This window comes from Methylobacterium sp. M6A4_1b (assembly GCF_053345175.1).
In genome coordinates this window covers 1-109626 of sequence record NZ_JBKEZQ010000008.1, presented here as the reverse complement: position 1 = coordinate 109626, position 109626 = coordinate 1, and the positions used below count along the sequence as shown (strand labels likewise).

At 70.7% G+C, this 109626-nt stretch carries 104 protein-coding genes and 2 pseudogenes (1 of these 106 only partly in view); 42 read left to right on the top strand and 64 right to left on the bottom strand.

The features are described from left to right. The 3 genes from ACLBWX_RS10640 to folE all read right to left on the bottom strand — a co-directional run. A protein-coding gene (locus ACLBWX_RS10640) for a patatin-like phospholipase family protein (RefSeq protein WP_447677033.1) crosses the window boundary here: on the bottom strand, window positions 1-1015 show its 5' portion. 17 nt of this gene lie to the left of the window's left edge; the window shows 1015 of its 1032 coding nt (coding positions 1-1015); it begins with the start codon at window positions 1013-1015; its stop codon lies off the left edge, out of view. 81 nt (window positions 1016-1096) lie between these two features. Beyond that, a complete protein-coding gene (hisI, locus tag ACLBWX_RS10635) occupies window positions 1097-1513 on the bottom strand; it encodes a phosphoribosyl-AMP cyclohydrolase (RefSeq protein WP_447677032.1) in 417 nt (138 codons plus the stop codon). Window positions 1514-1524: 11 nt separating this feature from the next. After that, a complete protein-coding gene (folE, locus tag ACLBWX_RS10630) occupies window positions 1525-2358 on the bottom strand; it encodes a GTP cyclohydrolase I FolE (RefSeq protein WP_447677031.1) in 834 nt (277 codons plus the stop codon). A 245-nt stretch (window positions 2359-2603) separates the two neighbouring features. Between folE and ACLBWX_RS10625 the strand changes: the two genes are divergently transcribed. Both ACLBWX_RS10625 and yidD read left to right on the top strand, forming a co-directional pair. Beyond that, window positions 2604-3047: an iron-sulfur cluster assembly scaffold protein gene (locus ACLBWX_RS10625; RefSeq protein WP_447677030.1), complete on the top strand. Its 444-nt coding sequence runs from the start codon at window positions 2604-2606 to the stop codon at window positions 3045-3047. Between the two features lie 4 nt (window positions 3048-3051). After that, the gene (gene yidD, locus ACLBWX_RS10620; protein ID WP_447677108.1) at window positions 3052-3396 is read left to right on the top strand and encodes a membrane protein insertion efficiency factor YidD; all 345 of its coding nucleotides are present in this window, start codon (window positions 3052-3054) and stop codon (window positions 3394-3396) included. On the opposite strand, the gene ACLBWX_RS10615 is transcribed toward yidD, so the two are convergent. Further along, window positions 3377-4771 carry a 2-hydroxycarboxylate transporter family protein gene (locus ACLBWX_RS10615; protein ID WP_447677029.1) on the bottom strand — a complete coding sequence of 465 codons (1395 nt, stop codon included), beginning with the start codon at window positions 4769-4771 and terminating at the stop codon, window positions 3377-3379. The genes yidD and ACLBWX_RS10615 overlap by 20 nt on opposite strands. A 385-nt stretch (window positions 4772-5156) precedes the next feature. Between ACLBWX_RS10615 and thrS the strand changes: the two genes are divergently transcribed. Continuing rightward, a complete protein-coding gene (gene thrS / locus ACLBWX_RS10610) occupies window positions 5157-7184 on the top strand; it encodes a threonine--tRNA ligase (protein ID WP_447677028.1) in 2028 nt (675 codons plus the stop codon). A 70-nt stretch (window positions 7185-7254) separates the two neighbouring features. Here thrS and ACLBWX_RS10605 read toward each other — a convergent pair whose 3' ends face one another. After that, on the bottom strand, window positions 7255-8211 hold the full coding sequence (locus tag ACLBWX_RS10605; RefSeq protein ID WP_447677027.1) for a hypothetical protein: 957 nt from the start codon (window positions 8209-8211) through the stop codon (window positions 7255-7257). A gap of 195 nt (window positions 8212-8406) precedes the next feature. Here ACLBWX_RS10605 and ACLBWX_RS10600 point away from each other — a divergent pair, with 195 nt between their 5' ends. From ACLBWX_RS10600 to ACLBWX_RS10585, 4 genes are all read left to right on the top strand, one after another. Beyond that, window positions 8407-8970 carry a nitroreductase family protein gene (locus ACLBWX_RS10600; RefSeq protein WP_447677026.1) on the top strand — a complete coding sequence of 188 codons (564 nt, stop codon included), beginning with the start codon at window positions 8407-8409 and terminating at the stop codon, window positions 8968-8970. A gap of 10 nt (window positions 8971-8980) precedes the next feature. Beyond that, a complete protein-coding gene (locus tag ACLBWX_RS10595; RefSeq protein WP_447677025.1) occupies window positions 8981-9592 on the top strand; it encodes a flavin reductase family protein in 612 nt (203 codons plus the stop codon). Between the two features lie 186 nt (window positions 9593-9778). Next, on the top strand, window positions 9779-11014 hold the full coding sequence (locus tag ACLBWX_RS10590) for an ImmA/IrrE family metallo-endopeptidase (RefSeq protein WP_447677024.1): 1236 nt from the start codon (window positions 9779-9781) through the stop codon (window positions 11012-11014). Between the two features lie 15 nt (window positions 11015-11029). Then, a complete protein-coding gene (locus tag ACLBWX_RS10585) occupies window positions 11030-11485 on the top strand; it encodes a DUF4411 family protein (protein WP_447677107.1) in 456 nt (151 codons plus the stop codon). 125 nt (window positions 11486-11610) lie between these two features. On the opposite strand, the gene ACLBWX_RS10580 is transcribed toward ACLBWX_RS10585, so the two are convergent. After that, complete coding sequence (locus tag ACLBWX_RS10580) at window positions 11611-12534, bottom strand: DMT family transporter (protein ID WP_447677023.1); 924 nt, start codon at window positions 12532-12534, stop codon at window positions 11611-11613. 279 nt (window positions 12535-12813) lie between these two features. Between ACLBWX_RS10580 and ACLBWX_RS10575 the strand changes: the two genes are divergently transcribed. From ACLBWX_RS10575 to ACLBWX_RS10565, 3 genes are all read left to right on the top strand, one after another. Beyond that, entirely contained in the window at window positions 12814-13893 is a 1080-nt protein-coding gene (locus ACLBWX_RS10575) for an efflux RND transporter periplasmic adaptor subunit (protein WP_447677022.1), read from the top strand. Beyond that, window positions 13883-17089 carry an efflux RND transporter permease subunit gene (locus tag ACLBWX_RS10570; protein WP_447677021.1) on the top strand — a complete coding sequence of 1069 codons (3207 nt, stop codon included), beginning with the start codon at window positions 13883-13885 and terminating at the stop codon, window positions 17087-17089. The genes ACLBWX_RS10575 and ACLBWX_RS10570 overlap by 11 nt, the downstream gene beginning before the upstream one ends. A 403-nt stretch (window positions 17090-17492) precedes the next feature. After that, window positions 17493-18356, top strand: coding sequence for an SGNH/GDSL hydrolase family protein (locus ACLBWX_RS10565; protein ID WP_447677020.1), 864 nt, complete (start codon window positions 17493-17495; stop codon window positions 18354-18356). 57 nt (window positions 18357-18413) lie between these two features. Here ACLBWX_RS10565 and ACLBWX_RS10560 read toward each other — a convergent pair whose 3' ends face one another. The 9 genes from ACLBWX_RS10560 to ACLBWX_RS10520 form a co-directional block, all read right to left on the bottom strand. Further along, complete coding sequence (locus tag ACLBWX_RS10560) at window positions 18414-19220, bottom strand: MBL fold metallo-hydrolase (RefSeq protein ID WP_447677019.1); 807 nt, start codon at window positions 19218-19220, stop codon at window positions 18414-18416. Window positions 19221-19291: 71 nt separating this feature from the next. Further along, the gene (locus ACLBWX_RS10555; protein WP_447677018.1) at window positions 19292-20071 is read right to left on the bottom strand and encodes a TatD family hydrolase; all 780 of its coding nucleotides are present in this window, start codon (window positions 20069-20071) and stop codon (window positions 19292-19294) included. A gap of 56 nt (window positions 20072-20127) precedes the next feature. Next, on the bottom strand, window positions 20128-21702 hold the full coding sequence (gene metG / locus ACLBWX_RS10550) for a methionine--tRNA ligase (protein ID WP_447677017.1): 1575 nt from the start codon (window positions 21700-21702) through the stop codon (window positions 20128-20130). A 91-nt stretch (window positions 21703-21793) separates the two neighbouring features. Next, a complete protein-coding gene (locus tag ACLBWX_RS10545) occupies window positions 21794-22858 on the bottom strand; it encodes a DNA polymerase III subunit delta' (protein ID WP_447677016.1) in 1065 nt (354 codons plus the stop codon). Then, window positions 22848-23579: a dTMP kinase gene (gene tmk, locus ACLBWX_RS10540; protein WP_447677015.1), complete on the bottom strand. Its 732-nt coding sequence runs from the start codon at window positions 23577-23579 to the stop codon at window positions 22848-22850. The genes ACLBWX_RS10545 and tmk overlap by 11 nt, the downstream gene beginning before the upstream one ends. Continuing rightward, complete coding sequence (locus ACLBWX_RS10535; protein ID WP_447677014.1) at window positions 23576-24802, bottom strand: D-alanyl-D-alanine carboxypeptidase family protein; 1227 nt, start codon at window positions 24800-24802, stop codon at window positions 23576-23578. The genes tmk and ACLBWX_RS10535 overlap by 4 nt, the downstream gene beginning before the upstream one ends. 140 nt (window positions 24803-24942) lie before the next feature. Next, window positions 24943-26400, bottom strand: coding sequence for a septal ring lytic transglycosylase RlpA family protein (locus tag ACLBWX_RS10530; RefSeq protein ID WP_447677013.1), 1458 nt, complete (start codon window positions 26398-26400; stop codon window positions 24943-24945). 363 nt (window positions 26401-26763) lie between these two features. Next, complete coding sequence (locus tag ACLBWX_RS10525; protein ID WP_447677012.1) at window positions 26764-27078, bottom strand: ribbon-helix-helix domain-containing protein; 315 nt, start codon at window positions 27076-27078, stop codon at window positions 26764-26766. Beyond that, window positions 27062-27700 carry an AAA family ATPase gene (locus ACLBWX_RS10520; protein WP_447677011.1) on the bottom strand — a complete coding sequence of 213 codons (639 nt, stop codon included), beginning with the start codon at window positions 27698-27700 and terminating at the stop codon, window positions 27062-27064. Before ACLBWX_RS10520 ends, ACLBWX_RS10525 begins: the two co-directional genes overlap by 17 nt. 343 nt (window positions 27701-28043) lie before the next feature. On the opposite strand from ACLBWX_RS10520, the gene ACLBWX_RS10515 reads away from it, so the two are divergent. After that, window positions 28044-28619: a PAS domain-containing protein gene (locus tag ACLBWX_RS10515; protein WP_447677010.1), complete on the top strand. Its 576-nt coding sequence runs from the start codon at window positions 28044-28046 to the stop codon at window positions 28617-28619. Window positions 28620-28655: 36 nt separating this feature from the next. Here the strand turns inward: ACLBWX_RS10515 and ACLBWX_RS10510 are convergent, their stop codons facing one another. Together ACLBWX_RS10510 and cobF are read right to left on the bottom strand one after the other, a co-directional pair. Then, window positions 28656-29897, bottom strand: coding sequence for a hypothetical protein (locus ACLBWX_RS10510; RefSeq protein ID WP_447677009.1), 1242 nt, complete (start codon window positions 29895-29897; stop codon window positions 28656-28658). Window positions 29898-30140: 243 nt separating this feature from the next. Then, the gene (gene cobF, locus ACLBWX_RS10505; RefSeq protein ID WP_447677008.1) at window positions 30141-30938 is read right to left on the bottom strand and encodes a precorrin-6A synthase (deacetylating); all 798 of its coding nucleotides are present in this window, start codon (window positions 30936-30938) and stop codon (window positions 30141-30143) included. 336 nt (window positions 30939-31274) lie between these two features. On the opposite strand from cobF, the gene ACLBWX_RS10500 reads away from it, so the two are divergent. The 7 genes from ACLBWX_RS10500 (at window position 31275) to ACLBWX_RS10470 (ending at window position 41063) form a co-directional block, all read left to right on the top strand. Then, the gene (locus ACLBWX_RS10500) at window positions 31275-31733 is read left to right on the top strand and encodes a hypothetical protein (RefSeq protein ID WP_447677007.1); all 459 of its coding nucleotides are present in this window, start codon (window positions 31275-31277) and stop codon (window positions 31731-31733) included. A 93-nt stretch (window positions 31734-31826) separates the two neighbouring features. Continuing rightward, window positions 31827-33563: an efflux RND transporter periplasmic adaptor subunit gene (locus tag ACLBWX_RS10495; protein ID WP_447677006.1), complete on the top strand. Its 1737-nt coding sequence runs from the start codon at window positions 31827-31829 to the stop codon at window positions 33561-33563. Between the two features lie 14 nt (window positions 33564-33577). Continuing rightward, the gene (locus ACLBWX_RS10490; protein ID WP_447677005.1) at window positions 33578-36706 is read left to right on the top strand and encodes an efflux RND transporter permease subunit; all 3129 of its coding nucleotides are present in this window, start codon (window positions 33578-33580) and stop codon (window positions 36704-36706) included. Between the two features lie 19 nt (window positions 36707-36725). Further along, window positions 36726-37160 (top strand): CopM family metallochaperone, encoded by a 435-nt coding sequence (gene copM / locus ACLBWX_RS10485; RefSeq protein ID WP_447677004.1) that lies wholly within the window; start codon window positions 36726-36728, stop codon window positions 37158-37160. 93 nt (window positions 37161-37253) lie between these two features. Next, complete coding sequence (locus tag ACLBWX_RS10480; protein WP_447677003.1) at window positions 37254-37772, top strand: (2Fe-2S)-binding protein; 519 nt, start codon at window positions 37254-37256, stop codon at window positions 37770-37772. Then, window positions 37769-38839: an FAD binding domain-containing protein gene (locus tag ACLBWX_RS10475; RefSeq protein WP_447677002.1), complete on the top strand. Its 1071-nt coding sequence runs from the start codon at window positions 37769-37771 to the stop codon at window positions 38837-38839. Before ACLBWX_RS10480 ends, ACLBWX_RS10475 begins: the two co-directional genes overlap by 4 nt. After that, window positions 38832-41063, top strand: a complete 2232-nt coding sequence (locus ACLBWX_RS10470) for a xanthine dehydrogenase family protein molybdopterin-binding subunit (RefSeq protein ID WP_447677001.1) — start codon at window positions 38832-38834, stop codon at window positions 41061-41063. Before ACLBWX_RS10475 ends, ACLBWX_RS10470 begins: the two co-directional genes overlap by 8 nt. A gap of 30 nt (window positions 41064-41093) precedes the next feature. Here the strand turns inward: ACLBWX_RS10470 and ACLBWX_RS10465 are convergent, their stop codons facing one another. The 3 genes from ACLBWX_RS10465 to serA all read right to left on the bottom strand — a co-directional run bounded on the left by ACLBWX_RS10465 (window position 41094) and on the right by serA (window position 43899). Further along, entirely contained in the window at window positions 41094-41867 is a 774-nt protein-coding gene (locus tag ACLBWX_RS10465) for an anti-sigma factor (RefSeq protein WP_447677000.1), read from the bottom strand. After that, a complete protein-coding gene (locus ACLBWX_RS10460; RefSeq protein WP_447677106.1) occupies window positions 41864-42397 on the bottom strand; it encodes a sigma-70 family RNA polymerase sigma factor in 534 nt (177 codons plus the stop codon). Before ACLBWX_RS10460 ends, ACLBWX_RS10465 begins: the two co-directional genes overlap by 4 nt. Window positions 42398-42651: 254 nt before the next feature. Continuing rightward, entirely contained in the window at window positions 42652-43899 is a 1248-nt protein-coding gene (serA, locus tag ACLBWX_RS10455; protein ID WP_447676999.1) for a phosphoglycerate dehydrogenase, read from the bottom strand. A gap of 301 nt (window positions 43900-44200) precedes the next feature. On the opposite strand from serA, the gene ACLBWX_RS10450 reads away from it, so the two are divergent. From ACLBWX_RS10450 to trmFO, 3 genes are all read left to right on the top strand, one after another. After that, window positions 44201-45604 (top strand): FAD-binding oxidoreductase, encoded by a 1404-nt coding sequence (locus ACLBWX_RS10450; RefSeq protein WP_447676998.1) that lies wholly within the window; start codon window positions 44201-44203, stop codon window positions 45602-45604. Between the two features lie 121 nt (window positions 45605-45725). Further along, complete coding sequence (locus ACLBWX_RS10445; protein WP_447676997.1) at window positions 45726-46700, top strand: S1C family serine protease; 975 nt, start codon at window positions 45726-45728, stop codon at window positions 46698-46700. 49 nt (window positions 46701-46749) lie between these two features. Next, a complete protein-coding gene (gene trmFO, locus ACLBWX_RS10440; protein ID WP_447677105.1) occupies window positions 46750-48168 on the top strand; it encodes a methylenetetrahydrofolate--tRNA-(uracil(54)-C(5))-methyltransferase (FADH(2)-oxidizing) TrmFO in 1419 nt (472 codons plus the stop codon). A 398-nt stretch (window positions 48169-48566) separates the two neighbouring features. Here the strand turns inward: trmFO and ACLBWX_RS10435 are convergent, their stop codons facing one another. Both ACLBWX_RS10435 and ACLBWX_RS10430 read right to left on the bottom strand, forming a co-directional pair. Then, the gene (locus ACLBWX_RS10435; protein WP_447677104.1) at window positions 48567-49097 is read right to left on the bottom strand and encodes a GNAT family N-acetyltransferase; all 531 of its coding nucleotides are present in this window, start codon (window positions 49095-49097) and stop codon (window positions 48567-48569) included. A gap of 130 nt (window positions 49098-49227) precedes the next feature. Next, entirely contained in the window at window positions 49228-50946 is a 1719-nt protein-coding gene (locus tag ACLBWX_RS10430; RefSeq protein WP_447677103.1) for an L-lactate permease, read from the bottom strand. Between the two features lie 279 nt (window positions 50947-51225). On the opposite strand from ACLBWX_RS10430, the gene ACLBWX_RS10425 reads away from it, so the two are divergent. Next, window positions 51226-52149: a manganese catalase family protein gene (locus ACLBWX_RS10425; RefSeq protein ID WP_447676996.1), complete on the top strand. Its 924-nt coding sequence runs from the start codon at window positions 51226-51228 to the stop codon at window positions 52147-52149. A gap of 81 nt (window positions 52150-52230) precedes the next feature. Here the strand turns inward: ACLBWX_RS10425 and ACLBWX_RS10420 are convergent, their stop codons facing one another. The 5 genes from ACLBWX_RS10420 to yajC form a co-directional block, all read right to left on the bottom strand. Beyond that, complete coding sequence (locus ACLBWX_RS10420; protein ID WP_447676995.1) at window positions 52231-53112, bottom strand: phytoene/squalene synthase family protein; 882 nt, start codon at window positions 53110-53112, stop codon at window positions 52231-52233. Between the two features lie 13 nt (window positions 53113-53125). Further along, window positions 53126-53515, bottom strand: coding sequence for an Mth938-like domain-containing protein (locus tag ACLBWX_RS10415; RefSeq protein WP_447676994.1), 390 nt, complete (start codon window positions 53513-53515; stop codon window positions 53126-53128). A gap of 9 nt (window positions 53516-53524) precedes the next feature. Beyond that, window positions 53525-54472 carry a protein translocase subunit SecF gene (gene secF, locus ACLBWX_RS10410; protein WP_447676993.1) on the bottom strand — a complete coding sequence of 316 codons (948 nt, stop codon included), beginning with the start codon at window positions 54470-54472 and terminating at the stop codon, window positions 53525-53527. A 328-nt stretch (window positions 54473-54800) separates the two neighbouring features. After that, window positions 54801-56411, bottom strand: coding sequence for a protein translocase subunit SecD (gene secD, locus ACLBWX_RS10405; RefSeq protein ID WP_447676992.1), 1611 nt, complete (start codon window positions 56409-56411; stop codon window positions 54801-54803). Window positions 56412-56489: 78 nt separating this feature from the next. Then, window positions 56490-56825, bottom strand: a complete 336-nt coding sequence (gene yajC / locus ACLBWX_RS10400; RefSeq protein ID WP_447676991.1) for a preprotein translocase subunit YajC — start codon at window positions 56823-56825, stop codon at window positions 56490-56492. Between the two features lie 243 nt (window positions 56826-57068). Here yajC and ACLBWX_RS10395 point away from each other — a divergent pair, with 243 nt between their 5' ends. Then, window positions 57069-57983: an ATP-binding protein gene (locus ACLBWX_RS10395; RefSeq protein ID WP_447676990.1), complete on the top strand. Its 915-nt coding sequence runs from the start codon at window positions 57069-57071 to the stop codon at window positions 57981-57983. Between the two features lie 111 nt (window positions 57984-58094). On the opposite strand, the gene ACLBWX_RS10390 is transcribed toward ACLBWX_RS10395, so the two are convergent. Continuing rightward, window positions 58095-58502, bottom strand: coding sequence for a DUF3597 domain-containing protein (locus ACLBWX_RS10390; protein WP_447676989.1), 408 nt, complete (start codon window positions 58500-58502; stop codon window positions 58095-58097). A 349-nt stretch (window positions 58503-58851) separates the two neighbouring features. On the opposite strand from ACLBWX_RS10390, the gene ACLBWX_RS10385 reads away from it, so the two are divergent. Then, window positions 58852-59895, top strand: a complete 1044-nt coding sequence (locus ACLBWX_RS10385; protein WP_447676988.1) for an ABC transporter substrate-binding protein — start codon at window positions 58852-58854, stop codon at window positions 59893-59895. A 35-nt stretch (window positions 59896-59930) separates the two neighbouring features. Here ACLBWX_RS10385 and ACLBWX_RS10380 read toward each other — a convergent pair whose 3' ends face one another. Next, a complete protein-coding gene (locus ACLBWX_RS10380; RefSeq protein WP_447676987.1) occupies window positions 59931-61490 on the bottom strand; it encodes a helicase HerA domain-containing protein in 1560 nt (519 codons plus the stop codon). A 433-nt stretch (window positions 61491-61923) separates the two neighbouring features. Between ACLBWX_RS10380 and ACLBWX_RS10375 the strand changes: the two genes are divergently transcribed. Together ACLBWX_RS10375 and ACLBWX_RS10370 are read left to right on the top strand one after the other, a co-directional pair. Continuing rightward, window positions 61924-62130 carry a hypothetical protein gene (locus tag ACLBWX_RS10375; RefSeq protein ID WP_447676986.1) on the top strand — a complete coding sequence of 69 codons (207 nt, stop codon included), beginning with the start codon at window positions 61924-61926 and terminating at the stop codon, window positions 62128-62130. Window positions 62131-62152: 22 nt separating this feature from the next. After that, the gene (locus tag ACLBWX_RS10370; RefSeq protein ID WP_447676985.1) at window positions 62153-62437 is read left to right on the top strand and encodes a hypothetical protein; all 285 of its coding nucleotides are present in this window, start codon (window positions 62153-62155) and stop codon (window positions 62435-62437) included. A gap of 19 nt (window positions 62438-62456) precedes the next feature. Here the strand turns inward: ACLBWX_RS10370 and ACLBWX_RS10365 are convergent, their stop codons facing one another. The 9 genes from ACLBWX_RS10365 to ACLBWX_RS10325 form a co-directional block, all read right to left on the bottom strand. Beyond that, the gene (locus ACLBWX_RS10365) at window positions 62457-63467 is read right to left on the bottom strand and encodes a P1 family peptidase (RefSeq protein WP_447676984.1); all 1011 of its coding nucleotides are present in this window, start codon (window positions 63465-63467) and stop codon (window positions 62457-62459) included. Window positions 63468-63588: 121 nt separating this feature from the next. Further along, window positions 63589-64152: a DUF1993 domain-containing protein gene (locus tag ACLBWX_RS10360; RefSeq protein WP_447676983.1), complete on the bottom strand. Its 564-nt coding sequence runs from the start codon at window positions 64150-64152 to the stop codon at window positions 63589-63591. 56 nt (window positions 64153-64208) lie between these two features. After that, window positions 64209-65066 (bottom strand): EamA family transporter RarD, encoded by an 858-nt coding sequence (gene rarD, locus ACLBWX_RS10355; RefSeq protein WP_447676982.1) that lies wholly within the window; start codon window positions 65064-65066, stop codon window positions 64209-64211. A 138-nt stretch (window positions 65067-65204) separates the two neighbouring features. After that, a complete protein-coding gene (locus tag ACLBWX_RS10350) occupies window positions 65205-65678 on the bottom strand; it encodes a hypothetical protein (protein WP_447676981.1) in 474 nt (157 codons plus the stop codon). Window positions 65679-65914: 236 nt separating this feature from the next. Further along, window positions 65915-66655 carry an amino acid ABC transporter ATP-binding protein gene (locus tag ACLBWX_RS10345; RefSeq protein WP_447676980.1) on the bottom strand — a complete coding sequence of 247 codons (741 nt, stop codon included), beginning with the start codon at window positions 66653-66655 and terminating at the stop codon, window positions 65915-65917. After that, entirely contained in the window at window positions 66652-67788 is a 1137-nt protein-coding gene (locus ACLBWX_RS10340; RefSeq protein ID WP_447676979.1) for an amino acid ABC transporter permease, read from the bottom strand. Before ACLBWX_RS10340 ends, ACLBWX_RS10345 begins: the two co-directional genes overlap by 4 nt. Window positions 67789-67801: 13 nt before the next feature. Beyond that, window positions 67802-68926 (bottom strand): amino acid ABC transporter permease, encoded by a 1125-nt coding sequence (locus ACLBWX_RS10335; RefSeq protein ID WP_447676978.1) that lies wholly within the window; start codon window positions 68924-68926, stop codon window positions 67802-67804. Between the two features lie 50 nt (window positions 68927-68976). Beyond that, window positions 68977-70005: an amino acid ABC transporter substrate-binding protein gene (locus ACLBWX_RS10330; RefSeq protein ID WP_447676977.1), complete on the bottom strand. Its 1029-nt coding sequence runs from the start codon at window positions 70003-70005 to the stop codon at window positions 68977-68979. A 143-nt stretch (window positions 70006-70148) separates the two neighbouring features. Then, complete coding sequence (locus tag ACLBWX_RS10325) at window positions 70149-70436, bottom strand: GIY-YIG nuclease family protein (protein ID WP_447676976.1); 288 nt, start codon at window positions 70434-70436, stop codon at window positions 70149-70151. Between the two features lie 209 nt (window positions 70437-70645). On the opposite strand from ACLBWX_RS10325, the gene metC reads away from it, so the two are divergent. Further along, window positions 70646-71833, top strand: coding sequence for a cystathionine beta-lyase (gene metC, locus ACLBWX_RS10320; RefSeq protein WP_447676975.1), 1188 nt, complete (start codon window positions 70646-70648; stop codon window positions 71831-71833). Window positions 71834-72426: 593 nt separating this feature from the next. Here the strand turns inward: metC and ACLBWX_RS10315 are convergent. The 5 genes from ACLBWX_RS10315 to ACLBWX_RS10295 all read right to left on the bottom strand — a co-directional run bounded on the left by ACLBWX_RS10315 (window position 72427) and on the right by ACLBWX_RS10295 (window position 77028). Then, the gene (locus ACLBWX_RS10315; RefSeq protein WP_447676974.1) at window positions 72427-73020 is read right to left on the bottom strand and encodes a pyridoxamine 5'-phosphate oxidase family protein; all 594 of its coding nucleotides are present in this window, start codon (window positions 73018-73020) and stop codon (window positions 72427-72429) included. Continuing rightward, window positions 73017-73358, bottom strand: a complete 342-nt coding sequence (locus tag ACLBWX_RS10310; RefSeq protein ID WP_056468610.1) for a lipid-A-disaccharide synthase N-terminal domain-containing protein — start codon at window positions 73356-73358, stop codon at window positions 73017-73019. Before ACLBWX_RS10310 ends, ACLBWX_RS10315 begins: the two co-directional genes overlap by 4 nt. 3 nt (window positions 73359-73361) lie before the next feature. After that, window positions 73362-74087 carry a glycosyltransferase gene (locus ACLBWX_RS10305; RefSeq protein WP_447676973.1) on the bottom strand — a complete coding sequence of 242 codons (726 nt, stop codon included), beginning with the start codon at window positions 74085-74087 and terminating at the stop codon, window positions 73362-73364. A gap of 21 nt (window positions 74088-74108) precedes the next feature. After that, window positions 74109-75848, bottom strand: coding sequence for an ArnT family glycosyltransferase (locus tag ACLBWX_RS10300; RefSeq protein ID WP_447676972.1), 1740 nt, complete (start codon window positions 75846-75848; stop codon window positions 74109-74111). 124 nt (window positions 75849-75972) lie between these two features. Beyond that, window positions 75973-77028, bottom strand: coding sequence for a GlxA family transcriptional regulator (locus ACLBWX_RS10295; protein ID WP_447676971.1), 1056 nt, complete (start codon window positions 77026-77028; stop codon window positions 75973-75975). Between the two features lie 58 nt (window positions 77029-77086). On the opposite strand from ACLBWX_RS10295, the gene ACLBWX_RS10290 reads away from it, so the two are divergent. The 5 genes from ACLBWX_RS10290 to ACLBWX_RS10270 all read left to right on the top strand — a co-directional run bounded on the left by ACLBWX_RS10290 (window position 77087) and on the right by ACLBWX_RS10270 (window position 82789). Beyond that, entirely contained in the window at window positions 77087-77794 is a 708-nt protein-coding gene (locus ACLBWX_RS10290) for a DJ-1/PfpI family protein (RefSeq protein WP_447676970.1), read from the top strand. A 140-nt stretch (window positions 77795-77934) separates the two neighbouring features. After that, window positions 77935-79254: an O-antigen ligase family protein gene (locus ACLBWX_RS10285; protein WP_447676969.1), complete on the top strand. Its 1320-nt coding sequence runs from the start codon at window positions 77935-77937 to the stop codon at window positions 79252-79254. Next, on the top strand, window positions 79251-80411 hold the full coding sequence (locus tag ACLBWX_RS10280; RefSeq protein WP_447676968.1) for an acyltransferase family protein: 1161 nt from the start codon (window positions 79251-79253) through the stop codon (window positions 80409-80411). Before ACLBWX_RS10285 ends, ACLBWX_RS10280 begins: the two co-directional genes overlap by 4 nt. Window positions 80412-80573: 162 nt before the next feature. Then, complete coding sequence (locus ACLBWX_RS10275) at window positions 80574-80876, top strand: GCG_CRPN prefix-to-repeats domain-containing protein (protein WP_447676967.1); 303 nt, start codon at window positions 80574-80576, stop codon at window positions 80874-80876. Between the two features lie 146 nt (window positions 80877-81022). Further along, window positions 81023-82789, top strand: coding sequence for a methanol/ethanol family PQQ-dependent dehydrogenase (locus ACLBWX_RS10270; protein ID WP_447676966.1), 1767 nt, complete (start codon window positions 81023-81025; stop codon window positions 82787-82789). A gap of 22 nt (window positions 82790-82811) precedes the next feature. On the opposite strand, the gene ACLBWX_RS10265 is transcribed toward ACLBWX_RS10270, so the two are convergent. Both ACLBWX_RS10265 and ACLBWX_RS10260 read right to left on the bottom strand, forming a co-directional pair. Next, on the bottom strand, window positions 82812-83291 hold the full coding sequence (locus ACLBWX_RS10265) for a hypothetical protein (protein WP_447676965.1): 480 nt from the start codon (window positions 83289-83291) through the stop codon (window positions 82812-82814). A gap of 111 nt (window positions 83292-83402) precedes the next feature. Beyond that, window positions 83403-84497 carry a replication protein RepA gene (locus ACLBWX_RS10260; protein WP_447676964.1) on the bottom strand — a complete coding sequence of 365 codons (1095 nt, stop codon included), beginning with the start codon at window positions 84495-84497 and terminating at the stop codon, window positions 83403-83405. Window positions 84498-85132: 635 nt separating this feature from the next. Between ACLBWX_RS10260 and mazG the strand changes: the two genes are divergently transcribed. Continuing rightward, window positions 85133-85978, top strand: coding sequence for a nucleoside triphosphate pyrophosphohydrolase (gene mazG, locus ACLBWX_RS10255; protein ID WP_447676963.1), 846 nt, complete (start codon window positions 85133-85135; stop codon window positions 85976-85978). On the opposite strand, the gene ACLBWX_RS10250 is transcribed toward mazG, so the two are convergent. The 4 genes from ACLBWX_RS10250 to pabB are packed head-to-tail and all read right to left on the bottom strand — an operon-like array spanning window position 85935 to window position 89257. Further along, the gene (locus tag ACLBWX_RS10250) at window positions 85935-86393 is read right to left on the bottom strand and encodes a DoxX family protein (RefSeq protein WP_447676962.1); all 459 of its coding nucleotides are present in this window, start codon (window positions 86391-86393) and stop codon (window positions 85935-85937) included. The two genes, mazG and ACLBWX_RS10250, sit on opposite strands and share 44 nt — an antisense overlap. Further along, window positions 86390-87223, bottom strand: coding sequence for an aminotransferase class IV (locus tag ACLBWX_RS10245; RefSeq protein WP_447676961.1), 834 nt, complete (start codon window positions 87221-87223; stop codon window positions 86390-86392). The genes ACLBWX_RS10250 and ACLBWX_RS10245 overlap by 4 nt, the downstream gene beginning before the upstream one ends. Further along, window positions 87210-87830: an anthranilate synthase component II gene (locus ACLBWX_RS10240; RefSeq protein WP_447676960.1), complete on the bottom strand. Its 621-nt coding sequence runs from the start codon at window positions 87828-87830 to the stop codon at window positions 87210-87212. Before ACLBWX_RS10240 ends, ACLBWX_RS10245 begins: the two co-directional genes overlap by 14 nt. Beyond that, on the bottom strand, window positions 87827-89257 hold the full coding sequence (gene pabB / locus ACLBWX_RS10235) for an aminodeoxychorismate synthase component I (RefSeq protein ID WP_447676959.1): 1431 nt from the start codon (window positions 89255-89257) through the stop codon (window positions 87827-87829). Before pabB ends, ACLBWX_RS10240 begins: the two co-directional genes overlap by 4 nt. Before the next feature lie 268 nt (window positions 89258-89525). Here pabB and rimO point away from each other — a divergent pair, with 268 nt between their 5' ends. Beyond that, window positions 89526-90881 carry a 30S ribosomal protein S12 methylthiotransferase RimO gene (rimO, locus tag ACLBWX_RS10230; protein ID WP_447676958.1) on the top strand — a complete coding sequence of 452 codons (1356 nt, stop codon included), beginning with the start codon at window positions 89526-89528 and terminating at the stop codon, window positions 90879-90881. Between the two features lie 72 nt (window positions 90882-90953). Here the strand turns inward: rimO and ACLBWX_RS10225 are convergent, their stop codons facing one another. From ACLBWX_RS10225 to ACLBWX_RS10215, 3 genes are all read right to left on the bottom strand, one after another. Next, complete coding sequence (locus tag ACLBWX_RS10225) at window positions 90954-91139, bottom strand: DUF3606 domain-containing protein (RefSeq protein WP_447676957.1); 186 nt, start codon at window positions 91137-91139, stop codon at window positions 90954-90956. A gap of 84 nt (window positions 91140-91223) precedes the next feature. Next, a complete protein-coding gene (gene pncA / locus ACLBWX_RS10220; protein ID WP_447677102.1) occupies window positions 91224-91856 on the bottom strand; it encodes a bifunctional nicotinamidase/pyrazinamidase in 633 nt (210 codons plus the stop codon). A gap of 44 nt (window positions 91857-91900) precedes the next feature. Then, window positions 91901-92875 (bottom strand): quinone oxidoreductase family protein, encoded by a 975-nt coding sequence (locus ACLBWX_RS10215; protein ID WP_447676956.1) that lies wholly within the window; start codon window positions 92873-92875, stop codon window positions 91901-91903. Between the two features lie 1051 nt (window positions 92876-93926). Here ACLBWX_RS10215 and ACLBWX_RS10210 point away from each other — a divergent pair. Further along, window positions 93927-94352, top strand: coding sequence for a hypothetical protein (locus ACLBWX_RS10210; protein ID WP_447677101.1), 426 nt, complete (start codon window positions 93927-93929; stop codon window positions 94350-94352). 667 nt (window positions 94353-95019) lie between these two features. On the opposite strand, the pseudogene ACLBWX_RS10205 reads toward ACLBWX_RS10210, so the two are convergent. Next, window positions 95020-95488, bottom strand: a pseudogene (locus ACLBWX_RS10205) (DUF4113 domain-containing protein); the annotation flags it as partial. 132 nt (window positions 95489-95620) lie between these two features. Between ACLBWX_RS10205 and ACLBWX_RS10200 the strand changes: the two are divergent. The 3 genes and pseudogenes from ACLBWX_RS10200 to ACLBWX_RS10190 all read left to right on the top strand — a co-directional run. Beyond that, a pseudogene (locus ACLBWX_RS10200) lies at window positions 95621-95812 on the top strand (hypothetical protein); the annotation flags it as partial. A gap of 285 nt (window positions 95813-96097) precedes the next feature. Then, on the top strand, window positions 96098-97204 hold the full coding sequence (locus ACLBWX_RS10195; protein WP_056473132.1) for a hypothetical protein: 1107 nt from the start codon (window positions 96098-96100) through the stop codon (window positions 97202-97204). A 239-nt stretch (window positions 97205-97443) separates the two neighbouring features. Beyond that, a complete protein-coding gene (locus ACLBWX_RS10190) occupies window positions 97444-98325 on the top strand; it encodes a class I SAM-dependent methyltransferase (protein ID WP_162240974.1) in 882 nt (293 codons plus the stop codon). Window positions 98326-98717: 392 nt separating this feature from the next. On the opposite strand, the gene ACLBWX_RS10185 is transcribed toward ACLBWX_RS10190, so the two are convergent. From ACLBWX_RS10185 to ACLBWX_RS10155, 7 genes are all read right to left on the bottom strand, one after another. After that, a complete protein-coding gene (locus ACLBWX_RS10185) occupies window positions 98718-99893 on the bottom strand; it encodes a hypothetical protein (protein WP_156652994.1) in 1176 nt (391 codons plus the stop codon). Window positions 99894-99962: 69 nt separating this feature from the next. Next, entirely contained in the window at window positions 99963-101852 is a 1890-nt protein-coding gene (locus ACLBWX_RS10180) for an HAD-IIIC family phosphatase (protein ID WP_447676955.1), read from the bottom strand. Then, entirely contained in the window at window positions 101849-102100 is a 252-nt protein-coding gene (locus tag ACLBWX_RS10175; RefSeq protein ID WP_447676954.1) for an acyl carrier protein, read from the bottom strand. Before ACLBWX_RS10175 ends, ACLBWX_RS10180 begins: the two co-directional genes overlap by 4 nt. Window positions 102101-102323: 223 nt before the next feature. Beyond that, on the bottom strand, window positions 102324-102578 hold the full coding sequence (locus ACLBWX_RS10170; protein WP_447676953.1) for a hypothetical protein: 255 nt from the start codon (window positions 102576-102578) through the stop codon (window positions 102324-102326). A 10-nt stretch (window positions 102579-102588) separates the two neighbouring features. Continuing rightward, on the bottom strand, window positions 102589-103206 hold the full coding sequence (locus ACLBWX_RS10165) for a hypothetical protein (protein WP_447676952.1): 618 nt from the start codon (window positions 103204-103206) through the stop codon (window positions 102589-102591). 12 nt (window positions 103207-103218) lie between these two features. Then, window positions 103219-103671 (bottom strand): hypothetical protein, encoded by a 453-nt coding sequence (locus ACLBWX_RS10160; protein ID WP_447676951.1) that lies wholly within the window; start codon window positions 103669-103671, stop codon window positions 103219-103221. 10 nt (window positions 103672-103681) lie between these two features. Beyond that, window positions 103682-104188, bottom strand: coding sequence for a hypothetical protein (locus ACLBWX_RS10155; protein WP_447676950.1), 507 nt, complete (start codon window positions 104186-104188; stop codon window positions 103682-103684). An 806-nt stretch (window positions 104189-104994) separates the two neighbouring features. Between ACLBWX_RS10155 and ACLBWX_RS10150 the strand changes: the two genes are divergently transcribed. The 3 genes from ACLBWX_RS10150 (at window position 104995) to ACLBWX_RS10140 (ending at window position 106081) form a co-directional block, all read left to right on the top strand. Further along, the gene (locus tag ACLBWX_RS10150; RefSeq protein ID WP_447676949.1) at window positions 104995-105378 is read left to right on the top strand and encodes a hypothetical protein; all 384 of its coding nucleotides are present in this window, start codon (window positions 104995-104997) and stop codon (window positions 105376-105378) included. A 164-nt stretch (window positions 105379-105542) separates the two neighbouring features. Then, complete coding sequence (locus ACLBWX_RS10145; RefSeq protein ID WP_447676948.1) at window positions 105543-105749, top strand: hypothetical protein; 207 nt, start codon at window positions 105543-105545, stop codon at window positions 105747-105749. Next, entirely contained in the window at window positions 105746-106081 is a 336-nt protein-coding gene (locus tag ACLBWX_RS10140) for a hypothetical protein (RefSeq protein ID WP_447676947.1), read from the top strand. Before ACLBWX_RS10145 ends, ACLBWX_RS10140 begins: the two co-directional genes overlap by 4 nt. On the opposite strand, the gene ACLBWX_RS10135 is transcribed toward ACLBWX_RS10140, so the two are convergent. Further along, window positions 106078-106647, bottom strand: a complete 570-nt coding sequence (locus ACLBWX_RS10135) for a recombinase family protein (RefSeq protein WP_447676946.1) — start codon at window positions 106645-106647, stop codon at window positions 106078-106080. The genes ACLBWX_RS10140 and ACLBWX_RS10135 overlap by 4 nt on opposite strands. A gap of 309 nt (window positions 106648-106956) precedes the next feature. Between ACLBWX_RS10135 and ACLBWX_RS10130 the strand changes: the two genes are divergently transcribed. Beyond that, the gene (locus ACLBWX_RS10130; protein ID WP_447676945.1) at window positions 106957-107370 is read left to right on the top strand and encodes a response regulator; all 414 of its coding nucleotides are present in this window, start codon (window positions 106957-106959) and stop codon (window positions 107368-107370) included. Between the two features lie 87 nt (window positions 107371-107457). On the opposite strand, the gene ACLBWX_RS10125 is transcribed toward ACLBWX_RS10130, so the two are convergent. The 3 genes from ACLBWX_RS10125 to ACLBWX_RS10115 form a co-directional block, all read right to left on the bottom strand. Continuing rightward, window positions 107458-107778, bottom strand: a complete 321-nt coding sequence (locus tag ACLBWX_RS10125) for a hypothetical protein (protein ID WP_447676944.1) — start codon at window positions 107776-107778, stop codon at window positions 107458-107460. Window positions 107779-107788: 10 nt separating this feature from the next. Then, window positions 107789-108328: an HGGxSTG domain-containing protein gene (locus ACLBWX_RS10120; RefSeq protein ID WP_447676943.1), complete on the bottom strand. Its 540-nt coding sequence runs from the start codon at window positions 108326-108328 to the stop codon at window positions 107789-107791. Between the two features lie 440 nt (window positions 108329-108768). Next, window positions 108769-109578 carry an IS5 family transposase gene (locus ACLBWX_RS10115; RefSeq protein ID WP_447676942.1) on the bottom strand — a complete coding sequence of 270 codons (810 nt, stop codon included), beginning with the start codon at window positions 109576-109578 and terminating at the stop codon, window positions 108769-108771. Window positions 109579-109626 lie beyond the last annotated feature (48 nt).

The window sequence follows — 109626 nt, the reverse complement described above, 5'->3', positions numbered from 1 at the left end:
CCGCCGCCACGAGGCCGCGGATCTGCGGCAGGGCGGCCCGCGCCGCCTCGCGGCCGAGGGCGATCCCCTCGGCGGCCCGGTGGAACTCGAACAGGCCCATCCCGGACAGGCGCGGCACGATCGCGATGTCGGGCGGGTCCCCGGCCAGGCGCGCCCGCGAGATCCGGTCCTGCGTGATGTTGAAGGCGTCGAGCATCACCCGGGCCATGCCGGGGGTGGCGAGGCCGTTGCCCGGCCCGGGCTCGGCGGGACGGGCGCCCGGACGGCGCAGGATCCAGCGCCGGGGCCGGCGGGGCGCGGGGAGCACCGCTTCGGCCGTGACCCGCGCGGGCGCCGCTTCCCGCAGGCCGGGCCGCGGGTCGCCGTTGAGGTTGACGCAGATCACGAGGTCGGCCCCCAGCGCCCGCGCGATCGTCACCGGCACCGGGTTGACCAGGGTGCCGTCGAGGAGGAGCCGGCCGTCGCAGCGCACCGGCGGGAAGATGCCCGGCAGGGCGTAGGAGGCGCGCAGGGCCTCCACCAGGCAGCCCCGGGTGAGCCAGACCTCCTCGCCGCTCTCGAGGTCGGTGGCGACGCTGGCGAAGCGGATCGGCAGGCCCTCGATGCGGCGGTCGGCCAGATCGTGTTGGAGACGCCGCCTCAGACGGTCGCCGGCGATGAGGCCGGAGCGGAGCCGCAGGTCGAGGAGGCCCATCACGCTGCGCCGGGTCAGCGACAGGGCGAAGGCCTTGAGCAGGCCGAGCTGGCCCGCCGCGTAGCAGCCGCCCACCACCGCGCCGATGGAGCAGCCCGCCACCACGGTCGGGTGGATGCCGGCTTCCTCCAGCACCTCGATCACGCCGATCTGCGACCAGCCCCGGGCCGAGCCGCCGCCGAGCGCGAGGCCGATGCGGGGACCGGGCGCCGGGGACGCCGCCACGGGCTCGACGGCGCCGGCGGGAAAGCGCGCGCGCACGGGCGACACCTGCCGGACCTCGGCCTGGGCAGACCCCGGGGACAGGCGGTCCCACATCATCGGCACGGGTCGCAGGAAGACGGGAAACGGGCGTCGCGGTGCGGCCGGACCGGCCTCGGACGGGTCCGCGTCGCGCCGGGATCAGGCATCGGCGGGTCGCAGGATGGCCCGGCCGGTCGCCGGATCGTGATCGACGCGGCGATAGAAGCAGGCGCGCCGGCCGGTGTGGCAGCAGCCGCCATCGCCGCCCACGGCCACGCGGATCAACACGGCGTCCTGGTCGCAATCGACCCGCATCTCGACGACGCGCTGGACCTGCCCGCTGGTGGCGCCCTTGTGCCAGAGCTCGCCGCGGGAGCGCGACCAGTACCAGGCCTCGCCGGTCTCCAGGGTGCGGGCCAGCGATTCGGCATTCATGTGGGCGAGCATGAGCACCTGCCCGTCGGTGGCGTCGACGGCGATGCAGGAGACGAGGCCGTCGGCGTCGAAGCGGGGGGTGAAGGCGGCCCCCTCCTCGACCGCGGCCCGGCTGCCGGGCTCCGGGAAGGCGCGCGTCATCGCGGGCGGGCTCAGGACTTGTTGCGCACGAGGGTGAGGAAGCGGACCTGCTCGTTGGCGTCGTTGCGGAAGGCGCCGCGGAACTGGGTGGTGATGGTGGAGACGCCGGCCTTCTGGACGCCGCGCATCGCCATGCAGAGGTGCTCGGCCTCGACCATCACGGCGATGCCGCGGGGCTTGAGGATGCTCTCGATCACGTCGGCGATCTGCGCGGTCATGGTCTCCTGGGTCTGCAGGCGGCGGGCGAAGGTGTCGACCACCCGGGCGAGCTTCGAGAGGCCGACCACGCCCTTGGTCGGATAGTAGGCGATGTGCGCCAGCCCCATGAAGGGCACCATGTGGTGCTCGCAATGGGAATAGAACGGGATGTCGCGCACCAGCACGATGTCCGAGTAGCCCTCGACCTCCTCGAAGACCCGCTCGAGGAGCGCGTCGGCATCCTGGCCGTAGCCGCCGAAGATCTGGCCATAGGCCTTCACCACCCGGGCGGGCGTGTCGCGCAGGCCCTCGCGGTTCGGGTCGTCGCCGGCCCAGCGCAGGAGCGTGCGCACGGCGGCCTCGGCCTCCTCGCGGCTCGGGCGGCCGGTGGCGATGGCGTCCGGCACCCGCTGGGCGGAGGCGGGCAAGGGGGCGATCTCAGGGGCGATCTCGGGCGCGGGCGCCTCGGGGACGCGCGCATTGTCGTTGCGCATGGTGCTGAGGGCGCCGTTCTGGCGGGTCGGTTCCATCCCGGGTTCCTCCGTCTCGGTCAGGCGGTAGGAAAGGGACTTGAGCGCGGCATCCATGGCATCTTCCGCCCGGGCGATCCGGGTCGTCATCGGGTGGCTGTCAGGCTTTGCGTACATCGTCGAACCATAAGGCCGTCGGGAGAGGGCGGCCGATGCCCGGACGGTGCCGTCTGCCGTGGCGCGACCCTGGCCGTGGGCGCGACCCGGGTCGACGAGCCGCCTCCTCGCGAAACGGTGCGTGGGGGCCTATATCGTCGTTATCGCGCCGTCGCGCAATGCGGGCTGCGCGGATCGGACCTCCGGGATCGGAAGCCGGCTCCGCGCCAGTCGTCCCGGTGGAACGGCAAGAGGATCGAACGTCCATGCTCGACGACATCTACAACCGTCGCATCCTCGAACTGGCCGCCGACATCCCGCGTCTCGGCCGCCTGGCGGCCCCGGATGCCAGCGCCACCGCGCATTCGAAGCTCTGCGGCTCCACCGTCACGGTGGATCTGACGCTGCGGGACGGCACGGTCACCGACTTCGCCCACGAGGTGAAGGCCTGCGCGCTGGGCCAGGCCTCGTCGTCCCTGATGGCGCGCCACGTGGTCGGCGCCAGCGCCGGAGAACTGCGCGAGGTCCGCGCCGCGATGCGGCGGATGCTCAAGGAGAACGGTCCGGCACCGGCGGGCGCCTGGGCGGACCTCGCCGTGCTGGAGCCCGTGCGCGACTTCAAGGCCCGCCACGCCTCGACGCTCCTGACCTTCGACGCGGTGGTGGACGCCCTCGACCGCGTCGAGGCCGGGGCGGTGGCGGCCGAGTAGGGTGCTGCTCCGCCGCCTCGCCCACGGGGCGATCCGGGGCTACCAGCTCACCCTGTCGAGCCTGATCGGCCGCCAGTGCCGGCACTGGCCCTCGTGCTCGACCTACACGGACGAAGCGATCCAGCGGCACGGCCTCTGGGCCGGCGGCTGGATGGGTTTTTCGCGGATCTGCCGCTGCGGCCCCTTGGGCACCCACGGCATCGATCTCGTGCCGGAGGCTTTGCCGCCCGACGCGGCATGGCTCAAACCCTGGCGCTACGGCCGCTGGCGCGGCGTGAACGCGCCGCCCTCGCCGTTCGCGTGCGAGGCGGCGGGGGAGGGGGCCGCTCCTAGACCGGCGCCGCCGTGATCCACTTCAGGAACACCAGCGTCCCCGTCACCGTGAGCGCGCCGCCGATGCGGGTGGCGATCTGGGCGAAGGGCATCAGCGCCATCCGGTTGGCGGCGGTGAGGATCGCCACGTCGCCGGTGCCGCCCTGGCCGCTGTGGCAGGCGTTCACGATGGCGGTCTCGATCGGGTACATGCCGAGCCGGCGCCCGACCAGATAGCCCGTCGTCATCAGGGTGACGACGGTGGCCACGATGGTAATCAGGTTCGGCAGCGTGAAGGCCGCCACCAGCTTGTCCCAGGGGGTGAGCGAGACGCCGATGGCGAAGAGCAGCGGGTAGGTCATGCCCACCTGCACGAACTTGTAGACGATGAAGCCGCCGGCCTGGAGCCGGGGCGAGACCGCGCTGGCGAGCTTGGCCAGGACCGCCAGGAACAGCATCGCCACGGGGGCGGGCAGGCCGGTGAGATGGTGGCACATCACGCCCAGCAGGTAGAGCGTCACCGCCGTGAGGCCGGCCGCCGCCACCGTGGCGGCGTCGATCGGGCCGGTCTCCGCGGGCGCGCCCGCCTCCATGTCGTTCGCGGTGTCGGGCTGCAGGCGGCCCTCGCCGGTCAGGTGCGGGCGGCGCTTGCCCACCCAGTTCAGGGTGCCGGCCAGGATGATCGCCGTGAGGCTGCCCAGCATCACCGGCGGCAGCACCTGGGCGAAGACGTCGCCCTGGGGCAGGCCGAGGATGCTGCCGTAGCCGATGGAGAGCGGAATCGCGCCCTCGCCGACGCCGCCGGCCATGATCGGCACCACGATGAAGAAGAACGTGTGGTGGGCGCCGAGCCCCAGGAGCGTGCCCACCAGGGTGCCGACGCAGCCCGCCGCCAGGGAGCCGAGGCCGAGGGGGACGAAGATCTTGAGGAAGCCCTTGATCAGAACCGCCCGGTCCATCCCCAAGATGCTGCCGACGATGATCGCCGCGATGTAGAGATAGAGGAAGTTGGTGAACTTGGTGAAGTCCGTGATCGCCTTGACGATCGGCCCCGGGATCAGCGCGTAATAGACCAGCGCCGAGGGGATGAAGGTGGCGAAGATCGCCCCCGCCCCGATCTGGCGCAGGACCGGCAGGCGCTTGCCGATCTCCGCGCAGGTGAAGCCGCCGAGCACCAGCACGGCGATCATCGTCGGCGCGTCGGCCTTGATCTCGCCCTCCGAGGTCAGCACCCAGATCAGCGCCACCAGGATCAGGTAGACCGGCAGCGGGATGATGCCGATCTGGATGTCGACGAGGCGCCACCAGCCCTGCGGCCAGAAGCGCTGCGTCCCGGCCTGCCCCCCCGGCGGGTGGGCCGTCGTGGCGATGGCGACGCCTTCGGGGGGCGCCGTCGGTGCGGGGCTCGGCATGAACGTGTCTCCCGGCGAAAGCCCTGTCTGCCCCGCGGGGCCGGCTGGTCTCTGATTTTTTGGATTTTTTTCTGGTCTCGACCGTGCGGCACGGAAGGCCATCGGCGAGCATCAGTCGGGTTGGGCCGGCCTTGTCAATTGATCGGCCGGCACGGGCCGCAATGGTGATTGAGGATCACTGGCGATTGTCAGCAGCCCGGGGCGGGACCGTCGGCCCGGCGATCCTCCGGCCTTCCCGCCCGCCGTCCCGCTCGGAATTCGCGTTCCTTCCCGATGCGAATGGGTCTAAACGGCCCGGCGCGGCGCCGCATCGCGGCCCCCATTCCGACCCGCCCCCGCTTACCTGCCGCGTACGCAGGAGTGAGCCTCCAAGGAGCCCCCGGCCATGCCGATCCTGACCTTCCCCGACGGCAACACCCGCAGCTACGACGCCGCGATCACCGGCCGTGCCGTCGTCGAGGGCATCGCCAAGTCCCTGGCCAAGCGCACCGTCGCCATGGCCCTCGACGGCACCGTGCGCGACCTCGACGACACGATCGCGCAGGACGCCCGCATCGAGTTCCTCGACCGCGCCGACCCGCGCAGTCTCGAGCTGATCCGGCACGACTGCGCCCACGTCCTGGCGGAGGCGGTGCAGGCCCTGTGGCCGGGCACGCAGGTCACCATCGGCCCGGTGATCGAGAACGGATTCTACTACGACTTCGCCCGGGACGAGCCCTTCACCCCGGAGGACTTCCCGAAGATCGAGGCGAAGATGCGCGAGCTCGTCGCGCGCGACGCCCCCTTCACCAAGGAGGTCTGGAAGCGCGACGACATCCGCGCGCTCTTCGCCGAGAAGGGCGAGGCCTACAAGGTCGAGCTCGTCGACGCGATCCCGCCCGGCGAGGACCTGAAGGTCTATCGCCAGGGCGACTGGTTCGACCTCTGCCGCGGCCCGCACATGACCTCCACGGGCAAGGTCGGCACCGCCTTCAAGCTGATGAAGGTGGCGGGCGCCTACTGGCGCGGCGATTCCAACAACCCGATGCTGACCCGCATCTACGGCACCGCCTGGGCCTCGAAGGAGGACCTCGACGCCTACCTGCACCGCCTCGAGGAGGCCGAGCGCCGCGACCACCGGCGCCTGGGGAGAGAGATGGACCTGTTCCACTTCCAGGAGGAGGGGCCGGGCGTCGTGTTCTGGCACGCCAAGGGCTGGACGGTGTTCCAGGAGCTGATCGCCTACATGCGCCGGCGCCTGCGCGGCGACTACCAGGAGGTCAACGCCCCCCAGATCCTCGACAAGGCCCTGTGGGAGACCTCCGGCCACTGGGGCTGGTACCGCGAGAACATGTTCGCGGCGCAATCCGCCGGGGACGAGGCCGAGGACAAGCGCTGGTTCGCCCTGAAGCCGATGAACTGCCCCGGCCACGTGATGATCTTCAAGCACGGGCTGAAGTCCTATCGCGACCTGCCCCTGCGCATGGCCGAGTTCGGCGTGGTCCACCGCTACGAGCCCTCGGGCGCCATGCACGGCCTGATGCGGGTGCGCGGCTTCACCCAGGACGACGCGCACATCTTCTGCACCGAGGACCAGCTCGCCGACGAGTGCCTGAAGATCAACGACCTGATCCTCTCCACCTACGCCGATTTCGGCTTCGGCGAGATCGTGGTGAAGCTCTCGACCCGCCCCGAGAAGCGGGTCGGGTCGGACGCCCTCTGGGACCATGCCGAAGCGGTGATGACGCGCGTCCTCGCCCAGATCGAGGAGCAGTCCGGCGGCCGGATCAGGACCGCGATCAACCCGGGGGAGGGCGCCTTCTACGGGCCGAAGTTCGAGTACGTGCTGCGCGACGCCATCGGGCGCGACTGGCAATGCGGCACGACGCAGGTCGACTTCAACCTGCCGGAACGCTTCGGCGCGTTCTACGTCGATGCCGAGAGCGGCAAGAAGCCCCCCGTCATGGTCCACCGCGCCATCTGCGGCTCGCTGGAGCGCTTCACCGGCATCCTGATCGAGCACTTCGCCGGGCATTTCCCGCTCTGGCTGGCGCCGGTGCAGGTGGTGGTCGCCACCATCACGGGGGATGCCGATCCCTATGCCCGCGAGGTGGTCGCCGCCGCGACGCGCCTGGGTCTGCGCGTCGAGGCCGATCTGAGGAACGAAAAGATCAACTACAAGGTCCGTGAGCACTCGCTCGCCAAGGTGCCGGTGATGCTGGTCGTCGGCCGCAAGGAGGGCGAGGAGCGCACCGTCTCGGTGCGGCGCCTCGGCAGCCAGCACACCCGCACCGGCGGCCTCGACGAGACCCTGGCCGCCCTGGTGGCGGAGGCGACCGCGCCGGACCGTATCCGGGCGGATGCGGTGGTCGAGACCGTGCCGAGCGAGAACGTCGCCCTCGACGGCCGGCACGGCGAGGCGCCGACGCCCTAGGCCCGCGCGCGCCGCCCCGGGGACGGGGCGGGGGCCGGCCCCGGCCGGCCATCGCTCACCCGGCCATCGCTCATCCCGCCTTGGCGATGACCTCGACGTCGCGGTTGAGGCCGCTCTCGACCTTGAACTCGCGGGTGTAGACCTGCCCGTCGTGCCGCGCGATCAGCACGTAGTCGCCCTCCGCCAGGGTCACCTGCGGGAAGGCGCCGATGGCCTCGCGGATGGTGTCGCCGCCCGGCGTCAGCACCGAGAAGGCGGTGCCGGCGAAGGCCTCCGCCCCCTCCGCGGCCACGAGCTTCAGGGTCAGGGTGGCGGCGCGGTGGTTGAGGGTGGCGTCCGTGACCTTGCCGTTCTCCACCTTCAGGTCCGCGCGCTGGATCGCGTTCGAGCCGCCATAGGTCGAGACCACGTGGTAGGTGCCCTCGGGCAGGCGCAGGAGCTCGCCCGCCTTGACGCCGCTGCGCACGAGGCGCCCCTCCGAATTCGTCCCGATCGGCACGAAGACCGAGAAGGCGAGTTGGTCGGCGCCGAGCTTCACGTCGCCGATGGCGCCCGAGAGCTTGAGCGCCCCGGCATTGACCTTGAGCTGCTCGGAGGCCGGCTGGCCCGCCAGGACGACGCGGCGGGAGGCGCTGGCGAAGCCGTAGGTCACGGTGGCCACGTAAGCGCCCGGCGCCAGGGTGAAGCTCGGCTCGGCCGCCTCGGAGCGGGCGACGATGGCGGGCTTCGTCCCGTCCGTGCGGTCCTCGTAGATGCGCCAGGCGAGCCCGGAGCGCAGCGGCTTGTCGCCCCCGGCGAACACCGCCGAGAGGGTGAGGGCCGCGCTCGCCGTGCTGGGCAGCGGCGGCGCCGAGGGGTCCGACATCGAGGGGGCGGGCATGGACGGCGAAGGCATGGCCGGGGAGGGGAGGTTGGGACCGATCCGGTTGTGGAAGGCGTTGCCGTCCTGCGCCGAGGCGGTCCCGGGACGGCCGGCGAGGAGGAGGGCGCAGCCCAGCAAGACCGATCCGTACCCTGCCCGCGCCATCCCGCACCTCCCCGTTCCCGCCGGCGTTGCCAACCCGCCGCCGACGCGCCATGTCACGCGGGGTCGCCGCGCCCGGCGCCCGCCCTCTGGAACCGGACCATGGCGGCGGCAAGGCCGCGCCGTCCCGGGGGCCATCGTCCGCGGTCCGCACTCGCTCGCCCGCTCCTGCCCGCCCGATCCTGCTCCAGGGATGCCATGAACGCCACCCTCGATCTCCTGCGCACCCGCCGCTCGGTTCCGCCCCTCCGCCTGGAAGGGCCCGGCCCGGACGCGGCCGAGCTCGACGCGATCCTGACCATCGCGTCGCGGGTTCCGGACCACGGCAAGCTGGCGCCCTGGCGCTTCCTCGTCATCGCGGGCGAGGCCCGCACCCGGATCGGCGACGCGATCGCGGCGGCCTACGCCGCCGACCATCCGGAGGCCGACGCCGCCCGCCTGGATCTCGAGCACCACCGCCTCGCCCTGGCGCCCCTGGTGGTGGCGGTGGTGTCGCGGGCCGGGCCGCACATCAAGATCCCGGAATGGGAGCAGGTGCTCTCGGCCGGCGCCGTGGCGATGAACCTCGTGGTGGCGGCCAACGCCGCGGGCTACGCCACGGCCTGGCTCACCGAGTGGTTCGCCTACGATTCCCGCATCCTCGACGTGCTCGGCCTCGACCCCAGCGAGCGGCTGGCCGGCTTCATCCATGTCGGGCGCGCGCAGGAGGTGCCGCCCGACCGGCCCCGCCCGGCGCTGGCCGACATCGTCACCCGGCTCTGAGGGGCAGGCCATGCATTACGACGCCGAGACCAAGGGCCTGCCGCACAACCCGCTGAAGGCCCTGGTGGCCCCGCGCCCGATCGGCTGGATCAGCGCGATGAACCGCGACGGCGCGGTGAACCTCGCGCCCTATTCCTACTTCAACGCGGTCGCGTCCGGTCCCGACATGGTCATGTTCTCCTCGGCCGGGCGCAAGGACGCCATGAGCTTCGCGGAGGAGGGGGCCGAGTTCGTCTGCAACTTCGCCACCTACGACCTGCGCGAGGCGGTGAACGCCACCTCGGCGCCCCTGCCCCGCGGCGAGAGCGAGTTCGCCTTCGCGGGCCTGACGGCGGCGCCCTCGCGAAAGGTGCGCCCGCCCCGGGTCGCCGAATCGCCGGCCGCGATCGAGTGCAAGTGGCTGCAGACCGTGCCGCTGACGCCACTCGACGGCAGCGACGCCTCGCACTTCCTGGTGATCGGGCAGGTGGTCTCGATCTACATCGACGACCGCTTCATCCGCGACGGCCTCGTCGACACCGGCGCCATGCGGCCGATCCTGCGCGGCGGCTACTTCGACTACTTCACCGCCGAACCCGAGACCCGGTTCGAGCTGCGCCGGCCGGCGGGCGGGGATAGGTAGGCCTCACGCGTCCGCGCCGTCACGTCTGACAAGGCGCTTGGTCATTGCGGATTGGCAGAGCGCCCGGGAGCCGCGCATACCCCGAGGACTGGACGGATCGGCGATGTAGGATCGACCAAGTTCGGCATAGCGCCTAAACGTGAGAACGGAGTATGAACACCGCGTCGTCGAAATTGAGTTCACGGTGTGCCCAGCTATTTCTCGAAGGAAGCCTACCCGACGCAATGGGTGTGGTATGGTGCAAGCGTAGCCATGGCAAAGAGCGTACCTGCCTTCATCAACCCGGCCATGCTCAAGTGGGCTCGGGAAAAGGCCCGTCTCACCCCTGAGGCGGCTGCGAAGGCTGTCGGTGTCACCGTGGAAAAGCTCACGTCAGCCGAAACTGGCGCGGTGCAACTGACATTTCCACAGTTCCTGGCTGCCGCTAATGCCTACAAGCGCGCACCCAGCTTGTTCTACTTGGATGAGCCACCGGTCGATTTCCAACCTATCCAGGACTTTCGCAAGCGTGTGGACTCCGAACCCGGCGCCTATACGCCTGCATTAACCACCGTAATCCGCCAAGCTCAGGAGCGCCGCGATCTGGCTTTGGAGCTCCGAAGTGAGATCGGCGACCCGATCCGAGAGTTCGATCTCTCCGCTGATCTTAATGAGGATATTGAGGCTCTGGGAGGGCGTATGCGAGCCTACCTGAGCGTCACTGAAGCCGAGCAGCAGGCATGGCGTGCGAAGGCGTTCGACAATTGGCGGGCCAAAATCGAAGCCCGAGACATCCTCGTATTCCTGATTCCAAAACTTGCGCTGTCCGAGATGCGAGGCGCTGCCATTGCGGCTTCTCGGATGCCGCTCATTCTGATCAATTCCAAGGACCGCACCAACGGACGCACGTTCACGCTGCTGCATGAGTTCTGCCACCTAGTCGTCCGAGCAAGTGGCGTTAGCGGGTTTGGGATTGATGAAGGCCATGTCGACGTGGCCAAGGTCGAAAGGTTCTGCAATGCAGCCGCTGCGGCAGCTCTCGTACCGAAGGAATGGCTTCTGCGCGAGCCTATGGTCACTCGAAAAGGGGCAGAAAAGACTTGGCAAGACGATGAACTTGCCGCCCTTGCCACACGCTTTGGTGTGAGCCGAGAAGTAATTCTGCGCCGTCTTCTGACAATAGGAAGAACCAGCAAAGCTTTTTATGAAAGCCGCAGGCACCTGTTCCAGAAAGAATACGACGACCTGGAAAATCCCGCTAAGGGAGCTGCCATTCCGCGGCACACAATCGTCCTGAGTCAACTTGGAAGGCCATACGCCCAGCTTGTGTTCCGTGGATACTACGATCGGCGCCTCACGCTGCGTGATGTATCCAACTACTTCAATATGCAGGTGAAATCTGTCCCAGCAATGGAACAGGCTGCCTTCGGCTTGAAAGGGTAAAGCCCATTGGCCGAAGTGTACTGTATTGATACCAGTTCGCTGATTTCAGCATGGTATGATCGCTACAAGCCCAATCGCTTTCCAAAGCTTTGGGAGCAGTTCGAGTCCCTGGTAATAATGGAACGCTTGGTTTCTTCCTCCCTTGTTTTAAACGAATGCAAAGTACGATCACCCGAACTCCATGGTTGGCTTGTGGAGCATGAAGCCATGTTCCTGCAACCTGATGCAGATGTGCAGGCACGTGCCGCATACATTATCAACACCTACAAGGGGTTGGTGATGCAAGGCAAAGAGAAGTTTGCCGCCGATCCCTTCGTCATCGCCACCGCCGAAGTCTATGGATATCGGGTCGTCAGTGAGGAGGATGGTCCGGCAAACCTCAAGAAAATACCGGGTGTCTGCAGCGCCCTGCAGATCCCATGCTTCAAACTCGCCGACTTGTTTGATGCCGAGGATTGGACCCTCGGCTAAAGGAGGAGCGGATCGCGTCGCGGGACGATACGCCCCCAGAACTTAAGCCAGATTTTTCGCTCAGGTGGGTCTGCGATCAGGACGGATGGCGGCCTGAACGCTTGCGCGTCCCTATAGCCGGAACCTCAGCGGCGGCGCTCCAACCGCTCCGCGATGGCGATGCCGCCGATGACCAGGGCCAGCGCGAGGCCTTCGTGCCAGCGGAACGGCTCGCCCACCAGCAGGATGGCGAGCCCGGCCCCGAAGATCGGCACGAGGTTGACGAAGAGGCCGGCCCGGTTCGGGCCGATCAACTCGACGCCCCGCATGAAGGCGAGCTGCGCCACCAGCGAGGGACCCAGCGCCACGAAGATCACGATGGCCCAGCCCTTCGGGGTGGGCCAGATCGTGTGTCCGAGGGCCCATTCGGCGTAGAGCGGCGGCAGCGAGGTGAGGAGCGCCGACAGCGCCACGGCCGTGAAGAAGCTCAGGCCCGAGACCCTGGGGCGGCGTGAGAGCGCCACGGTGTAGCCGGCATAGAGCAGGCAGGCGACCAGCATCAGCACGTCGCCCCGGTTGAACGCGAAGGTGGCGAGCACCCGCCAGTCGCCGTGGGTCGCCGCCACCACGGCGCCCGCGAGCGTCACGGCCACGCCCAGCGCCTGCGCGCCCGTCACCGCCACCCGGTGGACGACATAGTTGATCAGGATGACGAGGACCGGGATCGACCCCTGGAACAGGGCGATGTTGATGCCGCTGGTGAACAGGCCGGCGGCGTAGAACAGGCTGGCGTAGAGGGTGTAGCCGCAGGCCCCCATCAGCAGCACGTAAGCCCAGTGGCGCTTCAGCCGGTCCCACTCCGCCACGAGGCCCGCCCGCGCCGGCAGCGCCAGGGCGAGGCAGGCGAAGGCCCAGCGCAGGCAGGTGAGCACCTGGGGCGAGACCTCGCCCGCCGCCCACTTGCTCGCCACCACGTTGCCGCCCCAGAGCAGCATCGTGAACACGAGGAGCGGGTAGGCCGCGGCCGCCGGCTCGGCCGCGCGTCCGGCGGGCGTCTCCGGGACGCGCATGGGCGGATCTCCCTGGGCTCTGGCCGGGCTCGCGGCCGGCCACCGGGGCGGGATAGCCCGCCGCGCCGCGCGGGGACAGGCCGCCCGGCGCAACGCCCCCATCGAAAACCGCCCGCCTCCGCCCCGGCGCGCCCCCCGGGGCCGCGCCCATCCCCCGGTATCGATCCGCCCCCGGGTATCGATCGGCGCGCCGATTCCCTATGCCGGTGGACACGGTTATGCCGGCCCGGAACGCGCCGGCGACACGGCCGCGGCAACGGGGGGAGGGCGAGACATCCGGTGACGTGGCGATCCCTCCTCCTCGCCGGCCTCGCGGTGGCCGGCCTCGGCGGCCTCGCCGTCTCGCCCCGGGGCGCCGTCCTCCTCGGCGCGCTGCGCGAGCGCCTCGAGGCCCTCCAGGCCCGACCCGGGGCGGCCAGGCCCGCGCACCTGCCGGCCCAGCGCACCGCCGTGGAGGAGGGCCGCACCGTGGTGCGCCTCTCGGCCGCCGAGCGCACCCGCATCGGCATCGTCACCGAGGCCCGGCCCCTCGCCGACCATCGGGAGGAGCTGCAGGCCTATGGCAGCGTCCTCGACCTCGCCCGGGTCACCGACCTGACCAACGCCTATGCCAGCGCCCGGGCCGCCCTCCAGACCGCCCAGGCCCGCGCCGAGGTCTCGCGCAGCGCCCTGCAGCGGGCGAGGTCGCTCGGGCAATACGCCACCACCGTCCAGCTCGAGACCGCGGGAGGCACCGCCCAGACCGACCAGGCGGCCCTGGCGGCGGCGGAATCGCAGGTGCGCACCCTCTCGGCCACCGCCCAGCAGGAATGGGGGCCGGTGATCGGCCGGGCCATCGTCGAGCGCTCGGCCACCGTCACCCGGCTGATCGAGCGGACCGACTTCCTGGTGCAGGTCACCCTGCCGCCGGGGGAGGGCCTGAAGGGGCCGCCGGCGGCGGCCTTCGCCGAGGTGCCGCCCCAGAGCGCGCGGGTCGCCCTGACCTACGTCTCCCCCGCCACCCGCACGGATCCGCGCATCCAGGGCCTGAGCTTCTTCTACACCGTGCCGGGCGACAGCGGCTTCCTGCCCGGCATGAGCATGCTGGCCTTCCTGGCGGCCGACCGCAGCGTCACCGGCCTCAGCGTGCCCGAGGACGCGGTGGTGCACTGGCAGGGAGCGGCCTGGATCTACCGGGCGGTGGGACCCGACGCCTTCGCCCGCCACCGGCTGAAGGCCGACCCGCCGATGTCGGCCGACGCCTACGTGGTGGAGGACCTGCCCGGCGGCACCGAGATCGTGCTCGCGGGGGCACAGGCGCTCCTTTCCGAGGAGATGAAGAGCCAGCTGCAGGTCTCGGGCGGCGTCGATGACGATTGAGGCGAAGGGAGTCGAGGCGAAGGGACCAGAGGCGAAGGGACCCGGGGCGAAGGGGTCCCGGTCCCAGGGCCAGGGCGGTCCGCAGGCGGCGCTGGTCGCCTTCGCGGTGCGCTTCCGCGGCATCGTCCTGGCGCTCAGCCTGGCGCTCGCCGGCTACGGCTGCGTGGTGCTGGCCGACGCCCAGTACGACGTCTTCCCGGAATTCGCGCCGCCCTCCGTGGTGATCCAGACCGAGGCCCCGGGCCTCAACCCGGAACAGGTCGAGGTGCTGGTGACGCAGGCCGTGGAGGTGGCGGTCAACGGCCTGCCGGGGGTGGTCTCGCTCCGGTCGAGCTCGATCCAGGGCCTGTCGGTGATCACCGTCACCTTCGGGGCGGGCAGCGACATCTACCGGGTGCGCCAGCTCGTCACCGAGCGGCTGACGGCGCTGGCCGGCCGCCTGCCCCAGGGCGTGCTGCCGCCGGCGATGACGGCGCTGACCTCCGCCACCAGCACGGTGCTCCTCGTCGGCCTGACCACGCAGAACCGCTCGGACATGGACCTGCGCACCCTGGCGGACTGGACCGTTCGCCTGCGCCTCCTCGCCGTGCCGGGCATCGCGCAGGTCTCGGTCTATGGCGGCGCGGTGCGCTCGCTGCAGGTGCAGATCCGCCCCAACGACCTCGTGCGCTTCAACATCGGCGTCAACGACGTGCTGGCCGCCGCGCGCAAGGCCACCGGCGTGCGCGGGGCCGGCTTCGTCGACACGCCCAACCAGCGCATCGCCCTCCAGACCGACGGCCAGTCGCTCAGCCCCGAGGCGGTCGCGCGCACGGTTCTGATCAACGAGGGCGGGGCCAGCGTGACCCTGGCGGACGTGGCCACCGTGGTCGCCACCGGCGAGCCGGCGATCGGCGCCGCCCTGGTGGACGGACGGCCCGGCGTGCTCCTCATGGTCGGCGCCCAGTACGGCGCCAACACCCGCGCGGTCACCGCCCGGGTCGAGGCGGCCCTGGAGGACCTGCGCCCGGCCCTGGAGCGCGAGGGCGTGACCCTGCATGCCGACCTGTTCCGGCCGGCCAACTTCATCGCCATCGCCAACGGCAACGTGCTGCAGGCCCTCGGGCTCGGCGGCATCCTGGTGGTCGTGGTGCTGTTCGTCTTCCTCTACGACTGGCGCACCGCCGTGATCTCGGCGCTCGCGATCCCGCTCTCGCTCATCGCCGCCGTGGTGGCGCTCCAGGCGCTGGGCGAGAGCCTCAACACCATGACCCTGGGCGGGCTCGCCATCGCCATCGGCGAGGTGGTGGACGACGCCGTGATCGGCGTCGAGAACGTGGTCCGGCGCCTGCGCGAGAACCGCCGCCTCGGCGGCCCGCGTCCCGAGGGGAGGGTGGTCCTCGACGCCATCCTGGAGGTGCGCACGGCGGTCGCCTACGCCACCATCGCGGTGCTGCTGGTGTTCCTGCCCGTCCTCGCCCTGTCGGGCATCGCGGGCCGGCTGTTCGGCCCCCTGAGCCTCGCCTACATCCTCGCCGTGGTGGCCTCCCTCGCCGTCGCGCTCACGGTGACCCCTGCCCTGGCGATGTGGCTCCTCACCGGCCGGCGCGAGGCCTCGACCCTGGACCCGCCGGTGATGCGCGCCGCCCGCCGCCACTACGCGCGCCTGCTGACCCGGATCGACCGCGCCCCGCGCCTCGTCATGGCCTGCGGCCTCCTCGTCACCCTCCTGGGGGCCGCCGTGGTGCCGTTCTTCGGCTCGACCTTCCTGCCCGATCTCAAGGAGGGCCACCTGATCCTGCACATGGCGGCCGCGCCCGGCACCTCGCTGCAGGAATCGATGCGTCTGGGCACCCGCATCACCGCCGCCCTCAAGGCGATCCCCGGCATCCGGGCGGTCGCCTCGCAGATCGGCCGGGCCGAGGCCGGCCAGGACACCGCCGGCACCCATTACAGCGAGATCCACATCGACCTGGAGCCCGGCCTCGACGGGGCGGGGCAGGGGGCGGCGGAGGCCCGGATCCGGGCCGTGATGGCGGGTTTCCCCGGGGCCGCCTTCTCCCTCAAGACCTTCCTCACCGAGCGCATCGAGGAAACCGTGTCGGGCTTCACCGCGCCGGTGGTGATCAACGTCTTCGGCACCGACCTCGGCGCCATCGAGACGGCCGCCCGCGACATCGCCCGCGAGCTCGCCGAGGTGCGGGGCGCCGTGGACATCCAACAGAGCTCCCCGGCGGGGCTGCCCCAGGTGAACGTGGGCCTGAGGCCCAACGACCTGCGCCATTGGGGCCTCTCGGCCGTCGAGGTGATGGAGGTGGTGCGCACCGCCTATCAGGGCGACATCGTGGGCCAGACCTATGCGGGCAACGCGGTGTTCAACGTCCTCGTCATCCTCGATTCCGCCACCCGCGGCCGGCTCTCGGCCCTAAGCGACCTGCCCCTGCGCGGCTCCGGCGGCCGGGTGGTGCGCCTCGCCCAGGTGGCGGACATCTACGAGACCTCCGGCCGCTACCAGGTCCAGCACGAGGGCGCGCAGCGGGTCCAGGCGGTCACCGCCAACGTGACCGGCCGCGACGTCGCCGGCTTCGTGGCCGATGCCAAGCGCAAGATCGCCCGCGAGGTCGCCCTGCCTCCGGGCACCTATGTCGGCTTCGCCGGCTCGGCCGAGGCGCAGGCGCGGGCAAGGCGGGACCTCCTGGTCTATTCCGGGCTCGCCGGCCTCGGCATCGTGCTGCTGCTGGCCATCGTGACGGGGAGCCTGCGCAACCTGATGCTGGTCCTGGTCAACCTGCCCTTCGCCTTCGTGGGCGGCGTGCTGGCGGTCTTCGCCACCGGCGCGGTGCTGTCGCTGGGTTCGATCGTCGGCTTCGTGACCCTGTTCGGGATCTCCCTGCGCAACACCATCATGATGATCGCCCATTACGAGCACCTCGTGGTGGAGGAGGGGCAGGCCTGGGACCGGGACACCGCCATTCTCGGGGCCGCCGACCGCATGGTGCCGATCCTGATGACCTCCCTGGTCACCGGCCTCGGCCTCCTGCCCCTCGCCCTCGGGGCCGGCGAGCCCGGCCGCGAGATCGAGGGGCCGATGGCCATCGTGATCCTCGGCGGCCTCGCCACCTCGACGGTGCTCAACCTCCTCATCCTGCCGACCCTGGCCCTGCGCTTCGCGCGCTTCGAGGCCCCGCAGGGCAGGGCGCTCGAGCCGGTCGCCTGAGGCGCCCTCGCCCGACGGCATCCCGCGCGCCGGACGGCACGGCGGCGCAGAGCGCGAGGAACGATCCGGGCTCGGCAAGACGGTCCGACGGCCGTCCCGGACCCTGGTTCCAGCTCCTGCCCCACCCCCCGAAACGCCGTTCGCATAAGATATATTATGGAACCAGAGGCCGCCGATCGGGGGCAGGGGACCCGTGCTGACGAACGGTTCACCCATTCCCGTCACGGCGTATTCATGCAATCTCCACACCGCCGATTCACGCAATCGACAGTTCCCGGGTCCGGAACGGCCACCAATGGTGCTAAACCGCTGGCGAATGTCACAATTCCTCCCCATAATACATGATACCGGGCGCCATCCGAGCGGATGCCCATCCGAATCGATCCTCTCCAAAGCGAACGCGATGCCGATTTTTGCGCGCCCCTCCGCAGCCTTGAGCCTGGCCCTGCTGGCCTTCGGATCCGTCTCGCTCGCCGCCGGCCTGCCGGCCCGTGCGCAGGCCGAGCCGGAGCGCGGCGCCCTGGCGCAGCAGCCCCAGGCCGCCGCGGCGGAGCCTTCGGCCCGACCGGTCGTCCGGGCGGCGATCCCGCGCCGGGCGCTCGCCCGCCTTCCCCGCCTCGCCGGCCTCATCGCCCAGGGCCAGGCCATCCGCATCGTGGCCTTCGGATCGTCTTCGACGGAGGGCTCGGGCGCCTCTTCGCCGGCCACCACCTATCCGGCCCAGCTCCAGCGCGACCTCGCGGCCCGGCTGGGCGTGACGGGCGCGGAGCATTCCTCCGTCACGGTTCTGAACCGCGGCAAGGGTGGCGACGATTCCGAGGCCATGGCCCGGCGGCTGGAGCACGACGTGCTCGCCGACAAGCCGGACCTCGTGATCTGGCAGACCGGCAGCAACGACCCGATGAGCGGCGTCAGCGTCGAGCGCTTCGCCGAGCTCACCCGGGCCGGCATCCTCGCCATGCGGGCCACCGGGGCCGACGTGGTCCTGATGGACCAGCAATGGTGCAAGAAGCTCTCGACCACCAACGGGGCCGAGGCCTACGGCGCCGCCCTGCACGCCATCGCCACGGAGCTCAACGTGCCGGTGATCCGCCGCAACGCGATGATGCGGGCCTGGGCGGCGCAGGGGCTGCTGTCCCCGACCCAGATGATCGGTCCCGACGGGCTGCACATGACCGATGCCGGCTACGACCGCCTGGCCCGCGCCGCCACCGCGCAGATCCTGGCCAATGCGGGCCTGCCGCAGGATACCGGCATCCAGAACTGAGGCCGGACCGGGGCGCCGGGGGCGGGGGCGGCGGCGGACCGCCCTCCTCCGCGCCGCTCACAGATCCAGCGTGACGCTCAGACCGTCATGGGCCGGCACGACGTTCGGCGGCAGCTTGGCCGCCAGGGTCGCGTAGTCGAGATCCGTGTGGAGGTTGGTCAGGATGGCCCGGCGCGGGCGCACCGTCTCGATCAGCGCCAGGGCATCCGAGACCGAGTAGTGCGTCGGATGCGGGGTCTCCCGCAGGGCGTCGACGATCAGCAGGTCGAGACCGTGCAGCCGCGCCTGCGACGCCTCCGGCATCAGGCTGACGTCGGGTGCGTAGGCCGCCGGGCCGAAGCGGAAGCCCAGGGCCGCCTCGTTGCCGTGCTCCATGCCGAAGGGCAGGGCCGTGACCGCGCCGCCCGGCCCCTCCACCACCATCGTCTGCCCATCCGCCAGGTCGTGCATGTCGAGGATCGGCGGATACTCGCTGCCGGGGGGCGTCTCGAAGCAGTAGCCGAACCGCGCCTCCAGGAGGCTGCGCGTCCGGGCATCGGCGAAGACCGGGATGCGCCGGCGCATGTGGATCACCAGGGCGCGCACGTCGTCGATGCCGTGGGTGTGGTCGGCATGGGCGTGGGTGAACAAGATGGCGTCGAGGCGCTGGACCGCCGCGTCGAGCAATTGCTCGCGCAGGTCCGGCGCGGTGTCGACGAGGAGGGTGGTGACCGCCCCCGCGTCGCCCTGCCGTTCCACCAGGAGCGAGCAGCGCCGGCGCCGGTTGCGCGCCTCCCGCGGGTCGCAGGCACCCCAGCCGTAGCCCACGCGGGGCACCCCGCCGGACGAGCCGCAGCCGAGGATCGTCAATCGCAATGCGCCCATCGGCACCTCCGCCCCCGTTGGTACCGGAGGGGGCCTGGGCCTGTCACGCCCGATCCGGCCCCCTCCCCGGCTCAGGCCGCGGCCTTGTGGAACAGGCGGTGGAAATTGGCGGTGGTCAGGGCGGCGAAGTCCGGAACGTCCATGTCGAGGGTCTGGGCGAGGGAGCGGGCGGTGTCCGCCGTGTAGGCCGGCTCGTTGGTGCGGCCGCGATGCGGCTCGGGCGCCAGGAACGGCGCGTCGGTCTCCACCAGGAGGCGGTCGGGCGGCACCGACCGGGCGATCGCCCGCAGGTCGTGCGAGCGCCGGAAGGTGACGATGCCCGAGAAGGACACGCAGAAGCCGAGCTCGACGCCGACCGCGGCGAGGCGCGCGCCCGACGAGAAGCAGTGCAGGACGGCCGTGAAGGCGCCGCGCGTCATCTCGTCGACCAGGATCGCCTCCATCTCCGCATCGGCGTCGCGGGAGTGGATCACCAGCGGCAGGCCGGTCTCGCGGGCGGCCGCGATGTGGCGGCGGAAGACCCGCTCCTGCACCGCCTCGGGGGCGGCGTTGTCGTAGTGGAAGTCGAGGCCCGCCTCGCCGATGCCGATGCAGCGGGGGTGGTGCGTGCGTGCGACGATGGCCTCGGTCGGCACGTCGGGCTCAGTCCCCGCCCCGTCCGGATGGGTGCCGATGGTGTGCCAGATCTCCGGGTTGGCCTCGGACAGGGCCTCGTAGGTCCGGGCCTTGGCGACCCGCGTGGAGATGGTCAGCATCCGGGTCACGCCGGCGGCGCGGGCCCGGGCGATGACGTTGGGCAGATCCTCCGAAAAATTCGGAAAATCGAGGTGGCAGTGGCTGTCGACCAGCATGAGGGGAAGCTCGGAAAACGGTGGGGTGGGCAAGACGCCGACGTTCACGCCGCCGCTCACGCGGACGGCACCTCCGGCTCGACGAAGCGCGGGAACAGGCCGGCGGGGGCGGGGAGCGGCGTCCCGGGCACGAGGCGGCCCCCCTCCCCCACATCGGCCAGTCGGCGCCGGTCCGCCGGAACGGCCAGGAGGTCGAGAAGCTTGGCGCCGGAGCCCGGCATGAAGGGCTGCACCAGGATGCCGATGGCCCGCAGGGTCTCGGCCACGACGTAGAGCGAGGCCGCCATCCGGGCCGGATCGGATTTCCGCAGCACCCAGGGCTTCTGCGCGTCGAAGTAGCGGTCGGCGGCGGTGATCACGGCCCAGATCTCGGCCAGGGCCGTGTGCAGGGCGAGCCGGTCCATCGCCGTCCGCACGGTGGCGGGCAGCGCGTCGGCCAGGGCCAGCAGCGCCCGGTCCTCTTCGGTGAGGACGCCGTGCTCGGGAACCGTCCCGGACAGGTTCTTGGCGATCATCGAGAGCGAGCGCTGGGCGAGGTTGCCCAGGCCGTTCGAGAGGTCCGCCGTGTAGCGGGTGATGATCGCCTCGTGGCTGTAGTTGCCGTCGCCGCCGAAGGGCACCTCCCGCAGCACGAAGTGGCGCACCGCGTCGACCCCGTAGGTCGCGATCAGGTCCATCGGGTCGACGACGTTGCCGAGCGACTTGGACATCTTCTCGCCCTTGGAGAGCAGGAAGCCGTGGCCGAAGACGCGCTTGGGCAGGGCCAGGCCGGCCGACATCAGGAAGGCCGGCCAGTACACCGCGTGGAAGCGGACGATGTCCTTGCCGATGACGTGCAGGTCCATCGGCCAGAATTTTCTGCGCGCGTCGGTCTCGTCGGGAAAGCCCGTGACGCTGAGGTAGTTCGTCAGCGCGTCGACCCAGACATACATGACGTGGTCGGGATGGCCCGGCACCGGCACGCCCCAGTCGAAATTGGTGCGGCTGACGGAAAAATCCTTGAGTCCGGAGCGCACGAAGCTCGCCACCTCGTTGCGCCGGGTCTCGGGGCCGATGAAGTCGGGCTGGGCCTCGTAGAGCGCCAGCAGCCGATCCTGATAGGCGGACAGACGGAAAAGAAAGTTCTCCTCCTCCATCCAGGTCACCGGCGTGCCCGTGGCCTTGGAGACCGGCGTGCCGTCGGGGCCGGGCTCGAGCTCGTCCTCGGCGTAGTAGGCCTCGTCGCGCACCGAGTACCAGCCGGCATATTTCGACAGGTAGAGGTCGCCGTTGGCCTCCATCCGGCGCCAGAGTTCCTGGGCGGCGGCGTAGTGCGCGGGCTCGGTGGTGCGGATGAAGCGGTCGTGGCTGCAATCGAGCGCCTGCGCCATGGCGCGGAAGCGCGCGGACATGTCGTCGACGAGTTCGCGCGGGGTGACCCCGGCCTTGGCGGCCGTCTGCTGGATCTTGACGCCGTGCTCGTCGGTGCCGGTGGAGAACAGCACGTCGTAGCCGTCGAGGCGCTTGAAGCGGGCGATCGCGTCCGTGGCGATCACCTCGTAGGCGTGGCCGATATGCGGCGCGCCGTTGGGATAGGAGATCGCGGTGGAGAGACCGAAGGTCTTCGCGGTTGCCGGGTCGGTGGCGGTCACGTCGAGGGCTTCCCCGGATGCAGGATTCACAGGATCAGGCCCCGGAATCGGGTCCTGGGATCACAGGACGGCGGGCGTCTACCAGGCCGCGTCAGGCGGCGTCGCGGAGCGCGCCGGCCAGGTCGCCGAACAGGGACAGGACCAGCGGCCGGCGGTCGAGATTGTAGGTCGCGGCCTCCCGCGCGGCGCGGGCGATCTTGTCACACACCTCGACCAGGGCCGCAAGGCGGGCGGGCGGCTCGTGGCGGCGCCGGTCGAGCTCGGCCGAGACGAAGCGGAACACCGTGTCGAGGCTGGCCGCGAAGAGCTCGTCGGACTCGCGTGCCGAGAGCTTCTCGGCCAGCGCCAGGATGCGGCGCCAGTCCGGATGGTCGAGGCGGGCGAGCAGGGTCTCGACCTCCGCGACGAGGCTGGCCCGGGCGGGGTCGAGCAGGGCGACGGCCTCGGCGACCGAGCCCTCCGCGAGCTGCGCGGCCCGGGCGAGCGCCTCGGGGCCAGGCTGCACGAAGGGCGGGGCGAAGCCGCCGATCACCCGCGCCACCTCGGCCTCCGCGAGGGGGCGCAGGGTCAGGGCCCGGCAGCGCGAGCGGATGGTCGGCAGGAGCCGCCCCGGCGCGTGGCTGACGATGAGGAACAGGCAGCGGGGCGGGGGCTCCTCCACCATCTTGAGGAGCGCGTTGGCGCTGTTGGCGTTGAGGTCCTCGGCGCTGTCGACGATGCAGATGCGGTAGCCCGCATTGCCCGCGGTGGAGCCGAACAGCGCGAGGGCGCCGCGGGCCGCATCCACCGAGATCCGGGTCACCAGCGTCTTGGCGTTGGCCGGACGGGTCCGGCGCAGGGCCACGAGGTTGGGGTGCGACAGGGCCGCGACCTGGCGGGCCGCCGGATGGCCCGGATCGACGGCGAGGCTCGCGGGCGCCCCCTGCGCCGCCGGGTTGGCGACGAGCCAGCGGGCGACCCGATAGGCCAGCGTCGCCTTGCCGATGCCGCGCGGGCCGCCGATGAGCCAGGCGTGGTGCAGGCGCCCCGCGGCGATCGCCGCGACGAAGGCGGCCTCGGCCTCGGCATGGCCGACGAGGTCGGCCTGCTCGCGCGGGCGCGGGACCTCGGTCAGGTCGCCGGGCTCGACATCCTCGGGGGCGCGCTCAGGCCGCATCGCCGTGCTCCGTCCCGGGGCGGCGATCCTCGCTCCGGCCATGAGCCCGCGCCGGCAGCAGCCCGGGCAGGCGCTCGGCCACCACGGCGCGGATCGCGGCCTCGACGGCATCGGCGGGCAGGGCGGCGTCGACGATCGCGCAGCGCCCGGGCTCCTCCGCCGCGATGGCGAGGAAGGCCGAGCGCAGGCGGGCATGGAAGGCGAGGGCCTCGGCCTCGAAGCGGTCGACCGCACCGTCGGCCCCCGCGTCGCGGCGCGCCCGGGCGCGGGCGAGCCCGAGTTCCGGGTCGCAGTCGAGGATCAGGGTCAGGTCGGGACGGGTCGGGCCGACGACGACGCCCTCGAGGGCGCGCAATGCGGCCGGGTCGAGGCCACCGGCCGCGCCCTGGTAGGCCCGGGTCGAGTCGGCGAAGCGGTCGCAGAGCACGATCTCGCCCCGGGCCAGCGCCGGGCGGATCAGGGTGTCCAGGTGGTCGATCCGGGCGGCGGAGAACAGCAGCGCCTCGGCGAAGGGGCCGTAGGGCTTGGCGAGCCCCGCGAGCAGCGCCTCGCGGATGCGCTCGGCCTTGGCCGAGCCGCCGGGCTCGCGCGTCGTCAGCACGGGGCGGCCGGATTCCAGCCGGAGCTGCGCGGCGAGGCGGCGGATCTGGGTCGACTTGCCGGCGCCCTCCCCGCCCTCGAAGGTGACGAAGGTCCCTCCCCGCGTCCCGGGCGCCGTCACGACTTCGCGCCGGCCTTCTCGAACGCCTTGCGGAACAGGCCGGTGCCGACCTCCCAGGCCGCGTCGAGCGCCCGCTGCGGGAGGGTGCCGGCCTCCACCGTGTCGCCGGCATAGAGGGGCTGGTCGAGGGCCTGGGTGTCGCCGCGGGTGATGCGCAGGCGGCCGACCTCGCGGCCCTGCTCCACCGGGGCGACGAGGGGTCCCTGGTAGACCACCCGGGCGGTGATCTTGTCGCCGGAGCCGCGCGGCAGCAGCACGCGCACGGCCTTCTTGGCGACGAGGGGCACGCTGCCGGCCGCGCCGCCATACACCGAGGCCTCCGCCACGGTCTCGCCGGCGCCGAAGACCTGGCGCGGCTCGAAGGCGCGGAAGCCCCACTCCATCAGCTTGCGCGATTCCGCCGCCCGGTCGCGGGCGGTCTTGAGACCGCTCACCACCATGATCAGGCGCTGCCCGTTCTGCACCGCCGAGCCGGTCAGGCCATAGCCGGATTCCTCAAGGTAGCCGGTCTTGAGCCCATCGGCGCCGATGTCGAGGGTCAGCAGCGGGTTGCGGTTCTGCTGCTTGATCTTGTTCCAGGTGAACTCGCGCTCGGCGAAGATCCTGTACAGGTCCGGGTAGGTCTCGATCAGGTGCAGGGCGAGCTTGGCGAGGTCGCGCGCGGTCACCTTCTGGTCGGGAGCCGAATAGCCGGTCGCGTTGCGGAAGGTCGAGCGCGCCAGGCCGATCTCCCGGGCCCGCGCCGTCATCATGCGCCCAAAATTCTCCTCCGAACCGGCGATGCCCTCGCCGATGGCGATGGCGGCATCGTTGCCCGACTGCACGATGAGGCCGCGCAGCAGGTCGGACAGCTTGATGCGGCTGTTGAGCTGGGCGAACATCGAGGAGCCGCCCCCCCCCGCACCGCCCCGGCGCCAGGCGTCCTCGGTGATCTGGAACTCCGAGTCCATGGTGAGCCGGCCCTGCCGGATCTCGTTGAACACGATCTCGGTGGTCATCAGCTTGGCCATGCTGGCTGGGGAGAACAGCTCGTCGGCGCCCTTCTCGAACAGCACCGAGCCGGAATCGGCATCGATCAGGATCGCGTGGGGCGCCGCTGTCTGGAAGCTCTGGGCCAGGGCCGACCCCGCGGCGAACAGGCTCAGAGCCGTGGCGAGGAGGAGGCCCGACACCGCCGCGCGCGCCGATCCGTTCCGACCCGCGAGGACCACTCTCACACGCATACCCCGCCTCACGCCCACCCGCTCGTCGCCCCCACGATCAAGCGTGACGTTACAGGCATTCGCCGCCGAGATCGAACGCAAATCACGGGCGATCCCGATCGCGCGTCGATGCGTCCTGACGGCCACGGACGCACCGCCGGTCAGCGGGCCTCCGCGAACTGGGCGCGGGTCCGGGCCGGGGCCTTGGACGCAACGGCGGCCTTGGCCGGGCCAGCCGGTTTGGCGAGGTCGGCCGATTTGCCGGAGGGCACGGCTTTGGCGACCAGCACGGGCTTAGCGACCAGCACGGGCTTGGCGACCGGCCCGGGCTTGCCGGCAGGGGGCGTCTGGGTGCCGACAGGCGCCTTGGCGGCGGCCATGCGGGAGGCGGGCTGAGCCCCCGCCCGGGCCGGGGGGCCATCGGCCGCCAGCCTGGCGAGGGAAGTCCTGGCGAGGGAAGTCTTCGAGGCGGGCGCTCCCGGGGTCGCGGCGGCGAAGCGGGCGGTGGCGGCGCGCGGGTCGGCCTTGGCCGGTGTCGCACCGGCCTGGGCGAACTTCGACACGCCCTTGCCGGTCGGCGGTTCCTTGCCGGCCGGCGACGCCCCGGCGAGCCGCAGCGGCGGCGGGGTCAGGCTCAGGGGGGCGGGCCGGGCGGCGGCCAGGGTCTGGTGCGGTTCGGACGGGCCGTGCCGCACGGGCCGGAACCCGTCGGCCCGCACCGCCGTCGGCTGCAGCGCGGCCGGGACCGCGACGGTGGCGGCGCTCGCCACCAGGATGGGGGCCGGCTTGACCGGACGGGGGGCCGGCGCCGCCTCGGCCGTCTCGGCGGCATTCTCCCCGGCGGCCGGCCTTTCGTCGGCCTCCTTGAAGGCCAGGGCCGGGCGGCTCGCCCGGGCGAGGCGCTCGGAGGAGACCTGCGGCGCGTCCGGGCCGAGATCGGCCAGCATGACGGGCGCCGCGCCGCGGATGGCGGCGGGCTGGCCGTCGGTGCGCAGGGTGGCGAGGAGCTTGCGGTCGTCGCTGCCGGCGGTGGAGGCCTTGCCGGCATACTCGACGCGCACCCGCGCGGTGCCGCTGCGGCGGAATTCCAGGGCCTCGGCCACCTCCTCGGAGACGTCCATCAGGCGGTTGGCATGGTAGGGGCCGCGATCGTTCACCCGCACGATCATCGAGTGGCCGTTGGCGAGGTTGGTGACGCGGGCGTAGCTCGGCAGCGGCAGGGTGGGGTGCGCGGCGGCGATGGAGTGGCGGTCGAACACCTCGCCGTTGGCGGTCATGCGCCCGTGGAAGGCCGAGCCGTACCAGGAGGCGAGGCCCTCGCGGACGTAGCCCTTGGCATCCTCGCGCGGGACGTAGGTGCGCCCCGCCACCACGTAGGGCTTGCCCGAGAAGCGGCGTCCGCCGCCCTTCGGGATCACGTCGCCCTCGTTGTAGAGGCGCGGACTGGCCTTCACGCCGTATTTCGGATCGAGGCTGGAGCCGCCGCCTGCGGTCCCGGCGAGCTTCTGCGGGGATTGCGCGCAGTTGGCGGTGGTGAGCGCCACGGCCGAGACCGCCAGCAGCCGCCAGAGCGGCAGCGGGGCCACCCCCGGGTGTCCCGGCTTCGTCTTACGCGCCATCGCGATGATCCGCCTCAGCCCCCGCCCCGATCCGCACGATACGCTTGAGAGGGACCACCGGCGGGCGAGAGCAGGACCGGATGGGCCCCCGGGAGCGGCGCGCCCCTCCCGAGACGGGCGAGAATGTCCGGGTGACGTAAAGGAAGGCTGAACGGGATCGGCTTTCGGCAGACGGGCGGTGCTGCGACGGACATGACGGCCAAGCCTCGTGCATCGCGAGAGCGTTATCCGACAAGCCTCTGAACGGTCGAAGATAAAGACCTTTCTCCGCGATCGTGCCCGGGGCTCGTCCGGCGCGGCGGAAGGCTGAACCGAAACATCGAGAAGCCCCGGCAAGTCATTGCCGGAGCGCGCGGTTTCGTCTCAGCGGCCGTCCGGCTCGTTGAGCTGGTCGATCGAGCGGGCGCCGCGCTGCTTGAACAGGAGGTCGAGGGCCTCGAGCATCAGGCCGTGCATCTTGGCGCGTTCCGCGTGGGCGATGTCGCGCAGCTGGTCGTAGACCGGCGGCTCCAGGTAGACCGACATCTGCCGGGCGCGCTGCTTCAGGGTGGCGCTGGGGCGCCGGAGCGTGGAGACGCCGGTGTCGAGCTGGACGATTTCGGCGGACTGGTGGAGTTTGCCCGACGGGGTCGAGGCGGCAACGATGGAGGCGAGGCTGAGCTTAGGCGGCTTTGGCATGCTTGCTCACCTGCATGCGCTTCTCGATCCAGCTCCAGAGCTTGCGCACCTCGAAGGCGGCCTGCCCCTTCGGATTGAACTCGGTGACGCCCTGTCCGACGCCGATGGCGTCCTGGTGGTCCGTGCGGGCGACGATGTTCACGTCCGGCAGGATGCCGAGCACGGCGAGGCCGTCGGCGGCGTCGCGGATCCGGTAGGAGCGCGGGGGGGTCTGGTTCAGCACGAACGCGAACTTCTTCTCGAGGCGGTAGATCGCCGCCAGGGTCGGCTTGAAGGCGCGCAGGTCCGCCGGCGTCGGGCGGCACGGGATGACGCAGAGGTCGGCGGCGCGGATCGCCGAGAGGGTGCCGGCGGAATCGACGCCGGGGGTGTCGATGAAGACGTAGTCGTAGGCCGAGTCGCGCAGCTGGGCCATCACGCCCTCGATCTGCGTCGCGTCGATCTGCGCCACTTCCGGGCCCTCGGCGGTGCGATGGTCGAGCCAGTCGCTGACCGTGGCCTGGCGATCCATCTCGAGGATGCAGACCGAGAGGCCGCGCTCCTGGGCGGCGACCGCCAGAGAGATGCAGAGCGTGCTCTTGCCGCTCCCCCCCTTCTGGGTGACGAACGTGATGGCTTTCATCCTGGCATCCCTTCGCGAGCGTCGACGAGTTCGGGTGACGGTTGTGGCGGACGGATCCGGCAGTCCGGATCGCCGGCGGGCGGGGCGGTGGCTCCCGTCCTGTGACCCAAGGATGCTGCGATCCCGGATGTCGCCGATCATGGTTAACCAACGGTTAAGCCGGGATCCGCCCGCGAAAGGCCGACAGGCAATCTGAAGTTGCCTTTGTCGGGATCGGATCGTCGGACGCTCTTCACGCCCCCTTGGTTTCGCTCTACGATATCGGCGCGTCGGATGCCGCGCGTTGCCGAAACGGCAACCTCAGGTCGTTTCGACAGGTTCGATCCGGCCGGTGAGGAGGCCCATGACGCGATCCCCGCCGCCGGATTCGGAGGCCGACATCCCCGGCGGCCTGCAGGCGGCCCTCGCCGCCTCGGGCGTCGTCGGGGGCTGGGTGCACGACATCTGGGCGGACCGCCTCGTCGTCTCGGCCCCCGTCGCCCGGGCGCTCGGGTGGTCGCCGGAGGAAGGCGCGCGGGGCGTGCCCCTGGCGTCCCTCCTCTCGCGCACCCACGAGGAGGACCGCGCGCGGGTCGACAACGCGCTCCACGCGGCGATCGCCCGCGGCGGCGCCTTCGCGCTGTCCTTCCGCACCCGGGCGCCGCGCCGGCTCGACCTGCGCGGGCGCATCGAGCCCGACGCCGCCGGCCGGCCGGTGCGGGCGCGCGGCATCGTCCTCGAACCCGCCGAGGACCGCGTGGTCGGCGTCCGGGACCAGCACGCGGTGAATCGGATGGCCGAGCACGCCATCGCCCTGCGGGGCCTCGCCGACGATCTCGCCCGGCCCGGCCTGTCGCGCCTCCTCGACCGCCTGATGGTCGAGATCGGCCACGAGCTCGCCCGCCACCTCCGGGACGCCCAGGACGGCCGGCGGCATTGAACGGCCTCGCCAGGAGAGCAGAGGGAAGAGGCGGGATCAGCGGGGCAGGGCCGTGGCCTCCCGCGCCGGGCGGATCCGGTGGCTCGCGAGGGCACGCAGGGCCGCCCCTGCCCCGGGTCGCGCCAGGGCTTCGCCGTAGGCCGCGATCAGGCCGGCGCAGTCGCGGGCGATCCGGGCCGGCGGCGTGGGCAGGGGGGCCTCCGCGCGGATCCCCGGCCCGACCGCGCGGGCGAGGACGCGCGCCGCCGCGTCGTCGGCCAGGATCTCCTGCGCCGCCAGGAGGTCGCCCTCCCCGCCGATGACGAGGCAGGCGCCCGGGTCGGCGCGCCGCATCGCCCGCAGGAGGACGCGGCCCGCTTCGACCCAGGTCGCGTCGTCGGCGCCGCGCAGGATGCGGGCGAGCGTGCGCCCGGCCCGCGCCCGCAGGCGGTCGAGGGCCGCGCCCTCCGGCATTCCGGCCCGATAGCCGTCGAGATAGGCGGCCGCGAGGGCGTCGAGGATCTCGCCCCGCTCCGCGAGGGCGTCGAGGAGCGGCAGCGCGCGCAGGATCGCCGCCCGGGCGCCGGCCGGGCTCGGATCGTCGTCGAGGGTGGAATCCGGGAAGCGGTCGGTGTCGACCAGTTCGGTGGCGACCCGCGCCCGGACCAGGCGGGCGGGGTCGGGGATCCACAGGCTGTCGGAGGCGACAGCGAGGGCCTCGTCCGCGAAGGCCGGGTCGACCCCGGCGGCCAGGTAGGCCTCCCGCTCGGCCGAGGCGTCGGCCTGCACCACCTGCCCGAACAGGCCGGGATCGTAGGGCGCGTGGAAGCCGAGGCGGCCGTTCGTCACGAGGTAGCGCCCGGCGCCCCGCACGAAGGCGAGGGTGCAGGCCGAGACGCAATAGTCCGGGACGTAGGTGGCGAGGCCCCGGGCGGCGATGAGATCGCCGATCGCCGCCGCCTCCTCGACGAGGCCGCCCTCGCTGGTGAGATGGATGCGCGTCACCGCCGGATGGGCGGCGAGCAGGGCGGCGAGGCGCGCGGCCGTCCCCGCCCCGATCTCCCCGGCGAACCGGATGTCGCGCCCGTGCGGCCCGAGGGCGATGCGCGCCGGGGGACCGGGCACCCGGGTGCGGAGATGCTCCTCCAGGCGCAGGGACAGGGCGGTGTAGGCCGAATTCAGGAGGGGGCGCGCCCCGGCGGCCGCCAGGACGGCGCAGGCGGCCAGCATCGCCCAGCGCATCCGCGCGACGAGCCCCCGCCCCCCGAACCTGTCCGCCCGAACCCCGTGCGCCGCCATCCGCAAGCCCTCCCGATCCCGGCCCGCGACAGTCGTCGTCCCGGCAGGATCGGCCGATTATTGGCCCTGCGAAGTCTCACGCAAACACCCTGCCAGTCCTGCGACAGTCACGGGTCGCACCAGGATTGGAGAAAAGGGATTTTTGTTGATGTGTCCCGCCCGCAACGGGGGAGGATCACCTGTCGGCCGGACCAGGGACCGGACGATCCTTCCGGCGGACGGTCGACGATGTCGCAGGCGGCCTCAGGCCGGCTCGGTGGACTCGGGAGATTCGGTGGACTTGGGAGATTCGGGCGGGCGCAGGAGGTAAGTGTCCATGATCCAGCCGTGACGGGCCCGGGCGGCCTCGCGGAGGGCGCCGATCTCGGCGGCGACGTCGCCGAGGCGGCCCGAGACCAGGATCTCGTCGGCGGTGCCGACGAAGGCGCCCCAGTAGATCGTCAGCTCCGGGTCGAGATGGTCGAAGCGGGGCCGGCCGTCGAGCATCACCACGGTGGCCTCCGCGCCCTCGGGCAGGCCGCCGGCGATCTGCCGCCCGGTGGTGATGGTGATCGGTCCGCCGATGCGGTTGAGGGGAATGCGGTGGCCGGCCGCGAGCGCCTGGACGCTGGTGATGCCCGGGATCACCCGGACCGCGAGGTCGAGGCTTCCGCGGGCCAGGATGCGGTCGATGATCCGCAGGGTGCTGTCGTAGAGGGAGGGATCGCCCCAGACCAGGATGGCCCCGCAGCCCTCCGGGCCGAGTTCGCGCGCGATCATCGCCTCGTAGAGGGCCGCCCGCGCGGCGTGCCAGGCCTCGACGGTGGCCCCGTAATCCGAGGGGTCGCGGTCGCGCTCGGGGTCCTGCGCCTCCACGAACCGGAAGGGCTTCTCGGTGAGGTAGCGGGCGCAGATCTCCCGGCGCAGGTCCACGAGCTCGGCCTTCGCGCGGCCCTTGTCGAGGGCGAAGACCACGTCGACCGTGTTGAGGGCGCGGATCGCCTGGATCGTCATGTGCTCGGGATTGCCGGTGCCGATCCCGATCACCAGGAGAGTTCTCATCGCGCGCCGTCCTCCGCTCCCGCCCGAGGCGGGTCCCGGGCCGCCCGCTTAGAGCATGCGGCGGGCGAGGGGAACCGTCACGCGGAGAAACCCCGTGCGTTCCCAGACCCTTATACCAGGGCTCACGGATCCCGACCCATGGCCGGGATCCGTCGAGGTTCGGCGGACGGCCGCCGCCGCGCGGTCGCGTGGGCGGACCTCGATCGAGTCAGGCTCATCGCGCTCCGGTATGAGTGCGCGCGGGCGTGTCCGTCGGCACGCCGTGCGCGACACCTGGCCTGTCGCAGCCCCGCCCCGTATGCTAAGCACGGCGCCGACATGACTCGCGTCCGGCACATGGCACTCTGGCTCGCTGCGGTGATCGCCCTGATCACCGTCGGCCTCGTGCCGTCCGGCGCCGAGGCCCATGGCGGCCATTCCCATGCCGCGGGCGTCGCCGCGGCCGCCCTCCCCCCGGCCGCTTCGGCCGAGCTCCGGACCGGCGACGAGACCCGGATGCACGAGACCCGGATACTCGAGACCCGGATACTCGAGACCCAGAGCGTCATCCGGACGGTCGTCGTGCTGTCGGCCTCACCGACCAGGACGCTGAGCACCGGCACCTGCGACGGCACCTGCTGCAATGCCGGCTGCCGGAGCCCGGGCGCCTGCTGCACCGGAGCCGGGCTCGCCCCGGACAGCGACGATGCGACCGGCCCGCGCGGACCCGGCGACCGCGCCCTGGCGCGCGCCCTCCCCGCCCGGACGGACGTCGTCCCGGAAGCCCTTCCCGAACCGCCCAGATCCTACGCCTGACGCTGCCCCGCGTCCGCCGGGCCTTCGCGACTCCCCACGGAGGCGCGAGGCCGGGACGCCGTTCCGTGTTCCCCGGCGAAAGAATCCTGGTCCATGTCCCGCTCCCTCGCGGCCGCCCTGCGCGCGCCGGCCCTCCTCGTCGCCCTCGCGCTCCTCGCCCTGCCGGCCCTGCCCATCCTGTCCGGGCCGGCCCAGGCCCATGAGGGCCACGATCATGGCGCGGAAGCGCCCCCCGCCCCGGCCGCCACCGCCCCGCGGGCGGAGGCCGTCTCCGAGCGTTTCGAGCTCGTCGCCGTGGTGCAGGGCACCGACCTCGTGCTCTACCTCGACGCCTTCGCCACCAACGCCCCCGTCCCGGAGGCGGGCGTCGCCGTGATGACGCCGGAGGGCCGGCGCAAGGCCGCCGAGACGGCGCCCGGCACCTACCGCCTCGCGGCCCCCTGGCTCGCGACCGGGGACGACCACGACCTCGTCGTCGGCGTCTCGGCCGAGGGCCGCACCGACCTCCTCAACCTCGACCTCCACCTGCCCGCCGAGACCGCGCCCGCCCCGGTCTCGGCCCCCGGCGCCGCGGCCTCGGCCACGGCCCTGGCCGACCGCCTCGCCCGGCAGAACCCGGTCGCCCTCGCGACGGGGGGCTTCCTGATGGGGCTCGGAGTGTTCGCCCTGGCGCGCCGGCGGCGCGCCGGCTCCGTCCTGGTCGGTCTCCTCGCGGTCGGGGCGACGCTGGCGCTCGCCCTCCTCCTCGGCGGCGCGGCGCAGGCCCATGAGGGCCACGGCCCGGACGAGAAGGAGCCCCCCCTCACCCCGGCGGCGCTGACCGGCGGCACCCTGATGGAACGGGCGCGGCGCCTGCCCGACGGCTCGGTCTTCGTGCCGAAGTCGCTCCAGCGCCTGCTGGCCCTGCGCACCGGCCTGACGGCGGAGGCGTCCGTCACCCGCAGCGCCGAACTGCCGGGCCGGATCATCCCGGACCCGAATGCCAGCGGCGTGGTGCAATCCTCCGTCGGCGGCCGGCTGGCGCCGCCGGAACGGGGCTTTCCCCGCCTCGGCACGCGGGTGGCGCGCGGCGACGTGCTCGCCAGCGTGACCCCGCCGGTCCAGGCGGTGGACGTCTCCGACATGCGCCAGCGCCAGGGCGAGCTCGACCAGCAGATCGCCATCCTGGAGCGCCGGGTCGGGCGCTTCGAGAAGCTCTCCACCACCGGCGCGGTGGCGCAGACCCAGCTCGACGACGCCCGCTCGGAACTCGGCGGCCTGCGGGACCGCCGCGCCGCCCTCGACGCCATCCGGCGCGAGCCGGAGGCCCTCGTCGCGCCGGTCGACGGCGTGATCGCCGAGGCGAACGCGGTGGCGGGCGCCATGGCGGCGCCCGGCACGGTGGTCTACCGCATCGTCGACCCGGGCAAGCTCTGGGTCGAGGCCCTCAGCTTCGAGGCGCTGGCCGAGGGCAGCCGGGCCACCGCGCGGACGGGCGACGGCGGCACCCTGCAGCTCGCCTATCGGGGCACGGGGCTCGCCGACCGCAATCAGGCGGTGCCGGTCCAGTTCGCCGTCGAGGGCGACGGGCGGGGCCTGCGCCTGGGCCAGTTCGTCACCGTGCTGGCTCCCATCGGCCAGGCCCGCCCCGGCCTGCCGGTGGCGCGCTCCGGCGTGGTGCGGGCGGAGGGCGGCAGCCTCGTCTACGAGCATGTCAGCGCCGAGCGCTTCATGGGCCGTCCGGTGCGGGTGGCACCGCTGGATGCCGACCGGATGCTGGTGGATGACGGGATCGCGGCCGGGCGCCGCGTCGTGACCCAGGGCGCCGAACTCCTCGACCAGATCCGCTGAGAGGACGCGCCCCGATGTTCGAGACCATCGTCGCGCAGTCCCTGCGCAACCGCCTGCTCGTGCTGGCCCTCGCCGCCGCCCTGGTGCTGACCGGGCTCCTCGCCCTCACCCGCCTGCCCGTGGACGTGCTGCCGGACCTCAACCGCCCCACCGTCACGGTGATGACGGAGGCCGAGGGGCTCGCCCCCCCGGAGGTCGAGCAGCGCGTGACCTACCCGATCGAGACCCGGATGAACGGCCTGCCCGGCGTCACCCGGGTGCGCTCGGTCTCCGGCATCGGCCTGTCCATCGTCACCGTCGAGTTCGCCTGGGACGCCGACCTGTACCGGGCGCGCCAGTTCGTGGCCGAGCGCCTGGCGCTGGCCCGCTCGGAACTCCCCGCCAACGTGATGCCCCAGATGGGGCCGGTCTCCTCCATCATGGGCGGCATCCTGCTGGTGGCGGTGACCTCCGAGACCGCGACGCCGATGAGCTTGCGCGAGACCGCCGACTTCACCATCCGGCCGCGCCTTCTCGCGATCCCGGGGGTGGCGCAGGTCATTCCCATCGGCGGCGAGGTGCGCCAGTTCCGGGTGGCGCCGAACCCCGCCGCCATGCGGGCGCTGGGCGTCAGCCATGCCGCCCTGACCCAGGCGCTCGAAGGCTTCGGCACCAATGCGGGCGGCGGCTTCACCGATGCGGGCGCCCGCGAGGTGCTGATCCGCGCCATCGGCCGGACCATCGACCTCGACGACCTGCGCAACCTCGTGGTGACCACTCCGGCCGGGCCGGTCTACCTGCGCCAGGTCGCGGAGGTGGATTTCGCCCCCCGCCCCCGGCGCGGCGACGGCGGCTACATGGGCAAGTCCGCCGTGATCGTCTCGGTGGAGAAGCAGCCGGGCATCGACACCGTGCGGCTGACGAAGACCGTGGAGGACGCGCTGGCCCAGCTCGGCCCCAGCCTGCCCCCCGGCATCGCGGCGGACAAGATCCTGTTCCGGCAGGCGGATTTCATCGAGACCTCCCTGCGCAACGTGGTGACGGTGCTGCTGGAGGCGGTCGCCGTGGTGGCGGTGGTGCTGTTCGCCTTCCTGATGAACGCCCGCACCACCCTGATCTCGCTCACCGCGATCCCGGTCTCGATCCTCGCCACGGCGGCGATCTTCTCCGCCCTGGGGCTGTCGATCAACACGATGACCCTCGGCGGGCTCGCCATCGCCATCGGCGAGCTCGTCGACGACGCCGTGGTGGATGTCGAGAACATCCTGCGGCGCCTGCGCGAGAACCGGCAGGAGGGGTCGCCGCGCTCGTCCTTCGCGGTGATCGTGGCGGCCTCCAACGAGGTCCGCTCCGGCATCGTCTACGCCACCGTGATCATCTGCCTCGTCTTCGTGCCGCTCTTCGCCCTCTCGGGCATCGAGGGCCGGCTCTTCGCGCCGCTCGGGCAGGCCTACATCGTCGCGATCCTGTCGAGCCTGGCCGTCTCCCTCACCCTGACACCCGCCCTCGCCTCCTGGCTGCTCCCCGGGCTCAAGGGCCTGGAGGCGCCGGAGGGCCGGCTGATCCGCTGGCTCAAGGCCGGCAACGGCCGCCTGGTCGCGTTCGCCTTCGATCACCAGCGCCGCGTCATGGCCGGCGCCGTGATCGGCGTCGGCGCGGCGGCCTTCGCCGCCACCACGCTGCCGCGGGCCTTCCTGCCGGCGTTCAACGAGGGCTCCTTCACCGTCAATCTCGCCTTCACGCCGGGCATCTCGCTCGCCGAATCGAGCCGGATCGGCGCCATCGCGGAGGGGCTGGTGCTGGACATCCCGGAGGTGGACCGGGTCGGCCGCCGCACCGGCCGGGCCGAGCTCGACGAGCATGCCGAGGGCGTCCACTCCACCGATCTCGAGATCGGCATGAAAGCGAACGGGCGCCCGCGCGAGGCCGTGGTGGCGGACCTGCGGGCGCGCCTCGGGGTGCTGCCGGTCTCGGTCAATATCGGCCAGCCGATCTCGCACCGCCTCGACCACATGCTCTCGGGGGTCAGGGCCGAGATCGCCCTCAAGCTGTTCGGCGAGGATCTCGACGGCCTGCGCCGCACGGCCGAAGCCCTCAAGGCGGAGTTCGAGACGATCCCCGGCATCACGGATCTCGCCATCGAGAAGCAGGTCCGCATCCCGCAGCTCGAGGTCCGGGTCGATTCCGGCCGGGCCGCCCTCTACGGCGTCGCTCCCGGCGCCGTGGTCGATGCGGTGAGCCGGCTGGCCAACGGCCGGGTGGTCTCCACCCTGGTCGACGGCCTGCGCCGCTACGACGTCACCCTGCGCCTGCCCGAACCCGGCCGCTCGGTGGCGGCCCTGCGCGAACTCCTGATCGAGACGCCCAACGGCTGGGTCCCGGCCCATGCGCTCGCCGACATCGCCGAGCGCGACGGCCCCAACCAGATTCTTCGCGAGAACGGCCGGCGCAGGCTGGTGGTGCAGGCCAACACCCAGGCGGGGGCGGACGGCTCGGCCGTGGCCACCGCCATCGCCGAGACCCTGGCGCGGACCCCCCTGCCCCAGGGCATCACCGCGAACCTGGAGGGCGCGTTCCAGGCGCAGGGGGAGGCGACCCGCACCATCGGGCTCCTCAGCCTCGTCTCGCTCGCCCTGGTCTTCGCCCTGCTGGCGAGCCGCTACCGCTCCGGCGTGCTGGCCCTCATCGTCATGGGCAACGTGCCGCTGGCGCTGATCGGCAGCGTCACCGCCCTGTACGTCACCGGGCTGCCCCTCTCGGTGGCCTCGATGATCGGCTTCGTGACGCTCACCGGCATCGTCGCCCGCAACGGCATCCTGAAGATCAGCCACATCCTCAATCTCGGGCTGACCGAGGGCCTGCCCTTCGGACCGGCCCTGGTGCTGCGGGCCAGCAACGAGCGGCTGGTGCCGGTGCTGATGACGGCGCTGGCGGCCGGCATCGCCCTGGTGCCGCTCCTCGTCGACGGCACGGCGCCCGGCAAGGAGATCCTCCACCCCGTCGCCGTGACCATCTTCGGCGGCCTGTTCAGCGCCACCCTCCTGGACGCGGTGCTCACCCCCGTCCTCGTCCTGCGCTTCGGCCGCGGCGCCTTCGCCCGGCTCCAGGCGGCGCAGGCGCCGTCGGCCGATGCCGCGGGCGCCCCCGCCCCGGCCCTCTTCTGATCCCACGGAGACGAACCCCATGACGATCCCGCGCACCCTGCTCGCCGCCCTCGCCCTCCTCGCGCTCACGAGCGCGGCCCCGGCAGCGGAAGACCATCACGCCGACGACGGCCACGACCATGGCCACGGCACCCCGGGCCACGTCCACAAGCCCGCCACCGCGAAGGCCGGGGCGCCCTCCCCCGCCACCAAAGCGTTCCAGGAAGCCGCCATGCGCATGCACGGCGACATGGAGATCCGCTATTCGGGCGACGTCGACCGCGACTTCGCCGCCGGCATGATCCCCCACCATGCCGGCGCCGTCGCCATGGCCCGGGTCGCCCTGCAATATTCGAAGGACCCGGAGGTCCGGGCACTGGCCGAGGGCATCGCGAAGACGCAGGAGGCCGAGATCGCCCAGCTCCAGGCCATCCTGAAGCGCAGGGACGCGGAGGCGAAGGCCGCCCCGCGCTGACGGGCGCCCCACGCTGCCGGGCGCCCCTGGTCGGGACCCACCGCGGTTCTATCTGGAGCCTTTCCAGACAAGCCGGCCGAGGGCGCTTCCCGCATGAGCTTTCCCATCACGCTGACCGTGAACGGCGCGCGCCGCAGCGTCGTCCTGGAGGATGCGCGCGTCACCCTCCTCGACCTTCTGCGCGAGCGCCTCGACCTCACCGGGGCCAAGAAGGGCTGCGACCGGGGCCAGTGCGGCGCCTGCACCATCCTGATCGAGGGCGTGCGGGTGAATGCCTGCCTGGCGCTGGCCGTCAGCCATGACGGGGCGTCGATCACCACGATCGAGGGTCTCGCCGAGGGCGAGGGCCTGCATCCGGTCCAGGCCGCCTTCCTCGCGCATGACGGCTTCCAGTGCGGCTTCTGCACCCCGGGCCAGATCCTGAGCGCGGTCGGGCTGATCCGGGAGGGCCAGACCGGGGGCGACCCCGAGCGGGTGCGCGAGGGCATGAGCGGGAATCTGTGCCGCTGCGGCGCCTACGCGGGCATCACGGAGGCGGTGCTCAGCGCCCACACGGCGATGACGGGACCGGACGTCCTGCCCGGCCGCCAGCTCGCGGAGGACGCGGCGTGAAGGTCTTCGACTACATCCGCGCGACCAGCGTCGCCGAGGCGGTGGCCGCCGGCGGCCGGCCCGGTGCGGCCTACCTCGCCGCCGGCACCAACCTCGTCGATCTGATGAAGGGCGGCGTCAGCCGGCCCGACAGCCTCGTGGACATCACCCGCCTGCCCGGCCTCGACGGCATCGAGCGGCGCGCCGACGGCGCGACCCGGATCGGCGCCCTGGTGCGCAACGCGACCCTGGCGCACGACGCGCGCATCGCCCGGCGCTACCCGGCCCTGGCGGAAGCCCTGCTCTCGGGCGCCTCGGGACAGCTGCGCAACGTCGCCACCACCGCCGGCAACGTGCTGCAGCGGACCCGCTGCCAGTATTTCACCGACACCGAAAGCGCCTGCAACAAGCGCGACCCGGGCGCCGGCTGCGCGGCGCTGGGCGGCGTCACGCGGAGCCACGCGGTGCTGGGCTGGAGCGAGCACTGCATCGCCACCCACCCGTCCGACTTCTGCGTGCCGCTCGCGGCGCTCGACGCCACCGTCGAGATCGAGGGGCCGGGCGGCGCCCGCTCCGTGCCCCTGGAGGCGTTCCACCGCCTGCCGGGCGACGCGCCTGAGCGGGAGACCGTGCTGGAGCCCGGCGACCTCGTCGTCGCCGTCACCCTGCCGCCCGAGGCGGAGCACTTCGCGGCCCACAGCCGCTACCTCAAGGTCCGCGAGCGCACCTCCTACGCCTTCGCGGTGGTCTCGGCGGCGGTCGGATTGCGGATGGACGGGGACAGGATCGGGCAGGCCCGCATCGCGCTCGGCAGCGTCGCCCTGAAGCCCTGGCGGGCACGGGAGGCGGAGGCCCTGCTGGCCGGTGCCGCCCCCACCCCCGAGGCCTTCGCCAGGGCGGCCGAGGCGGCGCTGGCCGAGGCCAGGCCCTCGGGCGACAACGCCTACAAGATCGAGCTCGCCCGCCGCATCGTCGTCCGCGCGCTCACCCTCGCGGCCGCCGGCACCCCGGAGCGCGTGCCCGCGCTTCCTGCCAGTCCCTTCGCCGCCAGCCCCTCCCCCTCGGCCGGAGCCCCCGTCCATGCCTGAGCGTCAGCGCCACGGCGCCTCCATCGGCCAGCCGCTCACCCGGCGGGACGGCCATGCCAAGATCACGGGTGCCGCCCGCTACAGCGCGGATGTCAGGCCCGAGGGCCTGGCCCATGCCGTGATGGCGGTGAGCGCGGTCGCCCGCGGCCGGGTCACCCGTCTCGACGTCGCGGCGGCGCGAGCGCATCCCGGCGTGATCGCGGTGATGACGCCGGAGAACGCCCCGAAGCTCGCCAAGTCGCCGGACCTGAAGGACAATCCCTTCGCCTTCCGCCTCGACCTCCTGCAGAACGACGGCGTGCGCTACGCCAACCAGCCGATCGCGGTGGTCGTCGCCGAGACCCTGGAATCCGCCACCGAGGGCGCGGCCCTGCTCGCCCCCCGCTACGAATCGGAAGCCGTCAGCGTCGCCCTCGGGTCCGGCGCGGTGTTCGCACCCGAGACCATCGGGGCCGGCTCCGCCACCGACGAGGGCTCGGGCGACATCGCCGCCGGCATGGCGGCGGCCGAGGCGCGGATCGAGGCGACCTACGACACGGCGGCGCAGTACCACAACGCCCTGGAGCCCCATTCCAGCGTGGCCCAGTGGGACGGCGACCGCCTGACGCTCCACACGCCGACCCAGGCCCTCTGGATCGCCAAGGGCCGGCTCGCCGGCCTGTTCGGCATCCCCCCCGAGAACATCCACGTGGTCTGCCCCTATCTCGGCGGGGGCTTCGGCTCGAAGGGCTTCATCGCCGCGCCGCAGATCCTCGGGATCATGGCAGCGAAGCTCGTGGGGCGCCCGGTCAAGCTGGTGACCCGGCGCGAGCAGATGTTCGGCCCGGTCGGCCACCGCGCCGCCACGCGCCAGACCCTGAAGCTCGGCGCATCCCGCGACGGGACCCTCACGGCCCTCGACCACCACACCCTGACCCTGACGAGCCGGCACGACGACTTCGTCGAGCCCTCCGGCATCCTCTCGCGCCACCTCTACGCGGCGGGCGCGATCCGTACCTCCCACACGGTCTCCCGGGCCGATATCGGCACGCCCATCTTCATGCGGGCCCCCGGCGAGGCCTCGGGCAGCGTCGCGCTGGAGAGCGCCCTCGACGAGCTGGCCCTGGAACTCGACCTCGACCCCCTGGAGATCCGCCTGCGCAACTACGCCGAGGTCGAGCCGATCACCCATCGGCCCTTCTCCTCGAAGGCCCTGCGCGAATGCTACGCCCAAGGGGCGGAGCGCTTCGGCTGGGCCTCGCGCCCCCGCGCGCCGCGCCGGATGCGCGACGCCGACGGGCTGCTGGTCGGCTGGGGCCTCGGCACCGCCACCTATCCGGCCGGGATGATGCAGGGCGAGGCCCGCGCCACGATCCGGGCGGACGGCACCGCCCTGATCGAGACCGCCGCCCAGGACATGGGCCAGGGCGCCTGGACGGTGCTGGCGCAGATCGGCGCCGACGGGCTCGGGCTCCCGATCACCGGGGTCGAACTGCGCATCGGTGATTCGAACCTGCCGAACGGCGGTCTGGCGGGGGGCTCCACCGGCACCGCCACCGGCGGCACGGCGGTCCACAACGCCGCGCAGGCCGTGATCGCCGAACTCGCGGCGCTGGCGGTGAACGACCGCGCCTCGCCCCTCTACGGCGCCGGCAATGCCGGGGTGACGGCCGCCGAGGGGCGCCTCGCGCGCCGGGACGACCCCGCCCGCTCGGAATCCTTCGGCGAGATCCTGGCCCGCGCCGGCAAGGCCTCCATCGAGGCGAAGGGCCAGGGCGCGGGCGACCCCGCAGCCCGGAAAGCCTACGCGATGCACGCGCACGGGGCGGTCTACGCGGAGGTCAAGGTCGATCCGGATCTGGGCCAGATCCGGGTGACGCGCCTCGTCGGCGCCTTCGCGGCCGGACGGATCGTCAACCCGCATCTCGTGCGCAGCCAGTATTACGGCGGCATGATCTGGGGCGTCTCCCTGGCGCTGCACGAGCACGCGGTGCTCGATCCGCGCTCGGGGCGGGTGATGAACGCCAATCTCGCCGAGTACCACATCCCGGTGAACGCCGACGTGCCGTCGATGGAGGCGATCCTGGTGGAGGAGCACGACCCGCACGTGAACCCGCTGGGCATCAAGGGGGTGGGCGAGATCGGCATCACCGGCACCGCCGGCGCCATCGCCAACGCGGTCTGGCACGCCACCGGGTTCCGGGTGCGCGACATCCCCATCACCCTCGACCGCCTGCTGGGGTGAGGCGGCGGGCGGGCTGTCCCGGGCCCGCCGCTATTCGCGGATCAGCTTGCCGGAATAGACCACCGGACCGGTCGGCTGACCGGTGGGCGAGCCGCCGGCCGGCTCGACCGAGACCGCGAAGGTGCCGGCCGCCAGCGCGTCTCCCCGGGCCGGCAGGATCCGCGCCTTGTCCAGCGCCTTGTCCAGCGCCTTGGCGCCGGTGCCCACGAGGCCGAGGGTCTTGGGGGCCGCGCCGGCGCCGACGTACCAGAGCTCCAGGCTGTGCCCGGACGGGGTCTGCGCGCCCACCGGGCGCACCCGCGCGGTCCCGGCCCGTGTGTCGATGCTGACGAGGAGCGCCGGGGCCTCGCCGCCGCTGCTGACCACCGCCAGGTAGCGGCCGTCGTCCAGCCCGGTGCCGGGACGCGGCCCGCCCACGGCGACGAAGAGGGCGAGCCCGGCCGCCAGGGCCGCGGCCGCGCCGGTGGCCAGGCGCCAGCGCCGGAGGGACCCCTGCAGGGCGCCGATGCGGTCGTCGTTGGCGGCGAGCCCGAGGGACGCGGGCGAACGGCCGGCCCCCGGCCGGCCGGCGGAGGCGTCGGACGCCACCTGCCGGGCGATCGCCGGCCAGACGCCCGGCCCCGGCGCGACTTCGGGGGCCGCGAGGGCGAGGGGCGCCAGGCGGCGCTCCCAGGCGTCGCGCGCCGCGCGGGCGGCGGGATCCACGGCGAGTTCGAGGTCCACGGCCGCGCGCTCGGGCAGCGGCAGCGTGCCGAGCACGTACTCGGCCAGGCGCAGGTCGCGCTCCTCCGGATCGGGGGTCATGGCGCACCGTCCAGGCAGCCGCGCAGGGTCGCGAGGCCGCGATGCAGCCAGGTCTTGATGGTGCTCACGGGGCGGTCGTAGCGCAGGGCGAGATCCTCGCGGGACTGGCCCTCGCAATAGGCCAGCACGATGCAGTCCCGGTGCAGCGCCTCGAGCCGGCCGAGGCAGACCTGCAGCGCGTTGCGCCCGAGGATCGTGCCCTCGCTGTCGTGGGGGTCGGCCAGCCGCTCCACCCAATCCTCCCCGTCCTCGGTCGCCGGCCCCTGGACCTCGCTCCGCCGCCGCACCCCGTCGATCGCCCGGTTGCGCGCGATGGTACAGAGCCAGGCCAGCGGCCGTCCGGCCGCCGGGCTGTAGGAGGCGGCCTTCTGCCAGATGCGCAGGAACACGTCCTGCAGCACGTCCTCGGCCATGCCGCGATCCGACTGGATACGCAGGACGACGCCCAGAAGTTTCGGCGCCGTCCGGTCGTAGAGGGTCCGCAGGGCGGCCTCGTCGCGTCGGCCGATGCGGGCGATGAGGTCCGACAGGACGGCCTCGCTGCGCGCGCCGTCGTCCGCCGAGCGATCGTCAGGCCGGGAACCATCGGGCCGGGAACCATCGGGCCAAGAACCATCGGGCGAGGGAGCATCGGGCAAGGGGCCGCCACGCGGGGAACTGGCACGCAACGGCTGGGCTTCCTCTGTGTCCGGCGCGAGCGCGGTCGGTCCGGGGGCGGTCCTTCGGGCGGGACCGGCTCGACGCAGGTTACCCGAGGCCGCGCCGGCGCGCCACTGCGCGCGCCTCAGCGGCGCTCGTAGAGCAGGCGGGCGCGGATGGTGCCGTCGAGGGCCCGGATCTCCTCCAGCAGACTCTCGGCGCCGGCATCGGTGACGTCGGTCTCCACCACCACGTACCCGACCTCGCCGTCGGTCTGGTAGAACTGCGCCGCGATGTTCACCCCCCGCCGGGCGAAGGTGTCGTTCAGGCGCCCCAGCATGCCCGGAATGTTGCGCTGGACGTGGATCAGGCGCGTGCCGGTGGGACGGGCGGGCAGCTGCACCTGCGGGAAGTTCACGGTGCCGACCGTCGAGCCGATGTCGGAGTAATCGACGAGCTTGCGCGCCACCTCGGAGCCGATGCGCTCCTGCGCCTCCTCCGTCGAGCCGCCGATATGCGGCGTCAGGATCACGTTGGGCAGGCCCTGGAGGGGGCTGACGAAGCGCTCCTGGTTGGAGCCGGGCTCCACCGGGAACACGTCGACGGCGGCGCCCCGCAGGTGGCCGTCACGCAGGGCGCCGGCCAGGGCGTCGAGGTCGACCACGGTGCCGCGCGCGTTGTTGATCAGGAAGGCGCCGGGCTTCATCGCCCGGATCTCGGCCTCGCCGATCATGTTGTGGGTCTCCGGCGTCTCCGGCACGTGGAGGGAGACCACGTCGCTCTGGGCCAGCAGGGTCTCCAGGCTGTCGGTGGGCTCGGTGTTGCCGTGGCGCAGCTTGTCGGTCTGGTCGTAGAACACCACCCGCATGCCCATCGCCTCGGCGAGCGTCGAGAGCTGCGAGCCGATATTGCCGTAGCCGACGATGCCCAGCGTCTTGCCGCGCACCTCCTGCGAGCCGGTGGCGGACTTGTCCCACTCGCCCGCATGGGCGCCCACCGAGCGCGGCACGATCCGGCGCAGCAGCATCACGATCTCGCCGATGACGAGCTCGGCCACCGAGCGGGTGTTCGAGTAGGGCGCGTTGAAGACCGGGATGCCCCGGTGGCGGGCGGCCTCGAGGTCGACCTGATTGGTGCCCACCGAGAAGCAGCCCACCGCCAGCAGGCGCTCGCCATGGGCCAGGGCCGCCGCGTCGAGCTGCGTGCGCGAGCGGATGCCGAGGATGTGCGTGCCCTTCAGCGCCTCGTGCAGGGCCTCCCGGTCCAGCGCCTTGGGCACCCGCACGACGTTGGTGTAGCCGGCGGCGGCGAAGAGTTCGGCGGCGCTGTCGTTGATGCCTTCGAGCAGCAGGACGCGGATCTTGTCCTTCGGGAAGGAGAGTCTTTCGGCCATGATCGTCTTCTTCTGGATGTCGCGCCCGGCGGGGCGGATGCGGCGCCGGGCCTTGGGGCTGCGCGCGACCGTTTGGCGCGCGGCGCGTGGCCCCGAATGGGCCGTGTGAGAAGCCAGTTCACCGGTCCGGTCAAGGCCCGGTCTTGAACATCGGCGGCGATTGTCAGGCCACCCCCTTGACCCGGGGAGCCGGCGCCGGGATGCCGGGGCGACCCGTTTTCGCGCCCGCGGCCCATCCCCGAGCCCCCGCACGGGGAGCCCGCCGTGGAGCCCGCCGAGGAGCCCGCCCGTGAGCCCGCCCATGAGCCAGACAGCCGTGCCCGCCGACCTCCTCGGCCGCCTGGAATCCTGCCTCGGCCGGGGCGGCCTGCTCACGGGCGCGGACGATCTCGCGCCCTACGCGGTCGACTGGCGCCGCCTCTTTCCCGGCCGGCCGGCCGCGGTGGCGCGCCCGGCCGACACGGCGCAGGTCGCCGCCGTGATGGCGGCCTGCCACGCCGCCGGCGTCGCGGTGGTGCCCCAGGGAGGACATACCGGCCTTGCGGGCGGCGCAACGCCGGACGCCTCCGGGGGCCAGGTGGTGCTGTCGCTCGCCCGCATGAACGCGATCCGCCGGGTCGACCCCCTCGGGCTGACCCTGGAGGCGGAGGCCGGCTGCATCCTCGAGGTGGCGCAGGACGCGGCGGAGGCGGAAGGCCGCCTCCTTCCCGTCAGCCTCGCGGCGGAGGGCTCGGCCATGCTCGGCGGCGTCATCGCCACCAACGCGGGCGGCATCAACGTGCTGCGCTACGGCATGACCCGCAACCTCGTCCTCGGGCTCGAGGTGGTGCTGGCCGACGGGACCGTGGTCGACGGCCTGCGCGCCCTGCGCAAGGACAATGCGGGCTACGACTGGAAGCAGCTCTTCATCGGCAGCGAGGGCACGCTCGGCATCGTCACGGCCGCGATCCTGCGCCTCGTGCCGCGCCCGCGCCACACCGCCACGGCGCTGCTCGCGGTGCCGGATCCGGCGGCGGCCCTGCGCCTCCTCCGGGCGGCGCAGGACGCGCTGGGCGACACCATCCAGGCCTTCGAGCTGATCGCGGGCGAGTCCCTCGCCCTGGTGGCCGAGCATGCCGGCCTGGCCAGTCCCATCGCCGAGGCCGGCTGGACCGTGCTGATGGAGGCGGGCTCGAGCCTCGAGGGGCTGCGCGAGGCGGTGGAGACGCTGCTCGGCGAGGCCCTGGAGCGGGGCGACGCCACCGACGGCGTGCTCGCCGAATCCGGCCAGCAGGCCGCCGCCCTCTGGGCCTTGCGCGAGCACATCACCGAGGCCGAGGCCCGGGCCGGCAAGAGCGTCAAGCACGACGTCTCGGTGCCGATCCCGGCGATCCCGGATTTCCTGGCGGCGGCGGGCGAGGCCCTGGCCGCGGGCGCGCCGGGCACCCGGCCGAACATCTTCGGCCACATGGGCGACGGCAACATCCACTACAACGTGATCATCGGCCCCGGCCACGAACCGGACGCCATCAACCGCATCGTCCACGACGCGGTGGCGCGGTTCGGGGGCAGCATCTCGGCCGAGCACGGCATCGGCCAGTACCGGGTCGACGAGCTCGTGCGCCACCGCCGGCCGGAGGAGATGGCGCTCGCCCGCCGGATCAAGGGCGCCCTCGACCCGCGGGGCCTGCTCAACCCCGGCAAGGTGCTGCGCGCCCTGCCCTGAGCGCGGGCCGGGCCGGCGGAAGACGCCGCGGCGTCGAGGCCCCGAGACTGTCGGAATCCGAGCCGGCGACCTATCTCCCGTCTCGACGACCACGCGACACGACGGCAGGAAAGACGCTCCCATGGCCTCGCCCGGTGACTGGAAGATCCCCGCATCCGCCCAGCCCAAGGCCGCCGATTACGGCTACGACCTCGAGCAGGCGCTCACCGCCATCGTGGCGCTCTCGACGCGGGTGCCCCCCGAGGCCTTCACCGCCGAGACGCTCGGCACCGAGCGGGCCGGGAACGGCGTCGTCATCGGCGAGGACGGTCTCGTGCTCACCATCGGCTACCTCGTGACCGAGGCGGATTCCGTCTGGCTCACCACCCATGACGGGCGCTCCGTGCCCGGGCACGTGGTCGGCTTCGACGCGGTCACGGGCTTCGGCCTGGTCCAGGCGCTGGGCGACCTGAAGATCAAGCCGCTGAAGCTCGGGCGCTCGGGTCCGGTCAAGATCGGCGACCGGGCGGTGATGGCCGGGGTCGGCGGCCGGGCGCGCAGCCTCGCCGTCGAGATCGTCGCCCGGCAGGAATTCGCCGGCTACTGGGAATACGTCCTCGACGAGGCCCTGTTCACCGCCCCCTCGCACCCGCACTGGGGCGGGGCGGCGCTGATCGGACCGGACGGGGCGCTCCTCGGCATCGGCTCGCTGCAGCTGCAGCAGGGCGGCACGGCCGGACCCAAGACCATCAACATGATCGTGCCGATCGACCTCCTGACCCCGATCCTCGACGACCTCACCACCCGGGGCCGCGTCGACCGGCCGGTGCGCCCCTGGCTCGGCCTCTATGCCAGCGACGGCGAGGAGGCCGTGGTGGTGATGGGGCTGGCCGACGACGGCCCGGCCGAGGCGGCGGACCTGCGCCCGGGCGACGTCATCGTGGCGGTGGCGGGCGAGCCCGTCTCCGACCTCGCCGGCTTCTTCCGCCAGGTCTGGGCGCTGGGCGAGGCCGGCGTGCGGGTGCCGCTGACGATCCAGCGGGACGGAAAGCCCCTCAAGCTCTCGGTGACCTCCTCGGACCGCGCGCGCTTCCTGGTCTCGCCGCAGCTCCATTGATCCCGATCCCTCCATTGATCGAAGCCCCCGGCGGGTTTATCCCGTGCCGATGACGGACAACGCCATCCATATCGTCGGCGGCGGCCTCGCCGGGTCGGAAGCCGCCTGGCAGATCGCCGAGAGCGGCCACGACGTGGTGCTCCACGAGATGCGCCCCGTGCGCGGCACCGAGGCCCATCACGGGGGCGACTTCGCCGAGCTCGTCTGCTCCAACTCGTTCCGCTCGGACGACGCCAATGGCAACGCCGTCGGACTCCTGCACCAGGAGATGCGCACCTTACGCTCGCTGATCCTGCGCGCGGCCGATGCGCACCAGGTTCCCGCCGGCGGCGCCCTGGCCGTCGACCGCGAGGGCTTCGCCAAGGCCGTCACCGCCGCGATCGAGGCCCATCCGCGCATCCGGATCCTGCGCGCGGAGGTCGAGGGCCTGCCGCCCGAGGCCTGGGGCCGGACCATCATCGCCACGGGTCCCCTCACCGCGCCGTCGCTGGCGCAGGGCATCCGCGAACTCACCGGCGCCGAGTCGCTGGCCTTCTTCGATGCGATCGCGCCGATCGTGCATCGCGAGTCCATCGACATGGGCAAGGCCTGGTTCCAGTCGCGCTACGACAAGGTCGGGCCAGGCGGCACGGGCGCCGACTACATCAACTGCCCGATGAATCGCGAGCAGTACGACGCCTTCATCCAGGCGCTGATCGGCGGCGACAAGATCGGCTTCAAGGAGTGGGAGGCCTCGACCCCCTATTTCGACGGCTGCCTGCCGATCGAGGTCATGGCCGAGCGCGGCCCCGAGACCCTGCGCCATGGCCCGATGAAGCCGGTGGGCCTCACCAACCCGCACGACCCCACCGTGAAGGCCTGCGCCATCGTCCAGCTGCGCCAGGACAACGCGCTCGGCACCCTCTACAACATGGTCGGCTTCCAGACGAAGCTGACCTATTCCGAGCAGGTCCGGGTGTTCCGCACGATTCCGGGCCTGGAGAACGCCGAGTTCGCCCGCCTCGGCGGCCTCCACCGCAACACCTATCTCGACAGCCCCCGCCTCCTCGACGCGACCCTGCGGCTGAAGGCGCGGCCGAGCCTGCGCTTCGCCGGCCAGATCACGGGCTGCGAGGGCTATGTGGAGAGCGCCGCCATCGGCCTGATGGCCGGCCGCTTCGCGGTGGCCGAGGCGCGCGGCGAGACGCTCGTGCCCCTTCCCGCCACCACGGCGCTCGGCGCCCTGATCGGCCACATCACCGGCGGCCACATCGCGGCCGAGGAGGCCGGGTCCCCGCGCTCGTTCCAGCCGATGAACGTGAATTTCGGCCTGTTCCCGCCCCTCGACCACGCCCCGAAGGGCGAAGGCGGCAAGCGTCTGAAGGGTCCGGAGAAGGCGGTGGCCAAGAAGAAGGCCCTCACCGACCGGGCGCGCGCGGATCTCGCGGCCTGGATGGGGATCGACCCGGTGCGGGCGGCGGCGGAGTAGGCCGCCCTCGGCTCATCGCCGTTCGGCGGCCGCTCCGGGCGCGGATGGCGCCGGTCGACAGTCCGCCCACGATCGGCAGGGCTGCGGCGCCTGCGATGGGCAGGGTGAGCGTCGTGGGACTCGATCCTCGCCTCGCATGCGACGGATGGCAGCGTGACCCGCCACAGGCCGGGCCAGGGCCACCAGCAGCTGGATCCAGCGTCCGTCCTTCATGGACCCCGCTTGTCCCTGAGCGGGTGGGATCGCGAACGCGGCACCGACGGTTGCGATCGAGGGGGAGTCGAAGCGTGTCGCGATGAACCGCTTGGCGATGAGTTTCCGGCTCGGACCCCGACCCACGCCTGACGATCCTCGGACGTTGAATCCCCGCATCGTCTCCGGAGCAAGGGTCGGCAGAATCACCCCGGCTCGAACGTGAAGATCCGGCGTCCGGGCAGCTGGCCCGCATCGCCGGTATCGCGAAACCCGACCTTGCGCAGGAGGCCGACGGAGGCCGCGTTCTCGGGGCGGCACTGAGCGATGATGAAGCGGTGGGGGAAGCGCGCGCGCAGCAGGCCCACCGCGGCGGTGACCGCCTCGGTGCCGAGCCCCTGTCCCCGCGCCGCGCCGCCGACCCAGTAGCCGACCTCGACGGCGTGGTCCCCGCGCAGGTGCAGGCCGATCACCGCCGCCAGCGCCCCGTCCGCCCGCAGCCGCGCGCCGAGGAAGCAGTCCTTCGTCACCTTGGCCGGGCCGATGAGCTGGCGCGCATCCGTCAGGGTGAAGGGCGCGGGCAGGAAGTCGACCGCCCCCGTGATGGCCGGGTCGTCGGTCAGCGCGCGCAGGGCCTCCGCGTCGGACGGCACCAGCGGCGCGAGCCGCAGGCGCGCGGTCTCGACCGGCTTGAGGTTCGCGAGGCTGTAGCGCGAGGCGAGCTTGCGGAAGAACATGCCCAGGATTTGCGCCCGCGCGGCCCGGGACACAAGCGGCATCGCGCGCCGCCGGGCACCGTCATCGAAAAACCCGCCCCGGATCGTCTCCGGGGCGGGCTGCGTCGTCAGGGTGTGGGGCGGGTGACGCCTAGGGGTGGATCACCATCGCGCTGAACGGATGCACGTAGGCCTGCAGCATCACGAGGCCGCCCACGAGGCAGGCCAGCACGATCGAGTGCCAGAACACGAAGCGCAGGATCTTGCCCTCCTGGCCGAAATAGCCGGTGGCGGTGGAGGCGACGACGATCGACTGGGCGTCGATCATCTTGCCCATCACGCCGCCCGACGAGTTCGCCGAGGCCATGAGGATGCCCGACAGGCCGAGCTGCTCCGAGGTGATCTTCTGGAGGCCGCCGAAGAGCACGTTCGAGGCCGTGTCCGAACCGGTCAGGGCGACGCCGAGCCAGCCGAGCAGGGTCCCGAAGAACGGGTAGAGGATGCCGGTGCCCGCGAAGGCGAGGCCGAGGGTGGCGTCCACGCCGGCGTAGCGGGTGAGCACGCCCAGGGCCAGCATCGCCGCGATGGTGATGAGCGAGTAGCGCAGCACCCAGATCGTCTCGAGATAGGCCGTCACCAGGCGCAGCGGCGAGAAGCGCATGATGAGGCCGGAGATGAGCGCGGCGAAGAGTACGCCGGTGCCGGTGTAGGACATGTAGGTGAAGGAGAAGACGGCCGCTTCCGGATGGGCCTTCGCCACCACCGGCGGCACCTTCATGATCACGTTGTGCAGGCCCGGCACCTCGTACTTCCAGGTGAAGAGCGGGTTGACGATGCCCTTGAACCAGCCGGTGCCCCAGATCGCCACGATCACCGAGAGGATGATCCACGGCACCCAGGCCATCATGATCTCGCGGGAGGTCGCGGTGCGGCCGCCGAGATCCACCTTGGGCAGGTCGCCGGGCACGGCGGCGCCCACCGAGACGGGACGGCCGCCGTTGACGTAGCCGACCGACGGGTCGTTGCCGCGCAGGGCCGGGGAGGTCCAGATCTCCTTGGGCTGCCAGACCTTGAGGAAGGCCACCAGCGCGGCCATGGAGACCAGGGAGGCGCCGATGTCGACGATCCAGGGGTTCACGTAGTTCGAGATCAGGAACTGGGCCGCCGCGAAGGAGCCGCCGCAGACCAGGATCGGCGGCCAGATCTTCATCATGCCGCGGAAGCCCGCGAACACCCAGATCAGCCAGAACGGCACGAGGATCGAGAAGAACGGCAGCTGCCGGCCGATCATCGCGCCGAGGATGTAGGGGTCGTAGCCCGTCACCGAGGCGAGGCCCTGGATGGGCGCGCCGAGCGCCCCGTAGGCCACCGGCGCCGTGTTGGCGATGAGCGAGAGGCCCGACGCCGCCAGCGGCGAGAAGCCGAGGCCGATCAGGATCGCGCCCGTCACCGCCACCGGGGTGCCGAAGCCGCCCGCGCCCTCGAAGAAGGCGCCGAAGGCGAAGGCCACCAGCAGCAGCTGGAGCCGCCGGTCGGTGGTGATGCCCGCCACCGATTGCTGCAGGGTGCCGAACCAGCCCTTCTCCACCGTCAGGCGGTAGAGGAAGATGACGTTCAGGATGATCCAGCCGATCGGGAACAGCCCGAGCGCCACGCCGTAGGCGGAGGCGCGGGTGGCCAGATCCGCCGGCATGCCGAACAGGAAGACGGCGACGCAGAAGGCCAGCACCAGGGAGAGCACGGCCGCGATATGGGCCTGCACCTTGCCGCTCGCGATCATGCCGAGCAGGGCGATGACGGGCAGCGAGGCGGCGAAAGTCGAGAGCCAGGGGTTCCCGAATGGGTCGTAGACCTGATTCCAGGTGGTCACTGTGTTCACGGGCGCCGTACTCCTCCAGGGCAGCCCGATCTCGTGCCGGGCCTTGTTTCCGTTGCTAGCAGAGCAATCCGGCCGGCTCAACGCGGTTAATCATGTATTCAGAGGGTGTTGCCCGCAGATTCCCCTCCGGCGCCGCGTCGTCCGCGTGCTTTCTCGCGCCGGTCTACGGCGCCGCAGCCCGCGCATTCCTGCCGGGACCGGCGGAACATGCCCCTCCGGCGCTCACTTCCCTGACGAGACCCCGATCGACCGGAAGCGGAGATTTAATCTATGTTTATGCGCGTCGACAAGCTACAGGCCGAGCTGCCCGCCCCGAAGCGGAAGGACCCGAACGCCGCCGCGGCCCTGCAGGAACTGCTCGGAGGCAAGTACGGCGAGATGTCGACTCTGGGAAACTACATGTTCCAGAGCTTCAACTTCCGCAGCAAGTCGAAGCTGCGTCCGTTCTATAGCCTGGTCGCCGCCATCACGGCCGAGGAACTCGGCCATGTCGAGCTCGTCAGCAACGGCGTGGCGATGCTCAACAACGGTCCCGACAACGACGGCGACGAGACGGACGGCGGCGACCTCTCGAAGGCGCCGTTCGAGGACATGAAGGACATTCGCCTCGCGGCCGCCTTCCTGTCGAACGGCGGCGGCGTGACGCCGGTCAACAGCAACGGCGCGTCGTGGAACAACGACTTCATCACCACGACGGGCAACGTCGTGGTGGACCTGCTGCACAACTTCCACCTGGAATGCGGCGCCCGCCTGCACAAGCTGCGCGTCTACGAGACCCTGACGGATCCGACGGGCCGCGAGGTCTGCGGCTACCTGCTGGTGCGCGGCTCGGTCCATGCCCACGCCTACGCCCTGGCCCTGAAGAAGATCACCGGCGTCGAGATCGAGAAGTTCCTGCCGACCCCGAACATCAACCTCGACAAGATCCCCGAATGCCAGAAGTACCTGCAGGAGGGCTCGCACCGCCGGCTCTACACCTTCAGCCCGGGCGACTACACCGAGATGGCCGGCATCTGGGGCAACGGCGAGGTGGCGCTGCCGGGCGACCCGCCGGGCGAGCTCAGCGTCGTCGAGGGCATGCCGGACGGCGGCAAGATCCACCAGCTCACCGGCGTGCCCTCCGCCTTCACCCCGGACTACGCCCCCGAGGAGATGTTCGAGATCGCCGAGAAGCTGACGAAGAAGGCCCGCTGAGCCGGAGCCCTCGGGATCGTCGACGGGGCGGCTCTTCGGAGCCGCCCTTTTTCGCGAGCGCGTTCAGGGACGCGCCGCGTTTCAGCCCCGGCGGGAGGCGCGCCAGAGGGTCCAGAGCCGGCGCCAGCGCGGGATCTCGACCACCGTGTTGAGCGGGTCGTAGCCCGGCCGCTCCATGGCGGCGAGATACGGCTCGACCAGGGCGACCGGCAGGAAGGCGGGGCGCGCGGCCGGCGCGATGGTGGCGCGGGCCGCCTCGTAGGCCTTGAGGTGCCGGCGGGCGAGCGCCCGCAGGTCGGCGGCGGCGCGCAGGAGCCCGGGGCCGCCGCGGCCGGTGACGATGTCCTCGCGGGTGACGCCGTAGGTCTTGAGGATGTCGGCGGGCAGGTAGACCTGGCCGGCGCGGGCGTGCCAGGGCAGCGCCCGCAGCAGGCCGGTGACCCCGTAGGCGACGCCGGCATGCCCGGCCGCCGCCGCTCCGCCGGGCTCGACCCCGTCGCAGAGGACGAGGGCGCCGAGGCGGATCAGGGCCGAGGCGGTCTCGCCGCAATAGCCCTCGAGGTCGTTCACCCGGGGCATCGGGTCCTCGTAGAGGTCGAAGACCCGGGCATCGATCAGATCCACGAAGGGCTGGCGTCCGAGCTTGCGCCGCACGATGGCGTCGTCGAGGGCGGCGGCGACGGGGTTGGCCTTCACGTCGCCGCGGGCCTCGCCCTGGAGGGCGTCGCGCCACCATTGCAGGCGGATCTCGCCGGCCATCGGGTTGGAGGCGGCCTCGCGCACCCGCGCGACGGTGAGGCTGAAGGCGACGAGGGCGAAGAGGTGGGGACGGGCGGATGCCGGCGCGAAGAGGGTGGCGAAGTAGCGGTCGGGATCGCCCTCCCGGACCAGAGCCTCGCAATGCTGGAAGGCGAAGGCGAGGTTGCCCTCGGCCGGGCTGGTCCGGGTGTCCGAATCCGTCATGTCCGGCACTTCATCATGCGACCGCGATCAGGGCGGCGGCGACCTTGCGGTTCTCCGCCACGAGGATGTTGTAGGTGCGCGCCGCGGCCCCCGTCTGCATCACGTCGAGGCCGATGCCCCCCTCCTTGAGCCAGCGCCGGAGCGCATCAGGAAAAGGCGCGATGTCGAGCCCGGTTCCGACGAGGAGCAGTTCGACCGCCCCGGCCTCGGCGAGGATCGGGCGCAGCGCGGTCCGGTCGATGGCGCGGGGCTCGCTCACCTCCCAGGCCCGGATGCCCGACGGCGTGACCAGGATCGAGCCGCGATGCGACATCTCGGCGAAGCGGAAGCCGCCGTTCCCGTAGGCGTCGATGAGGTGGCGCCCGGGGACGAAGCCGTCGTGCAGGCTGCCGGAGGACGCCATGCCGCTCCCCTACTCCGCCGCCTGGGGCACGCGCCCGCCGGCCGGGCGCCCCTGCGCCTTCACCCCCGAGAGCATCAGGCCGAGATAGATCAGCACCGGCGTCGAGACGAAGATCGCCGAGTAGGTGCAGATCACGACGCCGGCCAGCATCACGATGGCGAAGCCGTTGATCGCCTCGCCGCCGAACAGCACCAGGGCGAGGAGCGACAGGAAGGCCGAGGTCGCGGTCATCACCGTGCGCGACATGGTGGAGTTGATCGAGAGGTTGAGGAGCTCCACCGTGGGGATGGTCTTGTAGCGCCGCATCAGCTCGCGGGTCCGGTCGAACACCACCACCGTTTCATTCAGCGAGTAGCCCACGATGGTGAGGATCGCGGCGATCGAGGTCATGTTGAACTCGATGCGGGTGATGACGAAGACGCCGAGCGTCAGCACGATGTCGTGCAGCGTGCCCACGATGGCGCCGAGCGCCAGTTCCCGCTCGAAGCGGAACCAGAGGTAGAACAGCACCGCGAGCACGGACAGCACGACGCCGATGGTGCCCGATTGCACGAGCTCGCCGGAGACGCGCGGTCCCACGGTCTCCGTGCGGCGGAACTCGTAGTCGGCGTCGAAGGCGGCGTGCGCCTTCTGCATCACCGCGGTCTGGCCCTGCTCGCCCGGCTGCAGGGGGAAGCGCACCAGGACGGTGCCCTCAGCCCCGAGCTCCTGCACCTCCGTCTCGCCGAAGCCGAAGCCGTTGGCGGTGTGGCGGACGGCACCGACATCGGCCGTCCTCGCCTTCGCCTGCAGCTCCACCAGGGTGCCGCCCTTGAAGTCGATGCCGAAATTCAGGCCGACGGTGAGGAACAGCACCACCGTCGCCACCGACAGGAGCGCCGAGAGCGGGAAGGTGAGGCGCCGGAAGCGCATGAAGTCGACGTGCGACTCGTCGGGCCAGAGGCGGAGCAGGCGCATGATCGGTCTTTCGGCGATGAGGTCGGCCGGCGGCCCGATGATCGCACACGCTGCTCCGGGCTCCACGTCATTCCGGAGCGCCGCAGGCGAGCCCGGAATCCAGAACCACGGAGGGCGCCCGTCCCGCCGCGTCGGTGCGTCTGGATCCCGGGCTCCGCTTGGCGGCCCCGGGATGACGCGGTGACGTGACGATCGTGCGGATCACGCGAAAACCGGATCGACCTCCCTTTGCGAGCAGTGAACGGACGGACAGCGAAGTTTGGAACGGCAGAACCTTCGGAACGGCAGGGGCTTCAAAAGGGCAAGGCCTTCAGAACGGCAAGGTCTTTCAGAACGGAAGGGCCTTGGGCCGGGCCATGTTGTACCACAGGGCGATCATCATCCGGGTCAGGGTCACGGCGGTGATGACCGTCGTGAGGATGCCGAGGATAAAGACCACGGCGAAGCCCTTCACGGGACCGGAGCCGAGGAAGAACAGGATCAGGGCGGCGATCGCCATGGTCGAGTTCGAATCGATGATGGTGGCGAAGGCCTTGTCGAAGCCGGCCTGGAGCGCGGAGACGATGGAGCGGCCCGCCCGCACCTCCTCGCGCACGCGCTCGTAGATCAGCACGTTGGAATCCACCGCCGTGCCGATGGTGAGCACGATGCCGGCGATGCCCGGCAGGGTCATGGTCGCCTCCAGCACCGACATCAGGCCGAGGATGAGGCCCACATGCACGATGAGGGCGATGTTGGCGAAGAAGCCGAACACCCCGTAGGTGGCGAACATGAAGGCGATGACGAGGACGCCGGCCACCAGGGTGGCGTACTTGCCGGCCTGGATCGAATCGCTGCCGAGGCCGGGGCCGACCACGCGGCGCTCGACCACGGTGAGCTTGGCCGGCAGCGCGCCGGCCCGCAGCAGGATCGAGAGCTCGTTGGCCTGGGCCACGGTGAAGTTGCCGGTGATCTGGCCGGAGCCGCCGGTGATCGGCGTGTTGATGCGGGGGGCCGAGACCACCTCGTTGTCGAGGACGATGGCCATGCGGCGGCCGACATTCTCCGAGGTCGCCTGGCCGAAGCTCTGGGCGCCCTTCAGGTTGAACTTGAAGCTGACCATCGGCTCCTGGGTCTGATGGTCGAAGGCCGGCTGGGCGTCGGTGAGGTCGGCGCCGGAGGCCATCACGCGGCGCTCGACCGGGACGCGGGCGCCCTTCTCGTCCTTGGAGGGCAGCAGGTCGACGTCGCCGGAGGGCGAATCCGCCAGCATGCGGAACTCGAGCTTGGCCGTCTTGCCGAGCTGGTCCTCCAGCTTCTGCGGATCCTGGAGGCCGGGGACCTGGACGAGGATGCGGTCGGCGCCCTGCTGCTGGATCGAGGGCTCCTTGGTGCCGCCGAAATCGATGCGGCGGCGGATGACCTCGATGGCCTGGGTCACGGCCCGGCGCGTCCGGTCGGTGAGGCCCGCATCCGTGAGGGTGAGCTGGATCACGCCCTCGGGCTTCTCGGCGAGGGCGAGGGTCTGGCCGCCGCCCTGGCTCACCAGGGCGTTGGAGAGCGGCTGCGAGAGCTCGCGCAGCTTCGGCAGCACCTTGGCGCGGGCGGCCTCGTTCGTGATCCGGAGCTGGACGCCGCGCGGGATGATCTGGATGCCGCCCTCCGGCGTCACGCCGCCGGCCTCGCGCAGGACCCGGCGGACGTCGTCGCGCAGGGCCGTCGTCAGGGACTTGGCGAGGTCGGTCTGGTCGACCTCGAGCAGGAGCTGCGAGCCGCCCTGGAGGTCGAGGCCGAGCACGATCGCGCGCTGCGGCACGATCCAGCTCGGGAACCAGCCCGGCAGGGAGGCCATGAAGCCGGCCCGCTGCTCGGCCGAGAAGAAGCTCGGCACGGCGAGGCTGAGGCCGATCAGGATGACGGCCAGCGTCGTGACGATCTTGGTTCTCGAGAAGCGCAGCATCCGCCGGTACCGTCCTGTGTCCGTTTTTTCCAGTGGCGATGCAGGCCGAAAGCGGCCCGCATGCCCGGGTCGCCGCCCTCAGGCGGCCTTGACCGGCGCGCCCTTGACGCGGACTTCCGTGATCATCGTGCGCACCACCTTGACGCGGACGTTGGGCGCGATCTCGACCTCGATCTCCGAGGCCTCGTCGGCGACCTTGGTGACGCGGCCGACGATGCCGCCGCTGGTGACGACGGTGTCGTCGCGGCGCACGTTCTTGACCAGGTTCTGATGCTCCTTCACGCGGCGCTGCTGCGGGCGGAGGATCAGGAAGTACATGATGACGAAGATGAGGACGAACGGCACCACCTGCAAGGCGATGTCCGCTCCGCCAGCGGCCGAGGTGGCCCCTTGCGCGAAGGCGGGGGTGATCAAGCGGGTGACTCCTCGAGGATAAGGCCCGCGCCGCCGGACCCTCGGTCGAGGGGGCGTCCGGGCTTGCCAAAAAGCGCGCGGACTATAGCCAGGGCCTAAGTGAAAGCAACGCCGCACGGGTGAGGCGAATGGGTCGCCGGCCCGCAAATCGCCGGCCGCGACGCGATTTATCGGGTTCATCGCGGCGCCCCGGCACCGTAAAGCACGGCACCCGCCGCTGGACCCGAGTCCGAGGAGCCGTCCATGACCGCCACGCCCCCCGCCGCCGATGCGGCCGCCCTCGCGGCGTTCCTGCCCGTGCCGGAGTTCCTGCCGGTGCTGGAGCGGATCGCCGCCGCCCTGGAGCGCGCCGCCCCCGCCCCGCGCGCCGCCGTCGACCTGAACGCGGCGGACGCCTTCCTGTGGGGGCCGGAGCGCCGGCTGATCCCGGTGCCCCGCGTCAACCGGGTGGCGATCGGCCTCCTCACCGGCATCGACCGGGCCCGCGACACCCTGGTGGAGAACACCCAGCGCTTCGCCGATGGCCTGCCGGCCAACAATGCCCTGCTCTGGGGCGCGCGCGGCATGGGCAAGTCCTCGCTGGTCAAGGCGGCGCATGCGCAGATCAACGCCGCGCGGGCGCCCGGCGCCCGGCCCCTGAAGCTCGTGGAGATCCACCGCGAGGACATCGAGGCCCTGCCCGACCTGATGGCGACCCTGCGGGGCGACGCCCACCGCTGGATCGTCTTCTGCGACGACCTCTCCTTCGACGGCGACGACACCTCGTACAAGTCCCTGAAGACGGCCCTCGACGGCGGCATCGAGGGACGGCCCGAGAACGTGCTGTTCTACGCCACCTCGAACCGGCGCCACCTGCTGGCCCGGGACATGGTGGAGAACGAGCGCTCCACGGCGATCAATCCGGGCGAGGCGGTGGAGGAGAAGGTCTCGCTGTCCGACCGCTTCGGCCTCTGGCTCGGCTTCCACAAGTGCAGCCAGGACGAGTACCTGGCGATGATCCGCGCCTACGTGGAGCGCCACGGCCTCCGGGCCGAGCCGGACCGCGTGCGCGCCGAGGCCCTCGAATGGGCGACCACCCGCGGCTCCCGCTCGGGGCGCACCGCCTTCCAGTTCATCCAGGATCTGGCCGGCCGCCTGGGGCAGCGGCTGGAGGATTAGCCTTCCGCCGACGCCGAAGGGGCAGGGAGCCTTCGCCCCCTGCCCCTCGTCCTTGTCCCCCGCCCCTCGGGCACGGTCCGAGAACCGGGCCGCGCCGAAGTGGCGAGACGATCAATCCTTGAGGTCGGCCGGGACCTTGCCGCCGTTCTCCTCGAGCTTCTTGATCACCTGCTTGTGCAGCCAGACGTTCATCGTGGCCGAGTCCTCCTTGTCGCCGGTGTAGTGCAGCTCGTCGGCGAGCTGCTTGCGGGCGGTGAGGCTCGAATCGAGGTCGAGGAGCTTCATCAGGTCGACGATCGAGGTGCGCCAGTTCAGGGTCTGCGAATTCTTCGCGGCCATGCCGTTGAGCACCTCCTCGACGTCGACGGGGCCGCCGGCCGGGGTGCCGGCGCCGGTCGAGGCGGGGGCGTCCGAGCCGCCGGCGGAGGGCTGGGCGCCTGCCTCGGAGGGCTTGGCCTGCGCGTCGCCGCCGCCGAAGGGATGGAGGATCTTGCTGACGATGCTGCCGAGGAGGCTCATGGCGGGTGTTCCCTCAATCTTATGGCGGCGGCCGGTGCCGCGACGGGGTGACAACGGGGTGGGTCCGCCCGCGTTCCCGCACCGGCACAGATCAGGGGCGGCCTGGACGAGATCGAACGGGCGTTCGAGGGGGCCGGCCGGCCCCGCCGCCCTTCGTCCGCGGGAGATTCATCGTCTCCCGTCGTCGCCCGAGGGAGACGACAATGCCAAACATGCGCGACCGGACCCCGAGACCGGAGGGGATTCTTGCGCCGGAGCCCCGCGCATGCCACTGCGCGGCATCCTCGTTCCCGGCCCCGCCGCACGCCGCCCCGCGTCCGGCGGGGCCGCCCCTGACCGGACCCCTCCGATGCGCCTGACCCGCCGTGCCGCCACTCTCGCCCTCGCCACCGCCCTCGCCGCGGGCGCGGGCCTCCCCGCCGCCCGGCCGGCCGCGGCGCAGAGCGCCGCGCCGGTCGCGGTGCGCATCGGCGTCATCCCGGTGATCGGCGCGGCGCCGGTCTTCGTGGCCAACGGCGAGGGCTGGCTCAAGGAGGCGGGCCTCGCCCCCACCTTCACCACCTTCGAATCCGGCCCAAACATGATCCAGGCCCTGGCCTCGGGCACCATCGACGTCTACGTCGCCGGCGTCGCGCCCCTGGCCGTCGCCCGCACCAAGGGCATCGACGTGCGCGTGGTGGCCGCTACCGCCATCGAGGAGATGGTGTTCGTGGCGAGCCCCAAGCTCGCCCCCTACTTCGCCGACGGCGCCGACAAGGGAGAGGCCTTCGCGAAGTTCCGGGCCAAGGAGGGCAAGGCCGCCCGCCTCGCGACCCAGCCGGCGGGCTCGGTCCCCAACACCACCCTGCAGCACTGGCTCTGGCAGGTGGCCAAGGCCGACAAGGCCAATGCCGAGGTGGTGGCGATGGGCATCGACGCGACCCAGCAGGCGATGCTGGCCGGGGCCGTCGACGGCGCCTCGATCCGCGAGCCGGCGCTCACCATCGTGCAGATGCGCAACCCCGGCATCAAGCTCATCGCCACCGGGGGCGAGATGTTCCCCGACCAGCCGGGCACCGTGGTGGGGGTGTTCGGCGCCTTCGCGGACAAGAACCCCGCCGCCGTGGAAGGCCTCGTGAAGGCCGTGGTGCGGGCCACCGAACTCCTGAAGAGCGACCCGGCCCGGGCGGCCAAGCCCGTGGAGGCGGCGCTCGGCAAGGGCATCACCGATCTCGCCACCATCACCAAGGCCATCACCTCGCCGGCCGCCAAGTTCACGGCGGATCCCCGTGCGATCATCGAGGCCACGAAGAAGATGCAGGCCTACCAGGTCTCCATCGGCACCCTCGACAAGGACGTGCCCCTGGAGGGCCTGTTCGAGCCGAAATACTACGAGGCCGCCACCAAGCGCTGAGGCGGCGCGGTTTCGCGAGGGGTTCGCCCGAGGGCCTACTCGGCGGCGAACAGGCCCGGCAGGCCGGCTTCCGGCGCCGCCGGGGTGCCGGACCTCGCCTCGAGGGGGGCCTTCGGGTCGCCCGGCCCGGTCTCGCAGTTCAGGGCCGGCAGGGCGACGATGCGGTTGCCGCGGTAATCCATGCGGCACACGATGGTGCCGCGGGTCTCCACATAGGCGAGCAGGCGCTTGGCGCGGCCGGGCGAGCGGCTGCCGATGGCGCGCGCCAGGGCTTCGTCGCCGGGGCAGGGCTCGCCGGCCAGAGCCGCGCGGGCGAGGAGCAGGAACAGGCCCTGGACCTCGTCCGGCAGGGTGGCGGCGACGCCCTGCGCCTCCTCCCAGCGCCCGTCCGCCTCGTCCGGGGCGACGTCGGCCCCGTCGAGCCCGGCCCGGGCGACGCCGAGGCGGCGGCGGAAGGCGGCGAGGCTGATCGCCTCGCCGTCGAGGCCGCGCATCCGGCAGCGCACGAGGAAGTCCTGGTAGACCACCGCCACCGGCTGGCCGCCGGCATCCGGGTCGGCGGCGATGCCGCGCAGGACGCCGTCGAGCCCGGCCCGGACCGCCTCCTCGCTCAGGGGCTCGGGCGCCTCCACCGGCTCGGGGCGGTAGGCGCTGAGCTCGCGCATGAGATCGGCCGGCGTGGCGCGCGGGGTCGGCGGCGTGCGCGGCGCCGGGGCCCAGCCCTGCGCCGGCTCGTCGGGCGCGCGGGTGAGGATGAGGGCGCGCAGGTCCGCATCCGCCGGGGCCGGCAGCGGCACCAGCTTCGGGGACCCTGAACGCGCCGAGGTGGTGACCGGGCCGATGCGCAGGGCGAGCGGCCGGCGGCTCAGCGCCGGCCCGAGCGCCACGAACTCGCCGCGCGACAGATCGCGAAAACGCTCGGCGCCGCGCCGGTCGAGGCCGAGCAGGTCGGCGGCCCGCGCCATGTCGATGTCGAGGAAGGTGCGGCCCATCAGGAAGTTGGTGGCCTCGGCCGCCACGTTCTTGGCGAGCTTGGCCAGACGCTGCGTGGCGATGATGCCGGCCAGGCCCCGCTTGCGGCCCCGGCACATCAGGTTGGTCATGGCGCCGAGCGAGGCCTTGCGGGCCTCGTCCGAGACGTCGCCGGCCGCGGCCGGGGCGAAGATCTGGGCCTCGTCGACCACGATGAGGGCCGGGTGCCAGTGGGTGCGCTCGGCCTCGAACAGGCCGCCGAGGAAGGCGGCCGCGGCGCGCATCTGCGCCTCCATGTCGAGGCTCTCCAGGGTGAGCACCACCGAGACCCGGTGCGCCCGCACCCGTGCGGCGATGGCCTGGAGGTCGGCCTCCCCGTGGGCGCCGTCCACCACCACGTGGCCGTAGGCCTCGGCCAGCGTGACGAAGTCGCCCTCGGGGTCGATCACCACCTGCTGCACCGCGCCCGCGCTCTGCTCCAGCAGGCGCCGCAGCAGGTGCGACTTGCCCGAGCCGGAATTGCCCTGGACCAGGAGACGCGTGGCCAGGAGTTCCTCGAGATCGAGGCGCGCGGGCTCCGCGCCCGGCCCCATGCTCAGACCCATCTCGATGCCGACCGTCATACCTGCTCCGGCTCCCGCGCCGAGGCTCGTCCCCGGCGCTCCTCAAGGCTCTCGCACGAAGGTCTTAACACGCGTGCCCTCCGGCAGGTCCGTTCCGGACGGGCGGCGTCCACAGGCCAGGGGCCGCAGCCGGGCGGCCGGGCGACCCCGGCAAGGCCGTTTTGTTCGATTTTCGTTCGCGATCATCAGCCGGGCTCGGCGTATTGTCCTAGGTATCTCAGCCTATGACCATCGTCCTAGGCCTTAAAGCTCATGCCCGGCCTCCTCTCGGCGAGGGCCTGGAACGGATGGGAAACATCGGATCCGGGGGCGTCCAACAGGGGCATCCCGCCAGGGGGGCATCCCGCCGGTCGGCCGGCCGGCCGGCATTAAGTTGCACACGAACCCGGGAACGGCCCTTGCCGGCCGGCCGGGCCGATCCAGGTAGGGAGGGATGAACCCGATCCTCGTCGTCGCCCTCGTCTGCGCCTCCACCGTCCAGGCTCCGGATTGCTCCCGCGAGACGGCGCTCGACATCATCACCGGCCCGGCCCACACCCTGCAGGAATGCCTGATTCAGGGGCCGGTGCTCGCGGCGAATGCGGGGCATGGCAGCGAGCCGGGCACCTACGTGAAGACGCGCTGCGAACCGCGGCGCTGAGCCGGTCGGAACGGAGCCGCCGATGGACGATGTCAGCCCCGAACGCGCGGTGACGATCCGCCTGCGCGCCCGTCTCGCGGTGGTGGAGCGCGCCGCCTGGTTCGGCCTCGTCCAGGCCATGCGCGCGCAGCCGGCCGAGACCGAGGCCTATCTCGCCGCCGAGCGGGCCAAGTGCGCCGAGGGCTTCGGCCGGCGCGGCTGGGCCGCCGACCTGACGGAGGCCGAGCGCGCGATGCTCGGCGCCGAGGTCGATGCGGGACTCGCCGGCCTCATCGCGGATGCCAAGGCGGAAGCCGGCCAGACCTGAGCCGACGCGCGTCCGATCCTCATCCCCCGAAGCAGTCCGCCCAGGCCGGCGGCCCGGCCCATCCGGGCGGCACCGTCGCCCGATGCACGCCGATCGCCACCGCGCGGGCCAGCGTGCGCGCCGCCGCGTCGCCGATCCGGGCGAGGTCCGTGACCGGGTCGGCCAGGGCGACCCGGCCGGTGGAGACGGCAAACACCACGTCGCCGTCGAGCGGCGTGTGCACGGGGTGGATCGCCCGGGCGAGGCCGTCCTGCGCCATCACGGCGAGGCGGCGCGCCTGCGCCTTGGTGAGGGCGGCGTCGGTGGCGACCACCGCCAGGGTCGTGCTCGCCCCGGGCAACCCCTTGCGCGGCGGCCAGTCGAAGGCGTCGGCGGGCATCGCGGCGGGAAACCCCAATCCACCGAACTCCCCGCCGATCTCGCCGCCGATCTCGTAGGGGCCGGCCCAGAAATGCGGCCCCGCCCCCACCGTCACCCGGCCGAAGGCGTTCACCGCCACCAGGGCGCCGACCCGGAGGCTCAAGCCCGCCACCGCCGCCGAGGCGGAGCCGATCCCGCCCTTCAGGTTCGCGGTGGCGGCTCCCGTCCCGGCCCCGACGGAGCCGAGGGCGACGTCGCGGGTCGCCGCCACCGCCGCCGCATGGCCGAGGTCGCGGTAGGGCGCGTACCGGCCCCAGGCCTTGTCGCCGCCGTTGAGGAGGTCGAACAGGATCGCGGCCGGCACGATCGGCACCCGGGCCGGGCCGATGGCGAAGCCGCGCCCGGTCTCGGCCAGATGCGCGGCGACGCCGGCGGCCGCGTCGAGGCCGAAGGCCGAGCCGCCGGAGAGCACCAGGGCGTCGATGCGCTCCACGCTGCGCTCCGGATCGAGGAGGTCGGTCTCCCGGGTGCCGGGGCCGCCGCCGCGCACGTCGACGCCGGCCACCACGGGTTCGTCGAACAGGAGCGCGGTGACGCCGCTGGCGAGGCGCGGATCGGTGGCGTGGCCGACCCGGATGCCGGCGATGTCGGTGATGCGGTTGGTCGGCACGGCGCCTCCGGTGTGTCTCGGTGCACCATCCGACCGGATGGTCCGCCCGCGTCGAGTCATACGCGAATCCCACGAATGCCGGCCGGTCTCTTCGGGAGGGCGGCGTCCGGCTTCGCTCGGCCTATGCCGACGGCGCCGGTCCGGTCCTGAGATAGGCGGCCATGTGGGGTACGTAATCGGCCTCGCCGATCGCGAGCCCCTGGTTTCGCAGAATGGCGTAGGCCGTGACGACGTGGAAGGAGAACTGGGGCAGCGCCCAGTCGCGCGCATAGGTTTCGCCCGTCATGTCGAATGCCAGGCCGTCCGGAAGCTCGATCGCGATCGCCAGCGTATCCCCGGCGTCGAGGGCGTCGTGGGTCAGACCGTCCAGATGGGACAGAGCCTCGTCGATCCGGGCCCGCGCATCGGCCAGCGATCCGGGGGCGTCGCCGGCGTTGCGCCCCTCGGCCGCCACCAAGGCGAGCGACGGGGGGATGGCCTGTCCGCGCAGGCGGAAGGTCGCTTCCTGCGCCTGATAGGCGGCGAAGTGCACCTGCGCGGCGAGGGGAAACATGTCCGGGGCCAAGCGCGCCGAGAGCAGGTCCTCGGCCCGCGCCGGCGCCTGTCGTTCGGCCGTGTCCAGCAATCCGGCGAGGGTCTTCAGCATGTTCCGGTAGGTCGGCACGAGAAGGTCGGTCAGCGGCATCGTGATCTCCGGACCGGCGGTCGTCGGTTCGGGCTTGGGCGCCACGCAAAAACCCTTCAGCCGGCCCGCGCCTGCCGGGCGGCGCGGGTGGCGTCGACGGCGTAGATCGCCAGCGCCAGCCAGATCAACCCGAACAGCAGGGCGCGGTGCGGCTCCAGCCGCTCGCCGTAGACGAGGGTGCTCAAGATCAGGAGGCAGGAGGGGGCGAGGTACTGCATCAGCCCGAGGGTGGCGAGGGTGAGCCGCTCGGCGGCCGCCGCGAACCAGATCAGGGGCAGCGCCGTGGTGGCCCCGGTGAGCAGGACGAGGCCGGCGCGCACCGGGTCGCCCTGGATCACGGGGGGCGCGAAACCCGCGAGGTAGATCAGCGCCACCGGCAGGAGCACCAGCGTCTCGGCGGCGAAGCCCACCATGGCGTCGACGCCGACGACCTTGCGGGCGAGCCCGTAGAGCGAGAAGCTGGCCGCCAGGGCGAGCGAGACCCAGGGCAGGCTCCCCGCCAGGACGACGGCCAGGAGCACGGCGCCGGCGGCCAAAGCCACGGCCCCGGCCTGGACCGGGCGCAGGCGCTCGCCGAGCACCACGGCGCCGAGGGCCACGCTCATCAGCGGGTTGATGAAGTAGCCGAGACTGGCGTCGAGCATGTGCCCGGACTGCACGGCCTGGAGGTAGAGGAGCCAGTTCACGCCGATCAGACCGGCCGACAGGACGAGGAGCCCGTGCCGGCGCACCAGGGGGAAGGGGTTCCGGATCCGGCGGCGCAGGGCCACGAGCAGGCCGGCGACGAGGAGGCTCGACCAGACGATGCGGTGGGCCAGGATGCTGGGGGCCGGCACGGCGTCGAGCAGGCGGAAATGCACCGGGACCACGAGGCCCCAGCTCAGATAGGCGCCGAGCGCGTAGATCAGACCCAAAGGCCGCCTCCCCTTGCCGGCCCGTTCCGGCCGCTTCGCCGCGGCCCGCGGGGGACCGGGCGCGGCTTATAGCAGGCGTTCCGGGCCCCGCCCGTGCGGGAGGCGCATGGGGCGGGCCTTCCGGCGCGTCGGGCGCGCTCAGCGCGTGCGGGCGAGGGTGACGGCGGGGTCGCCGCGCATGAGGGCGTTCAGGCGCTCGGTGTCGAAGCCCTCGGCGGTCTTCCGGGCCGGCTTCGGGACCGGCGCGGCGGCGACCTTGGCCACGGGCCTGGCCGGGGTCCGGCCCGCCGCCTCGCGGGCGGGGGTCTCGCGCGTCGTGGTCTCGCGCGTCGTGGTCTCGCGGCCGGTGGTCGCCCGGGGCACGGGGGACCGGGTGACGGTCTGGCGGGCGACGGCGTCGCGCCCGAGGATGTCGCCGATCGAGGGGCCGGTCTCCGCCGGCAGCGAGCCCGTCACGGTGGGCTCGGGCGGGCGGATCCGGGTGAAGGCGGCCACCGGCGCGGCGGGGGCCTTGGGCGCCGGATGGTCGAGCCGGTCGACGCAGGCGAAGGCGATGGCCAGGGCGCTGCCGCCGAAGACGCTGCCGACGACGATGTTCCGCAGGATACGCAAGGGACGGGCTTCCCGGATACGCGAGTACCGGACGGGATTTAGCGCATCGGCGTTAACGAACCGGAGTCCGCCCGGGCGCGCGGCGTCCTGCGCCGGCACACCTTCGCCCGCTCCGACCACATCCGAATGATCCCTCCGGGATGGCGGATCCGGAGCTTCGCTCAGGCGCCGCGCGGGCCTGCCGATCTTGCCAATCTTGCCGATACGGCGTCCGCTTCCATCCAGCGGACGCCGTATCACAGGATGCGGCCGAGGAATTCCCGGGTGCGGGGATGCTCCGGCCGGTCGAAGAACGCCTCGGGCGGCGCCGCCTCGACGATCTGGCCCGCGTCCATGAACACGACCCGGTCGGCGACCCGCCGGGCGAAGCCCATCTCGTGGGTGACGCAGAGCATGGTCATGCCCCGCGCCGCCAGGTCCGTCATGGTGTCGAGGACCTCCTGCACCATCTCGGGGTCGAGGGCCGAGGTCGGCTCGTCGAACAGCATCACCGCCGGGTCGAGGCAGAGGGCGCGGGCGATGGCGACGCGCTGCTGCTGGCCGCCGGAGAGCTGGTCGGGCGTGCGGGCGGCCAGATCCGCGATGGCGAGGCGCGCGAGTTCGTCCCGCGCCCGCGCCTCGGCGGCCCGGCGTCCGATCCCGCGCCCGTGGATCGGCGCCAGGGTGCAGTTCTCCAGGACGGTGAGGTGGGAAAACAGGTTGAAGTGCTGGAACACCATGCCGACGGCGCGCCGCACCGCCGGGATGCGGGCGGGGGTGAGGTCGCGGCCCTCCACCCGGACGGTGCCGCCCTGATACGGCTCGAGGCCGTTGACGCAGCGGATCAGGGTCGACTTGCCCGAGCCCGAAGGGCCGCAGATCACGATCTTTTCGGACTTGGCGACCGTGAGCGAGACATCGCGCAGGACGTGGGCGCGGCCGAACCACTTGTTCACGGCGCGGAATTCGACGGCCGGCGCCGCCCGGTCGGAGGTCATGCCCGGCCCCGGTCGCCGGCGGCCAGCCGCCGCTCGATGAAGGCGGCGTAGCGCGCCATCGCGAAGCAGACCGCGAGGTAGAACAGGGCGGCGAAGGCGTAGGCCGTGGCCGGGATCGTCGGCGCCGACCAGCGCGGATCGGCACGCGCCGCCTCCAGCACCCGGATGAAATCGGCGATGCCCACGATGGAGACCAGGGTCGTGTCCTTGAACAGGCCGATCAGGGTGTTGACGATGCCCGGCACCACCACCTTGAGGGCCTGGGGCAGGATGACGAGGCGCATGGCCTGCCCCCGGGTGAGGCCCAGCGCCAGGGCCGCCCGCCCCTGCCCCTCGGGGATCGCCTGCAGGCCGCCGCGCACCACCTCGGCCATGTAGGCGGAGGCGAACAGCGCGATGCCGATCAGCGGCCGCACCAGCCGGTCCACGGTCAGGTCCCCGGGCAGGAACAGCGGCAGCATCACGTTGGCCATGAACAGCACGGTGATCAGCGGCACCCCGCGCCAGAACTCGATGAAGCCGATGCAGGCATAGCGCAGGACCGGCAGCTCGGAGCGCCGCCCCAGCGCCAGCAGGATGCCCAGCGGCAGGGAGGCGACGATGCCGACCAGCGAGACCACCAGGGTCACCAGGATGCCGCCCCACAGGCTGGTGGCCACGGGCACGAGGCCGAGCCGGGACGAGCCCGAGAGCAGCCAGAAGGACAGGATGGGGCCGACGAGGAAGACGAAGACCGCCCCGAGGCCGCGGCGCGGCGCGTCGAGCCACAGCATCCAGGCCGTGCCCAGCGCCACGAGGCCGAAGAACAGGTTCGGGCGCCAGCGCTCGGCCGCCGGGTAGGACCCGTAGACCAGGTAGTTGATCTTGGCGCCGATGAAGGCCCAGCAGGCTCCCACCGGGTGCCCCGCCACCTCCGGGCGGCAGGACGCGCCCGACATCCCGCTCCAGACCGCGTCGGTGACGAGGAAGCGGACCACCGGCGGCAGGAGGACAGCCAGGGCGGCCAGGATCACCAGGGTGGTGAGGGTGTTGCCGGGCCCCGAGAACAGGTTCGCCCGCAGCCAGCCGAGGGGGCCGCCGGTCCGGCGCGGGGGCGGGGCCGGCGGCAGCAGGGTCTGCCGGATCACGCTCATCGGGTCGCTCGACTCATCGCGTCACCGGGGCCGCCCGGCGGTCGTAGGCGTTCATCAGCGCGGCGAGGCCGAGGCTCAGGGTCAGGTAGACCGCCATGGTGATGGCCACGACCTCCACGGCCTGGTTGGTCTGGTTGAGCACCGTGCCCATGAAGACGTGGACGAGGTCGGGATAGCCGATCAGCACCGCGAGCGACGAGTTCTTCGTCACGTTGAGGTACTGGCTGGTGAGCGGCGGCACGATCACCCGCATCGCCTGCGGGATCGTCACGAGCGTCAGGGCCTTGGCGCGGCCGAGGCCCAGGGCGGCGGCCGCCTCCCCCTGGCCGCGCGCCACGCTGTTGAGGCCGGCGCGCACGATCTCGGCGATGAAGGCCGCCGTGTAGGTGGAGAGGCCCAGCAGCAAGGCGGCGAATTCCGGCAGGATTCCGAGGCCGCCCTCGGGGCCGAAGGGGCCGGGCGCCGGCCAGGCGATCCCGACTGGATGCCCGGCGAGCCCGAGCCCGATCCAGGCGAGCGCCGGCAGGCCGAGCACCAGGGCGAGGGCCGGCGCCACGACCGGGCCGGGCTCGGCCCCGGCCGCGGCGCGCCGGTTCGCGCGGCGCGCCCAGGCGAGCGCCGCGACGAGGCCGGCCGCAAGGCCCAGGGGCACGAGCCAGGCGACCCCGAAAAATTCCGGGCGTGGCAGGACCAGCCCGCGCTGGCTGAGATAGGCTCCGCCCCAGGCGGCCGGACGCTGCGCCTCGGGCAGCGCCACCCGCACGGCCACGTACCAGACCAGGAGCTGGAGCAGCAGCGGCAGGTTGCGCAGGCTCTCGACATAGGTGGCCGCGAGCGTCCGGGCGAGCCAGTTCGGCGAGAGCCGGGCGATGCCGACGGCGAATCCGATGAGCGTGGCCAGGACGATGGCGAGGCCCGAGACCAGCAGCGTGTTCAGGAGCCCGACGCAAAACGCGTCGAGATAGGTCGAGGTCGCGGCGGCATACGGGATCAGCCGCTGGCCGATGTCGAACCCGGCCGAGCGCTGAAGGAAGCCGAACCCGGCGGTGATGCCCTGGCGCGCGAGCTTATCCGACGCGTTGGTGACGGCGAGATAGGCCAGCCCGGCGAGGGCGAGCGCGACGAGGGCCTGGAGCACGAGGGCGCGCGCGGATCTCGGTGCCGATCCGGGCCTGGGCGGACCGGCCCTCACCGGATCGGCGGCCCGTATTGCAGGCCCCCGTTCATCCAGAGGGCGTTCAGCCCGCGCGGGATCTTCAGGGGCGTCCCGTCGCCGAGGTTGCGGGCGAAGGCGTCGCCGTAATTGCCGACGTGGTGGACGATCCGGTAGGCCCAGTCGCCGGTCAGCCCGAGGCCCTGGCCGTACTTGCCCTCGAGGCCGAGGATGCGCTTCACGTCCGGGCTCAGGGTCTCGCTCCGGAGCCGGTCGACATTGGCCTGGCCGATCCCCGCCTCCTCCGCGTCGATCATGGCGTAGTGGGTCCAGGCCACGAGGTCGCGCCAGGCATCGTCGCCCTGGCGCACGCCGGGCGCGAAGGGCTCCTTCGAGATCGCCTCCTCCAGGATGACGTGCGCCTCCGGATGCGCGGTCTTCAGGCGCTCGCCGTAGAGGGAGGACTTGTCCGTCGAGTAGGCGTCGCAGCGCCCGGATTCGTAGGCGCCCAGCGTCTGCTCGCTGTTGGCGAAGGTGACGACCTGGTAGCTCAGGCCCCGGGTGCGGAACCAGTCGGCGGTGTTGAGCTCGGTGGTGGTGCCCTGCTGCAGGCAGATGGTCGCCCGGTCGAGCTGCTTGACCTGGCTGATGCCCAGGGATTTCCGAACGAGGAATCCCTGCCCGTCGAAGAAGGTGATCACCGGAAAGTTCATCGCGGCGGTGTCGCGCGACAGGGTCCAGGTGGTGTTGCGGGCGAGCACGTCGATCTCGCCCGATTGCAGGGCGGTGAAGCGCGCGGCCGAGGATTGCGGGATGAAGCGCACACGCTCCGGATCGTCGAAGATCGCCGCGGCGAGCGCCCGGCAGAAATCCACGTCGAGGCCGTGCCAGCGCCCCTGCCCGTCGGGCATGCTGAAGCCCGCCACCCCGCCGCTGACCCCGCAGACGAGGTGCCCGCGCGCCTTGACCTGGGCGAGGGTGTCGCCGCGCGCCAGCGTCGGGGCCACGGCGAGGAGGGCGAGAAGCGGGATCGAGACCAGTCGCATGCGCGCATTGCGGGACATCGGGCGGCGGGGTCAAGGTGGGGGGACCGTCCAGCGCGCGCACCGATCATTCAGCCCGCACCGTCATTCCGGGTCGCCGCAGGCGAGCCCGGAATCCAGACGCGCGCGGCCGGGCAAGCACCCGCATCGTCCGCGAGGTGGCCTCACAGGGCGAGGCTCGCGGTCAGATCGGACCAGTCCGGGTTGAATTCCTCGATCAGCCGGATCTTCCAGTCCCGACGCCAGGTCTTGAGCGTCTTTTCGCGTTGAATCGCCTCGGTGGCCCGTTCGTAGCCTTCGTACCAGACGAGACGATCGACATCGTAGCGGGCCGCGAAACCGGCCGAGCGCTTCGTCTTGTGCTCGTGCATGCGGCGCGCGAGATTGTTCGTCACGCCGATGTACAGGGTGCCGTGTCGTCGGCTCGCCAGCATGTAGACGGTGAAGGGCATGGCTCGGCTGATCCACGAAGGATGGCCGACCATGACGCGATCGTGGGATCACGTCAGCGATTTTTCGAGGTTGGTCGCGGCTCTGGATTCCGGGCTCGCCGGCGGCGACCCGGAATGACGGGGATGGCTTCCCGGGTTGACGCGCCGACCCGGGCGGGGCTGTGATCCCGCGCCGTCACATCTCCCCATTCCCCTGACCCTCGGTGCCGATGTCGAACACCCCGCCCCGCGATCCCGCCCGCTTCGGGACGAGCACCCGCCTGGTCCAGGCGGGGCGCGACCCCTCCGCCCAGCACGGTTTCGTCAACACGCCGATCTATCGCGGCTCGACGGTGCTGTTCCCGACCTACGACGATCTCAAGCACCGGCGCGGGCGCTTCGATTACGGCACCTCCGGCACGCCGACGACGGAATCCCTCACGAGCGCCTGGAGCGAGCTCGCGGGTGCGGCCGGCACCGTGCTCACCCCCTCGGGCCTCGCCGCCCTGACCGTGGCCCTGATGGCGGTGGTCTCGGCCGGCGACCACCTCCTCGTCAGCGATTCCGCCTACCGCCCCACCCGCATCTTCTGCGACGGCGTCCTGAAGCGCTTCGGGGTCGCGGTCGAGTACTACGATCCGCTCGTCGGCGCCGGCATCGGCGCCCTGATGCGCGACACCACGAAGGCCGTGCTGGTGGAGGCGCCGGGCTCGCAGAGCTTCGAGATGCAGGACGTGCCGGCGATCAGCGAGGTCGTGCATGCGCGGAAGGCCGCCGTGATCATGGACAACACCTGGGCGACGCCGCTGCTGTTCCCGCCGCACGCGCGCGGCGTCGACATCGCGGTCGAGGCCGGGACCAAGTACCTCTCGGGCAACTCGGACCTGCTCCTCGGCCTGACCTCCGCGAACGCGGCCTACTGGCCGGCCCTGCACCGGACCTTCGAGCACTTCGCCATGTGTCCCGGCCCGGAGGACGTGTTCCTGGCCCTGCGCGGCCTGCGCACCATGGCGCTGCGCCTGCGCGAGCACGGGGCGCAGGGGCTCGCCATGGCGCAGTGGCTGCAGGCCCGGCCGGAGGTGGCCCGCGTGCTCCATCCGGGCCTCCCCGACGATCCCGGCCACGCCCTCTGGAAGCGCGACTTTTCCGGCGCCTCGGGCCTGTTCGGCGTCATCCTCAAGCCCGCTCCGGAGCGGGCCGTGGCGGCCATGCTCGACGGGCTCGAACTCTTCGGGATGGGATTCTCCTGGGGCGGCTTCGAGAGCCTCGTCATCCCGTTCGACTGCACGACCTACCGCACCGCCACCCGGTGGAATCCCGGCGGTCCGGGCCTGCGCTTCCACATCGGCCTGGAGGATATCTCGGATCTGCAGGCGGATCTCGACGCGGGGTTCGCGCGCTTGCGCGCCGCGCTGTGAGCGTTCGGCCGGTCGGGCGCCGGCGGATCCAGGGTCGAAACACCGAAAGATCTTGACAATATTCCTATTCTGTGGTTCCGTGCGGTCACTCGCCTCCCACACGGGAGGCCCTCCGGCGGACCGGGTCGGGGGGCTCGGGGGGAGGAGACGGCGCCCCGCGTCGATGGCCCGGTTTCGCCATCGCCCCGGGCCGCATCGGCGACGCAAGGCGTCCCGGACGGGAAGGCCGCAAGGCTGCACCCGGTCCCCTGGGACGCACCGAGAGATCGGACGGCCCGCCCACTACGAGGCGGGCTCGGGGCCTCGCGCCCTGATCAGACGGCCGCCGGAATCCGCCGCCCGCAGGGGCGCCGGATTCCGGAGGGGGGCCGCCACAAGCCGGGTCGCCGGTGCCGAGAAGACGCCGTGACGAAACGGATCGGCCCCGAGAGGGGCCGGGCCGGGGGACGCCGGGGGACCGGCATACCATTCACACAACGTGGTCTCGCGGCGTCCCGCGTCTCCCGTTTCGTGTGCTGTTTCTGGGGCCATCCCCCGCGCCGGCACCGGCGGCGGGGCCGCGTCCCCGTGGCCCGCCCGGAGGCGGCGCGGGCTCAGGGCGCCAGCCAGCATCCGCGCCAGCCGTCGGCCCGCGCCCAGGCGGCCCGGCGGTGGCCGCGCCGGTCGAGGTAGAGGAATTCGAGGCGGGCGAGCGTGACCACCACGGCGCAGAAGTTCGGCCGGCCGAGGGTCGGGGCCGTCTCGGCGTCCGGCAGGGTGTAGGCGTCGCCCGCGGGCAGGCGCGCGCCGGGGGCGGGATCGGCGCCGTAGCAGATCCGGCTCATCGCCATCGACCCGGCCCAGGCGGCCTCCGCCAGGGCGTCGTCGGCGTGGAGCGCCGCGGGGCCCGACGCCCGGATCTGGATCTTCGACGCGGAATCGTAGCCGTGCAGGGCCGCGATCCCCGAGGCCGCGATCTCGGCGGCCTTGTCCGAGCGGCGGTCGCAGTGGAAGCGCAAGGCCCCGGCGACCGGGTCGGCGTCCCGCAGCACCACGGTGCGCACCTGCGGGTGGCCTCGCGCGTCGACGGTGGCGAGGGCGGGCATGTGGAAGGCGTTGCGCCGGAGAGCCGGCCCCTCCGCGAGCAGGCGCCAGACCTCCGCGAGCGCCGCGTCGAGGTCGTCGTGGAAGGGCGGCAGCGGCGTCATCGCGCCGGAGCGGCCGCCCGGGCGGCGCGGCGCTCGCGCAGGATCAGGGCGACGTTGCGCAGGTAGATGAAGGTCGACAGCGCCTGCCCGAAGATGATCACCGGCTCGCGCCGCACGAGGCCGTAGACCAGGGTCATCAGGCCGCCCGCGATGGAGAGGAACCAGAAGGCCAGCGGCATCACGCTCCGGCCCGCCCGCTCGGAGGCGAGCCACTGCACCACGAAGCGGGCGCCGAACACGGCCTGCGCCAGGATGCCGAAGACCAGCCAGGCATCGAAGCGGGTGACGAAGACGTCGTAGACATAGCCGCGCACGTCCTCGGCGAGCTGGATCAGCATGGCTCAGGCTCCCGTCACGTCCGTGACCCGGGGCGTCACCCGCTTGCGCCGGATCAGCCACCACACCCCGGCGAGATCGAGGAGCCCGACCCAGAGGCGGTCGAACAGGCCGTATTTCGAGGTACCGGTGAAGCGCGGCCGGTCGACGACGTCGCGGTGGACCACGCCGAAGCCCTCGCGGGCGACCAGCGCCGGCATGAAGCGGTGCTGCCCGTCGAAGAACGGGAGGGTGTGGTAGACCTCGCGGCGCACGAGCTTGTAGCCGCAGCCGGTGTCGCGGGTGGCGTCCTTCAGGATGCGCACCCGGACCCCGTTGGCGATGCGCGACTGGAGGCTCTTCAGCCGGCCGTCCTTGCGCCCGACGCGCTGGCCCTGGGCGAGCCCGACGCGGGCGCCGCCCGCCTCGATGGCCTGGAGCAGGGGCTCCAGGAAGGCCGGGTCGTTCTGGCCGTCGCCGTCCATCAGGGCGCAGACCGGCCCCCGCGCCACCGCGATGCCGCTGCGGATGCCGGCGGCCTTGCCGGCGGTGCGGTCGTGGGCGAGCACCCGCAGCCAGGGCCGCCCGGTTCGAGCCGCCTCCAGGGCCTCGGCGGTGCCGTCGGTGGAGCCGTCATCGACGTAGATCACCTCGAAGGGCGCCAGGGATGCGCAGGCGGTCTCGAGTTCGGCGACGAGGCTCGCGATGTTGCCGGCCTCGTTCTTCACCGGGATGATCACGGAGAGGCGCATGGGTGTTCGATCCGAGGAGGGTCAGGGCGTCGTCGCGTAGGCCGAGAGGTCGACCCGGCGCCCGCCGTTGATGTTGAAGCCCGAGACGGTGCCGACCCGGTTCGGCGCCAGCCCGGCCACCCCGGCGGCGGCGTCGAACGCCGCCGCGAACCGGCCCTCCACGTAGACGAGGCGGCAGCCGTCTCCCCCGTGCGAACCGTCGCCCTTCAGGAAGTCGACGGCCTCGGCGCCGGTGCCGAGCATGGCGAGGTCGGTGCCGATCAGGAAGACGAAGCTCGGCTCGCGGTAGCCGAGGCTGGCGACGCGCGGATGCGGGCAGGGCAGGCGATCGCGGATCGCCGCGAGGCGGGGCGAGACCTTGAGGGCGGCCATGACCGGCTGGGTCAGGCCGAAGACGGCCGGCGAGAGCAGCATCGCGGCCAGGATGCCGAGGGCCAAAGCCCGCTCGGGCAGGCCGCGGGCGAAGGCGCGCCAGGCCAGGGCCGCCACGGCGCTGGCGCCGACGAGCAGGGGCAGCCCGGCCCAGGGCAGGGTCCGGTCGTAAATCCAGGCGAAGGCCGAGAGGCCGAGGGTGAGGCCGACGGGGATCAGCACCACGAGCCCGGCGGTGAGCCGCGCGCCCCGGCGCTCGGGATGCAGCGCGCCGGCGGCGAGCGCCCGCACGGTGAGGATGGCGATGGCCGGCATCAGCGGCAGCACGTAGTGGGGCAGCTTGGTCGGCACGATCTCGAACAGGATCCAGGTCGGCACGATCCAGGCGAGGAGGAAGGCGATGGCCGGCTCGCGCCGGTAGCCCCAGGCGAAGGGCGCGCTGAGCGCCGCGAAGGCCGCGCCGGGCCAGAAGGTGCCGAAGAACGCCACGAGATAGGCGCCGGGCGGGGCGAAGTGCTTCTCCGAGCCGCCCTGGACCTTGCTCAGCATGTCGTGGCCGACCGCCTCGCCGTAGAAGGCGCCGCCGCTCTTCCAGGTGATGGCCGCGAACCAGGGCGCCACGATCAGCAGGGTGAGCGGCAGGCCGAAGCCGGGCCGCAGGGCGCCGAGCCAGCGTCCGGAGCGCGACCGGACGGAGAGGATCAGGGCCGGCAGGCCGCAGAACAGCGGCACCATCGGCCCCTTGATCAGGATGCCGACGGCGAGGCCGAGCCAGAAGGCCAGCACCGCGACGGTGTCGAGGCGGCCCGCCGCGCGGTCGCGCTGGAGCCAGGCGCGGGCGAGGCCGCCGAAGGTCGCCACCGCGCAGGCGCAGAGCAGCGCGTCGGTCTTGGCGAGCCGCGCCTCGGCCGAGAGCACGACGCAGGCGCCGAACAGGGCCGCGGCGAGGAAGGCCCCCCGCCGGGGCAGGAAGACCAGGGCCGACCAGTAGGTGAGGAGCACGGCCCCGATGGCGCCCAAGAGGGACGGGATGCGGTAGAGGCCGATGGTGGTGCGGGCGTTCGGCACGCCGAGCGCCTCGGCGGCGCCGACCACCGCGGCCTGGGCCCAGTAGATGCCGACCGGCTTCTTGTGGCGGGCCTCCGCCTGGAAGCGGATGTCGACGAGATCGCCGGTCTCCAGCATCTGCTTGGAGGCCTGGGCGAAGCGGGGCTCGTCCCGGTCCATCGGCTGGAGCGAGCCGAGCCCGGGCAGGAAGCAGACGAGGCAGAGCGCCACCAGCAGGGCGCAGGCCCAGGCATGGCTCCGGGTCGCGGCGGACAGGAGCGTGTCCGGGAACGCGAAGGCGTCCCCGCGGGCCGGGCGGGGCACGGTGACGCGGTCGGTCATGCGGGGGGATGGGCCGTCAGGGGGGACATACGCGGCTCCGGACCGGCACCCGGCCCCGAGAATCCGATCGGTGATTCCGGTCGAGGCGGCGAGGCCGGCGGTGTCGATGATGCGGCCGGGAATGTCAAATCCCGGGTTCCGCCGAGTCGCCGGCCGCCGCCCCCTCCCCGGTCGCGCGGAACCGCTGCCGGTAGGAAGCGGGCGCCACCGCCACGTGGCGGAGGAAGCTGCGCCGCAGGGTCTCCTCGGAGCCGAACCCGCAGCGCGCGGCGATGCGCTTCACCGGCAGCGACGTCTCGGCCAGGAGGCGCCGGGCCGCCTCGACCCGCTGGCGCTCCAGGGCGCGGGCGGGGGTCAGCCCCGTGGCGGCCTGGTAGTGCCGGGCGAAGCCGCGCGGGCTCATGCCGGCCGCCTCGGCCAGGCGTGGCACGGTGAGGTCCGCGTCGAGGTGGTCGGCGATCCAGGCCTGGAGCGCCTCGAAGCGCCCGCCGCCCGCTGCGGGCGACAGGACCTGCTGCGACAGGACGGTGCTGAACTGGGCCTGGCCGCCCGGACGCTTGAGGAAGACCACGAGGTGCCGGGCGACCCCGAGCGCCGCGGCCCGGCCGAGATCGGCCTCCACCAGGGCGAGCGCCAGGTCGATGCCCGCCGTCACCCCGGCCGAGGTCCAGACCGGGCCGTCGCGGACGAAGATCGGGTCGGGCTCGACCCGGGCCTCCGGATGCCGCCGGGCGAGCGCGTCGCACCGCGTCCAGTGGGTCACCGCCCGGCGCCCGTCGAGGAGGCCCGCCGCCCCGAGCAGGAAGGCGCCGGTGCAGACCGAGGCCACCCGCCGGGCCCGGGAGGCCCGGTCGGCCACCCAGGCGGGCAGCCCGTCCGCGATCGCTCCGTCGACGCCGCGCCCGCCGGTGACCACGAGGGTGTCGACGGGCGCGTCCGCGGGCGGAAGCGCCTCCGTCGCGAGGCCGAGCCCGGCGGAGCTGCGGATCGTGCCGCCGCCCGCCGCCACCACCCGCAGGGCATAGGGGGCCGGTCCGGCGCCCGCGAGGTCGTTGGCGGTGGCGAAGACCTGCAGCGGCCCCGAGACGTCGAGGAGCTGCACCCCGGGGAAGGCGAGGATCTCGATGCGCCGCGGCCCGTCGGCGCGGAAATCTGGCAGGAAACGAGGGCTCTTCGTCATTTCGGCCAGAGCCTGCCGGGTTAGGGTCGCCCTGTCCAGACAGCCGGAGACAGACCCCATGCCCCTCGAGATCGGCCTCCTCACCTTCCCCGACGTCCAGCAGCTCGACCTCACCGCGCCCTACGAGGTCTTCGTCGGGATCCCGGAGGCGCGGGTCCACCTCGTGGCCGCCGATCGGGTGCCGGTGACGAGCTCCACCGGCCTCGTCCTCGCCCCGACACGGGCCATGGCCGATTGCCCGCAGCTGGACGTCGTCTGCGTCCCCGGCGGCCTCGGGGTGAACCCGCTGATGCGGGATGCGGCGGTCCTCGCCTTCCTGCGCGACCAGGCGGCGCGCGCCCGCTACGTCACCTCCGTCTGCACCGGAGCCCTGGTGCTCGGGGCCGCCGGGCTCCTGCGGGGCAGGCGCGCCACCACCCACTGGGCCAGCCTCGACCTCCTGGCCGCCTTCGGGGCGATCCCGGTGTCCGCGCGGGTGGTGCGCGACGGCAATCTCCTCACCGGGGGCGGCGTCACCGCCGGGATCGACTTCGCCCTGACCCTGGCGGCCGAGCTCTCCGGGCAGCCCGCGGCGGAGGCGATCCAGCTCGGCCTCGAATACGCACCGGCCCCGCCCTTCGCCGCCGGCACGCCCGCCGGCGCCGGCCCGGCCGTGCTGGCGGCGGTGCGGGGGCGCCTCGCCGCCGGCCGGGCCGAGCGCGAGCGCATCGTGGGCGCGATCACGGGTGCGACCGACATCGTCGCCTGGGGGTCGGCCGCCTCTTGAGGCGGGTCGCGCCGGCCATGGACCGGCCTTTGCGCGATCTTAAACGTATTCTGCGCGCCTGTCGGGCGGGGCCGCCGGCCCGATAGACTGCGGGTCCTCGGATGCGTGACCTTGCCGGCCCTCGAGCGCGGGAGTGGACCATGACGACGGGCATCGCCACCGGTGCGGGCGCGACGGCGCGGGCGGACCTCCCCGATGCCCTGCGCATCGGGGCGATGGGCGCGATCCTGCTCTTCGTCCTGATCGGGGCCGATCCGTTCCTCGACGGGACGGCGGCGGAGAACGCCGCCTCGCGGGCCGGCGGCAACCTCGTCAACCAGGTGCTGTTCCTCGTCATGGCGGCCATCGCGGTGGCGGTGCTCGCCTGGCGCGGGCGCGAGGCCCTGCGGCCGCTGGCCGCCCTGCCGATCCTGGCGACGCTGGGCTGGATCGGCGTGTCCACCGCCCTGTCGATCGAGCCTGCCGTCTCGGCGCGGCGCCTCGTCTCCCTCGTCATCATGTTCGGCGGGGTGGTCAGCGTGCTGGTGCTCGCCCGCGACGCCCGCCAGTTCGCCCACGTCCTCGGCGGCAGCGTCCTCGTCGTGCTGGCGACCTGCTACCTCGGCCTCGTGCTGGTGCCCGAGCGCGCGATGCACACCGCCCTCGACCTCATCGAGCCCGAGCATGCCGGCAGCTGGCGCGGCGTCTTCGCGCACAAGAACGGGGCCGGCGCGGCCATGAGCCTGTTCATCATCGTCGGGCTGTTCTGGGCCGGGATGGGCCAGCGCCTCCTGGGCTCCGCGGTCGTGGTGCTGGCGGGGGTGTTCCTCGTCTTCACCAACGCCAAGACCTCCCTGGTCATGACGCCGGCGGTGCTCGGACTGACCTGGGCGTGCACCCTCTCGGCCTCCGGCGCCTGGCGCCGGCTGGTGCTCCTCGGCCCGTTGGCGCTGCTGCTCCTGCTCACGGTGGGCTCGGTCATGTCGTCCGGCCTCGGCGCCCTGGTGGCCGGCCTCGCCGCCGACCCGACCTATACCGGCCGCACCGAGATCTGGAGCTTCGCCCTCGACAACATCGCCAAGAAGCCGCTCACCGGCTTCGGCTACGGCGCCTTCTGGGAGAGCGTCTTCTACGGCGGCGGCGGCGATGCCACGACCTGGGTCAACCGCGCCACCGACGCCCATGACGGCTACCTCAACACCGCCCTGGAGAGTGGCCTGCCGGGCCTCGCCCTGACCGTGTGGTGGATGGTGCTGGCCCCCCTCTCCGACCTCCAGGCCCAGCGCCGGGCCGAGGCCGGCCCCGGCCTCGACCCCCTGCGGCTGCTGTTCCTGCGGATCTGGCTGTTCGGCCTGATGGTGGGAGTCTTCGAATCGGTGTTCTACCAGGCCACCAACGCGCTGTTCTTCCTCCTCGCCCTCTCCGTCTTCGGCCTGCGCTTCGGTGCCGCCGGACGGGTCGTCCCGGGGAGGCCACGGTGAGCGCCCCCGCCCCGTCCGCCCATCCGCCGGTGGCGCCGCTGCCGGCGCTCACCGCCCTGCGCTTCCTGGCCGCCGCCTACGTGGTGGTGTTCCACTATGCCGGCTTCTTCTTTCCCGACACCGCGATTCCCGGGGTGGTCCGCCTCGGCTATTCCGGGGTGACCTTCTTCTTCCTGCTCTCGGGCTTCATCCTGGCCTACACCTACCGGGACGTGGACCTGACCGACCGTGCCGCCCGCGCGCGGTTCGCCTGGGCCCGGCTGGCGCGGGTCTACCCGGTCTACCTCCTGTGCCTCGTCCTCGCCCTGCCCTGGTTCGTCGCCTGGGTGGCGAAGTCCGCCCCGCCCCTGCAGGGGCTGATGGCCGCGGGCGCGGTGCTGGCGCCGCTGGGCCTGCACGCCTGGGTGCCCGGAGCGGCCTGCTCCCTCGACTGCCCGAGCTGGTCGGTCTCGGTGGAAATGGTCTTCTACGCCCTGTTTCCCCTCCTGCTGCCCCTGGCGCTCGGGGCGCCGGGGCGCATCGCGCGCCTGACGCTCGCGGCCTGGATCGTCCTGACCGGCGGAGCCGCCCTCGCCTTCGCGCGCTACGCCCCCGGCCTCTCGCTGATCGGGCCGGAGCCAGGGGGGGTGGGGCCGGTGCTGCTGGCCCAGGCCATCAAGTACAACCCCCTGATGCGCCTGCCGGAATTCGTCGCCGGGCTGCTCCTCTACGCCGCCTGGACCCGCTGGCGGCTGCCCACCCCCGTCCTCCTCGCCCTCGCGGCCCTGGCCGGCCTCGCCCTGGTGGCGGGAGCCCCCCACCTGTCCGAGGTGCTGCTCCACAACGGGCTCACGGCATTGGCCTGGGCGCCCCTGATCCTGGCCGGCGCCCAGCTCCGCAGCGGCCCCCTGGTGACGCCCGGCTTCGTCTTCCTCGGCCGGATCTCGTTCGCCCTCTACCTCATCCACGTCCCGGCCTACGCCGTGGTGAACAGCCTCGACCGGGTCGTCCTCGGGGGGCGTCTGGCCGCCGCACCCTGGCTCGGAGCGGGCCTCGCCGCTGTCCTGTCCCTCACCCTCGGCGTCCTCCTGAATCGCGGCCTCGAGGAGCCGATGCGCCGGCGCATCCTGCGCCGGGCGACGCGCCCGCGGGCCGCCGGCTCCGTCGCGGTGGGGTGAACCGCACCCTGTCAGCGCGCGTTCAGCAACCGCCCGGCACTTGGAGGTCTTCTTGTGGAGGTCTTCTTGGAGGTCTTCGGGCCCTGTGAAGGTCTTCGAACCTCCACGAGGCCGGAGGATCAACACCAGCAAAGGTCACAACCAGCAGAGGGTCATGGCTTCATGTCCGTGAAATCGCTGTTTCGCACGATGCTTGCCCGCACGACACGCACTGCGGCGCTCGGCGTCGCGGGCGCCGTCGGCCTCGCCGCGGCCGCCCAGGCCACGCCGATCGCGCCCGCCGGCACCCTGGCGGGTGCAGCCGTCGAGGCCGTCGCCTATGGCTGCGGTCCCGGCTTCATCCCGAACCGGTTCGGCTATTGCCGGCCGATGTACCGTCCCTACGGCTATGACCGGCCGCGTCCGTTCTACGGACCGCGCTACGGCTACTACCGCCCGCGGCCGCACTTCGGCCCCTACTTCTAGGACGCGGGCCCGGCCCGACCTCGGGCCCGCCCCGACACGAGACCGGGCGGCGACGAGCCGCCCGCGTCATTTCGCTGACGCGCGCCGGGGCCGCGCCGGGACTAGGACCCTGGGCCTGTCCCGAAATCCCGCACCGGGGGAACCCTATGCGCGCCCTTCTCCTGCTCGGCCTGCTGGCCGGCGCCCTCCTCGGCCCGGCTCCGGCCCGGGCCGAGACGGTGCTGCCCACGATCGACGCGGCCAATACCCGCTACTCCACCCTCGACGGGATCACCGCCGACAACGTCGGCCGGCTCCGGGTGGCCTGGACCTTCTCCACCGGGATCCTCCGCGGCCACGAGGGCGCGCCCCTGGTGGTGGACGGGGTGATGTACGTCCACACCCCCTTCCCCAACACCGTCACGGCCCTCGATCTCGACCGGGATGGCCGCCTCCTCTGGCGCTACGCGCCGAAGCAGGACCCGGGCGTCATGGCCCTCCTGTGCTGCGACACGGTCCATCGCGGCCTCGCCTATGCCGACGGCGCCCTCTTCCTGCAGCAGGCCGACACCACCCTGGTCTCCCTCGACGCGAAGACCGGCCGGGTGAACTGGTCGGTCCGCAACGGCGACCCCGCTCGGGGCGAGACCAACACCGCCGCCGTCCTGCCGGTGAAGGGCAAGGTCCTGGTCGGTCTCTCGGGGGGCGAGTTCGGGGTCCAGTGCCACGTCACCGCCTACGACGCGCGCACCGGCGCCCGGCTCTGGCGCGCCGCCGCGACGGGCACCGACGAACAGATGCGTGTCGACCCCGAACGCACGACCTCGCTGGGCAAGCCGATCGGCCGGGATTCCTCGCTGAAGAGCTGGGAGGGCGACCAGTGGAAGACCGGTGGCGCCTGCGCCTGGGGCTGGTTCGCCTACGATCCGGCGCTCAATCTGGTGTATTACGGCACCGGCAATCCCTCGACCTGGAATCCGCGCCAGCGCCCCGGCGACAATCGCTGGGCGGCCTCGATCCTGGCCCGCGATCCCGACACGGGCATCGCCCGCTGGCTCTACCAGATGACGCCCCACGACGAGTGGGACTACGACGGCGTCAACGAGATGATCCTCACCGACCAGGCCATCGGCGGCGTCACCCGCCCGCTCCTCACCCATTTCGACCGCAACGGGTTCGGCTACACCCTCGATCGGGCCACCGGCGAGCCCCTGGTGGCACAGCCGTTCGACCGCGCCGTGAACTGGGCGACGCGGATCGACCTCGACCGGGCCTCGCCGGGCTACGGCCGCCCGGTCCGCGACCGGCGCTTCTCGCCGGAGGCCAGCGGCGAGGACGAGACCACCCGGGGCGTCTGCCCCGGCGCCATCGGGGCGAAGAACCAGCAGCCGGCGGCCTACTCGCCGCGCACCCGGCTGTTCTACGTGCCGACCAACCACATCTGCATGGATATCGAGCCCTTCCGGGTCACCTACACCCCCGGGCTGCCCTATGTGGGCGCCACCGTGAGCCTGCGCCCGGCCCCCGACGATCCCCGGACCGGTACCCTGACCGCCTGGGACGGGGTCGCGGGGGCGATCCGCTGGTCGATTCCCGAGCCGTTCTCGGTCTGGTCCGGGGTGCTCGCCACCGCCGGGGACGTGGTGTTCTACGGCACCCTCGAGGGCTACCTGAAAGCCGTCGACGCGCGCTCTGGCCGCGAACTCTACCGCTTCAAGACGCCGTCGGGCATCGTCGGCAACGTCACCACCTACCGGCACAAGGGCCGGCAGTACCTGGCCGTGCTCTCGGGAATCGGCGGCTGGGCCGGGATCGGGCTGGCCGCCGGCCTCACCGACCCGAACGACGGCGCCGGCGCTGTGGGCGGCTACGCCGCCCTGTCGCGCTACACGGCGCTCGGCGGTCAACTCACCGTCTTCGCCCTGCCCGAATGAGCTTTGGGATGCGCGCCGGCGGTCAGCCGGGATCGTCATCCTCCTCGGCCGGGGCGTAGACCGCCTCGCCCAGACGCTTCAGGGGGCCGCCCGGACCCGAGCGCTTCCACAGGCGGGTGTTGAGGGCCGCCACGGGATCGTGCCCCGGCACCGCGAAGCCCTGCGCCGTCAGCCCCTGCAGGATCTCGCCGGCATGGAGCGGCCGGCCGGCCTCGTGCAGCAGGTTGACGGCGGCCGCCACGAGGGCGCGTCCGTGCCGGCGGGCGGCCACGAGGTCCTCGCCCCCGCGCGCGAGGTCCGGTGTCCGGTCGGGCACGCACCCGGCGCCGGGGACCGACATCTCCGGCCCGGCAAGGGCAGGTTCGGCGGGACGGGCCGGCGCGCCGAGGCGGCGCCCCAGTTCGAGGTAGAGCTGATGCTCGGCGATGGCGCGGTCGAGTTCGTCGCGGCGGTGGCGCAGGTCGCGCAGGACCGCCTCAGCCTCGGCCTCGGACAGAAACATGGACATCTCGCACAAGAATTTTGGACCGTCGCACGCGGAACATTCCAAGTAATATTCCATATGTTCCTGCATCGACCAACCCATATTCCCTGCTGTGCAAGGAATAGTCGGTCAAGCGACGGCCTGTGCGGCCTTGCGCGGCAATCTGGCGCCGCGTGGCGGGATCAGCAGGGCGCTCGGATCGGCGGGCTGCAGCAGCATGCCGGTGTCGTCGAGCCGGATCGGCAGTTTCGGAAACACCTCCTGCAGGTGGGCGAGATCCGCCTTGAAGGCCTGCCTGAAGCTGCGGAGGCTGGCATTGTCGGCGCCGAACTGCTTGTGCAGGTTGTCCCAGGTCAGCCGCAGGGGGCGCTGCAGGGCGCGCAGGCGGTAGCCGACCCAGAACAGCAGGTCGAGCTTGCGCGCCGAGCCCGAGAAGGCCCGGGCCGCGCGGATGTCCACCGGCAGGGCGTGCTGGATCAGGTTGTCGTAGAAATCCTGGTGGAACTGGACGCTCTTCTGCCAGACCACTCCGTCGGCCCCCTGCGGCAGCCAGAGGTCGAGCTGGCGAAACGGGGGCACGTTGAGGGTGCTGGCGCTGCCGGCCCCGTCCCAGAGGCCGATCTGCAGGGTGCAGGCGGCGAGCCGTGCCAGCTGCTCCTTGAACTGCCGGATGGTGCCGCGCTCGCCGCCGGTGACGGCAAAGCCCATCTCCTTCATGAACCCCGACAGGCTGTCGGCTACCGCCACGGTGGGGCTGCGCTGGCGCACGGCCTCGGTGCAGAGGTGGAGCAGGACGAGGCGGGCCTTGGGGCCGTAGGGCAGGCCCTGGAACTCCATCTCGCCGGTGGCGGGGTTCTTCAGGCGCCCGGCCAGGAGGCTCAAGGAATTCCGCCCGTATTCCCGGAAGAATTCGCGGGCGTCGCCGGGATCGCGATAGGGCAGGCCGCACAGCGCCAGCACGGAATGGATGTGCTGGAGGTTCTCCGGGCCCGTGGGCTCGGTCTCGATGACCTCGCGGATGGCGTCGCGCCGGCGCTGGTCGCGGCCCATGGCCTGGCGTCGGCCGGCCAGGGCGCCGCGGGCGGCCGCCTCCGCGTCCCGGGCCCGCTGCCGGTGCAGGATGGTCTCCGCGATGGTGGCGAACAGGAAGCTGCCCCGCGCCGCCTCGAGTTCGGCGAGGAGGTCGGCGTCGCGGATGCCCGCCAAGATGTCCTCGATCCTCATGATCCCGGTGGTGACCCTCGTGCCGTGCGAAAAGGCCCACCCGGGGATCGCCCCCCGGATCACGCCGCGCGGCGACCATGCCCGATTCCCCGTTGCGGAGTCTCGGCGGCCGAAGCCGGATCCCCGCGCCATCCCGACTATCCACCGGCCGGGACGAAAAAATTCGCGGCCGGTCGCCGGGCCGGATCCGGCCCGCGCGCCCCCACGCAGAGTTCGATACGGGACCGAATCCGGCACAATCCCCGGAGTTCACCGCCCGCAGCGCCGATCCACGCCGAACCCGATACGCAGGCACGCAGAATCCCATGCGCCGACCGGGTTCACCCACGCAGAGTTCGATACGCGGGCGCGCAGAGTTCGATGCGCACCCGCGCAGAGTTCGATACGCGAACACCCGCCAAGCCCCTTCTGCCACAGGGATTTCGGCGTCCCCATATAACTCTCTGAAATGACTCTCTGAGAATCTGTTACTGATACCTTTCCTAAGAGCCCCGGAGCCGTTCGGAAGAACGAACACATGCCCGGCCAAGGCTTTTTCATGGGAATTTTCCAAAGGAAGACACCGTCTCTCCCGCCTCCGTCCCCAGCCTGACGGGTTGGCCCGCAATCCGCTAAGGGAGGCGCGGCGAGGCCTGATGCGGAGGAATGGGGTGAGGATCGAGGATCTGCTGGCGCTGATGGCGCAGTTGCGCGACCCGGAGACCGGCTGCGCCTGGGACGTGGCCCAGGATTTTTCCAGCATCGCGCCCTACACGGTGGAGGAAGCCTACGAGGTGGTCGACGCCATCGCCCGCGGCGACGCGGAGGACCTGCGCGACGAGCTCGGCGACCTCCTCCTTCAGGTGGTCTTCCACGCCCGCATCGCCGAGGAGGCCGGGCTCTTCGCCTTCCCGGACGTGGTCCGGGCCGTGATGGAGAAAATGGTCCGGCGCCATCCGCACGTCTTCGCGCCGGACGGCGCCCTCCTGCCCCCAGGCTCGCCCCGACGCGACCCGGTGGCCGTGGCCGCCCAGTGGGCGGCGATCAAGGCCGAGGAGCGCCGGACGAAGCCGGCCCGGGAATCGGGACCGCTGGCGGGCATCCCCCTGCCCCTGCCGGCCCTGACGCGGGCGGAGAAGCTCTCGGCCCGGGCCGCCACCTACGGCTTCGACTGGACCGACCCGGACCAAGTGGTGCTGAAGGTGCGCGAGGAGATCGACGAAGTCGCGGATGCCATGGCCCACGGCACGCGGGCGGCAGTGGCGGAGGAGCTCGGCGATCTGCTGTTCTCGGTGGCCAACCTCGCCCGCCATCTCGGGATCGATCCGGAATATTCCCTTCGAGAAGGGAATATGAAGTTCGAGCGACGCTTCGACGCCATGGCGGCGACCCTCGAGGCGCAAGGCACCGGCCTCGCCGAGAGCGACCTCGACGCGATGGAAGCCGCCTGGCGGGCGGTCAAGATTTCGGAGAAGGGCTGCAAGATTTCGGAGAGGAACTGACCGCGGGCGCTTCGGCGGCGCGACGCCGGAACGGCCAGTCGATGAGCCCGCCGGCATAGAGGGCCCACCAGACGAAGACCGGCTGAAACGCCAGCCGGGGGCCGTGATACCACCAGCTGTCGGGCAGTCCCGGCACGACGATGCCCTCCAGCGCGTGCTTGAGGTTGGCCGGGAAGACGCCGACCGCGTAGAGGGCCAACCCGATCCCGGCCCAGCGCCGGGTCGGGCCCCAGGCGAGTCCGAGGACCCCGGCGAGTTCGCACAGGCCGGTGGCGATCACCACCAAGCGGGGCTCCGGCACCCAGTCCGGCATGATCGGCAGGAAGGCGTCGGCGGCGGCGAGATGCAGGATTCCGATGACGCCGTAGGCCGCCATCAGGGGCAGGCGCCAGCGGAACCGGGAATGCGCTCTCATGCGGCGAACGCGTCGCGCAGATCGGCCACGAGGGCCTTCACCATCGGATGCGCCGGGCTCGCATAGGCGGCCTCGCCGATCGCCGTCACCGGAGCGAGGCCCCGCAGGGAATTGGTCACGAACACCGCTGCGGCGCACCGGAGCGCGTCGCGGTCGAGGCTGCGTTCGGCGACGGACAAGCCGAGCCGCGGCGCACGGACCGAGAGGATCTCGGCGCGCAGGATGCCGGGCAGCACGCCGTCCGAGAGGGGCGGGGTGACGAGGGTGGCGTCGATCACCGCGAACAGGTTGCCCGTCCCGGCGCAGGCGACGTGCCCCCGCGTGTTCCGGAACAGGGCCTCGTCGAAGCCGGCGGCCCGGGCCGCGCCGGCGGCCAGAACCGCGTCGAGGTAGCCGAGCGTCTTCAGGGTCGCGGCGGGCGAGGTCTCGTTGCGGCGGATCTCCGTGGGGTGGAGGGTGAGGGGTGCGAAGGCCAGGGCCGGCCCCACCGGGGCGGCGCTCGCCCACAGCACCGGCCGGGGCTCGGCCGGGGGGCCGAGCCCGCGCGGCCCGGAGCCCCGGGTCACGGTGGTGCGGATCGCCGCCAGGGGATGGGCCCGGCCCGCCGCTTCGGCGAGCCCCCGCATGGCCTCTCGGATGCGCTCGGGCGCAACGGGAAAGCCCAGCGTCGCGGTGGCGGCGGCGAGACGGCGGACATGCGCGGCTTCGAACACGATGCGGCCGTGCCGGGCCAGCGCGGTGTCGAACACCCCGTCTCCGAGGGTCAGGCCCCGGTCGGCGAGGTCGAAGGGCACCGGCCCGTTCGTGAGGCCGCCGTCAAACCACAGCATCGGTCTTGGCCCGCAGGTCGTGGTCGGCGCGCCAGTCGCGGGCGAGGCGCAGGAAGTTGGCGAAGACGGCGTGGCCGTTCTCGGTCAGCACCGATTCCGGGTGGAACTGCACGCCCCAGGTCGGGTGGCTCCGGTGCGACAGGGCCATCACCTCCCCCTCGGTGGAGACCGCGTCGATGCTGAGGCGGTCGGCCATGCCGGGCTCCGGCGCCACGATGAGCGAGTGGTAGCGCCCGACCTGCATCGGGTCGGGCAGGCCGGCGAACAGCCCGGCCCCGTCGTGCCGGATCGGCGTCGCCTGCCCGTGCAGGGGGCGCCCGGCCCGCGCGACCCGGCCGCCGAAGGCCGCGCCGATGGCCTGGTGGCCGAGGCAGACGCCGAGCAGCGGCACCGCGCCGGAGAGTTCCCGGATGGCGGGCATCGAGATCCCGGCCTCCGCCGGGGTGCAGGGGCCGGGCGAGATCACGATCGCCTGGGGGCTAAGGGCGCGGATGCCGGCGACGTCGAGGGCGTCGTTGCGCGCCACCCGCACGGTCTCCCCAAGCTCCTCGAAGTAGCGCACCACGTTGAAGACGAAGCTGTCGTAGTTGTCGATGACGAGGATCACGGCACCCTCCCCGCCCCGGCAGCGGGCTCGAAGGCACCGGGTTTGAGCCCGTCGGGCTCGAAGGCCTGGAACACCCGGGCGGCCTTGGTCAGGGTCTCCTCGTATTCCGGGCCCGGCTCGGACAGCAGGGTGACGCCGCCGCCGGCCTGGAGCACGGCCCGCTTCCGGTCCATGAACACGGTGCGGATGGCGATCGACGTGTCGAGGTCGCCGGTGAAGTCGAGGGCGCCGATGGCGCCGCAATAGAGCTCGCGCGCGTCGCCCTCGATCTCCGTGATGATGTCCATGGCGCGCAGCTTCGGCGCGCCGGTGATCGAGCCGCCCGGGAAGGTGGCGGCGATCAGGTCGAGGGCGTCCAGGTCCGCTTTCAGGGTTCCGGTGACCACCGAGACCAGATGGTGGACCGAGGCGTAGGATTCGAGGCCGCACAGCACCGGCACCCGAACGCTGTGGGGCTCGCAGATGCGCGAGAGGTCGTTGCGCAGGAGGTCGACGATCATGATGTTCTCGGCCCGCTCCTTGGCGTTGGCCTGCAGCGCCTCGCCCAGGCGCGCATCGGCGGCCGGGTCGGCCACGCGCCGCACCGTGCCCTTGATCGGCCGGGTCTCGATCGCCCGCCCGCTGAGCTTGAGGAAGCGCTCGGGACTGCTCGAGGCGATGCGCAGGGTGTCGAAGTCGAGATAGGCGCCGAAGGTCGCCGGGTTGGTGGCGCGCAGGCGCCGGTAGAGGCCGAACGGGTCGAAGCCGGCCGGCAGGTCGGCCTCGAAGCGCTGGGCGATGTTGGCCTGGTAGATGTCGCCGGCGCGGATGTAGTCGCGCACGCGCTCCACCGCCGCCTCGTAGTCGGCGCGGGTGAAGTTCGAGCGCCAGGCGAGCGGCCCCTGCGCGGCCGGCTCCGGACTCGGCCGGGCCTCGGCCAGGAGCGCGCCGAACTGCGCCAGCCGGGCCCGGGCCCGGGCCTCGCGCGCCGCCGGCTCGGTCTCGGGAAAGCCGGTGGCGAGGAGGCGGCAGCGCCCGCTGCCGTGGTCGATGCTCAGCACCGTGTCGTAGAGGTTGAAGGCGATGTCGTCGCAGAGGCCCGCCCGCCGGGCCGGGGGCGCCACCCGCTCCAGCGTCGCGCCGAGGTCGTAGGCGACGTAGCCGATGGCACCGCCCGCGAAGGCCGGGAGATCGGGGTCTCGTGCCCGGCGGTAGGGCGCGAGGCAGGCGCGTAGCGCCTCCAGGCCGGAGCCCGGCACGGGACGTCCGTCCAGCGTCGCTCGGCCGTCGCGAAACCGGAAGCGCCCGAACGGGTCCGCCGCCAGGGTCGAGCTCCGCCCCAGGGTGTCGTGGTGCATGGCGCTGTCGAGGAAGGCGAGCCCCGGCAGGGCGGCCAGGGCCTCGGCCGCCGCGACGGATTCGACGAACGGGATATCAGCAATCCACATGACGACTCGAAGGTTTCAGGGCGGCGACGGACCGATGTTCCCGGCCTGCCGAAGCATTGGGGCCGAAGCATCCGTCGCGGCCTGCGGTATCATGCACAGGTGGCATGCGCGACGGCGCGGCAAAAGCGCGATCCGCGCATGGCTCGGACCCGCCCGGCTCGCCTAGACGGGCGAATCCCGTTATAGGGCTGTCAACCTTTTTGTCCCGCCCTCCCCCGATTCCAAGGCCGGTCCGGTTCCCGCAGCCGCGCCGGCCCGACGAGCATCCATGACCGCATCCCCCTTGTCCTCGACTCCCGCCGAGACGGCGCCGAAAAGCGCCCCGAAGATCTCCTTCGTCTCCCTCGGCTGCCCCAAGGCGCTGGTGGATTCCGAGCGCATCCTCACGCACCTGCGCGCCGAGGGCTACGAACTCGCCCGGCGGCATGACGGCGCGGACGTCGTCATCGTCAACACCTGCGGGTTTCTCGATTCGGCCAAGGCCGAGTCGCTCTCGGCGATCGGCGAGGCCATGGCGGAGAACGGCCGCGTCATCGTGACCGGCTGCATGGGCGCCCAGCCGGACGAGATCCGCGAGAAGTATCCGAACCTGCTCGCGGTCACCGGTCCCCAGGCCTACGAATCGGTGGTGGCGGCGGTGCACGAGGCGGTGCCCCCGGCCCACGACCCGTTCCTCGACCTCGTGCCGCCGCAGGGGGTGAAGCTCACCCCGCGCCACTACGCCTACCTGAAGATTTCCGAGGGCTGCAACAACCGCTGCACGTTCTGCATCATCCCGTCCTTACGCGGAGACCTCGTCAGCCGACCGGCCGGCGACGTGCTGCGCGAGGCCGAGAAGCTGGTGAAGGCCGGCGTCAAGGAACTGCTGGTGGTCTCGCAGGACACGAGCGCCTACGGCGTCGACATCCGCTACGCCGCGAGCCCCTGGCGCGACCGGGAGGTGCGGGCCAAATTCTACGATCTGTCCGCCGAACTCGGAGAACTCGGGGCCTGGGTGCGGATGCACTACGTCTACCCCTACCCGCACGTGGACGAGGTCATCCCCCTGATGGCCGAGGGCAAGATCCTGCCCTATCTCGACATGCCGCTCCAGCACGCGAGCCCCTCGGTGCTCCGCCGCATGCGCCGGCCCGGCAACCAGGAACGCCAGCTGGAGCGCATCCGGCGCTGGCGCGAGATCTGCCCGGACCTCGCCATCCGCTCGACCTTCATCGTGGGCTTTCCCGGCGAGACCGAGGCCGAGTTCGAGGAACTGCTCGCCTGGATCCGGGAGGCCAGGCTCGAGCGCGTCGGCTGCTTCGAGTTCGAGCCGGTCAGGGGGGCGGTCGCCAACGACCTCGGGGATCTCGTGCCGCCCGAGGTGAAGGCCGAGCGCAAGCGCCGTTTCATGGAGGCGCAGCAGGGTGTCTCCGCCCGCCTGCAGAAGGCCCGCATCGGCAAGCGCCTGCCCGTGATCATCGACGCGGCCGACGGCACCGTCGCCAAGGGCCGCTCGAAATACGACGCCCCCGAGATCGACGGGACCGTGCATGTCACCGCGCGCCGGCCCCTGCGGGTCGGCGACATCGTCACCGTGAAGATCGAGCGCGCCGATGCGTACGATCTCTATGGGAGCGCGGTGTAGGCCATACTCCAACTCCGGATGAACCCAGGTATCGGCCCGGACTTGAAGGCGTCGGACGCTTAAGCTTGTCCGTTATGGGATGGGCTTGCCGAGGTACTTGGCGACATCCTTGACCATCGGACCAACTGCCTTCACGGCAGCACGCAACTGCGCTTCGGTGACGCCGAACTTCCGGCACCACCACGTGACCTCCCAGGCCTCGTTGACGTTGATACGCTGGCGGTCTGCAGGTCCGCGTTGATCGAGATCATCAGCCATTTTATCTACCTCAGGTTTGCGAGATGTAAATCGCAAACCTGAGGTAAATTTCAAGGGTGTGTCGGCCAGTTGAGGTTGCGTTGGCTACCCGCCTCCGATCGCCTCGCTCGTGATCCGCCCGACGCCGCTCGCCCGCATGTCGGCCCAGGCCCGCGCCACCAAGCCGTCCCGGTCGATCCCCCGCACGGCATCCGCGACCACCAGCGCCTCGAACCCCGCCGCCCGCGCGTCGAGGGCGCTCCAGGCGACGCAGTAATCGGTGGCGAGGCCGCACAGGACCACCCGGGTGAAGCCGCGCTCGCGCAGGTAGCCGGCCAGCCCCGTGGGCGTGCGCCGGTCGGCCTCCAGGAAGGCCGAGTAGCTGTCGACTTGGCGGTGGTGGCCCTTGCGGATCACCAGTTCGGCGCGATCCGCGTCCAGGGCCGGCGATAGGTCGGCCCCGGGGCTGCCCTGCACGCAATGCTCCGGCCACAGCACCTGCGGGCCGTAGGCCAGGGGCACGGTGTCGAAGGGCGCCCGGCCGGGATGGCTCGTGGCGAAGGAGACGTGCCCCGGCGGGTGCCAGTCCTGCGTCAGCACCGCGTGCGGGAACAGCCCGAGGAGGCGGTTGACCGGCGCGACCACGGCGTCGCCGTCGGGCACGGCGAGCGCCCCGCCGGGCAGGAAGTCCGCCTGCACGTCGATGACGAGGAGGACGTCCCGCGCGCCCGGGATCACGGCATCCTCCGATCCCGGAAGTGCCGGATCCTGGGATGTCCGGATCACGGGATCATCACCGTGGCGCCGGTGGTCTTGCGGGCGGCGAGATCCCGGTGGACCTGCTGCGCGTCTGCGAGCCTGGCCGTGCTGTGAACCGGGATCTTCACGGCGCCGCTCGCCACCACCGAGAACAGGTTCCGGGCCATGGCGTCGAGGGTCTCCCGCTTGCTCGCATGGGCGAAGAGCGAGGGGCGGGTGGCGTAGAGCGAGCCCTTCTGGCCGAGCAGCGCCAGGCTGAAATCGTCCACCGGGCCGGAGGCCGAGCCGAAGCTGACGAACAGGCCCAGCGGGCTGATGCAGTCGAGGGAGGCCGGGAAGGTGTCCTTGCCGACGCCGTCATAGACCACCGGCACGCCCTTGCCGCCGGTGATCTCCTTGACCCGGGCGGCGAAATCCTCGTCGCGATAGAGGATGACGTGGTCGCAGCCGTTGGCGCGCGCGAGTTCGGCTTTTTCTTGGGAGCCGACGGTGCCGATCACCGTGGCGCCGAGGTGCTTGGCCCATTGGCAGGCGATGAGGCCGACGCCGCCCGCGGCGGCGTGGAACAGGATGGTGTCGCCGGGCTTCACCGCGTAGGTCCGGTGCAGCAGGTACTCGGCGGTGAGGCCCTTGAGCATCATCGCGGCGGCGGTCTTGTCGTCGACGTCGTCGGCGAGGTGCACGGCGGCGCTCGCCTCGATCACCGCCTCCTCCGCATAGGTGCTGGCGGCCGAGCCGTAGGCCACCCGCTCGCCGACCCGGAACTCGGTGACGCCCTGCCCGACCGCCACGACCTCGCCGGCGCCCTCCTTGCCGGGGGTGAAGGGCAGCTGCGGCGCCTTGTAGGCGCCCGAACGGAAGTAGATGTCGATGAAGTTCACGCCGATGGCGGTCTGCCGGACCCGGATCTGGCCGGGGCCCGGGGCCGGCAGCGTCACGTCCTCGTAGCGCATCACCTCGGGGCCGCCGTATTCGTGAACCTGGATCGCCTTCGGCATCGTGTCGTTCCTCTCTATGGGTCGTCTCGCGGTCTTCGCGCCTTCGGCCGTCTTCTTCCGCCCGTCTTCGACGCGGCCGACGCGGGTCCACCGGCCGCGATCTTGAGCGACTTAGACGGACCCGGCCGGCCGGCAATGCCGCAAGCTCTCATCCCGCGCCCGCCGCGCCATGTGCGGCGGCGCACCGGCCCGGCCTCCGCGCACGCTGGAGCGCGCCCGGATTGCGTCCGCGGCGCCTGCATGATTAACGCAGGTTATCCGGTGCGGCCGCGTCGCGCGCTACGCCGCGAGACCGCCGACCCGGCCCGGCCGGGGCGACTCGGGCATGAAGGCGGATCGGCTCGATGGATGAGATCGTGTGGATACGGCCCGCCGGCTACGACCCCGCCGTCCAGCCGGGCACGATCCTGCGCCCGGATAGATGTACAACTGAAAAATAGCTAGATATCATGTGCTTAGCGAAAACGACCGCTTTGCGGAAGCACTACGGAAGCAACTGCTGTGACTGGGAAGAATTTTCTGGCTTTCCTTGACGCGGAGTGATCGGCGGGTGCTGACCGACTGCTCAGAGCAGCGTCGCAAGACCGGCAGGCTCCAAGGAAGCGGGTCTTGAGTTCATCCCCAAGAACTGAGGCGGTGTCGGTGTGTGGTTCAGGGATCGAGACCGCGAACCTGGGTAGGCGGTCCCGATTTGAAGCCGCCGGGATTGAGGCCCTTTGCCTAGGCGGTAACGGGTCTGTCGCATTCTCCGTCAGAGCCAAGTTGCGTATCGGCTCAGCGTGAGATGCACGACCCTACCCCGCCGGTTCCGTGAGCAGATCGGACGGCGGGGGCAGGCTTGGCCTATACCCAAGCGTGGTGGCGACCTGCGGCGCCGGTCAGGCTAACCGCGTTACGACCGCTAGGGCGCAAATCAGGATGGTGCTGACGAGTACGAGTTCCAGGCGCGTCATGGGCGTCTGAAATCACGACCCACGCCGCCAGGCGATAGCCTACAGCAAGGCTCACAGGATCGTGAGCCGAGCGCATTTGACCCTATGGCGTGAGCGAGATGCCTCCCCTATCCCGTCCGGCCCTGCATCATCCGCCGGACCCCATGTCAGCCTCACCGAAGCCCAAGCTCGTTCCCGCCGATCCGCAGATCTGGCGGCAAGCCTTCCTCGACCTCCGGCCGAGCGTGTCGCCCTGCCCAGGCCTGACGGGCGCGAACTGGATCGCGACGCACGAGGCCGCTGTAGATTTCCTCGACCGGCACGCCGATCAAGCCGTGGCGCTTGGATGGACGACCCTGGAAATCTGGGGCGTCCATCCTGAGGCAGGCACCATCCGTCCCGACTTCTGCGGAGCCCTGGTGCTCAGCGGCGAAAAGGTCTCCGCGGTGCATGAGGACCGAATTGCCTTCGAGCGGACGACCTACCGCCGCGACACCCCCGGCCGGCCCAGCGGCGCGGTGCCGCTGTGGTTGTTCGGCCGATAGGTTTTCCACCGTTGATCCTGTCTTCGATTTAGCACAATCTGTGAGTGTGCAGCCTGGATCATCTGCCCATGCCCGAGGCACCACCGGCATCAGTCAGCGATGTCGCCCCCATCGTCAGGATCGGGGCGCACGCGGCGGCCATTGGGGAGATCGCTGACGCCTTGGGTCAGGAGATGATCAGGACCCTGGTCCGAGCCCTGCTCCTTGAGGTCGGCCGGGAGACCGCTCGGCACATCGCCGAGGGCCGCCCGGACAAGGTCGAGATCTGAGATGCCTGACCCCCTCCGCCACCGCCCAACGCCCGATGAGACCGAACATCAGCGGCGCCGGCATAGGGACCTGCTGATGCGCGTCGCGATCGTTCTGCTCTGCATGGTGGTATCGATTGTGGCCATCGACAGCTTCGTTGCCTGGATGAGAGGCTGACCCGACGGGTGCCGCATGGCCGACTGCGGGCACATTGACGCGCTCTGAGAGCGCCAGCAGGCTTTCACGCCATCGGCGCGCTCTAGCGTGCTATCCGGCGGCATGCCTCGCTGGTTCTTTCTCCTCTGCTCCTTCGCCCTCGGCCTGTCCGTCGCCGGTGGCGTGCTGATCCTCCTGCGGTCGCCGACCCCGGTCGAGCAGCCTTCGAACTGAGCCCCTGGCCACGGCCTTGCCGCTTCGATTAGGCGTGCGCCGTTGGCAACTCCGTGACTTGCGTGGTGTAGCGCGGGCTGCGCATTTCGAACTTCGTCGACCAGGTTCGCTTCTTGGTGAGCCCCGCCCGGGCCGGCACGACGGCGCCCCGACCGAAGCGGGCGTTGCAGGCGTCCATGGCTGCCATCAGCGGCGCGCTGCGCTCGCGGTGCGTCCTCAAGCAGCGTCAGGTCGGTCGTGACGACGCCGGCCTTGCTGTAGCGCCACGGCCGGTCGCCAGGCGCCTCGCGCCAGGTTCGCGCCACGCCAGCCTGCGCTGCCTTGATCAGCGCCATCGTGTCGTTCGTGGCCTCCGGTAGCGTTACGGTCGTCGAGACCGAGCGCATCGGGTCGCCGCGGTCATGCTCGCTCGTGTGGTAGAAAACCGAAACATGCGTGGTCCCAAGGCCGACGCGCCAGAGCTTCTCGCCGAGCCGCGTCGCATGGGCGGCCCCAGCCCCCATAGGGACGGCCTTAATTTAGGTGCCGCCCATTCCACCGTCGTATGCTATGCGTCGGGTATATTGAACGATGCGGACAGCGGAGCTTGATCATACATTCAGGATCAGTTCCGCAGATGCGCCGGCCCCGGCTTGCGCTCATTTAAAATTGCGCGCCGTGCGATTTGCGGCTTCGAAGCGATACTGTGGCTGCGCGAGGGCCTCGGCTTTGCTGGCACGTGGATCGTCCGCGATCAGACCCACATGCTCAGGATTGTCTTCGGACCTCCCTGGCGAACAAAGCATGAAGATAGAACCGCAGAGGTCGTTCCACGTCTCTGATTCGAGTTCACTGTACGCCCATACAGCGAGGATTACCCCCTTTACAGCACTGGACGGCTTGACGCACCGAGCTTTCGCCAATCAAGCTGTCGCAGCTTGATAGCTTGCGTAAGTTGTCGACCACCGACGAGGCCAACTCCAAACCGGCGATGCATTAACTTTAAATTTCGGCCACTGATTGGGGGCACACCGTTCTGATTGCCCAGGTCGATCATACGGGCAATTCGACATCGTGTGCGCAACTCTAAATTGAATACCGAACTTGATCAGGTATCGGAGCCTTGTATGAGCGGCAGATTGAACGCGTTACTTCAGGGAATATTTTCGCCCGAAACGCCAGTCTATCAGGGTCGGGAGCAGATCCTCTCGCAGTTCGAAAGCCTGGGCGGTAACTGTGAATTTGGACTGGCACAGCGTTATTCCGGCCTGGAACCCCTAGGCCTGTTCCGATTCACGTCTTCGGAGCTGCCAGAGCTCATTCGAGGCCTCGACACGGACTTTGCTGATTACGGCCGGATGGGCGACCTTGAGCTGTTCGACGGCCCCGAAGGCCATATCTTTTGCCGGAGCCGATCCTTCAGCTACACCTACAACACGCTACGACTATCGGCGGCGACGGATTTTGAGGCGGCACTGGCTCAGGAATATCAAAAAGTCGACTACCTGAAGCGTCGTTTCCTCGAGGAGTTGCGCGAGGGGAACAAGGTTTTCGTGCGCAGCGGCAATCCTTCGGGCGACTCAGTCGGCATCCTCGTGCAGGCACTGCGGCGCCATGGACCAGCGCGGCTGCTGTGGGTGAGCGAGGCAGGCGGTGCCCACGCGGCATGCGATGCGCGCCAGATCGCAGACGGGGTGGTCGAGGGTTTTATGGAACGGTCACGACGCTTCGACATCGCCGCATCGGTGCCGCTTCGCGACTGGATCGACTTGTGCGGCAGGGCCTACGCCTTGCTGCACGGCGAGGCCAATCCGAAGCTCGAGGATCCTGAGCCGCTCGACCTGTCGAACGGCCTGCCCAGGGAGCCGGTTCGGCATGAGGCGGGACCGGAAGGCAGGATCGTCGCCGCGCGGGTCGCGCGGGACCTGACGACGAGTGCGATGCACACCTTCTCGGCCTGGGTCTGGCTTACGAAGGACTTTGACGGCGTACGCGTCGGCGCAGACTTTCGTCCCATCCGGTACGGCTATCAGGAAGCAGACCCGTCGATCCGTGAGCAGTGGCAACTTGTCTGGGCCTCATGCAAGCCGCGAAAGCGGGACAAAGAGGTGGAGATTCTCCTCATCTGCGAAACAGCAGTGAACCAAGCGCTTTGGTCTGCGGACTGGCGGCTCGAGACCGGGCCCCTGCCGAGCGACCGAGCCCCACCGGCCCCGCCCCAGCCGGCCCGGTAGCGCCGCGCCGCGCGGGATCACCGCCGTCTGGAGCTTGCCTGGGGCCAATTCATCTAATCCCGAACGTCCGTTGAGGCCGGTGTGTGCGCCGTAGTCCCGCCCGCGGGGGCGAACCCGAACGTGAAAGCCAGATGCCTTTGGAAAGACGCCTCGCGGCCAAGCGTCCTTACGGGCATCATTGATGAGCAGACAGGAATACTGAAACCATGATGCGTTTTCTGCGGACGAGGAATAAGCGCGTGGAGGTTCATCTCTGGCCCTCGCCACCGGCTCAGGACTGGCTCGCGACGAGCACAACCCTTCGCGCCTTGGCGTTGCGATGGGACAGGTACGAAGCGTCCGACCTCGACGAACACGTTAACGAACACGACGACATGTTCGATAGGGCGGACGGCGACCTCGCGACCTACAGGCATGTGGGCCGCTCCGCCCTGCAGATCATCACTGAGGCGATGGTCGCCTCTGGGCGGACGGACTTCGAAGATGTTCTCGACCTGCCCTGCGGCGGCGGACGGGTGACCCGGCACCTGCGCCCGTTTTTCCCAGAAAGCAATCTGTTCGTCGCCGACATCGACAAGGTCAAGGAATCCGCTGTCGCCGAGCAGTTCAAGGCAACCCCTTTCGCTTTCCCAACCGACTACATGAGCCATCCATCTCAATCGTTCGACCTAATCTTCTCCGGATCGTTACTGACCCATTTCGACATCGAAATGTTCAGGCGCGCGCTGGATTACTTCGTTGCCGCTCTCAAGCCGAAAGGTATCGCTGTCCTGACCCTGCATGGTCGCGGCATGGCCAGCCACTCTCTGGAACCCACAGCCTTAGCGCGACTTCTGGAGAATAAGGACGCCTTTCTGAAGCATTTTAAGACGCTGAAGCGCAGACCGTCGCTCAACATCGACCCCGAGACCGCCATCAAGCGCGACTTCGTAGAGGCAGGCTTCGGATACTTCGCGATGCCGAGTTGGACCGAGACCTACAAGCAGAGCTACGGCGGATCCTATTCCTCTCCAGCGTGGATCATGGGTGAGATCCAGAGCCGAGCCGATTGTGCGATCCTCGGCTACAAGGAGATGAGCTATGGACAATCGCAGGACGCCCTACTTCTACAGAGAATCTGACTTGCCGCATCGCGAGGTCGCGCGCCTGCTGCCAAGGCAGGCCGACGAGGTCGAACGGGCATGTTGTAAGCTTGGACGAAAGGCGTAGAGGAGCCTCAGCCGTCATGCTTTCCCGCTTTGTTCGGCTGAGGATGTCATTGCCGGTCAAAGCTTACCCTCTAGGTGTTACCATTCGCTGTCCTCTTTGCCAAATTTGATGCCGTCACATGTCAATAGGACGAGACCCTTAAGACCCGCTTATTTCGGCTTATCCGATGTTATGTATACCACAGATAAATACCGAAAATTACCTGTTAATCTCACTTAATAATCTTAGTCTGCTATGTCGGAACAGAGGAGCGGCAATTCCTATTTCTTAAAAACGGGCTCGGAGGCTTGAGATTGGAGATAGCCTAAGCGCATTCTCGGTCTGAGTTTCGAAGGATAGCTGGCGCATCGGACATAAAGGGCGCAGGGCTCATCTCAAAACGCCAATTTACTGATCGAACTCCCTCCTCACCTGCACCGACCACGACCAAGCCGACAAAAATCTTGTCGAACGGTTTTGGAATGAGCGCCGATACCCAGACAAATTGCCAAGCATCTCGGATCAATAGGTCCGCGTAGCGCCAGGACAGACGCAGGTGTCCAATAGCAGGCCGAACCTCGCTTCCTTCAAAACCAATTGGGATCCAGATCCACGCCGAAAGAACATAGACCTCCTCTCGATCGAAGGTGCCAACCGCGTGCTGGTAGCCGAAGACCTCAAGGCCAACCTGGGCGTTTCCAGGTACCGAAGCACCGCTGCCGCCCCGATGAACCCGGGCGCGACGATGCCTCCAAGGCAGCAAGTTCGGCGGCTTCGGAAGTGCGCTCACCGGCTCCAGGCCGCGGATGAGCCGATCGGCATTCGTGCAGATCAGCAGCCAGGATCGAAGATCCAAGTCCGCGGCTCGCTCATAGGGGGCAAAGCGCCGAACCACGCCATGCAGAAGCCCGTCGCCTTCCCATTCCACGTGCCCGGGGGTGACCTCTGCTTCGGAGGCCGTCACGTGCAGGAGCGTGGTCCGGCCATGGCGGCGGAGCGCCCGGATGAGGCGTTCCCTAGCCTGGCCAGTGTTCGCTGGATCGCCTTTTCGCACGACGATCTTATTGCCGCTGGCGAGATCCTCCAGCAACCTTCTCTTGAGATAAGCGACTTTTTTGTATTCTCTCCGAATGATCTTATCCGGGCCTTCGTCCGAGCCCGTTCTGTGAACGATATAGGGAAAGCCGAAGTGGCGGCTTCGGCAATAGGTCACGTCGTCGGAGCCGGTATGGAGTTCGAGATCGCCACTCTGGCCGTAATCCTGGAAGTCCGTATCAAGCCCATGGATGAGCTTGTCCAAATCCGAAAAAACAAATCGCAGTAGGCCAAGGGGCTCCGCGCCGCAGTAGCGTTGAACAAGCCCGAATTCGCAGTTGTCGCCGAAGCTCTCAAATTGTTTGAGAAGATCCGAGGGGCGTGGATCGTGCCGCTGGTTGCCGAAGCGTAGCGCGTTCAGTCGATCCGAAGCCATCGCTCTCAAGTGCCTGAGGTATTGCGACATGTACCTGGTCTCATACGGCACTAGCTTTGGGATTGTGCGTCGGACAAACGGTTTCGATAGTCGGACTATCTATCCTCTGGCGATCTCAATCGGGCCACCCTCCGGGACATAGCTGTCTAGGTTGAGACAATACCGCGATCCGTCCGGAGCTTCGGCGATCTCCGTAAAGCCGAGGTTCTCGTAATGCTTTGCGACGATGCCGTTCTTCGCGCTCGGGCGATAACAGCCGATCAGGTGTCGGATGCCCTGCTTGATCGCCACCTGCACCAGGACCTCGAGCATCGCCGCCTCGACCCGGCGTCCGAGCACTCGGCAGCTCATGAGCCAGTTCTCAATCGTAAGGGTGTCTGACGCACTCCGACGCGCCACGATGACCCCGATCATTCCATTGTCCCCGAAGCGGTCCACCAGACGAAACTGCAACCCGATGACCTCCGGGTCATCCATCAGCATGCGGGCTTCGGCGTCGGTCGTACGCCGGGTCGTCAGATTGAACTGATTGGTCTTATTGATCAGCTGTACGATCCGGTTGAGCCCAACATCATCGAACAGCCGCCAGGACAACGTCATGGCGAGGCTGGCAAGATAGGCGGGTAGGTTGGCCGCCTGCGCCACGTCGGCGCTCCGTTCGGTATTGCTCCTGTAGTAGGACGCCCTGGCGCGGTCTTCGGCCGTCACCGACAGGGCCTCGAAATATCCCGCCGATGCGATCAGTGGCGCGTAGAGGGCGGGGTCTTCCGGCAGTTCGGGGACGGCAACCATCGGCAATTCCGCACGGACCAGTTCGCGCTCGAAAGGATTGTCGTCGACGAAGACCAGCGCATCGAGACCGATACCGAGGGCTGAAGCCACGCGGCGGAGATTTTGGGCCTTGTCGTCCCAGTTGGCGAAGAACACCGCGATATCCTCCCGCCGGAGGACCATCTCGGGGTGATCCCGGAAGACCGCAAGGGCATTCGCCTCGTCGTTCTTCGACACGATGGCGAGGATGATCCCGCGCATGGATAAATCCCGCGCATAAGCCTGGAAGTTCACATAGGCTTCGCCCTCAGCGCTTCCCTGTCCGAGAACGATCCCACCAAGGCCGTCGTCTCCGACAACCCCGCCCCACAGGGTGTTGTCCAGATCGAGCACAAGACACTTTTTCGAAAGTCCCTGATCCGCGGCCATCGCGCGAGCGACGAGGTCACCGTATAGGGGAGCCGCTTGAGGAGCGATTTCTTGCTTGGCACGAAACCACCAGACCGGATCGTACCAGCCGTGGAGTCCCTGCCGAACAACCTGATCGTCCACCGCAACGAGAGCGACGCGCGCGGCACGCGCGGTGTCGCGGAGCGCGACGTTCAGTCGGGCGATCGCGTGGTGGGATGACCCCGCGAGGTGATGCTCGTTACCGCCGACTAAGGGCAGAGCGACGGGCATGATGGTCTGCTGAAGGACGAGCCCTGAGAAACGATCCTGTACCAATGCCCAGAGGGCACGCAGTCGTTCCAGCGTTTGCGCGTGGAAAGCGTCCGCGGTCTCCCAGGATGCGCTCACCGGAAGTGCGCCAACCAAGTGCTGGGCGTCGAAGCTGAAGAGCACGACGTCCGGGGCGAAAGCGTACAAGGCAGACGCCGGGTCGAGAAGCTCCTGGTGGTAGGCGCCGAATGCGGCCTCGTAGGTTTCGACCCAGATGCCTCGGCGAAGGGCGCCTACGCGGATCGCCGGCAGGAGGTGGGACACCGTCGACGATGAGAGGACGGCGAGACGCAGCGGCCGCGTCGTGAGTGAACCGGGCCGAACGTGCGGAAAGACCTTGGCGCGGATCCGGTCGAGCTGGTTTGTCTGCGAAGCACTGAGTCGAGTGTTTGCGAGGGCAACGAGGCTGCTCCAGGGATCCGCATCGGTCTCGATCCGAGCGACCGCCTCTTTCCAACCCTCGCAGGGCGGAAGCCAGTCGAGCGAACTGGACGTCACGGAGCGCTTCCGGTCTTCTGTGCGATGAGCCTCACAAAATCGGCGACCCTTGCCATACCGTCGACGTCGCGGGTGGTAAAGCGGATGCCGAACTCAGTCTCGGCCGCGACGATCAGTTCGATCATGCGCCCAGAATCCCAACCGCTAATGTCGCTAGATTTCGTGTCGGGCGTGATCACTAGGGAAGGGTCGGCGAATACCTCACGAAAGATTTCGCCGAGCTGAGGATAGATCGCATCCGGTTGCATGTCATTCCACGAGGATCGATTGCATCTCTCGTTCTCATATCACCCTCTCTGACAAATCCCAGCCACTGGCTGCCGATTCGTCACGTCGGATCCGCCGGCAAAGATACAGCTTTGAATCTCCCGTGAATCGGATACGAAAACTCTGGACTATTCAGCGGTGATCCGGAACGAGAACGCCAAGTTTGCTGGTTCGAGACCGGTTTTTTGAGCAAGGCGCTGTTGATTAAGCTAGAGAGGCGCAATCGATTATTTCTGCTCCTTCGAGCCACATTGCGACGGCGTCTAGCGTGCCAAAGGTGTGATCAATCTTGCTGAATGGGTGTGGACGCCTCTCCTGCGGCGGATCATCAAGCAACTCGGCATGCCAGACAGGGAAGGCTCTGTCCGCAGGATCCTCACGCACCACACTGCCAACGATGACGTCATCGAGGACGAGATCGTAGCTTCCTGGAGCGAGGCGAAGGAGCCGGTAGGTCATCCTTAATCCCTCAGGCCGTGGTCTTAACGGCACCAGACGACGAACCGAACAGGCCGGCGTTCGCCAGGGGCTTGCCCGATAGCAAGGCCTGCGCCCGGTTGTTCTGAGCGTTGACCGCAAAGCCGTTCAGAACCGCACCGAAGGCATCGCCGATCGGGCTGTAGCCCTGCGGGGCCGACAGGGCGCCCGCGCGCGCCGCCGCAGACTGCGTCGCCTGCGTGGCGTCGCCCGTGGCGTTGAGCGTCGAGATCAGGTTGCCGCGGGCGTCCTCGACGCTGGAGCGGGCCTGGTTGGCGAAGCTCTGACCCTGGTCGGCGATGCCGAGGCGCTGCGTGTCGTAGGTCTTCTGCAGCTCGGCGTTCTGGTAGGCCTGCGCCGACGAGTTGAGGTTGCCGTCCCGCGCGAGGGCGTAGGTCAGGGTCTTTTGCGCCTTGCCGTACTGATCGTCGAGCTGCGGCAACGCGAAGTTCAGGTAGTTCGTCCGCTGCTTCTCGAAGTAGGGGTCGTCGAACTGGCTGAAGGTGTCGTTGACCTGCTGCGTGCCCGCGCGCACAGTCGCCTGACGCGCCGCCTCGTCCGCCTTGGCCTGATTGGCCGCCTTGCTGGCGCCGCCGTCCTTCTTGCTCATGTCGGTTGCTTTTCAGTTCAACAGGGTGTTGGCCGACGGCTGGGCCGCCAGTGGAACGGGAGGCCGCGTGGGGGTGCCGCGCACGAGTTCGATGCTCGCGCAGATGCTGTCGAGATCGTTCGCCACGATGCGCACGCTCAAGCGGGTGAGCTCGACTTCGGAGCTTTCCCGATAGGAAATCCCGACGGGCTCGGCCCAGGCGCAGGCAAGGACGTAGAGGGCTTCCACGCCCTTCATCAGGCGATCCTCAGAGAACAGAGCCGGCAGGTGCGGACGGAGGATGGGTTCGGCGCGCAACAGCGCATCGGTGATCTCGCGCCGTGTCTCGGGAGTGAGCACCCCTTCGCCGAAGTGGCGGTGAACCAGAGCGTAGCCTTCTGCGAACGGGAAGACAGGATCCGGCTCGGACGCGACGCGCTCGAAGGCGCGGAGGATACGGGCGGCGACGGGCGGGTCGTGAGGCATGGTTGACCCTTCAGAGCTCGGAATACGGAAAGGGGAGTATCCGGCACGCCTCGTCCTGAGACTGTTCGGGCAGCGGCGGCAGCAACACGTTGAGCGCCACGCCAGGCGCCCGCTCGGCCACGGTATTCCAGCGCCGCATATTCCCGACGTCGGCGCGGAAGCAGGTCAGGGCGATTGCACAAGCGCCCGGAGGATCGATACGCTGCCGGTCGTCTGCTGGTGAGGCAATGCAATGAACGAAGCCGTGCGCAGCCCGATAGCCGAGGACGATCTGCTCTGTAGGGTAGTAGCCGATCAGCAGGCGTTCGCTGACGAGCCGCGCGGCGCGGAGAGTGCCGTCGAAGGCCCGTCGATCTGAAGGCGACAGCGCGTCGCTTCGTCCAAGGCTGAGAAGACCATCCAGGAAAAGCTCGAGGTTCCAGACGTGCCGCTCTCGGGTGACTTCGGGTCTGGCAGCGCCTCGACCGAAGCCGAGATAGTGGCCTGGAGGGATCAGCGGTTTGGGGCTGGCTCTCACGATCGGTATCCCGCGGCTCATCGAACCTGACGCCGCATCGGGCGCACGACCCGCGTAGAGCAGGCTTGGTTCGGTGTTTGAGCTTCACGCTCCGCGGCGTCATCGCCTCGGAGAACGGATGTGGCTGCCCGAGTGCCACAATCGATCGGGACACCAGCAAGGTAGCGCAGATGCACGAGGACGACAACGGTTTTCTGCTCTCTCGCAAGATTATCTCGGGCAGATCAGCGGCGCTTCGGCGGGTGAGCAAATAATATCGATGGGAAAGGTTCTTCCGACAACTTGTCGGAAAGGTTTGTGGACCCGAATTTTCCCCGCGACCCATGGCGGCGTTTCGGGCGCTCGGGTGGGTGGGTGGGGCGGGGGTGCACCCACCACCGACCGCCCCCGGCCCTCGATCAGAAGGCCGCGTGCCAGGACAGTCCTCTTAGGACTGTCTAACAATAACAAGCACATACACTTAGGCCGAAGGTTGGGCGCACGGTGGGCGCAACTGCCCAAAACGGCCCTCCGAACCAGCCACATGAGCCCCGGAAATTCCCTGGTTGCGGAAAAAGCGGCCCAAGTGCGCTTGCCCGGTTGACCTTCCGACAACTTGTACCTTACTTTGATGGCGGGCCTAGAAAACCCACATCACCAGCCGTCCCCCGCAACATCCGGTTAGGTTGCGGATCGACCAACGGTCCAGGGTCCTCACGTGCATGTCCAAGGCGCAAGCCCAAAGACGTGAGGGCCGTCTGGTGCGGTTTTCTAGCCCTGGACTGTCGCATGCCGCCTAGAAAACGGCTCACCAGGAAAACCCACCGATGGCACGCACCAGCGAAGCCGCGTTCATGGCCTACTACGAGGCCCTGCCGCACGAATTGCAGGCCCTCCGCATGTTCTTCCGGGCGGCCACAGAATACCATCAGACACACCAGCCGACCGTTTCGGCGTCTGTCCAAGAGCGCCGCTGGGCTCGGTCGGAGTTAGAGGGCCCTGCCTACGCCCGCATTGCTCCGGAGCCGGTACTAGTCCGCTGTGACAAGATCTTAGCTGCTGATCGGGTGAAGCGTATCGCTCGCATCCGCGAGCGTCGACACCCGAGACCGGAACCTGTTTTACGTCTCGACCTTAACGCCGGCGGTGCTGATGTCATCGCCTTCAAGCCTCGAACCTCGAGCGCAGAACAACAGGCCGTTTCGGCTTAGCGAACGACATGACTGGCGCCAATACAAGGTTCCGTTATTAATCAGGGCGCCCGGAAGGGCGCCCGTTTTTGTCTGATGTTGTCTGATGATTGATCAGACAAACACATCGGTTGACAGACGTGAGATTTTAATTTGATTTCCATGCGCCCATTTTGAGGTGCACCATGATCCTTCCTAAATTGAAGCGCCATGACAACGTCCACTGGGTGAAAGACCGTCGATCCGCTCGAGCCAGCACCGGGCGCAGCGATGTGCGCGGCGCGGTCTTGTTCTACGCCGACTGGCTCAAGCTCAACGTCGACCTGCTTGCCTCGCCGAAACGCTTCACGAAAGCGCCGCGGCAGCCTCAGAAGGTGCAGGCGGCGGAATGAACTCCTCCCTCAACATCCGAACCGAGGCGGAAGTAGCGGCCGAGCTCAAATGCTCCGTCGCGAAGATCCGGAAGCTCCGGGCCGCGGGACGCCTGGCTTACATCCCGGGCCGGCCCGTGCTGATCCTCAACGAAGCCTTCCTGAAGCTACAGCGCGAGGAGGCGGAGATCGCCTACGCGCGGTGGGAGAAGCGGAAACGCAAGAAGCGAAACACCAAGCCGCCGAACCCGAACGAGGACCCTCATGCCGAGATCCGACGGCGTGCCACACTTGCCTGGTTGCGACACCGGGGGCCTGAGGTCATGCGCCGATTGGCCAAGCCGACCCGCTAGCAGGCAGGCGCACTCTCGGGAGCCGCGGCAAGGCACCGGTGTACGGAACCCTTGCCGATCCCGAGCTGTGCGGCGATGGCGCTCATGCTCAATCCTGTCGCCGCCAGGGCCTTGATCTCCGCAGACCTAGCCCGCGCCGTGGGCTTGCGCCCTTTGTAGGCGCCTTCGCCCTTCGCCTTCGCGATACCCTCTCGCTGGCGCTCCAGCATCATCTCTCGCTCAAACTGCGCAACGCCGGCCATCACGTTGAGCATGAGCTTGCCGGTGGGTGTTGCGGTATCGATCTTCAGGTTCTCGATCCGGAGAGCCACGCCCTTGGCTTCCAGGCCAACGATGATGTTGCCGAGGTGCGTGACCGAGCGCGCGAGGCGATCCAGCTTCGTGACCACGAGCGTGTCGCCCGAGCGGACGAATTCCAGGGCGGCGTCGAGCACCTTGCGAGGCGCCACCGAGGAGACCTGCTCCTGAAACACCTTCTCGCACCCAAGCGCGGTGAGATCTCGGATCTGGGCATCAAGACCGGCTTCCTGCTCCAGGGTCGAGGTGCGAGCATAGCCGACGAGCATGGGGGCGTTCCGTTCCACTAGGTTCTTGGACATAGTGTCTGGGCTCGTTCCGAAATGCAATCCTATTCTTTTGGGACTGGACTGACGCGAGCTTGGAACGTTCCACGGGGGCATGCCCTAATGGACCGAGAGGACCGGCGAGCCGAATGCATGGCCACGGGTAAAGACCGCAATGAGTGATTTGCAGACGCTGCAACCTACCAAAAAACAGATCGCAAGCCTGATCCGTCCAAGCGCATCGGCAAGGGTGTGCTCATACCCATGCTCAGGCCGATATGAACCTTTATCGCTCCCCTCGGCTTGAAGGGCATGTCTCAGCGGCCAAACTCACCGTATGCCCTCGTCGCGGACGACGATTTCCTTGTCCGGATGGATGCGGAAACGATTTTGGAGGATGCAGGCTTCCACGCCCTATCGGCAGCGAACGGCGTCGAGGCGATCAAGCTGCTCGAGGACTACGCGGACCTGATTGTGCTGCTGTTCACGGATGTCGAGATGCCGGGCGGTCCTGATGGCTTCGAGGTGGCGCGCACAACCGCAAGGCGCTGGCCTGACATTTCCATCGTGGTCGCGTCGGGTGGCGTCAAACCTGGGGTTGACGATCTACCCGACGGTGCGGTCTTCCTCGACAAACCCTTCAGCGCCCAGATGGTCCACGACCACATCGACAAAATCCTGCCAGACGGTCGAAAGCCCGAACCATTGAAAGCACGTCAGCGGTAGACGCGACAAAAGCCTACACAGTGTCAAGAATGGGCGCGCCTTTGCGAGACCGCCCCATAGAGAAAAGCTCCGACCGAACAGGGGCTATCATTCGAAGACATCCTGCTCGGCCTCCTCGTCCAGGGCTGCCAGCACCTGGCGTGCCTGCTCTGCCCTGGCGACGAGCTCGGCGCGCGTCATGGTGCTCGGCGCCTTCTCGTCGCTGTCGTCCTCGCCAGCGCCCTCGAAGATCCCGCTCATGCGGCAGATCAGGTTGGCGGCGTCGATGCGCTCGGACGGACGGGCTTTGTCGTTCCTGCAGGTATGAAGGACCGCCTCGAAGGCCGCAGGGAGGCCTTCAGTGCGTGCCCGGCCGCGGATCTGCTTCAGGACGTCCGAGTTCACTGCTGCGGGTCTGGGTCGTGCCATGGTCGTTCTCCTACGCAAAGACACCGATGCGGTCGCGGATCGCGCGCTCGGCAGTGGGGGGCTTGGATCTGCGGACCTTCGGTGGCGCGGGCGGCTCCTGCAGGAGCGCCTGGAGCCACTGGGCAGCGTCGCGGTCCTGGCGCCGGCGCTGGCGCTTCCCAGGGCTGCCAGGGGCGTGTGAGGCCTGCCAGGCGTCGTAGCGGGCGCGCTGCTCGGGCGTCATGTCCTCGACCCGGGCGATCGCCTTCCAACGCCGACGCTGCTTGTAGGCGTCACTCCGCGGCTTGCCGGTGGGCGTACCGCCGGGGAAAGCCGGCGTGTGCCACCCGGTCGGGCCCGCGCCCTTCGGTGTAGCCCCGCCGTGCAGGCGGCAACGGGTTCGGCCGCGCATGGGCAGGCACTGGCAGGGCTCGCCGGTCGACTTCCGCTTCGCTCCACACCGGGGCAGCAGGTACCGGGTCTCGTGGTGCTTCAGGATCGCAGCCCGAGCGATAGCGCGCCACTCGGGCGACGTGTTCCAGCCAGGGTGTGAGCAAGCGTGGCGCGGCATGGCCCCTCAGAAAGCGTAAACCTCGTGAGGTATCTTAATACCACATGCCGCTTTCAGCGAACAGAGCGCTAAACGAACCACACCCTCCTCCAGTCTGGCGGACCCAAAGCCCTGAGGGAGGAGGCCGAGCCTTGGGCGGGCCGAAGGCCGGCCTCTCCCTTTAGGGTAGGACTTTGCGGGGTGTACTTTGCGGGACCGTGCGGCGGTTACGGTCAATCTCAATAAACCCTGTGAAATCAGTAGTTTATAGCGTCCCGGACAGATTGTCAGAAGCCACTTTGCGGGACATTGCGGGGCTCTGCAGATGTGAACCCGCAAAGTACTTTGCGGTCAATGATTTCAATGACTTAACTAGGGGTATTGCGGGTTGACGAGGTCACTTTGCGGGATCGGTCGGGGTACTTTGCAGGTCAGTTTGGCGTGAGGTACCTTAGAGGCTGTTATGAACCGCCCGCCAGTTGAGCGGCCTGTTTGAGCATGAGGCAGACGAAAGCAACGATGTGGAGATCTGCGAGCGTACTGGGATAGCGCTCGTAGTCTTTGACGAGGCGGCGGAAGCGGGTTGCCCAGGCGAAGGAGCGCTCGACCACCCAGCGTCGCGGCAGAAGGACGAAGCCGCGCTTGGCCTCGGGCAGTTTGACGACCTCCAGTTCGATTCCGTGGGTGCGGGCGGCCTTGGCTGGCTTCTCGCCGGTGTAGCCTTGGTCGACATAGGCGAGATCGACGGTGTCCCCTGTGGCAGCCTGCACGGCCTTAGCCAGACGCCCCACCTGGGCGCGGTCGTCGGCATCGGCGGGGGTGACGTGCAGGGCCAGGAGGTGGCCCAGGGTGTCGACGGCCAGATGGACCTTCGAACCCTTCTTGCGCTTGGCGCCATCGTAGCCGGCCCGTTCGCCGCTCTCGGGCGTCGAGCGCAGGGTCCGGCTGTCGAAGATGGCCGCGCTCGGCTCGGGGGATCGCCCGGAGGCCAGACGCAGCAACGCCCGCAGATCGTCGCCCAGTTGCTCGAAGCAGCCTGCCGCCAACCAGCGCTGCGCCTGCTGGTAGACCGCTTCCCAGGGCGGCAGGTCGTTGGGCATCCACCGCCATGGCGCGCCCGTCTTCACGACGTAACGCAGCCCGTTGAACACCTCGCGCAGGCTGTGCTCACGCTGCCCCGCATCCTCCCGCAGCAGCGTCAGATAGGGAGCGACCAGCGCCCATTCTTCATCGGAAACGTCGGACGGGTAGGCTTTGCGTGAAGAGGTCATGCCCCTTCATCTGGAATCAAGCCGTCATAGGTCCATAACAGCCTCTAG

What these genes read in the sequence shown, in the direction of transcription:
- hisI (WP_447677032.1), bottom strand. Translation starts at nt 1,513, where the DNA reads ATGACGCGCGCCTTCCCGGAGCCCGGCAGCCGGGCCGCGGTCGAGGAG.
- folE (WP_447677031.1), bottom strand. Translation starts at nt 2,358, where the DNA reads ATGTACGCAAAGCCTGACAGCCACCCGATGACGACCCGGATCGCCCGG.
- ACLBWX_RS10625 (WP_447677030.1), top strand. Translation starts at nt 2,604, where the DNA reads ATGCTCGACGACATCTACAACCGTCGCATCCTCGAACTGGCCGCCGAC.
- ACLBWX_RS10615 (WP_447677029.1), bottom strand. Translation starts at nt 4,771, where the DNA reads ATGCCGAGCCCCGCACCGACGGCGCCCCCCGAAGGCGTCGCCATCGCC.
- thrS (WP_447677028.1), top strand. Translation starts at nt 5,157, where the DNA reads ATGCCGATCCTGACCTTCCCCGACGGCAACACCCGCAGCTACGACGCC.
- ACLBWX_RS10605 (WP_447677027.1), bottom strand. Translation starts at nt 8,211, where the DNA reads ATGGCGCGGGCAGGGTACGGATCGGTCTTGCTGGGCTGCGCCCTCCTC.
- ACLBWX_RS10600 (WP_447677026.1), top strand. Translation starts at nt 8,407, where the DNA reads ATGAACGCCACCCTCGATCTCCTGCGCACCCGCCGCTCGGTTCCGCCC.
- ACLBWX_RS10595 (WP_447677025.1), top strand. Translation starts at nt 8,981, where the DNA reads ATGCATTACGACGCCGAGACCAAGGGCCTGCCGCACAACCCGCTGAAG.
- ACLBWX_RS10580 (WP_447677023.1), bottom strand. Translation starts at nt 12,534, where the DNA reads ATGCGCGTCCCGGAGACGCCCGCCGGACGCGCGGCCGAGCCGGCGGCC.
- ACLBWX_RS10570 (WP_447677021.1), top strand. Translation starts at nt 13,883, where the DNA reads ATGACGATTGAGGCGAAGGGAGTCGAGGCGAAGGGACCAGAGGCGAAG.
- ACLBWX_RS10565 (WP_447677020.1), top strand. Translation starts at nt 17,493, where the DNA reads ATGCCGATTTTTGCGCGCCCCTCCGCAGCCTTGAGCCTGGCCCTGCTG.
- ACLBWX_RS10560 (WP_447677019.1), bottom strand. Translation starts at nt 19,220, where the DNA reads ATGGGCGCATTGCGATTGACGATCCTCGGCTGCGGCTCGTCCGGCGGG.
- ACLBWX_RS10555 (WP_447677018.1), bottom strand. Translation starts at nt 20,071, where the DNA reads ATGCTGGTCGACAGCCACTGCCACCTCGATTTTCCGAATTTTTCGGAG.
- ACLBWX_RS10545 (WP_447677016.1), bottom strand. Translation starts at nt 22,858, where the DNA reads ATGCGGCCTGAGCGCGCCCCCGAGGATGTCGAGCCCGGCGACCTGACC.
- ACLBWX_RS10535 (WP_447677014.1), bottom strand. Translation starts at nt 24,802, where the DNA reads ATGCGTGTGAGAGTGGTCCTCGCGGGTCGGAACGGATCGGCGCGCGCG.
- ACLBWX_RS10530 (WP_447677013.1), bottom strand. Translation starts at nt 26,400, where the DNA reads ATGGCGCGTAAGACGAAGCCGGGACACCCGGGGGTGGCCCCGCTGCCG.
- ACLBWX_RS10525 (WP_447677012.1), bottom strand. Translation starts at nt 27,078, where the DNA reads ATGCCAAAGCCGCCTAAGCTCAGCCTCGCCTCCATCGTTGCCGCCTCG.
- ACLBWX_RS10520 (WP_447677011.1), bottom strand. Translation starts at nt 27,700, where the DNA reads ATGAAAGCCATCACGTTCGTCACCCAGAAGGGGGGGAGCGGCAAGAGC.
- ACLBWX_RS10515 (WP_447677010.1), top strand. Translation starts at nt 28,044, where the DNA reads ATGACGCGATCCCCGCCGCCGGATTCGGAGGCCGACATCCCCGGCGGC.
- ACLBWX_RS10510 (WP_447677009.1), bottom strand. Translation starts at nt 29,897, where the DNA reads ATGGCGGCGCACGGGGTTCGGGCGGACAGGTTCGGGGGGCGGGGGCTC.
- cobF (WP_447677008.1), bottom strand. Translation starts at nt 30,938, where the DNA reads ATGAGAACTCTCCTGGTGATCGGGATCGGCACCGGCAATCCCGAGCAC.
- ACLBWX_RS10500 (WP_447677007.1), top strand. Translation starts at nt 31,275, where the DNA reads ATGGCACTCTGGCTCGCTGCGGTGATCGCCCTGATCACCGTCGGCCTC.
- ACLBWX_RS10495 (WP_447677006.1), top strand. Translation starts at nt 31,827, where the DNA reads ATGTCCCGCTCCCTCGCGGCCGCCCTGCGCGCGCCGGCCCTCCTCGTC.
- ACLBWX_RS10490 (WP_447677005.1), top strand. Translation starts at nt 33,578, where the DNA reads ATGTTCGAGACCATCGTCGCGCAGTCCCTGCGCAACCGCCTGCTCGTG.
- copM (WP_447677004.1), top strand. Translation starts at nt 36,726, where the DNA reads ATGACGATCCCGCGCACCCTGCTCGCCGCCCTCGCCCTCCTCGCGCTC.
- ACLBWX_RS10480 (WP_447677003.1), top strand. Translation starts at nt 37,254, where the DNA reads ATGAGCTTTCCCATCACGCTGACCGTGAACGGCGCGCGCCGCAGCGTC.
- ACLBWX_RS10470 (WP_447677001.1), top strand. Translation starts at nt 38,832, where the DNA reads ATGCCTGAGCGTCAGCGCCACGGCGCCTCCATCGGCCAGCCGCTCACC.
- ACLBWX_RS10465 (WP_447677000.1), bottom strand. Translation starts at nt 41,867, where the DNA reads ATGACCCCCGATCCGGAGGAGCGCGACCTGCGCCTGGCCGAGTACGTG.
- serA (WP_447676999.1), bottom strand. Translation starts at nt 43,899, where the DNA reads ATGGCCGAAAGACTCTCCTTCCCGAAGGACAAGATCCGCGTCCTGCTG.
- ACLBWX_RS10450 (WP_447676998.1), top strand. Translation starts at nt 44,201, where the DNA reads ATGAGCCAGACAGCCGTGCCCGCCGACCTCCTCGGCCGCCTGGAATCC.
- ACLBWX_RS10445 (WP_447676997.1), top strand. Translation starts at nt 45,726, where the DNA reads ATGGCCTCGCCCGGTGACTGGAAGATCCCCGCATCCGCCCAGCCCAAG.
- trmFO (WP_447677105.1), top strand. Translation starts at nt 46,750, where the DNA reads ATGACGGACAACGCCATCCATATCGTCGGCGGCGGCCTCGCCGGGTCG.
- ACLBWX_RS10435 (WP_447677104.1), bottom strand. Translation starts at nt 49,097, where the DNA reads ATGTTCTTCCGCAAGCTCGCCTCGCGCTACAGCCTCGCGAACCTCAAG.
- ACLBWX_RS10425 (WP_447676996.1), top strand. Translation starts at nt 51,226, where the DNA reads ATGTTTATGCGCGTCGACAAGCTACAGGCCGAGCTGCCCGCCCCGAAG.
- ACLBWX_RS10420 (WP_447676995.1), bottom strand. Translation starts at nt 53,112, where the DNA reads ATGACGGATTCGGACACCCGGACCAGCCCGGCCGAGGGCAACCTCGCC.
- ACLBWX_RS10415 (WP_447676994.1), bottom strand. Translation starts at nt 53,515, where the DNA reads ATGGCGTCCTCCGGCAGCCTGCACGACGGCTTCGTCCCCGGGCGCCAC.
- secF (WP_447676993.1), bottom strand. Translation starts at nt 54,472, where the DNA reads ATGCGCCTGCTCCGCCTCTGGCCCGACGAGTCGCACGTCGACTTCATG.
- secD (WP_447676992.1), bottom strand. Translation starts at nt 56,411, where the DNA reads ATGCTGCGCTTCTCGAGAACCAAGATCGTCACGACGCTGGCCGTCATC.
- ACLBWX_RS10395 (WP_447676990.1), top strand. Translation starts at nt 57,069, where the DNA reads ATGACCGCCACGCCCCCCGCCGCCGATGCGGCCGCCCTCGCGGCGTTC.
- ACLBWX_RS10390 (WP_447676989.1), bottom strand. Translation starts at nt 58,502, where the DNA reads ATGAGCCTCCTCGGCAGCATCGTCAGCAAGATCCTCCATCCCTTCGGC.
- ACLBWX_RS10385 (WP_447676988.1), top strand. Translation starts at nt 58,852, where the DNA reads ATGCGCCTGACCCGCCGTGCCGCCACTCTCGCCCTCGCCACCGCCCTC.
- ACLBWX_RS10380 (WP_447676987.1), bottom strand. Translation starts at nt 61,490, where the DNA reads ATGACGGTCGGCATCGAGATGGGTCTGAGCATGGGGCCGGGCGCGGAG.
- ACLBWX_RS10375 (WP_447676986.1), top strand. Translation starts at nt 61,924, where the DNA reads ATGAACCCGATCCTCGTCGTCGCCCTCGTCTGCGCCTCCACCGTCCAG.
- ACLBWX_RS10370 (WP_447676985.1), top strand. Translation starts at nt 62,153, where the DNA reads ATGGACGATGTCAGCCCCGAACGCGCGGTGACGATCCGCCTGCGCGCC.
- ACLBWX_RS10360 (WP_447676983.1), bottom strand. Translation starts at nt 64,152, where the DNA reads ATGCCGCTGACCGACCTTCTCGTGCCGACCTACCGGAACATGCTGAAG.
- ACLBWX_RS10345 (WP_447676980.1), bottom strand. Translation starts at nt 66,655, where the DNA reads ATGACCTCCGACCGGGCGGCGCCGGCCGTCGAATTCCGCGCCGTGAAC.
- ACLBWX_RS10340 (WP_447676979.1), bottom strand. Translation starts at nt 67,788, where the DNA reads ATGAGCGTGATCCGGCAGACCCTGCTGCCGCCGGCCCCGCCCCCGCGC.
- ACLBWX_RS10330 (WP_447676977.1), bottom strand. Translation starts at nt 70,005, where the DNA reads ATGTCCCGCAATGCGCGCATGCGACTGGTCTCGATCCCGCTTCTCGCC.
- ACLBWX_RS10325 (WP_447676976.1), bottom strand. Translation starts at nt 70,436, where the DNA reads ATGCCCTTCACCGTCTACATGCTGGCGAGCCGACGACACGGCACCCTG.
- metC (WP_447676975.1), top strand. Translation starts at nt 70,646, where the DNA reads ATGTCGAACACCCCGCCCCGCGATCCCGCCCGCTTCGGGACGAGCACC.
- ACLBWX_RS10315 (WP_447676974.1), bottom strand. Translation starts at nt 73,020, where the DNA reads ATGACGCCGCTGCCGCCCTTCCACGACGACCTCGACGCGGCGCTCGCG.
- ACLBWX_RS10310 (WP_056468610.1), bottom strand. Translation starts at nt 73,358, where the DNA reads ATGCTGATCCAGCTCGCCGAGGACGTGCGCGGCTATGTCTACGACGTC.
- ACLBWX_RS10305 (WP_447676973.1), bottom strand. Translation starts at nt 74,087, where the DNA reads ATGCGCCTCTCCGTGATCATCCCGGTGAAGAACGAGGCCGGCAACATC.
- ACLBWX_RS10300 (WP_447676972.1), bottom strand. Translation starts at nt 75,848, where the DNA reads ATGACCGACCGCGTCACCGTGCCCCGCCCGGCCCGCGGGGACGCCTTC.
- ACLBWX_RS10295 (WP_447676971.1), bottom strand. Translation starts at nt 77,028, where the DNA reads ATGACGAAGAGCCCTCGTTTCCTGCCAGATTTCCGCGCCGACGGGCCG.
- ACLBWX_RS10290 (WP_447676970.1), top strand. Translation starts at nt 77,087, where the DNA reads ATGCCCCTCGAGATCGGCCTCCTCACCTTCCCCGACGTCCAGCAGCTC.
- ACLBWX_RS10285 (WP_447676969.1), top strand. Translation starts at nt 77,935, where the DNA reads ATGACGACGGGCATCGCCACCGGTGCGGGCGCGACGGCGCGGGCGGAC.
- ACLBWX_RS10275 (WP_447676967.1), top strand. Translation starts at nt 80,574, where the DNA reads ATGTCCGTGAAATCGCTGTTTCGCACGATGCTTGCCCGCACGACACGC.
- ACLBWX_RS10270 (WP_447676966.1), top strand. Translation starts at nt 81,023, where the DNA reads ATGCGCGCCCTTCTCCTGCTCGGCCTGCTGGCCGGCGCCCTCCTCGGC.
- ACLBWX_RS10265 (WP_447676965.1), bottom strand. Translation starts at nt 83,291, where the DNA reads ATGTTTCTGTCCGAGGCCGAGGCTGAGGCGGTCCTGCGCGACCTGCGC.
- ACLBWX_RS10260 (WP_447676964.1), bottom strand. Translation starts at nt 84,497, where the DNA reads ATGAGGATCGAGGACATCTTGGCGGGCATCCGCGACGCCGACCTCCTC.
- mazG (WP_447676963.1), top strand. Translation starts at nt 85,133, where the DNA reads ATGCGGAGGAATGGGGTGAGGATCGAGGATCTGCTGGCGCTGATGGCG.
- ACLBWX_RS10250 (WP_447676962.1), bottom strand. Translation starts at nt 86,393, where the DNA reads ATGAGAGCGCATTCCCGGTTCCGCTGGCGCCTGCCCCTGATGGCGGCC.
- ACLBWX_RS10245 (WP_447676961.1), bottom strand. Translation starts at nt 87,223, where the DNA reads ATGCTGTGGTTTGACGGCGGCCTCACGAACGGGCCGGTGCCCTTCGAC.
- pabB (WP_447676959.1), bottom strand. Translation starts at nt 89,257, where the DNA reads ATGTGGATTGCTGATATCCCGTTCGTCGAATCCGTCGCGGCGGCCGAG.
- rimO (WP_447676958.1), top strand. Translation starts at nt 89,526, where the DNA reads ATGACCGCATCCCCCTTGTCCTCGACTCCCGCCGAGACGGCGCCGAAA.
- ACLBWX_RS10225 (WP_447676957.1), bottom strand. Translation starts at nt 91,139, where the DNA reads ATGGCTGATGATCTCGATCAACGCGGACCTGCAGACCGCCAGCGTATC.
- ACLBWX_RS10215 (WP_447676956.1), bottom strand. Translation starts at nt 92,875, where the DNA reads ATGCCGAAGGCGATCCAGGTTCACGAATACGGCGGCCCCGAGGTGATG.
- ACLBWX_RS10210 (WP_447677101.1), top strand. Translation starts at nt 93,927, where the DNA reads ATGCCTCCCCTATCCCGTCCGGCCCTGCATCATCCGCCGGACCCCATG.
- ACLBWX_RS10195 (WP_056473132.1), top strand. Translation starts at nt 96,098, where the DNA reads ATGAGCGGCAGATTGAACGCGTTACTTCAGGGAATATTTTCGCCCGAA.
- ACLBWX_RS10185 (WP_156652994.1), bottom strand. Translation starts at nt 99,893, where the DNA reads ATGTCGCAATACCTCAGGCACTTGAGAGCGATGGCTTCGGATCGACTG.
- ACLBWX_RS10175 (WP_447676954.1), bottom strand. Translation starts at nt 102,100, where the DNA reads ATGCAACCGGATGCGATCTATCCTCAGCTCGGCGAAATCTTTCGTGAG.
- ACLBWX_RS10170 (WP_447676953.1), bottom strand. Translation starts at nt 102,578, where the DNA reads ATGACCTACCGGCTCCTTCGCCTCGCTCCAGGAAGCTACGATCTCGTC.
- ACLBWX_RS10165 (WP_447676952.1), bottom strand. Translation starts at nt 103,206, where the DNA reads ATGAGCAAGAAGGACGGCGGCGCCAGCAAGGCGGCCAATCAGGCCAAG.
- ACLBWX_RS10160 (WP_447676951.1), bottom strand. Translation starts at nt 103,671, where the DNA reads ATGCCTCACGACCCGCCCGTCGCCGCCCGTATCCTCCGCGCCTTCGAG.
- ACLBWX_RS10150 (WP_447676949.1), top strand. Translation starts at nt 104,995, where the DNA reads ATGGCACGCACCAGCGAAGCCGCGTTCATGGCCTACTACGAGGCCCTG.
- ACLBWX_RS10145 (WP_447676948.1), top strand. Translation starts at nt 105,543, where the DNA reads ATGATCCTTCCTAAATTGAAGCGCCATGACAACGTCCACTGGGTGAAA.
- ACLBWX_RS10140 (WP_447676947.1), top strand. Translation starts at nt 105,746, where the DNA reads ATGAACTCCTCCCTCAACATCCGAACCGAGGCGGAAGTAGCGGCCGAG.
- ACLBWX_RS10135 (WP_447676946.1), bottom strand. Translation starts at nt 106,647, where the DNA reads ATGCTCGTCGGCTATGCTCGCACCTCGACCCTGGAGCAGGAAGCCGGT.
- ACLBWX_RS10130 (WP_447676945.1), top strand. Translation starts at nt 106,957, where the DNA reads ATGTCTCAGCGGCCAAACTCACCGTATGCCCTCGTCGCGGACGACGAT.
- ACLBWX_RS10125 (WP_447676944.1), bottom strand. Translation starts at nt 107,778, where the DNA reads ATGGCACGACCCAGACCCGCAGCAGTGAACTCGGACGTCCTGAAGCAG.
- ACLBWX_RS10120 (WP_447676943.1), bottom strand. Translation starts at nt 108,328, where the DNA reads ATGCCGCGCCACGCTTGCTCACACCCTGGCTGGAACACGTCGCCCGAG.
- ACLBWX_RS10115 (WP_447676942.1), bottom strand. Translation starts at nt 109,578, where the DNA reads ATGACCTCTTCACGCAAAGCCTACCCGTCCGACGTTTCCGATGAAGAA.